Raw genomic sequence first — 115,343 nt, forward strand, 5'->3', positions numbered from 1 at the left:
CGGCTAACCCGGCGTCCTGCCGGGTTGCCCACGGATTCAAGCCTGCGTTCGGCCAGCGTGGTTTAACGGGGCGCCTGAGATCAAGATCAAAAGCGCGGCGGCCTTAGAGCCGACCGGTATTTTGTGTCGATCCCGTTCCAAATGTGGGAGGGGGCTTGCCCCCGATGGCGGTGTATCAGTCACTGATGCACTCACTGACTCTTCCTCATCGGGGGCAAATCGAATCGTCGCACCGCCGCTCCCACATTTTCTACAGCCCCCTCAGGTATCAGGCCTTGGCGGCCATTGCGGTGACTTCAACCCGCATGCCTTTGACGGCCAGTTCGGCAACGCCTACTGCCGCGCGTACCGGCCAGGGTTTGGCGAAAAAGCGCTTGTACACTTCGTTGAACGCGGCACGGTCAGCCATGTCGGTGAGGTAGATGGTCAGGTGCATCACCCGGTCCATGGAGCTCCCGGCTTTTTCCAGGGCGACTTTCAGCGCTTGCAGGGTGCATTCGCTTTGCCGCGTGATATCGCCCAGTTCCAGGCTGCCGTCGGCGTGGGTTGGAATCTGGGTGGAAACCAGGATGCCGTTGAAGCCGATCACGTCGCAGGAGATGGACTCCGCATCCGGATCAGGGGTGAACTGTAGATCGTGGTTTGCCATGAAAACCTCTCGCGTTGGCGTAAACGTTGCCGGGCAGTCTAACCATTGAGGCCCTGCGGGTCACGATGGCGCCCAGTAGTTTTTCTGACGTCAAAAAAGAAAACTCCATCCCGGGTAAAGTCGCTTAAAGCCGCGCCGATAGCGTGTTAGAGACCGATTCTCCGCATGGCTGAGGGCGACATCATGTTCAACGCGAAACTCAAACAAGAACTGGCGGCCAGGACGGTCGAAGTCGATGAGTACAAAGGACTGATTGCTGCACTCGAACGCTCCATGGCCGTCGTCGAATTCGACCTCAACGGCAAGGTGCTGCGTGCCAACGATAATTTTCTGAATACCCTGGGCTACAGCCGCGAGCAATTGGCCGGCAAGACCCATCGCGATTTTTGCTCCCCCGCCCTCATCGGCAGCCCGGCCTACGCTCAATTATGGAGCGACCTGCGCGCCGGCAAGTTTGTGTCCGGCACCTTCAAGCGTGTGCATAGCAGCGGCGCGACCATTTGGCTGGAGGCCAGCTATAACCCGCTGCTGGATGAGCGTGGGCAGGTGCTGAAGGTGGTCAAGTACGCGCTGGATGTCACCGCCAAGGTCGAGCAGGAAGCCGCCACCCGCAGCAAACTCGCCGCACTGGACCGGGCGATGGCGGTGATCGAGTTCGATTTGAGCGGCCAGGTGCTGGACGCCAATGCCAACTTTCAACACGTCATGGGGTATTCGCTGGCGGAACTCAAAGGTAAGCATCACCGTTTGTTTTGCGAGCCGAGCCTGATCAACAGCAGTGAATACGCTGATTTCTGGCGACGTTTGAACAACGGTGAGTTTTTCACCGGTCAGTTCAAGCGACTCGGCAAACACGGCCGGGTCCTGTGGCTGGAGGCCAGTTACAACCCGGTCTACGACGGCGACGGCAAGTTGGTCAAGATCGTCAAGTTCGCCAGCGATATCACCGAGCGCGTCGAGAAGTTCGAGGAGGACTCGCGCGGGGCGTCGCGGGCTTATCATATTTCATCGGAAACCGAACGCTTTGCCGAGCACGGCACTCAGGTCATTCAGGATACCGCCACCGAGATGCGCCGCATTGCCGACAATATCGGCGCATCGGCGCGGCTGGTGGGGCAGTTGGGCGATCGCTCGGAACAGATCACGGCGATCGTCAATACCATTCGCGGGATTGCCGACCAGACCAACCTGTTGGCGCTCAACGCCGCCATTGAGGCTGCACGCGCCGGTGATCAGGGACGCGGCTTTGCGGTGGTGGCCGATGAGGTCAGGCAACTGGCGGGGCGTACCAGCCGCTCCACTGCGGAAATCGCTGAGATGATCGGCATGATCCTGACCGAAACCCGGGATGCCGTGAGCAGCATGAACGCTACCCAGGAAGGTGCGCAGCGCGGGGTGAGCCTGGCCGATCAGGCCGGATCGGTGATTTTGCAGATCCGCACCAGCACCAGCGATGCGGTGCAGGCGGTGAGCATGTTTGCGTCCAAGCTGGACGAGTCGGAAGTTATTCCAAAGGCCGCAGTGGGCTGGGTGGGTTGATGCTGATCCACTGAAAGCGCGCGCCGGTACTGATCGCCAGGACCAGCACCGGCGCGGTCTTTACTCTTTCACATCCATGAACTCTTCAGCCCACGCCACATAGCTTTCCGGCAATGTGTAGGTGTGGGTCAACTCCGTGGCGCTGAGGTTCGAGGTGCTGTGGGTGAGCTGGCGTTGCGCACGCAGGCTGTCGTAAGTGGCCTTGATCGCGGCAAAGTAGGCGCCATGCCCGGCCACCACAATACGCACGCCCAGGCTGGCCAGGCGCTCGCTGTCATGCAGCTGCGGGTTGCCGTAGGTCACCAGCATCAGCGGTACCGTGAGCTTTTCGGCGATTTTTTCCAGGTGCTCGAAGTCTTTGACGCCGACCATGCAGATCCCGTCGGCGCCGGCCTTTTCGTAGGCCTGGGTGCGGGCGATCACGTCTTCGGTGGGCAATACGCCGGCGTTGGTGCGGGCAATGATCGACAGTTCTGGGTCGACACGCGCTTCGAGGGCCGCCTTGACCTTGCCGATGCCTTCCTCGACGGAGATCAAATCCGTGGATTTACGCCCGAATTGCGCAGGCAACAGGGTGTCTTCGATGGTCAACGCCGCAACGCCGGCGCGTTCCAATTCTTCAACCGTACGCATCACATTGAGGGCGTTGCCGTAGCCGTGGTCGGCGTCGGCAATGAACGGCAACTGCGCGACACGGCCGATACGGGTGGCTTGCTCGACGAACTCACTCAGGGTAATCAACGCAAAATCGGGTGCCGCCAGTACCTGCAGGGAGGCGACGGAGCCGCCGAGGATACCGACCTCAAAGCCCAGGTCAGCCGCGATACGCGCGGACATGGGGTCGAAAACCGAGGCGGTTTCGACACAGATTGGCTTGGCAAGCAGTTCGCGGAAGTTGCGGCGCAGCGCTGAGTGAGAAATCTTGGGCATGGTCTTTCCTGGCTTTGGTCATCGTCAAGTGACGATCAATGTCTATTCGTGGTGGCGCGAGATTACCACGGCGACGGGCAGGGGTTTATGACGTTTGAGCGTTTAGCAGAGAGGGAAGGGGCAACCGAGATAGATCGTTAAAATGCAATGCCTGCATTTTTACAGCATTAGGTTATGCACTAAAGATATTTTACAAGGCATTCTTACAACCTCATCGTAGCCCCCACAACGACCCCCGAGACCGCACGCGCGGATCGACCTGAAGTGCCTCACACGGCATCTGGAGACGAACGTGCGTTACCTGACAACACTGGCGGCCGCACTGGCCACCGCATTGATCTGCCTGGGCGCGCATGCGCAAACGCTGGTAGTAGGCGACCAGAGCTACAACGCCCAGGCCGCGATGGAAGCGGCAGGGGTGCTCGATGACTTGCCGTACACCCTTGAGTGGAAACAATTCACTGCCGGATCGCCGGTGGCCGAAGCGCTCAATGTCGGCAGCCTGGATATAGGCCTGCTCGGCGACGCGCCCGTGTTGTTCCTGGGCGCATTGGGCGCGCCGATCAAGGTGATTGCCGTCAGCCGGCAAAACCTGGCGGGCGTGGCCATTCTGGTGAAACAGGATTCGCCAATCCACAGCCTGGCGGACCTTGCAGGCAAACGCGCCGCCATCTGGAAAGGCTCCTGGAGTCAGCAACTGCTGCTGAGCGCATTGGATAAAGCCGGTGTTGCCCGGGACGCCCTGGAGCTGCGCTACCTCAGTGCACTGGATGCCTCCCATGCGCTGGAAGGCGGTGCGGTCGACGTCATCGCTACCTGGGAACCCTATGTCACCCAACAGGAACGTCAAGGTGCGCGCGTACTGGCGACGGCAGAAGGGTTGATCCCGGCGCAGAGTTTTATCGCCGCCAACGCCACGGCGGTCGAAAGCAAGCGTGCGCCCATCAGCGACTTTCTCCAGCGCCTGAAAAAAGCCCGCGACTGGGCACGCCAAAGTCCGGCCAACACCAATGCCTACGCCGACGCCTGGTCCAGACGCACCCGCGCCGACGCTGATATTGCACGCGTCTGGTTTGCCCGGGCGCGCACCACCGTCGAGCCGCTGAACGCCCAGGCGCCCATTGAAGCGCAGAAGACCGTGGACTTTTTCGCCAGCCAGGGCCTGGTCAAATCGTTCCCGGCCGCCAGCCTGTTCGACCCCTCATTCAGCGCGGCCCTGCAGCCGGCCGTCGCACAAACACAGCCCTGAATACCCCAAGGATTGCCTCTGACATGACCACACGACAGCTCAAACTGGGCGCCTTGACCATGGGCAGCGGTGGCCCGGGCCGCCACAACCTGTGGCTCGATCCGCAATTGCCTGCCGACGCCAGCGTCAACATCGACTGGTATATCGATATCGCACGCCAGGCCGAGGCGGCGCTGTTCGACTTGATGTTCATCGTCGACAGCCAATTCATCACCCCGGGCTCGCCGTCCCATTACCTCAATCGACTGGAGCCGCTGACATTGTTGTCGGCACTGGCCGTCAGCACGCGGCATATCGGCCTGGTCGGTACGCTGACGACTTCATACAACGCGCCCTATAACGTTGCGCGGCGCCTGGCCTCCCTGGACTTGATCAGCAAAGGCCGCGCCGGCTGGAACGTGGTGACCAGTGGCGACGCCGGCACTGCCGGCAATTACAGCCGTGACGAGCATTACGACTACACCACGCGCTACAGCCGCGCGGCCGAACACGTGCAGGTGGTGCAGGGGCTGTGGAACTCCTACGAGGACGACGCCTTTGTGCGCGACCGTGCCACCGGGCAATTTCTGGACCCGAGCAAACTGCACAGCCTCAATCACCAGGGCGAACACTTTTCAGTGGTCGGCCCATTGAATATCCAGCGCTCACCCCAGGGCCAGCCGGTGATATTCCAGGCTGGGGATTCCGAGCAAGGTCGCGACCTGGGCGCCGCGACAGCCGATGTGATCTTCACCCATGCCGCCAGCATCGAGCAGGGCCAGGCGTTCTACCGGGATATAAAGGGCAGGGCGCTGACCTCGGGCCGTGACCCCGAGCAACTGCTGATCATGCCGGGGGCCGAGGTGTATGTGGGCGACACCGATGCGCACGCCCGCGACATCGAGCAGCATTATCATCAGGTCGACCATAGTTTCGAGCTGGCACTCAAAGAGTTCGGACGTCATTTCGGCTGGCATGACTTCAGCCAGTACGACCTCGATGCCCCCTTTCCTCAAGAGAGCCTGGAGGCTGCGCGCAGCAGCTTTTTCACCGCCGCCCAGCGCATTGCCGATCAGGCCCGCGAGAACGGCTTCACGCTGCGCCAGGCGGTGGAGTTTGGTCGGCAACTGCGTCCGGGCGCGTTCACAGGCACGGCCGACACGGTCGCGCAGAAAATGGCGGACTGGCTGCAGGCCCGTGCCGTGGACGGTTTCAACATCTACATCGGGCACCCGGAGCAATTTGCTCGATTTACCCGGGAGGTCATTCCGTTACTGCAGGAGCGGGGCGTTTACCGCACCGCGTATGAAGGGACGACATTGCGCGAGAGCCTGGGGCTGGACATTGCGCCGTTTGCGCGGCGTTAAGTCAGGTGCCGTGAACGCTGAACAGTCACCGCCCCATTTGGCATAACTGCTGTGCGGATCAAGGGATTAATCGGCAGACGCGTCGTGCCTATAGTTCACTCACCCACGCAGCGCATTCAACCGCGCTGCGCAACCAGCCCCGGACTGAGGTGAGCCTGATGAACCGTGAATTCGATCCCGCCCTGAGCGCTATCAACCAAGTGGACGCCGAGTACTTCGAGTACAGCAAGGCGGCCAACCCTATCAGTGCCAATCTCATCCCGCGCATTCCCTATCACAGCTTTCCCGCCTCGCTGTACGACAGCGGCCCTTCGCGCGTGGTACCGCTGGACCTCAGCGACGCCCTGGGCTGTGAAGGCCCGGCGACCGGTCCGGGCTTGTGCGCGAACTTCATGCGGCTTAATCGCGGCGATACGCTCACCTTGCACCCCAACGCCACTTCGCAGGTGTTCTATGTGATCGCGGGAGAGGGCCGTGCGGTTCAGGGTGAGTTCGTGATTGAATGGTCAACGGGCTGCTTTATCGCGCTGCCCGGCCTGCAGGAGGCGCAATTTTGCGCCAGCCAGGATGCGCGTCTCTACTATGTGCACGACGAACCCTTGTTGCGTTACCTGGGGGTGACCGCCAGCGCCGAGCGTTTTACCCCCACCTTGTACCCGGCGGCACTGGCCAACGCGAAGCTGCGTGAAGCAGCCGACGATCCGCGTGCCCAGGACCGCAGCCGCATCAGCATCCTGCTGGGCAACCGCAATTTCCCCCAAACCCGCACCGTGACGCATGTGCTGTGGGCGATGTATGGAATTCTGCCGGCCGGCTCGGTGCAAAAGCCCCACCGCCATCAGTCGATCGCCCTGGATTTCATCATTGACTGCCCGCCCGGTTGCTACTCCCTGGTGGGAACCGAGCTGGAGGCGGACGGGCAGATTCGCAACCCGGTGCGGGTCGACTGGGCGCCTGGCCTGGCCTTCGTGACGCCGCCGGGGTATTGGCATGCGCACTTCAACGAAGCCGACACCGAGGCGTTCCTGATCCCGATTCAGGACGCGGGGCTGCAAACCTACCTGCGTGCCTTGGATATTCGCTTCAGCTGAGTCAGTTCCAGTCCGGTGTCTCGCCCAGGCGCTCAACGATAAAGTCGATAAAACACCGGACCTTGGAAGACACGATGCGCTTGGGCGGGTAGACGAACCACACGGCAAATGCCCGCTCGGCGCCCTGGACGCGCCATTGCGGCAGCCACACCACCAACTCGCCGGCCTTGAGGCTGCGGGCCACCAGCCAGTCCGGCAACAGCGCGAACCCCAAGCCCTGGCGCGCGGCGATCAATTGCGCGTCCAGGTCATTGATCCGGATGCAGTCGCCATGCACCAACGACGCTACCCGGCTGTCGGCGACGAAGGTGATATCGCTCGCGGCCTGTGTGCCCAGTATTGCGGGCACACTGGCAAGATCGGTGGGCGTCGAGGGCGGCGGGTGCTGCATGGCGAATGCCGGACTCACCACCAGGCGGTAGTGGCCGTCGCAGAGTTTGCGCGCTTTGAGCGTGGAATCGGCCAGCGCGCCAATGCGGATGGCGAGATCGACACCGGCATGAATCAGGTTGACCTGGGCGTTATCCAGCACCAGCTCGACGCTGATCTGTGGGTAGCGCAGGCGAAAGTCGCTCAAGGCCGGAAGGATATGATGACGGGCAAAGGCCGGCGGCAGGTTGAGCTTCAACACCCCGCGCGGGTGTTGATTCAACGCCGACGTCGCCGCCTTGGCGTGTTCCAGTTCGTCGAGCACTCTGCGGGCGTGCATCAGGAACGTCTGGCCACCTTCGGTCAGGTGCAGGGTACGTGTGGAACGGTTGAACAGCGCGATGCCCAGGTCCTGCTCAAGGTCCTTCACGTAGCGTGAAACAGTGGAGGCCTTGATGCCCAGGCGCTCGGCTGCGCGGGAGAAGTTATTGCCTTCAGCGGCTTCGACGAAGGCGGTCAGGGCGGCGAAATAATCCACGGGTGGCCTCGGGGCAGGGCGGGCAGAGGTGCAGGTTGTGGATGTTTGCCTCGTGCTGTCAACTCGAACAGCCAAGCTGGCTGTGGCGGTAATCTGGCTGTGGGAGGGGGCTTGCTCCCGATGAGGGAGTCTCAGTCAATGCATCTTTGACTGGCCCACCGCTATCGGGAGCAAGCCCCCTCCCACATTGCAAGTATTGAAGCTTACCGACGGCAAGGGCGTGGACCTGCTTCTTGAAGTCGCCGGTGGCGAAGGTATCAACGACTCCGTCCAGGCAACCAGAGTGGGTGGCCGCATTGCGCAGATTGGCTTCCTGACCGGGCAAACGGCTAACCTGAAGTTGATGCCGCTGATCTTCCGCCAAACCACCCTGCGTGGCATTGCGGTTGCCCCACGCGCGTCATTCGATCGGATGAACGAGTGCCTCAACACCCATCACATCCGTCCGGTGATCGATCACGTCTACCCCTTCGAACAGGCGCGTGAGGCCTACGAGCACCTGGCGCGCGGCCCATTCGGCAAGGTCGTTATCAAGGTCAGCTAAAATAGAGTTACCAGCGGGGCTCATCATTGATCCTGATCAGGTGTCCTTGCTGGCCCGCTCTGTACCATCAGGCCTCCATCGAAGACCAGGGACGGTTCAACGTGCGTCTCTGGTCGCGCATCTCAAGGACGAGTCAGCCATGCGATCAGTGAAGATCCTTTTATTATCATCGGCATTCAACGGTTTGACCCAGCGGGCCTGGCTGGATTTGCGCCAGGCGGGTCATGATCCCAGTGTTGTCGTGTTCACGGACGAAACCTCCGTGTGTCAGCAGATCGAGGACTCAGGCGCGGACCTGGTGATCTGCCCTTTTTTGAAGGACCGTGTGCCCCGGCAACTGTGGAGCCACCCGCAGCGCCCGGTGGTGATCATCCATCCAGGCATTGTCGGCGACCGTGGCGCCAGTGCGCTGGACTGGGCCATCACCCGGCAGCTCGGCCGCTGGGGCGTCACGGCGCTGCAGGCGGTCGAGGAAATGGATGCCGGGCCGATCTGGTCGACCTGTGAGTTCGACATGCCCGCCAATGTGCGCAAATCCGAGTTGTACAATGGCCCGGTGAGTGACGCCGCGATGGTGTGCATCCGCGACGTGGTGGAAAAATTCGCCAAGGGCTTCGTCCCGGTCCCCCTCGACTACACGCAACCCAGTGTTATCGGGCGTTTGCAGCCGAACATGACCCAGGCTGACCGGACCTTCAGTTGGTTCGATTGCGCAGCTTTCATCAAGCGCAGTATCGACGCCGCCGATGGCCAGCCCGGTGTGTTGGCCAGCCTCCAGGGCGGCCAGTATTACCTGTACGACGCGCACCTGGATTCACGCCAGGGGACGCCGGGAGAAATCCTTGCGGTACAGGACGACGCCGTGCTGGTGGCGACCGGGGATCACAGCGTCTGGATCGGCTCGCTCAAACGCAAGGCCCAGCCAGGGGAAGAAACCTTCAAGCGGCCGGCGCGGCATGTGCTGGCCGAGGGCCTGGCCGGTATTGCGGTGCTTGATAGCGCCATCGCCCGCCAGACGTTCAATCGGCAGGCCTATCAACCGATCCGCTACCGGGAGTTCGGTCACGTCGGCGAACTGACGTTTGAGTTCTACAACGGTGCCATGAGCACTGAACAATGCCAGCGGCTGGTGGCTGCGTTGCGCTGGGCCAAGGGGCGAGACACCCAGGTGTTGTTGATCAAGGGCGGTCGCGGCAGCTTTTCCAATGGGGTTCACCTTAACGTCATCCAGGCGGCCGAGGTGCCGGGGCTGGAAGCCTGGGCCAACATTCAAGCCATTGACGATGTCTGCCATGAGCTTCTGACGGCCAGGCAACTGGTGATCAGTGGCCTGACCGGCAGTGCGGGCGCAGGCGGCGTCATGCTCGCGCTGGCCGCCGATATCGTATTGGCACGCGAAGGCGTGGTGCTGAACCCTCATTACAAAAGTATGGGGCTGTACGGTTCCGAATACTGGACCTACAGCCTGCCACGGGCCGTCGGCAGTGAAGTCGCGCACAGGCTCACCGAAGCATGCCTGCCCATCAGTGCTCTTCAGGCCCGGCACTATGGAATGATCCAGGACATCGGCCCCCGTTGCCCGCACGCATTCGGCCTGTGGCTCGCGCAACAAGCCGGCAGCGCGCTGAACGATGAGCGATACCTGCTCGCACGCACCCGTAAAGCCACGCTGGATATCGAACAGGTTGAGCGCTGTCGCGAACGGGAGCTGGCACAAATGCAGTTGGACATGGTGCAAGACCGCCAACAGTTTGCGCAAAAGTGCCGCAACTTCGTACTCAAGCGCAAAACCTGCCAGACCCCGCAGCGTCTGATTGCGGCATGGGCGTTGGGGTTTGAGACCGGGTTGCCGGAAAGCCAGAGAGGGATGGTCGGTTAAGCCAGTTGCGATGCTATGCTTGGCGTTTGGCAACAGGATGGCAAGGGAGCTATGAGTCGCCCGCTGTTCATTTCGCTGGACGGGCCCAAGGGCACCGGCAAGACCACGCTGCTGGAGGCGGTGACGACAGCCCTGAGGGCCAATCATAAAAAGGTCATCAGGCTGTGCGAAAAAAACAGCGATCCCCACCGGGGTGAAACCATGGGGCTGGTCAACCAGCTCGTCCGACATCCCGACCCGGCACTGGAGTGGGCGGTGTGTGAGCGGTTCGCCGATAGCCGTGGCTGGATTTCCAGGCACGTACTGCCTGAACAGCCTTCTGACAGCATCATCCTGATTGACCGCTGGTATCCGTCCGACGCGGCCTTTCGCCGGCTGATTCCGTTTGCGCAGATTCTGCAACTGAACCTCGACCGTCACGTGCAGGTGCCGGACCTGCATGTCGGGGTTGTCACCCACGCGCACACCTCATGGGCGAGGGCAGCGGCACGCCGGCGTGGGCTGAACAGTACGGTGCTGCACACGCTGGAAGAACATGCCGCCTGCACCCATGCGTTCGAACGCGCGGTTGCCGATCACGGTTGGGTTTTATGCCGCAATGAGGGATCGATCGAGGAGGCGACGAGGCAGGTGGTTTGCGCGATAGATAACGTGCTGAGCGGGCGCTAGTGCGGCGCCCGCCAAGGTGACGCTGGCATCGTGTTCCAGTAGCGGTGAGAAATAGTCACCCAAGGTTTCGTCGCGAATTAACGCAAGGACGAACCAGCCAATGGCGCTATTTATTCAGAATCCGATAGAGATGACCTCGCCGGACGCTTACAAAGAATTGAGGATACAGGATGAAAGAAGGCTACCACTCAGTACCTGATGGCATGCTTGCTACAGTGGTCACGTCGCTGTCGATGACGTCGCGCCCTGATTTGAGGCCGGAAACAGCCACACCCGCTTGGGATTTCGAGCGTGTGTTGAATCCTCAACCCGACGCCTACCGTGCGATTTATAAGAATGTTGGAGAAGATTGGCTGTGGTTCAGCCGCTTGGCCATGACCGATGACGGCTTGAACGAAATTACTCATTCGCCTGACGTGGAAATCTACCACCTGCGTGGGCACAACGGCGGCGAAGGGCTGCTGGAGTTAGACTTTCGTCAGCCAGGCTCGTGCGAGCTGGCTTTTTTTGGTCTATCGAGTCCGTTGATTGGAGGGCCAGTTGGGCGTTGGCTGATGAACCGTGCTATCGAGCGCGCCTGGGCACGGCCTATCGAACGGTTCTGGGTTCATACCTGTACATTTGATCACCCCGCCGCGTTGGATTTTTATCGCCGATCAGGCTTCGAACCATTTTCCCGACAAGTTGAAATTTTCCAGGATCCCCGGTTGACTGGGTTGGTCAACGCAAAAGCGGCGCAGCATGTGCCGCTGATACGCGGCGCTACAAGCCTTGACGAGCCGCTACCTTGCGCTTGACAGGCCTTGCGGCAAAAGCCTCTCTGCGGCTCGCAAGGTGTATGTGCCTAGCTCAAATCATGCAGATCTCGCCCGAGAGGCTGGGTTAAAGACCATTCAGAAAACCTTACCCTCAAACCCTGGCGCTGCGGTGTGCAGCACATGGGGCCAACGGTATAGATTTTCGCCTCTGGGAAGGGCGCAAGCCTGAGCAATGGCCAAGTCACACCATCGGTTGAATACTGCAAGCGCAGCACACCCCCGGAAACGGTTATGCGAAGCCAAAAATCGTCCGGGTTGCCGGGGAAGCAGCCAGGCGCCCAGTCCGACTGACCTTGGGTCAGCACGCTGCTGATCATAGGGGTTCCGTCATTGATTTCTATGCCTGCCTTGAGCCAAGTCTTCTCATCGAGCCTGACCATCATTCCTGCCTGATCGTACAGCTCGCGCAAGTCAGCGTTGACTCTGACCTGAGCCGTAAAGGCGCCTGACGTCGCAAATCCCAGGAAGTGTCCGTTATCGCGTATGAACCCGTAGTGCGTTTCACGCCAAAAGTCGGTTTGGGAGTCGGTAACCACCTCCAGGGAACCGTCAGTGAAGGCTTGGCAACGGTTCGGTTTATTCAGCCAATCAGCGGTTCGCCAAATTGACGTTTCAACGTCCTGACAGACCTCTGCGGTTTGAGTTGTATCCACTCTGCTGCCTCCAGAATTCATTAGCCGGACCTGCGTTGCAAACCAGGCCTTTCACTGCGCCGGTTCGAAGCTTACCGATGGGTCATTTGGAACGACCGACTCTGCCGATCAGTCTACCTGTATCTACTCATGGCTAAGGTACAGCGCAATGGATAAGACAATCACCGCCGATAAACTGGCTACCACCGACCTTGAGTCAATCAACGAAATATGGCTCGGCGGGACGCATACCCAGCTGTGCCTGTGGCGTGGCAAACAAGCCTTCACCCACGAAATGATGAGCGAGGGCACCCACGATCAGAATATCCGACGCCTGTGCTTGCAGTTGGTCAACCCTGACGATCAAGCCGCCGTCGCCAGCATTGAGGCAATTGTGCGCGAACGCCTGAAAAAAATCGGCAAGGAGGGCGAGTTTTATCCGGCTGAGGAAGCGGACACTCATCAATAAAAAAGGGGCGACCATTCATGGGGCGCGCATCGCCCTCGGCGGATACGGGCGGCGAGAACGATCAAGGTTTATTCCTGGAACGAAACGCCGCCACCTTCATCCGGTTGCCGCAGGTCGCCATGCTGCACCAGCGGCGGCGGTGTGATTTGCTCAGGTCATGGAACAGCAGCACGCAGTCGTGGGCCTCGCACTGCCGGACGTATTCAAACTTATCGTGAGTGACCAAGCCCACCAGCGCCTCGGTCACCGGCCCAAGCAGGCTGGCCGGACTGCTGTCCCGAGGATAAGTGGCAGCTCGAAATGCCTTCTTCTCCTGTTCCCATTCCAGCCGGCTCACCGGCTGCCCCGCTTCAAGCACCTGGTTGATCACCGCAAGATCGACGGCAACGCCTGTCATTGCGGCATTCACAACCGCCCTTGAACTCGCGCGAAGCGTGCGAGCGAGCGCCAGCAGCCCACTCGGAGCCTGCAGCTCAGCGTGCTCGGGCAACAGCCCCGCTTGCGCCAGCCAACTCATGACGCTGTGATCATCGACGAAGCAGTCATGGCGCTGATCACCCACCCCGTACTCGGAGTTGATGAAATCGAGGGCAAGGTTGTCAGCCAGAAAAAGTGCGCCTGAAGCAGTGCTGTTCGGATTCATGGGGCGGCCTGTAACCAATAAATTATGTTTGACAGGTTACCAAATCCGGGAATAACCTTCAAACACCAACTTTAACGGTTACACAGGAAGCCACATCATGACTACGTCCAACGCCTCCATGGCCGCTGCCCGGCTCGCCGCCTCCTTGCTGATGAGCAGCGCTGTCGCCGACAACACAGTGCATTACCGTTATGAGCAGGTCGGTGACGTAAAGGTGTTCTACCGCGAGGCCGGCGACCCCAGCGCGCCGACCGTGTTGCTGCTGCACGGCTTCGCCGGTTCATCCTTCATGTTCCGCGAACTCATGCCCGAGCTTGCCGACCGCTATCACGTCATCGCGCCAGACCTACCGGCATTTGGCTTCACCCAAGCCCCTGCACGCGGCGAATACGCCTACACCTTCAGCCAACTGGCCAAGACCATCGGCCAGTTCACCGAACAGCTCAAACTCGATAAATACGCGCTGATGGTCCACGACTATGGCGCCCCCGTGGGCTGGCGCATGGCCAGCGCCCATCCGGAGCGGGTGACCGCGATCATTTCCCAAAACGGCAACGCGTACGAAGAAGGCCTGGGCAAAGGATGGGCGCCTATCCAACGCTACTGGCACGCCCCGACCCAAGAAAACCGTGAGGCCCTGCGCGACTTCCCAACCCCCGCCTCGATCAAGTGGCAGTACCTGGAAGGCGTGGCCGACAAAAGCTCGGTTTCACCCGATGGCTACACGCTGGAAGGGCTGCAAGTCTCCCGGCCGGGCAATGCCGACATCCAGCTCGACCTGTTGCTGGACTACGCCTCGAACGTAGCGATGTACCCGGCCTTCCAGGCGTACTTCCGCCAGTACCAGCCACCGCTGCTCGCGGTCTGGGGAAAGAACGACCCATTCTTCCTGCCGGCCGGCGCCGAGGCGTGGAAGCGCGATATTCCCAAGGCGGATATTCGTTTTTATGACACCGGGCACTTTGCGCTGGAAACCCATGGCAAGGAGATCATCCCAGTGATACGGGCGTTCCTGGACACGAACCTGCGGTGACCAACGCGAACCCTTTGTAGGCGCGAACTTGCTCGCGAAGAACGTCAACGGTAACGACGCGACGCGGGTCTCACGCGTTACGGCCTCGCTCACGCGTTCGGCTGGAATCGCTGGCATTGGCCTGCGCGGCATTGGTTGCCGCAGGAGACGCGTTGACAAGCACCGTTACACGAGCGAAATACCTTCAGATCGCCAGCGTCTGGTGCGATCACGAACGCTGGGCACTTCTGGCCGATTGATGCCTGCCGTGAGAGGCAACAAACGGCCTGGCGTCTCAGGAACGGCTTAGGGTATCAAGCGTGTCTCGCGTAGTTTGTCGAACACGTCGAAAAATGCCTGATCGCTCGCCTGGTAGGCGGTGAAGCCCATGGCACGGCTTTTCGACATGTCCGTGACCACTTCGATGGGTCGACCCAGGTCTGCATCGGTATGCCATGGGGATATCAGCCGACCGATATCGGCTTCTTTCAGCCCGAATTGCGCGACCATTTGCGTCCATACGGCTTGGTCGTCAGCCATCTGCCTGGCAAGGGGGGAGGGTGAAGCGGGATAATCGGCGGCTGGCACGTCGAAGTATTCGGCGATTCGGCTCCACATCCATTTCCAACGAAAGACATCGCCATTCGTGACGTTGAATGCCTGATTGGCCGCAGCCGGCGTAGTGGCCGCCCACAATTGTTGTTTCGCCAACTGCCGGGCATCCGTCATGTCGGTGAGGCTGTCCCACTGCACGCGTGACCCGGGAAACACAAAGGGGCGATGAGTGTGTTTGCAAATCGAGGCATAGACGGCGAGGGTGGTGGCCATGTTCATCGCGTTGCCTACGGCAACCCCGGTTACGGTATGCGGGCGGTGAACGCTCCAGGTGAAGCCGTCCTTTTCAGCAGCGGCGAAAAGTTCGTCTTCCTGGGCGTAGTAGAAGTTTTCGATGTCCAGACGGCCCTGGTCCTCGCGGAACGGTGTTTGCGGAAGGCTGCCGTTACCATAGGCTTCGAATGGGCCGAGGTAGTGTTTCAGGCCAGTAACCAACGCTACGTGCTCGACGCTCTTGGCCGGCCGGATGGCGGCCAGCACGTTGCGTACCATGGCGGCATTGACACGAATGTTCTCGGCCTCCGTGGCTTGCCGTGACCAGGTAGTAATGAACACATGCGTAGGCTTCAAACCCGCAAGCGCCTGTTCCAGCGAAGCAGGATCCTGAAGGTCTGCCGCCACGGGGATCACGCCTTGCGCTTGCGACGGGTGCCTGGACAGCGCGGCGACCTGCCAGTTGTTGTCGATTAATAACTGAGTGATGGCGCTGCCGACGATGCCGCTGGCGCCGACGACCAAAGCTGTTTGGCTCATATGTTTCTCCTGGATTTAGATTTGGGAGTCCGCCTGAGTGACAGAGGTTCAACCTGAATCTGATCCGTCCAGCCTGGCGCATGGACTTGAATGCACGGGCCTTTCGATGCTTTAGCCGGCGTTTTCCATACTTCGCTGCGGATAAAGCGCTCGCCAATGTGAAATTTGCTGTTGGATGTTCCAATAAATGATGTGCACGTAGAGTTTTTCCACAAAATCCACATCGAATCCAGTGTCGACGGCCCACGCGCGGCGGTCCTGCAGCATCGCCGCCACCCGTTCCGGCGCAGGGATCGCTTGTTCGTTGGCCTTGAAGCGCACGGCGGCCTTCACGTAACCCAAACGTTGTTGCAGTGACTCCAGGATCTGACGGTCGAAAAAGTCGATGCCCGCGCGGATGTCGATGAGGCTTTCGCACGCCTCGGGTGTTTTCAGTGACGACATAGTGTTTGTCTCTAATAAAGGGTTCGGTTTCAGATGACGTCGAAACGTGGGCACGCCAGCCGGGCAGCGGCGGGGGGCTGTTCATGGGCACCTTGATGAGCACGGGCGGCGCCCGTGCGCCAGGCATCGGTGTCACGCTCGGCGATGACCTCATCAATCAAGGCATCGATCATGCATTTGTCATGATGATGGGGCGTGGTGATCAAGTGCGCGGTGCCACCGGAGATGGCCAGGCAATACTTTTTCGCGATGCATTCCGACGGGCAGGGAAACACCACGGTGATGGAGTTCTCGTTGCGCCATGCATCGATGCCGGCGGCCTGGAAGCGATCCACGGCATATTGCGCCTGGTCCAGACAGTGGCGGACACGCTGGCGCCAGTCGGCGAACGAGTGGCTGCGCAGTGCCGCCCACATCATCAGCGGCGTGTGGCCATTGCGTGAGCCGCTGATGGTTTTGTCATGGGCCAGGATGTAGTCGACTTCCACGCAGATGCGCGCCACGTTCTTGTGCTTGGCGACCACGATGCCGCACGGGATCGGCGAACCGATCATCTTGTGCCCGGACACGCAGATCGAATCGATGCCGTCGGCAAACGTGAAGGGTTGCGGGTGGTCGACGAAGGGCAGGATCATCCCGCTCAGCGCCGCGTCGGCATGCAGGTAGTAGTCACGCCGGGCGATACCCGCCAGTTGCAGCCGTTGCTGGATGGTCGCGATGTTGTCCACCGCGCCACGCATCGTCGTGCCGATATTGGCGAAGATGATCGGGTGACGTTCCTGGTCGGCGGCGATCTTGAGCATCAGGTCGTCGTAGTCGATCTCGCCGTTGGGCAGGGATTCGACGGCACGGCATTTGATGCGCAGCAGCTTGACGATCTTGGCCACCGAGTAGTGGGTGTCCCTGGAGTAATACAGGGTGCCGTCAGGGAACAGTTCGCGGGCCAGGTAGCAGCCGAACATATTGCCTTCGGTGCCGCCATTGGTGACGTAGCCCCAGCTGTCTTCGAGCGCAATGTCGAACAGCTCGGAGAAGTACGTCATCACGTCCTTTTCAAAGTCGAACGAGTTCAGCACATAGTTGCTGTACTCGTTCCAGTCCCCGCAATTGTTGATCGAAAACTGCAGGAAACGGTGCAACTGGGAGTAATCGAAATCGGCGGATTCGGGGTAGCCGATGTTGAAGTACTGATGGGTCACGCAGTGCTGCCAGAAGTGTTCAAGCCTTTTTTGGTCGGCCTTGGATAACGTCATCTCTAATTCCTTTTAAATCGACTGGGCGAAGCGGCCCGGTCAGGCCGCTTTTTGCCGCGTGTCCACCAGCGACCACCAACTGGCGAGCGTGGGCGAGTCGGCCAGCTCTTCAAAGGTGACGGCGATTCCACGCTCCTTGAGTTCGGCGGCGAGTTTCATCACTTGCAGGGAGTCGAGGCCGTAGAAAATCAGGTTTTCCTCGGGGTCCAGTTCTTCGCCGTCTTCGATCAATTGCAACACGCGGGTTTTCAGCCAGGCGCGGGTGGTTTGCGCCGCCAGCAGCTGGCGCAGCTGTTTCTTGTCGATCTTGCCCACGGCGGTGAGCGGCATGGTGTCGATCAGCCGGATGCGGTCGGGCAGTTTGTATTCGGCGATGCCCAGTTCCATCAGGTGGCGACGCAGGGCGGGCGGCTTGAGGTTGGGATTGCACGAGACGACGAAGGCGCAGCTCTTTTCCCCCAGTGCGGCGTCGGGCATGGCGACCAGACCGGCGTGGGTGACGTCGGGGTGCAACACCATGAGGTTTTCGATCTCTTCGGAAGCGACTTTTTCGCCACCCCGGTTGATCTGGTCCTTGACCCGGCCGACGACGCGCAGGTCACCGCTGGGTGTCATTTGCACCAGGTCACCGGAATAGTAGTAACCCTCGTTATCGAAGGCCTGGGCGTTCTGTTCGGGGCTATTGTAGTAGCCGCAGAAGGTGTAGGGACCGCGGGTAGCCAACAGGCCGGGCTCGCCGTGCGCTACGGGCACACCGTGTTCATCGACGATTTTGATTTCGTCCCCCGGGCTGATCGGGCGGCCTTGGGTCGTAAAGATTTGCTCGTCGGTGTCATCCAGGCGGGTGTAGTTGATCAGGCCCTCGGCCATGCCGAACACCTGCTGCAGTTTGCAGCCGAGCACCCCGGGCACCTGGCGGGCCAGCGAGTCGGCGAACACGGCGCCGCCGACCTGGAGGAATTCAAGCGATTGCAGTTGCTCGGTGTGCTGCGGCGCGGCCTGCAGCCATAACGCGACGGCACTGGGCACCAGGGCGACGGTGTTGACTTCGTGGCGCTGGATTATTGCGAAGCAGCTCTGCGGCTCCGGGCTCGGCGCCATGATGACGGTACCGCCCGCGTACAACACGCCCAGGGCACCCGGCGAACTGAGCAGGAAATTATGCGCTGCCGGCAGGGCGCACAGGAAGCGTGTTTGCGCGGTCAGGCCGCACACCTCGGCACTGGTGCGGGCGTTGTAGTGGTAGTCATTGTGGGTGCGTGGAATGAGCTTGGGTGTACCGGTGCTGCCGCCGGACAACTGGAAGAGGGCCACTTCATCCGGTGCGCTGGGGGAGAAATCCACGCGCCTGTCGCTCGGGTTTTCGATCCAGGCAGCCAGGTTGTTGGGGGCGTGCTGTTCGCCGAGGAACAGCGTGACTTCAGGGCTTGCGCCGACTTCGTTGAGGTCGGCGAGGTAGCCGTCATCACGAAACACTTCATGCTCACGGGAGGCGATCAACAGCTTTGGCGTGATTTGCTTGGCGTAGCTTTTGAGCTCCAGTTTGCGATGGCTGTAGAGCGCGTTGAGCGGCACGATGCCGGCCTTGAGCAGCGCGAACAGCACAATGTAGAACTCGGCGATGTTGGGCAGTTGCACCAGCGCGGTGTCGCCGTGGCCAAGCCCGTTGGCGGCCAGGCGTGAGGCCAGGTTGGAGGACAGTTGGTCCAGCTCGCTATAACTGAAGCGACGCTCGCCGCAAATGATCGCGCAAGCCTGGGGCTGTGCCTGGCTGCGGGCCTGGAGCAGGTGGGTGAGGGGTTGATTGATCCAGTAGCCGTTTTCCCGATAGCGTTGTGCTCTTTCGAGGGGCCAGTGCGTGAATTCTAGGGTCATGAGGGTCACTGCTGAAAAATGGGGAAATTAGTGGGCCAGGCCGCATGCGCGCAGCATGGTGCCGAGCTTGGTCTGGACTTCTGTCCATTCGGAGTCGGGGCTTGAGGCTTCGACGATGCCGGCGCCGGCGAACAGGCGGACCTTGTTGCGCTTGATGGTGCCGCAGCGGATGGTCACGACCCATTCGCCGTTACCTTGGGCGTCGCACCAGCCGACCATGCCGGTGAACAGGCCTCGCTCGACGTGCTCGACGAAGCGGATCAGGTGCCGGGCGCGCTCGGTAGGGAAGCCACAGACCGCAGGGGTTGGGTGCAGGCGGCACGCCAACTGCAAGGCCGAAATGCCGGGATCGGCCAGGGTGCCTTCGATACGGGTGGAGAGGTGCCACAGCGCAGGCGTGCTGATCAGGCTAGGGCGCTGCGGCACGTCCAGTCGTGCGCACAATTGGCCGAGCTGGGAGGCGATGTCTTCGGTCACCAGGCGGTGTTCGTAGTGGTCTTTTTCCGAGGCGGCCAGCCAGTCGGCGTTGCGCCGGTCGGCTTCGGGGTCAGCCATACGCTTGGCCGAGCCGGCGAGGGGATTGGACACGAAATCCAGACCGTCCTTGTGCACCAGCAATTCGGGGCTGACGCCGATCAGGGTGGCGCCGTCCGGCATGGGCACGCGGAAGTGGTAGCCGCTGGGATTCTGGGCACGCAGATTGTTCTGCATGGCGCTCACGTCCACATCCTGGGCAAACAGCAATTCACGCTGCACCGAGAGCACGGCCTTGCGCACGTCGCTGTGGCGGAAGTTGACGATGGCGTGTTCGACCGTGCGCTTGAAGCCTTGCTCGTCCGGTATGTTTTTTTGTTCAAGCAGTTCCGGCATCGAGGCCGCACCGGTGTGCACGGCACCGCTGCGGGCGCGCCACTCGGCGTGTTCGGGGATGTAAAGGCAGGACGCTTCAGCGGGATCGAAGGGGATGGCGCCGACGATCATCGGGTTGGCCTGGCCCGCTTTGCGCGCTTGTTCAAAGGCGTGCGAGACGGTTTTTTGAAACAGGCTGCTGGCGTTTTCACCTGCAATGGCCGGCGTTTCGATACGTTGCAGCATGCCGCTGACCGCCAACTCACGATCGCCGGACGTGAATGAAAAACGCCGAGTCTCGTCAAGCTGTTGCACCTCATCCATGTCGCTCGTCCTAAGGGTGCCCGTTCTCATGTGCAGAAAGCCTCCGTGGCTTGTGGTCAAAAAATTATACCTTGAAATATAATCATTATCGTTTCTAATAGGTGACGCTAATCATTTAGATTTGTCAATCACATGAGTGGACCATGAGAGAGTTAACTTCGATGCAAGCCGCCTGTTGGATCGGGCGTACTGCACATGCCTTTTTAGGGAGAGTTTCGGCTCATCTTTATGCCGAGTTCGATGGCCAGTGCATTGAGCTGGACCGGTTACGCAAAGCGCTTGAACGGGCCAGCCTGCTGCATCCGATGCTGCGAATGCGGGTGGATGCGCAAGGGCTGCAATCCATCGCTTCCATGGACCAATCGCCTCGGTTGGAAGTCGAAGACCTGCGTGCCATGACCGAACCGCAGGCCGCCCGTCACCTGCTGGCCAAACGGGAGGCGTGGACACATCAGCAACTGGACTTGCGCCATGAGCCGGGCGCCCGGTTTGCAGTGAGCCTGATCGCGCAGGACAGGTTTCGCCTGCATGTCGATACCGACATGATCGCCATCGATCCCTCCAGTTTCCGCACGCTGATGGAAGACCTGGCCCGGCTTTACGAGCAGCCCGATGACACGCTGCCGAACACACCATCCTTCTTCGATTGGTACGACAAGGTGCGTGTCGACCCGGCGCTCAAGGCCGCCCGGGATCGCGACCGTGCCTGGTGGCGTGAACGCCTGGCGCAGATTGCTCCGGCCCCCGCCTTGCCATTGCTTGAACGCCCGCCGGAGCAAGCGCAAAGCCACCGACTCCATACCTGGCTGGGCCCCGTCGAGCGTCAGGCATTGGAACACGTGGCACGGGAACGCAGGATCACCCTGTCGACCTTGATGATGGGGCTGTTTGCGGCGGTGCTCGGGGAGCAGACCGGCGACCGTAGCTTTCGTCTCAATGTACCGACGTTCTGGCGCCAGCCGTTGGTGGATCATGTCGAGCGCGTGGTGGGTGACTTTGCCAATGTGTTGATTCTGGATGTGGACATCGAGTCCGCCGCCACGCCGGCCGCGCTGTGTGCGCAACTGGCGAAAAAAATGGTCGGCCTGCTTGAGCATTGCGCCTATCCGGGCGTGAATGTGATGCGCGATCTGTCCCGCCATCACGGCTCGCCACAGCTGGCGCCGGTGGTCTTTACTGCCGCGCTGGACATGCCCGGTGGCGACTTGCTTTCGCCGCGCGTGCGGCGTGTATTCGGCCCGATGAATTGGGTCATCTCCCAAGGGCCTCAAGTGGCTCTTGATGCACAGATCGCCTGCGCCGATGGCGGTATCCTGATCAATTGGGATATCCGTCTTGATGCGTTGCCACTGCCGTGGGTGACGACGTTCTTTGAGCGCTTTGTGGCGATCACGCAGGAAGTGGCGGCCGATTCGCGCGCGTTGGATCAAGCGCTCAATGTCGGTGTTTCGCGCACACTCGAAAAATCACTGTCAGCGCTGCAGCAGGCGTACTTATTGGGCCGTGGCACGCAGGTGCCTCTTGGCGGCGTAGCCATGCAGGAGTTTCGTGAATACCACGGGGCCATGGACCCGACGCTGCTGCGCAGTCGCCTGGCGGCGATGGTGCAGCGCCATGACAGCCTGCGCACACGGGTGGATGCGCTCAAGCTGGTAAGTTATGTCAGCGATGAAGCCCGCATCAATCTGGACGAAGTCGACCTCACGTCAATGTCGGCGCAAGCAGCGTCGGCGTACATCGATGGGCGCCGCGAGGCTTACGCCCACGCCATCTTCGAGCTGGACCGTGCGCCTTGGAATGTCACGCTTTTCCACCTGCCCGACGACCAGTTGACCGTATTCGTGCGCCTGGATGCGTTGATCCTCGACGGCCGCTCCATTGCTGCGTTGTTGGTCGAACTGTTCGACGGACTGCCCGGCGATGCGCCCGCTGCCGAGGCTGCGCCTGCCCCGGAGGATCAGGCCCGTCAACGCAAGGCCGACGCGGTTTACTGGAAGACCAAGCTCGCCGACGTGACGGGCGCACCACGCCTGCCGTGGCGCGTGCCGCTTGATCAAGTTCGGGCCTCGCGCTACGAGCGCCAAAGCCGACAAGTGCCCAAGGCGGTATTCAACGGTTTCTGCAAATTGGGCGCCCGGCAGCGGCTATTCAAGAACTCCGCCCTGATGGCGCTGGTGATGGAGGTGCTGTCCCACTGGCTCGATGAAGGCGACTTGTGTGTGGCGGTGCCCGTTGCGCCGCAAACGGGCGGTGCATTTGCCAACCGTTCCAGCTTTATCGCGATCAACCGAAGCGAGGCGCCCGGCACCTTTACGGAGCGTGCGGCGAAGCTGCAAGTGGACGTGCTGGAAGGGCTGCAACACCTGGCCTATTCGGGCGTTGACCTTGCCAGGTTGCTGTTCGAATCCCACGGCCCTGGCCCTGTGCTGCCGGTGGTAATTACCAATGGTTTTTCCTGGCCGGTGTCGGCGGCGAACAGTCCCATGCAGTTGCAAGGCGGCCTGACCCAGACGCCTCAGGTGGTCATGGACATTCGCTTCTGGGCTAACGCCGAGGGCGCGCTGGTGCTGGATATCGACTATGCGCGGGAAGTCCTGGACCCAGCGGTGGTTCACGACATCATGGATGCGCTGGAAAAGGCCATCAGCCAGATCAGCGCCAGCGGTGAGTTCGCCATGGACGCCAGCGCGATCATCGACACGTCTCACTATTGCCTCAATAGCGCGACGACCGAGGCCCGTGCCGAAGGGTTCCTGGCGCAAATCGCCAGGCACCTGTTCGACCCCGCCAACCAACGGATCGCCCTGATCAGCGGCGAGCGGCGGATCAGCTACGCCGAACTGGGTGCGGATGTGTCGCGTGTCATTGCGGCGTTCAAGGCCCGTGGCATCGGCCCGGGCCAAGTGGTCGCCATCTGTCTGCCACGCAGCCCGGAGCACACCACGCTGACCTTGGCCTGTGCACTGACGGGCGTGATCTGGGTGCCTATCGACGCCTCGGCGCCGGACGAGCGTCGGCAGTATCTGTTGGAAAACTGCCGCCCCGATCTGGTGATCATCAGCTCGGGCGAGACGGTCGAGCAGGCCCACGCCACGCCGAACGAGTTGCTGGCCGGGCCGCAAGCCAGTGCGCCAAGGCTGGATGATCGCTCGATGAGCGAAGCGTCGGCGTATTACCTCTACACCTCGGGCACCACCGGCAAGCCCAAGTGCGTAGTGCTGTGCAACCGCGCCACGGCCAATGTCATCGGCAGCACCTTGTCACACTGGCGCGTACGCCGCAGCGACGTGTTCATGTCGGTAACCCCGCTGCACCACGACATGTCGGTATTCGATGTGCTCGGCTGCCTGACGGCCGGCGCCACGCTGGTACTGCCTGGCGTCGGCGAGGAAAAGGATGCGCTGCGCTGGAATCAGTTGATCGCCAGGCACCGTGTGACGCTGTGGTGTTCCGTGCCGGCCATCCTGGAAATGCTGCTGTCGTGCCGAGGTGACTATGACTTGGCCAGCCTGCGCCTGATCGCCCAGGGCGGCGACTACATCAAGCCGGGCGTGATCGCCGAGTTGCGCGGGCTGCTGCCATCGTCGCGCCTGATTTCCCTGGGGGGGCCGACAGAGACCACGATCTGGAGTATCTGGCACGACATCACTGCCGATGACCCACTGCAAATTCCCTATGGGCGACCGTTGCCGGGCAACCGCTATCTGGTGCTCGACGCCCACGGAGCGCATTGCCCCGCAGGCGTTGTCGGCCGCATTCATACGGCAGGCGTCAACCTGGCCCTGGGCTACCTGGAAGACGGCGCGCTGGCACAAACCGAATTCATCAGCGTGATCGATGAGCACGGCCAGGCCGTACGTGCATTTCGTACCGGTGACTGCGGGCGCTATCGCCGTGACGGCACGTTGATGTTCGACAGCCGCGTGAATGGCTACGTAAAGGTGCGCGGCGTGCGCGTGTCGTTGCCCGACATCGAAATCGAGCTGATCAAGCATCCTGCGGTCAGGCACGTGCTGGTGGTGGACTACGGCGAACAGCGCCAGGGCGAGGTCAACATCGGTGCGCTGTACGTGAGCGCCGAAGACGCCGAACCCTTGACCGCCGCCGCGTTGCGCCAGTTCGCCCGCGAGCACTTGCCGCAATCCCACGTGCCCACGCGATTCCTGGCGGTGCAGGCGCTGCCGTTGTCGCAAAACGGCAAACCTGATCGCCCGCATGCCCGCAGCTTGTTGCTGGAGCCGGCCGAGGAGGTGGTTGAAAGCCAATGCAGCCAGGTCTTGGCGATCTACCTGAGTGTGCTGGGCAGGCCCCCGCAGGACGGCGCCAATGCCTCGGTCGACTTCATCAGTCTGGGCCTGCGGCCCCAGCATTTGAAAGCCATCGCTGCGCGGTTCCAGGCGGAACTGGCGGTGACGCTTTCCCCCGGGCAATTACTGCGTTGCCGTAACGCACAAGATGTCGAGCGATTGCTCGCCTGCGCATAACCCCATAGCACTACCCAGGGAGACAGATTGGATGACGGATTTACCCACTGTAGATATCGCCGGTGTTGGCATCGGGCCCTTTAACCTCGGGTTGGCCGCTTTATTGTCCAAACATTGCGACGTGACCAGTCTTTTCCTGGATCGCAAAGCCGAATTTCGTTGGCATGAAGGGTTGCTCTTACCGGGCACCACGTTGCAGGTGCCGTTTCTGGCGGATCTGGTGACGATGGCCGACCCGACCCACGAGCTGAGCTACCTCAATTACCTGCACCAGCACGATCGCCTGTACCCGTTCTATTACTACGATAACTTCCAGGTGCCGCGCCGGGAGTACGACCATTATTGCCGTTGGGCTTCGCAGCAGTTGCCGACGTGCCACTTCGGCGAGGATATCTGTGATGTGACTTACGACGCGGGAGTCGGCAAGTTCCTGATTGAAAGCCAGCCCGTGTCGGGCTTCAAACGCTGCTATTCCAGTCGAAACCTGGCGGTAGGCATCGGCACTACGCCGATAGTGCCGCAATGGGCTCAGGTGAAAAGCGCGGCACCCATCCTGCATTCGGCGGAGTTTGGCAAGCGCCAGGCGCAGTTGTCGGAATGTCGGCGTGTCACCGTGATTGGCTCCGGGCAGAGCGCCGCCGAGTGCGTGCTCGCGTTGTTCAATGAGCTGACCCCCGAGCGGATCGCCGCAGGCGCCTCGATCCGCTGGATCACCCGTTCAGCGGGTTTCCACCCCATGGAATACTCCAAGCTGGGGCAGGAGTGCTTTACGCCGTCCTACATGGCGTACTTCCACAGCCTCCCGCGTGAACGCCGTCGTGAGGTCGTGGCCAAGCAGGGCCTGTTGTACAAAGGCATCAGTTTTTCCACGATTGCCGCTATCTACGACTTGATCTATGAGCGCTCCATCGGCGGCAGTGACCCTGGCCTGACGTTGCTGTCGAACTGTGAAGTCGAGAAGGTAGAGGACGTCGCTGGTACGCTGCGTATTGCCTATCGGCATCGTGAGCTGGACCAGACCAGCAGCCTGGAGGCCGACGCGATTGTGGCCGCGACGGGCTACGGGCATGCCTGGCCGCAGTGGTTTGAGCGGCTCAAGGGCACAGTACTGGAGACCGATGAGCACGGTGACTGCCTTGTGGAGGATGACTTCACTGCACGTCGCTGTGATGACGGGGCAGGGCGTATCTTTGTGCAGAATGCCGAGATCTTCCAGCATGGTGTGGGTTCGCCGGACCTGGGCATTGCCGCGATTCGTAACGCGAGCATTGCCAATCAACTGCTCGGCCGCCCGCACTACCGCCTGCCCAAACGCTCGTCGTTCCAGCGTTATGGCATGCATGAGGTTTAGTGCGTGAAAGACAGGGCCTTGGTGTTACCAAGGCCCTGTTGAAGGTCAGACGCGGATGTGGTCCAGGGTGAGGCCATCGGCGCCAGGTGTCGCAAACAGCGCGAACATCTGCTCAATCGTGGCGCTCATGCGAGCCATCTGATCTGCACTGTAACGGTCCGAACGGTAGGTCACCACCAGGCGCAATACGCGCTTGCCGTCCAGCGTGTTTTCCATGATCTCGAATTGAATACCGAACATCGACTGGTTCTTGTCCGGGTCAATCTGGCGGTAGCGGATCGCGCCGTTATCCGGCGTGCGCAGGGCGCCGTTCAAAGCGTTGTTGGCGTGAATCTGGATGTACACGTCGAACAGCAGTCCATCCGCCGGCGTCATGCCCAGGGCCTGTTGAATCTGCTCCATCGGCACATCGGCGTAGGCCATCGAGTCATTGATCAAGCGACTGACGTTTTCAATCAGGGTGCCGACGGCTTGCCGAGCATCGAATTGCACGCGGTGCGCGACCATGGTGGTGAAGTAGCCGACCGTGTCGTAATACGCCGGATCTGTGCGACCGGACGCCGACGTGCCCACTACCAGGTCTTTCAAATCGCCGAGCTTGTGCAGGGAGAGCACGATTGCCGAATAGACCACGCCGAACAGTGAAGCGTTGTTCTGTCGGGCGAAGGCGTACAGGTGGTCGGTCATGCCTTGGGTGGGCTTGATCTCGAACCACTGGGCCTTGGTCGATACCTGTGCCGGCGGTGCCTCGGAGGAGGGCAGCGTCAGGCCACGGGTGGCATCGCGCAGCATGCCGGTCCAGTAGTCGAGGTGCTTCTGGTTGATCCCGGCGGCTTGCTGGCGCACGGCGAATTCATGGAAGGACGGTGCCGGGCTTTTCCAGACGGGCGCTTTGTCGGCCGCTCGGGCCAGGTAGGCCTGGGCCAGTTCTTCCATCATCACGTTGAGCGACCATTCATCAATGGCCATGTGATGGACGAGCAGCGATAAGGTTTGGCGTTGATGCTGCGTGTCCTGGATGAAGCGCACCCGCAGGGGCAGCTCGCGGGTCAGATCGAACTGATAGGTGGCTTCGCTTTGCAGGGTGGCACCCTGGCTTTCGCGGCTGGGCCAGAACCACTTGAACTGCGCTAGCTGCGAGGTCGGCACGATTTGCTGGTATGCCTCGCCACGCTCAAAGTGGAAGGTGCTGCGCAGGCTGGCATGGCGCTCAAGCAGGTCATGGAACGCCTGCTCGAACAGCGCTTCGTCCACCGGGTCGAGAAACTCCATGGCAAACGGCAGGTTGAAGATCGTGCCGAATTCGAAGGCGGCGTAAGCGCGTCCCAGGGATGCCTGGGCCAGTGCAAACGGCGCTTTTTGTACATCGTGCGACGAGCCGGTGGAGGTCGTTGGTGCAGCGTTTTTCGCGTTGACCCGGGCGCGTGCCGCCAAGGTGCTTGCCGAGGGTGCGCTGAAGAAATCGTTGAACTGGACTTCGATGCCATGGCCGCTCGACAGCTTGCCGATGATGCGGGTGGCCAGCAGTGAGTGGCCGCCAAAGTCGAAGAAGTCATCCGTCGCCAGCATGCCCGGTTCCGCCAGGGCTTCGCGGAACTCGGCGAGGATAATGGCTGCAACGTCAGGTGTTTCGGTGTGTGCGGCGTTTTCGCCGATGTCCGCCTGGCGGTGCAGCCACGGCAGTGGCGTATCAGCGGTGTGCATGATCTTGCGGTACAGGTCGTTCGCCTGGCAGGTCTGGTCAAGAATCGGGTGAAGGACCAGCGCCAGGATGGGCGCATCCGGCGTTTGCATAATCAGCGCCTTGAACGGCGGCTGGTGCTCGGCGTCCCACGGCGTGGACTGTTCGCGGAGCAGGTAGTGGCTGGCGTCACCGGTCACCTGAATGCGCTCGATGCACGCTTGCCAGTCGCGCGCCTGGACCTTGTCGACGTCGCCGTCATCGTTGAACTGATAGCGGGCATTGAGCTCCGGGATTGATTCGATCACCGCCTGGAGTGCCGACTCCAGCCCTGCGGGGTCGGCATTCGCGTCGAGTTTCCAGGCACTCAGGTGCTTGGAAATGCGTTCGGGGTATTGCTGCTGCAAGAGCCAGATATGCGCTTCGTAATCGCTGGCAGATCGTTTTGAACACGTATCTGGAGTGAGTTCCATCATGGAAGTTTCCCGCCTTATCAAACTGAACAGTAAGAAGTAGAGAGGGCACCAAGTGCCGACAGACCCATCCTCGGTCTGGTGTACCGCTTGGGAACCCGGGCGTCAGAGGACGTGCAATCCGGTTGCGTTGCAGGGGCTTTATGAACACCGTATGATCGCAAATAATAATCATACATATTCGCATTAGTCAAAATCTGATCGCGGGTGGATTCGTCTCAGGAGAGGTGTTGTGAACAACGGAGCGTTTGCGTCCAAACGGCAATTCGAAAAGTTGTACATCGACCATCACCGCTGGTTATGCAGCCTGCTGCGGCGCAAGTTGGGCAATTCGTTGGATGCTGCGGATCTGGCCCACGATATCTATCTCAACCTCATCAAGAAGGGCTGCGTGCCTTCGATCGAAGACTCGCGCTGCCATTTGACCCAGATCGCCAAAGGCATGGTGATTGACCTCTATCGCCGCCGTCACCGCGAAGCCCGCCACCTGGAATCCCTGATGCAGCAAGCCGAACCGCTGGTGCCGTCCGAAGAGGAGCGGGCGCTGGCCGCCGAGGCGCTGGTGCAAATCGATGACGCGCTGCAGGCCAAACCGTCCAAGGCCCGCGAAGCACTGTTGCTGTGCAAGCTGCATGGCATGGGCCATCGGGACATTGCTGCCGAATTGAACGTGTCGGTGTCCTCTGTCGAAAAATACATCGCGGCGGGCCTGCGGGCCTGCCATCCCTTCGCCTCGACGGCCGAACTGTGAACAGTTGAATCCGCAGCGCCATTGAGGGTTTTGTCGCGTCGTTCGAAATACACGGTATGCACTGTGCAAAACGCTCCAACGCAAAAGGACGCCAGGTACGCCACACGGTGGCCGGCAGTGGTTATCAAGGAGAGCTCATGAGCGTTAAAGACACACCCGTCGGTTCGGTATCCCAGGTATTACGCCCCATTCGTGGGCGGCTGATATGTGCTGCGGTACTGGCCGCCCTAGGGACCATGCTGACCATGGTGCCCCTGGCTGGCATCGCCCACATTGCGCGACTGGCCATGGGTGACGCAGCCAGTTGGGCCCAGTTGCAAGGCCCGGTCTGGCAAGTGGTGGGTGTCAGCCTGGCCTGCCTGTTCCTGGGCATGACCTTGATTTCGCTGGGGGAGATGGTCGCGCACCTGGCCGACAACCACATCACCGGCCACCTGCGCCAGGCCATCACCCGTCGATTGGCCAGGGTGCCGCTGGGCTGGTTCACCAGTCGTGCTTCGGGTGAGGTCAAGCAGGCGATGCAGGATGACATCGGCACCTTGCACAGTTTGACGGCGCATTTTTTCACCACCCTCGGCCGTACGCTTGGGGCTGTGATCATCGCTATCCTCTACCTGTTTGCCATGGACTGGCGCATGGCGATTGTCTCGCTGCTGCCATTCCCGCTGTTTTTCCTGTTTTTCACCCGCGCCACCAAGGCCAGTGGCGCGAACATGCAAGCGTTCGGCGCCGGCATGATGCGCATCAACAATGCCGTGATCGAGTTCGTCAACGGCATTCCCGTGGTCAAGGCATTTGGCGCCGAGGGCAAGGCCCATGGCAGTTACCGGAGTGCGGTGGATGCTTTTGCCGCTGCGTTTACCGACTTCACCCGGCCACTGGTCAGTGCGATGGCCAACGCCCACGCCATGATCACGCCCGTGGCGGTACTCGGTGTGGTGCTGGCGGCCGGTACGCTGGGGGTGAGCCAGGGCTGGCTGGCTCCAGTGGACATCCTGCCGTTTGCCCTGGTCGCCCCAGGCATCTGCGCGCCGCTGTTGCTGCTGAGCTATATCACCCACGACCTGAACAACGCGACCGCCGCCGCCCAGCGCGTGCAAACCCTGCTGCAAACCCCCGTGCTCGAAACCCTGCCAGGCACGTCAGCACAATCGCCGGCAAACGCTGAAATTCGCGTCGAACACCTGAGCTACCAGTATAACGACGACGCCCCGGTGCTCCAGGACCTGAACTTCACCCTCAAGCCGGGCACCGTGACCGCCATCGTCGGCGCATCAGGTTCCGGCAAGTCGACCCTGGCGCGCCTGCTGCTGCGTTTTTTCGACCCTACCGAAGGGCGTATCACCCTGGGCGGTGTCGACCTGCGCCACATCGAGAGCACCCAGTTGTACCGGCGTATCGGTTTCGTGTTGCAGGAAGTACGCCTGATTCACGCCAGCCTGCGCGACAACATTGCCCTGGGCCGTCCCTCGGCCAGCCAGCAGGAAATCGAGGCCGCCGCGCGTATTGCGAACATCCACGAACGCATCCTGGACCTGCCACGGGGCTATGACTCGGTGATCGGTGAAGATGTACAGCTTTCCGGCGGTGAGTTGCAGCGCGTCAGCATCGCCCGCGCCGTATTGCTCGACCCACCCGTGCTGGTACTGGATGAAGCCACGGCGGCAGCCGATGCCGAGAATGAGGTCAAGCTGCAACAAGCCCTGTCGCGATTCGCCCAGGGTCGCACGCTCATGGTGATCGCTCACCGGCTCGACACGGTGATGCATGCCGACCAGATCATCCTGATCGACAACGGCACCCTCTGCGAGCAAGGCACCCACACCGAGTTGCTCGCGCGCAAAGGTCGCTACGCCCGGCTGTGGGCGTTGGGCGGTTATGAACAAGCCAAGGAACAGGCGGTGTCGTCATGCTGAAAACCTTTATTCAACTGCTCGGCGAAGACGCTTCGGTGCTGCGCCGCTATCTGGCGATGGCCCTGGTCTATGGCCTGCTCTGCGGGGTGACGATTGTCATGCTGGTGCCGATCCTCACCCACCTGTTGGCGGGGGATACCCACACCGCCGCGCAATGGCTGATCGCGCTGGTCATCGGTGTGGTGGCGTGCTGGGCGCTGCGACGCAGCGTCGAAAAAGCCGGCATCCGCGTCGGCATCGCCGTGCTCCAGCGCGGGCGCCACCGCCTTGGCGACCATGTGGCGCAGTTGCCCGTCGGCTGGTTCAGTGCGCACAACACGGCGCGGCTCAGCCATCTGGCGACCTCGGGCATGATGGAAATGGCGCAGTTGCCTGCACACGTGTTCACGCCACTGTTGACCGGTGTGGTCACGCCGCTGGTGATTCTCATCGCGCTGTTCACCCTGCACTGGCCAATGGGCCTGGTTGCCCTGGCGACCCTGCCGGTGCTGCTGGGCGTGTTCGTGTTGACGGCGCGGTTGGGGCAGCGAGCCGATCACGACTTCCATCACAACGCCGCCCTGACCAGCCAGCGCATGGTCGAGTTCGCCCAGGCGCAGTCGGTACTGCGTGCCTTCAATGGCGAGGACGGCGGTACCCAGTTCCTTGAACAGGCCATCGGTCGCCAGCAGCAGGCTGCCAGGCATCTGATCCACGTATCGGCGATGTCGGTGGTGTTCAATGCGTGGGCGGTGCAGGCCGGTTTTGCTGCGCTGCTGGTGGCTGCCACCCTGTGGCTGGGCGACCTGCTGGGCGCCGGCCTGGAAGCAGGCTCGGTCATCGCCGTGATGATTACGCTATTGCTGGTCAGCCGCTTCATCGACCCGCTGCTGGAAGTGGCCGGCTACAGCGAAGTGCTGCGCGGTGCCCGTGGCCAATTGAGCGCGGTGCGCGAGATTTTTGCAGTCAAGCCACTGCCGCAGCCACAGGCCCCCGAGGCGCCTGTCGATAGCAGCGTCGAACTGTGCAACGTCAGCTTCACCTATGCCGAGGGCCAGCCCGACGTGCTGCGCGATGTCAGCCTGCGCATCGAACCGGGCAGCATGACCGCACTGGTGGGTGCGTCCGGCTCGGGCAAGACCACATTGGTGCGCTTGATTGCACGCTTCTTCGATGTGACCCAGGGCCAAGTGATCGTCGGCGGCGTGGATGTGCGCCAGATGTCCGGTGAGCAACTGGCCGGCCAGATCAGCCAGATCTTCCAGGATGCCTACCTGTTCCAGGGCAGCATTGCCGACAACATCCGTATCGGCAAACCAGCGGCCGGCGATGCCGAGGTGATGGAAGCGGCGCGACAAGCCGGCGTGCTGGAAATCATCGAGCGACTGCCCCAGGGCCTGGACACACCGGTGGGCGAGGGCGGGGCACGGTTGTCCGGTGGCGAACGCCAACGGATCTCCATCGCCCGTGCGCTGATCAAGGATGCACCGATCCTGCTGGTCGACGAAGCCACCGCGGCCCTTGATGCCGAGAACCAGGCCGCCATCGCCGAAGCGCTGGCGCGGCTGCGCGGCAAACGCACGCTGATCGTTATCGCCCACCAGCTGTCGACCGTGGTCATGGCCGACCAGATCCTGGTGCTCGATCAAGGCCGGCTCAGCGAACACGGTTCCCATGCTCAATTGAGCGCCAAACCTGGGCTGTATGCCCACTTTCTCGCCCAGCGCAGGGCGGCAAAAGGCTGGCGGATCGCGGGTGAGGACGCTTCTTGAGTCGTACAGCATTAGTCGTCCTGTTTGTGGTGCTGTGCGGCCTGTCGCTGATGGTGGGGGTCAAGCAGGTGTCGTGGGTCGAGCTGCTGAGCTTTTCCGACGACGCCTGGCTGACCCTCACCGCCAGCCGGCTGCCACGCCTGGCCGCGCTGATCCTTACCGGGGTCGGGTTGGCCGTGTGCGGCGTGATCCTGCAGCAGATCGTGCGTAACCGCTTCGTCGAGCCGGGTACCAGCGGTGGGTTGGATGCCGCCAAGCTGGGCATCCTGATTTCCCTGACGGTCGCGCCGGGTGCCGGGGCCGCCGGCAGAATGCTGTTCGCCCTGGCCTTTTGCTTTGCCGCCAGCCTGATCTATGTCGCGATCATCCGGCGCATCCAGTTCAAGAACACCGTGATGGTGCCGGTGATCGGCCTGATGTACGGCAGCGTGCTGAGCGCCGTCGCCGAGTTCTACGCCTACCGCCATAACATCCTGCAGAGCATGCAGGGTTGGATGCTCGGGGATTTCTCGAAGATCGTTCAGGGCAATTACGAGATCATCTACCTGATCCTGCCCATTGTCGTGCTGACCTACCTGTATGCCCATCGTTTCACCGTACTGGGCATGGGGGAGGGCATGGCCAGCAGCCTGGGCCTGAACTACGCCGTCAACGCGGCGCTGGGCTTGATGTTGGTGGCCGTCACCGTCTCCGCCACGGTGATTACCGTGGGCGCGATTCCCTTCGTCGGGCTGGTGATTCCCAACCTGGTGGCCCTGCACTACGGTGAAAACCTGGAGCGCACGCTGCCCATCGTCGCTCTGTGCGGTGCCTCGTTGCTGTTGATTTGCGACATCCTCGGCCGCCTGCTGATCTACCCCTTCGAAGTGCCGATCGGCCTGACTGCCGGCTGCATTGGCGGTGTGGTGTTCCTGGTGCTGCTGATCCGGAAGTACATATGAGACACATGGCTACCCGTTATGGCCTTTGGCTGCTGGTCCTGTTGCTGGCCGTTGGGTTCCTGTTGCTGGGCTCGGGCCTGGATTTCGATTACGTCATTCCCAAGCGGCTTACCCGCCTGGCCGCAATCGGCATTGCCGGCGTGTGCATTGCGTATTCGTCGGTGATTTTCCAGACCATCGCCGGCAACCGCATCCTCACGCCGGCCATCATGGGCTACGAGGCAATCTACCTGTTGTTCCAGGCGTTGCTGATTCTGCTGCTGGGCACCCAGAGCCTGCTGCTGGGGCGTGACGGCAACGTGCTGTTATCGGTGCTGTTGATGCTCGGCTATTCGTGGCTCATCCATCGTTGGCTGTTGCGCAACGGCAGTCACAACGTGTACCTGCTGTTGCTGCTGGGGTTGGTGTTGAGCATGGTGATGGGCACCTTCACCCAATTCATCCAGTTGAAGATCAGCCCCGGGGAGTTCTCGATTTTCCAGGGATTCAACTACGCCTCCTTCAACAAGGCGCAACCGGGGCAGGTGATCTATTCGGGCGTATGGGTGGCGGCGGTTTGCTTCATCGCCCAGCGCACGTTGCCGGTGCTCGATGTCCTGGCCCTGGGACGTGACCAGGCGATTTCCCTGGGGGTCGACTACCCACGCAGCGTGCGCCTGCAACTGGCGCTGATCGCGATTCTGGTGGCGGTGTCCACCAGCCTGGTGGGGCCGACCGCGTTCATGGGTGTGTTCGTCGCCAACATCGCCTACGCCCTGGCCGGCACCACGCGGCACCGGGTCACCTTGCCCCTGGGCTGTGCGATTGCTATTGGCATTTTCATCATCGCTCAGTATCTGGTGGAGCAATGGTTCAACTACAACACCTCCGTGAGCATTCTCATCAACCTGGTGTGCGGTGTGTATCTGCTCGCGCTGATGATCCGAACCCGAGGCACGGCATGATCTCTCTCCAACACGTCTACAAAGCCTATGGCACCAAGCATGTGCTGAGTGACGTCAGCGTGCAGTTCCCACCGGGGCAAGTGACCTCATTGATCGGCCCCAACGGGGCGGGCAAATCCACCTTATTGATGTTGATCGCCCGTCTGTTGACGCCAACCCGTGGCGATGTACTGATGGGCGGGCGCAGCATCGCCGACGTACCGGTTCGCGATTATGCCAAGCGCGTCGCCACCTTGCGTCAGGCGCCGGATTTCAACCTGCGCCTGACCGTCGAAGAGCTGGTGGCTTTCGGACGTTTCCCCTACAGCCGAGGCGCACTCACCGCCCAGGACCGGGTGGTGATCGACGAGGCCATCGAGTTCCTTTCACTGCAACCGCTGCGCCTTTGCTACATCGACGAACTCAGCGGCGGGCAGCGGCAGATGGCGTTCCTGGCAATGACCATCGCCCAGCAAACCGATTACCTGTTGCTGGATGAGCCGCTCAATAACCTCGACATGAAGCACGCTGTTCACATCATGCGCGCCTTGCGCCGCCTGTGTGATGAGCAAGGGCGCACGGTGATCCTGGTGGTGCATGACATCAATTTCGCGGCCAATTATTCCGACCATATCGTGGCGATGAAGGGCGGCGCCATCCACCGTCACGGCCCGGTCGACCAGGTAGTGACCGAGGCCAACCTGCGTGAGCTGTTCGACCTGGATTTCGAGATTCTGCACAGCCAACAAGGCTTCGTTTGCAACTACTTCAATCCATCACCTTCAAGGGAACTGACATGAGCACTGATCACACGAACAGAATGCGCGCGCTGCTGCTGACGATGGCCGTAGCGGCCGGGCTGCAGGGGTGTGACAAACCGGCGCCAGAAGCCAAGGCCCCGGTCGCGGCGCAAGCGGCCTACGCGCCGATCACCATTGAGCATCCGCTGGGCACCACCGTGGTCACTCAGTTGCCCCAGCGGGTAGTGGCCTTCGACATGAGCGAACTCGACACCCTGGATCAACTCGGTGCCCCGGTGGTCGGTATCGCCAAGGACTACGTCGCCAGCTTCCTCACTCGCTACCGTGACGACACGAATGTCGCGGATGTTGGCACGACCATCCAGCCCAACCTGGAGCGCCTGCATGCACTCAAGCCCGACCTGATCCTGATCTCTCCACTGCAGGCCCAGAGCTATAAGGAACTCAGCCAGATCGCGCCAACCGTCTACGACGACGTGGACCTGACCAACAGAAACGGCAATTTCATCGAGACCGCCAAGGCCCACTTGACCCTGCTGGGGCGCATCCTCGACAAGCCGGAACTCGCCCGCCAGAAAGTGGCGCAAATGGAGGCCAAGGTCGAGCAGACCCGCCAAGTCACGGCCGGTCGCCCCGAGCGGGCCTTGATCGTGCTGCATAACAACGGTGCCTTTACCTCCTACGGCGTGAAATCGCGCTACGGTTTTGTGTTCGACACCCTGGGCGTTAAACCGGCCAGCCCCGACATCGAGGCCGGCCTGCATGGCCAGCCGATTTCCAATGAGTTCATTCAGCAGGCCGACCCGGACATTCTGTACGTCATCGACCGCACGGCAGTGATGGAGCACCGCCCGGCCCTCGACCTCAAGAGCCTGGACAACCCACTGTTGCGCAAGACCAAGGCATGGAACAACGGCCGGGTGATCTTCGTCGACGCTCAGACCTGGTACCTGTGCACGGCCAGTGTGACCTGCCTCAACCGCATGGCGGACGAGGTGGTGGAAGGCTACAAAGGCTGATCCAGACACGCGTTCGTGTACCCAAAGGCGCTGCCATTCAGGTTGCGGGTTTTTTTGCGAATATTTATCATTTAGATTGAGGGTTTGTGGTTCTGGTACGGAATCCTAGTGAATGCACTTCAATACTTCGCATCGAAAGGAATCCAGCATGTCGGAACACGGCCGCCCAACTCGCGCCCACCCTGATTTATCCCAGGCCACACCGCGTACTTTCCCGTTTACCTTGAACCGCACGTTCTGCGCCGTGCAGATGGCCTTGCTGCTCGGGTTGAGCGGCGGCTCGCTGGCAGCGTCGGCGGCGCCTGAACCGGAGCCGGCCACCGAGGTCCGGCCCGAAGCGGAAAAGAACCGCCTGGTGCTGTCGGAAACCACCATCGAGGGCGAGCGGCTCGCCACCGACGACTTGCCACCTGCGTACGCGGGTGGGCAGGTCGCCACGGGCGGTCGTATCGGGCTGCTGGGCAACAAGGACTTCATGGAAACGCCGTTCAACGCCATCAGCTACACCGATGAATTCGTGCGCAACCACCAGGCCAAGGACATCGGCTCGGTGATTGGTGCCACTGACCCGTCGGTCAACGTGCCGTCCAAGCGGTCCATCCTCGAAACCTTCTTCATCCGCGGCTTCAACACCAGCGCCAACGACGTCACCTTCAACGGCCTGGCCGGCATGGCGCCGAACCTGCGCGGCTCGACCGAACTGGCCGAGCGCATCGAAGTGCTCAAGGGCCCGTCTGCGCTGCTCAACGGCATGCCGCCCGATGGCAGCGTCGCCGGCAGCATCAACATGGTGCCCAAGCGCGCCGCCGACGAACCGCTGACACGGATCACCACCAGTTACGAATCCAAGGGGCTGTATGGCGCCCACGCTGACGTGGGTCGACGCTTTGGCGAGCAGAACCAGTTCGGTATCCGCTACAACGGCGTATACCGCGATGGCGACACCAGCGTGGACGACCAGCAGCAAAAGATGCAACTCAACGCCCTGGGCCTGGACTGGCGCACTGAGCGAGTACGCCTGTCCCTGGACGCTTACAAGCAGCGTGAGCGCCTGGATGGCGCCACCTATTTCGGCATCGGCATCTCGCCGGCGGTCAATAAAGTGCCCAGCCCGAGGAAGGGCAACCACTCCCTGGCACCGGACTGGGCCTACACCATCAACGACACCGAAACCGTGCTGATCCGTGGCGAGGTCGACCTCAATGACTCGCTCACCGCCTTTGCCGCCTATGGCCAGCGCGACGGTGGCCGCAATGCCTTGATGACCCGTGACACGCTGATCAACAACACCGGGGACATCAACGTGCTGGCTTATCGCTCGGACGGGCAGGGCACGCAGAAGTCCGGTGAAGCCGGCTTCAAGGGCATGTTCGACACCGGCCCGGTAGGCCACGCCTGGTCGTTGGCAGCCACCCAGTACAAAACGCAGATGAGCTACAAAGACTTGATGATCCCCAACTATGTGGTCACCAACTACGACAACCTCGACTTCGGCCCAACACCGCCTCTGGGCAAATACGGCGCCGTTACCTCCCGCAGCGAAGCCAAGCTGAGAAGCTTTGCGTTCCTCGACACCCTGTCGTTCCTCGATGGCCGCGTGCAATGGACCGTGGGCTGGCGCAACCAGACCGTGGAAAGCGCCGGCCTGACGCCGGCCCGCGTCAAGACGTCCCGCTACAGCGACAGCAAGGTGTCGCCCGCGACGGCGTTGCTGGTCAAGGTCACCGACGAAGTTTCGCTCTATGCCAACTACATCGAAGGGCTGTCCCAAGGGGGCACGGCACCCACCAGCGCCGCCAACTCGGGGGAAATCCTCAGCCCTTACCAGACCAAGCAATATGAGGCCGGCGCCAAGTTCGACCTGGGCACCTTCGCCACCACCCTGGCCGTGTTTCAGATTGAAAAACCCAGCGCCTACACCGACCCTGTCACCACTATCTACGCCACCAACGGCGAGCAGCGTAACCGTGGCGTGGAATGGAGTTTCTTCGGTGAAGCACAACCCGGCCTGCGCCTGATGGGCGGCGCGTCCTATACCCAGGCTGAGCTGACCAAGGCGTTGGTCAAATCCAACGAAGGCAACCAAGTGACCGGCGTACCGAAGATCATCGCCAAACTGGGCGCCGAATACGACCTGGAAAGGGTGCCGGGCCTGACCCTGACCGCCAACACCAACTACGTTGGCCGCCGCTACGTCACCGACGACCATCGTATGGAACTGCCGTCCTACACCGTATTTGACGTGGGCGGCCGCTACACCACCAAGGTCATGTCCAAGCCCGTGACCTTGCGCGCCAATGTCGAGAACGTGGCCAACCGCGCCTACTGGATCGGTTCGTACAGCGGCGGCGACGGCAGCGGATTGTCCGGTGGCCTGGGTACGCCGCGTACGCTGCAACTGTCGGCGTCGGTGGACTTCTAACCTTCAAGCCGAGCGTGGAGGCGTCCAGGGATGCCGCCATGCTCGGTTGTTTCTACGCTTGCGCCAATGTGCCGTTGGCTAACGCGGCGTGCGCGCTGAAATTCGGGGGCAGGGCGATGTCAGATGTTCATAAGAAGCTCATAAGCCTGAAATTACTGGCTATCTACTCTAGAAATTAACGTGCCTGTTTATCGATCTCATGGTTTGCCGTTACGTAAAGGGCGCCGTTCGCTCTGGGTAGAGACCTCGTAGACCTCAAATAACTGTGCGGAGCCCGTTGAGAGCGTGGACGTCAGAAGCGGGTTTTTCGAATCAGTGGTTTGAAACGCTCATGAACCTATCTGACATAGCACATGATTGAACAAGTGGGCGATGTCAAATGTTCATGAATCGCTCATCGGGAGAACGCCCCTGGCTTAATGCTCCAGAAATGAATGCGGCTGTTCATCGATTGATGTTCATAGACCTAGTTTTCTGCTCCCTCCTTAGCCTCGTCGCCCCGACCTCTGAACTGCCGCGAAATACATCCAGCGTTTGCCGACCTTGATGTACGTAACATCGCCACACCACACCTGGTGATCGCCGTGACATCAAACTTGCGCTTGAGCAGATTATGACTACCTCGTTGATATGCTCGGCCACCCAGAGGTGCTCCCTGCGGGCTAACGAGCTCTAGCGGCTCTTCGAGCTAATCGTATGAATGCCCGTTTCAAACATCCGCTATGCCTTCTGGATGCCTCAAAGGCGGCGGGCGGCTTTGGTAGCTTTGGCGTGACCTGAAGATCGTGTAGCGACTGCAGGTCAGTATCAAGACAATCGATCTCTATCGCGTTCGGGTGATGACGCGCATGAAAGCTGAAAGCTGGCCGGCTCTGGTAGGGGATGGCCATTGCTGCTGCCAGGTTGCTCACCGAGCCCGGGCAGCACATTCGAAGTGCCTTAAAAATGCCAGAGAGCATAAAGTTAGAGGCTAGGTGCGCCTAGTCGACGTGGCCATGACGCCGACTCACTCGCACGGTGGCATCGCTTCTGCAATCCTGCCGGAGCTCAATCTTCCTCATGGATCTGGAGTAGGTATGCGAAGGGATCAGATCACAGATGAGCTGACTCAGCTCGCTTTCGAGTTCTTTTATGGCTTTTCTCGGTTCGAGTTTTGTTTGAAAGAAAACGGTTTTCTGGGAAATGACAAGCCTGGTAACGCCGCTGAGCCAGGATGGAATGCATTTGTAGAGCGGTATTCAGGAACCTATACGCTGTCCCCTGAGGCCGGAGATCTGCTCGCGGCTCCTCCCAGCAAACAGGTTGTTGGAGAGAGTCGGGCTTTAGAGTGGCGCGGTCTCAGATTCGGTGAGGGAGAATCGGATTTGGCAAAAGTGGTTCGCGTAGTTAAGACCGTTCGCAACAATCTTTTTCACGGCGGAAAGCATGGTGACGCGGGATGGGACAATCCAGAGCGCACGCGGGCGCTTATCACGAACAGTCAGGCCGTACTGGGCACTTTAGTCGAGCTTGGAGATTTTCAAGAGGACTATGAGCGCCGGTACTGAGATTTGGACACCTTCAGGGTAAGCGTCCGGCGAACTCGCCTTCCGAACTCCAGCATTAAGGGCGATGGTGTCCGCGTATTTTTAAGCGGACGCGATCACCCTTACCGCCAGGATTTTCATGCGCCAACGAAGCTCTTACCCCAATCCGTTCAAGGCCCAGGTCGTTCAGGACTGCCTGCAACCTGGCGCAACCGTGTCCAGTGTCGCCATCAGACACGGCATCAACGCCAACGTCATCCGCAAATGGCTGCCGCTCTATCGAGACCAATCCGCAGCAACCTCACTACCGGCATTTGTCCCGCTGAAGGCTGCACCTAAACGGCCCGCCGAAACGTTAGTGACAATTGAATTGCCCATGGTCGGGCAAGTGATCATGGTGAAATGGCCAGCCTCAGATCCTGAGGGCTGCGCGCAATTTATCCGGGCTGTCGCTCAATGATCCGCATTGATGCCATCTGGCTGGCCACCGAGCCGATGGACATGCGCGCCGGTACCGAAACCGCCTTGGCGCGAGTGATCGCGGTGTTCGGTGCGGCGAAGCCGCACTGCGCTTATCTGTTCGCTAATCGCCGGGCTAATCGGATGAAAGTGCTGGTAAACGATGGTGTCGGCGTCTGGCTTGCCGCGCGTCGACTGAACCAAGGCAAGTTCCACTGGCCCGGCATTCGCCATGGCTGCGAGGTCGATCTCGATAACGACCTACGTAGCGGTAAGCGGGCGGATGCAATCATGAGCCTGATCCAGTCGGCGCGTATGAATGGACATGATCCGTATGCCTATCTCGAGGATGTGCTGACGCGGCTACCGACGCAACGGGCCAGTGAGATAGGGCAACTGCTGCCGCATCAGTGGATGCCGGCCTGACTTACGCAAGGTGAGTTGGGCGGACGCTTACCCTTCAGGCGCGTGAGGACAAACTCCGCTCCATCGTTTTGTAATGTCCAATCTAGCAAGGGGGGTACGGATGTGCTCTTTGTGGCTCGGGATAGGCAGATCTGAGCTATTCGGGGGATCACTACAGCTATGTTAATGTGCCATCATCCGGCTTGTGAGGGTAGGACGTAGGAGGGGAGCCTTTCCTTCTCAAGCTCTGCAGTCAGCACTCGAAGTGGAAGGAAGTGTTCTGTTAAGCCGAGAGTCTGGGGTATTGGTTACTGATTAATGTGATGTGGGATGGATTCTGAAAATGCCGATAAATCAAAAAACAGTCGCTTCCAGTGAGTGCGAATTCTCTGAGTGGGAAATTGATCCTTTAAAAGAAGACAATCTCGTAGAAATCGTTGCCTATTTGTATCTGAGGCAAGAAGAGAATGCTCAACGAGTAATTAGTCAGGTTGCAACGCAAAGGGTTGAGCCCTTTGGTAATGTTGTTGCAAATGTGATAAGGAAACTTGGGGTTCTCAGTCCGACAGACCCTTCAAATACTGCAGATCAGATAAAAAACTCGATAATTCACCGAGATGGACTCTTGTTTCAGCATATATCCTGGGTTGTTACAAGGATTTCAATTCCAAGTGGTGTCATGACTTCGCCGCATGTGCGACAAGCTGACAAGGGGTTTGACGGCTTTGTACTTGAGCTTGATGAAAAAAAAGAAAAAGTCGATAGCATTATCATATCCGAAGATAAGGCCTCGGCTAAACCCAGGAACCTGATCACGTCTAAAGTTTGGCCAGAGTTAAAGCAGATAATTAATGGTGAGCGTGATGACGAAATTTTGGCTGAGCTGGTTGCTTTGCTCAAGGGGGTCGAGGGTGTAAATAAAGAGGGCGCGATAGGGCGAGTAGTGTGGGAGGAGGCGAGACGGTTTAGAGTTTGTATAGCTACTGGGGAAAATATTAGAGATACTGTTTCTGGCAGCTTTGAGAAGCTTATGAATGGTTTTTCAGGCACAGTTAGCGGAGCGATGAGTTCACGCACGGGTGGGGTTCTGGCATTTAAAAATGTTCGCGATGGTTTAGATAAGTTTGCTCTCGCAGTCATCGAAAAAGTGAAGGAGATTTATCGTGTTTGACTCCAGTTCTCGTGCGCTCCTGAAAAGTGCTCCAGACCTTCCCGAATTCGACCCGGATACCATCGATACTCTACTGACAGAGGCTCATGTAGAAATTGCGACAGCACGCCTGGCTATTCAGCGGGGTGCTGATTCGGACAGATCGACTCTGACCAAGGTTAGGCGACTGGCTTCAACATTTGAAGCATATGTTGTACTTGATATACAACCTGAGAAAAAGAGAGCTGCCGCATTCGTCGCCGGTGTTGCTCACCAAGTAATCTCGATGGCACGAAATGCGGAGAATAGTAAGCGCACGCTTCTTAGTGCTGAAGCTATTGACTCTACAATCTCAACGACGCTGCTGTTTCTCATTGCGGATCGTTCGGCAGATGCCGCTGAAGCTGCCAGTCGTCTCACGGTAGTTAATGCTACTTCGTCAATGCGAAGCGCGTTAATATTATCTATTAAAGATCTGGCTATGGGGCGGCTTGACTCTCTTCTGACGAGAGAATATCCCGTAGATGCGATGTACTCAGAGGTAAATGTTGGGCGCGATAGTCGTGAGTTTGCTGCAGATCTGCTTTTTCATGAATGTGCCACAGCTATCAAAGGTCTTGCAGCTGAGGCGCATGGCGCTGATTACGAATTTGACGTAAGGGATGCTCTAGACAAAGTATTGGATTTATCAAGGGCGACTACTGAAAATTTACCTGGCCTATCAGGTATGGTTAATTATCAATATGCTGGCCCGCATCATTTGGCTAGCCTTTTACTTGCTATGATCGAAGGCGTCAGATCATCGATGCTTGCCCGCCTGGCGACTCCGGAAGGGGCCAATGTTGGAGAATGGGATAAATGGACAATCAGCCAGTCTAAATTGCGACCGTTTTTATGGGTAAACCATCAAAAGGCAATCCAGAGCGGCTATTTGAACCGTGGAAATTCCATGGTGATGACATCGCCGACTGGCTCAGGTAAGACCACGCTTTCCATGCTGAAAATTGCAGCGGTTCGTTGTTCTGGGAGGTCAGTTGTTTATCTGGCACCGACGCATGCATTAGTAGATCAAGTCGAGAACGACTTCGCCCACCATTTAGCGGATATTGAGGCAGTGAGCGTTGAAGACAAGGCACTCGAAGAGCTTGGTGATGCGCTTCCCCCATTCGCAGTTATGACGCCTGAGCGATTGCTAGCTCTCTTAGGTTTCGCTCCGGAACTATTTGGAAACGTCGGGCTTATCGTGTTTGATGAGTTTCACCTCATCGGTATGGATATAGATCCCAAGAGTGTTAAGGTGGGTTCGAGGTCAGTTGACGCTATGCTGTCACTCCTCGGGTTTACTCGCCTATGTCCAACTGCTGATCTATTACTCATGTCTGCAATGGTCAAAAATGCCAATGAGATTGCTAGTTGGCTTAGCCATGTTTTAGGCCGAGGAGTGCATGTCTTTGACGATCCATGGAAGCCAACCCGTCAGTTAAGGACATGCGTCGTATATGACGAGAAAGCACTTGATGCAGCCGTCGAGGTCGCTGCTCAAGGGGAAACAAAAAAAGAGCGCAGTCGAGTGTCCTCCGAACCTCTTGGCCTTTTTTCATTAGTCGCAGGCTGGCACCCGACGCAAACAGAAACATTTGCGATTAGAAGGCTTAGTGATGCCAATCCATTTTTAAATATTAATGATAAAGGTTATCTGACGGCTAATCGCAATGAGTTGGCTGCCACGCTTGCCGCAGATTTTGCACATCTAGGCAAGAGGGTAGTGGTTTTTTGTAGCGACGTGAGGGTGTGTAGTTCGGTTGCTGATAGCGTCAACAAGCTATTGCCCCCGCCTTCTATAGTTCTTGATGAGAATCAAAGGCTAATCCGTGAAACAATCATTGAAGATGTTGGTGATGTTTCTGCTATTTTCGAGGTAGACTCCAGGCGTGCAGGTGTCCACCATAGCGACCTTCTTCCATTGGAAAGACGGTTGGTTGAGGCAGCTTTTCGTAGTAAAAGAGGAAAGCAAGAGTTGGGGCTTGATGTTCTGGCTGCTACCTCCACTATCGCCCAAGGATTGAATCTACCTTGTGATGTCGTAATTTTGGCAGGAACAGATCGTAGCGCCGCTGACGACCCAACTGGAAATCCTCGAACTGACTTGCGCCCGCATGAGATTTTGAACGCTCTCGGTAGAGCTGGCCGAGCCGCATACGCTGCTACTGGGCTTTCTGTGGTCATCCCCGCAAAGCCCATTATTATTGAGCTAGACGAAGCTATCACTTCAAACAATGAAGATCTGTATACGACATTTGCTCAGCAAGATGCATGCGAAATAATATACGATCCTATTGACTACCTGCTTGACCGAATTGAGGTTTCTTCTGCGAATGATCTGAGAGTGCAGGCTTTGATTCGAAGGCTGAATGCAGTCACTCCCGAGGGTAGCAGTGGTCTCGATGGAATTGTCAGGCGCTCACTCGGGTATTTCCAGCGGAGCTCTCGAGACGCCAGCAGTGCGGAAACTTGGCTCGAAGGCCGACGAGTTGTTTTGAAAGCTGCAGAACAGGAGTTAGATGATCCGGAAGCTGACGACTGGCAGAAGGAACTAGCCATTCGCAATGGAGTTAACCCGCGTATTATTTCCAGCTTTGCTGATGCCCTAATAAAGTTGCCGGCTGAACTACGGTCAACCTCGGATTGGGTTGGGTGGGCGCTTGACATAATTTCGAAAAATCCTACAGATCTGAATGGTTTCTTGCGCGAAAGTGCTCTTGAGTCTGTGTTTGCCAGGGCTCATAGACCCGGTAATGATGCGGCAATAAAAGTCCTCTCTGCGCTGAAAAAGCTAGTGGAGATGTGGTGCTCAGGACTGAATGTAGTGAACATTGAGACGTGGCTTCTCGCGTTCATTCGAGAAAATGAGGGTGAAGTATCTAGGCAGGCGACTAAGTCGAAAACTGCGCATCACGCAAGGCGATTCATTGTCAGGTTAACACCTGATATTGGCTTTCTCTGTGGGGTAATTGGTCAGGTTGCTGCCCATGTGTTCGCGGAGATTGAAAACTCTCCACTAGACTTCATCGAGTTGCTACCACAGATGATACGCGCTGGTGATTACAATCGGCACCAATTTGTGTTGCGTCAAAATATGGCTGGTAGCTCGAGAGTAGCTATTCATGAAGCATATCTTCGCCTCCAGGCAAGCTTTGACCTGAATCCGAACTCAAGCATAGATGCGGTGCGATCTGAGGTGAGAGATGCCTTATTTTTAGACTTGCTAAGGGGTTTTGACAGTTGACGCAGGATATTAACTTGCTAGGGCTGGTTGGCTATTAGGTATGCGGAATTAATTACGCGTCGCAAAAATATTATTGCGACGCCATTTTACACACTCCAAGGTAGCGCGGAGACTCCACAAAATCTAACATCCCAAGGCACGGCGATTGGGTTTCTCGGGATTCTGTACAGAGCCTAAACTCTGTTATTATTTTATGACGCAATTGAACTGTCGGCGGCATTGTCTTTTCAGTTGAAAAATGACGGCGCTTGGTACAATTTCTAGTCGGGCTGCTTTTTAATCACTACAGATAGGACTTGTTATGCTAATGCCTCCCGAGGGATATGAACTTCTTCTCAAGTATGAATTAGATAAGAGGATAATGCTGGGGCAGCGCGGAGAGTGTAGGTATTGCAGAAAGAAAGTTGGCGAAGTGAGCTTTAGAAAAACCGCACACTCTTTGCCCGAGCTAATTGGCAATAAATTTTTGTTTTCTAATGATGAGTGCGATGAATGCAATAGTTATTTTGATAAAACCCTGGAAAATAATCTTGCAAATTTCCTGGGGATTGCTAGGACTACAACAAAGGTTCAGGGGAAGAAAGGGGTTCCGAAAGTAAAAACAGTAAGCAATGAACGTGTAGAGATGCATGGGAATGATATGATGATTATTGAGGCTTACGACTCAGATATGGTGAGGCTCAGCGAAGACAAGACGGATCTCCTCATAACCACCACGACAAATTCGTATATTCCACTGCAAGTGTACAAGTGCTTCATGAAAATGGCTCTAGCAATACTCCCCGCGTCGGAGATTAAGAGCTACAAGCAATGCTTTGAATGGGTTCGCCACAATAAAAGGCCGGCAAGATTTAATGTCGATTTATTTAAGGTCGTCAGGGCCTTTATTCCGGGGCCGATGCCCTACACCAATGCCTGGATCTCCCTCTTCAAAAGAAAAGGATCATCAAAAAAAGACCCACATCTTAGCTGCGCTGTCGGGTTCAATAATTTTGTTTTCTATTTCTCTGTTCCATTTTGCTCAAAAGACAAATTCCTTGACTATAAGAAAATGAATCAACTCTCTATACCGCATGCGTTTGGTTTGGCCAGGCAACGTGGACGATCAGTCGCCGAAGAGGTCGATCTTTCATCCTCCATTGCTATTAGGGTGAAGGATCAATCCTCTATGAGAAGCGATGGAGCTTGGATTGAGGTTAAAGCAGAGGATTTGCCGGACAGTTTAAAAGAACGAATAAAAGAACTAAAATTTATTTTGCCGGGTGAAGATAACAGCCCTTCAGATCCAAGATAAATGCTTTCTAGTCAGTGCCGAATGTAGTGGTCAACTCATCCCGGACACGGTTTTGAGTTTTTCTTCAGCTTTCGCCGGAGCCAGTCCATCGTTGAACTGATGGGATCGGATCCAGTTGTAGTGGCCCATCAGGTACTGGCTAATGTCTCGTTGAGCTTGCTGCCCGGTCAGGTAGCCCGTGGTCGGTATCTTCTCTGATATCAAGCTGCGAAATACTCGCTCCATCGGCGCACTATCCCAGCAGTTGCCTCGGCGGCTCATGCTCTGGCGCATGCGGTAGCGCCACAGTCTCTGGCGGAACTGACGACTGCCATATTGCGATCCCTGGTCGGAGTGAAACAGTAGCCCTTGAGGCTTTCCGCGTTGTTCGTAAGCCACGTCCAGCTCTTTAACCACCAGGTCTGCGTTCGGCTTTTCTGATAACGCCCAGCCCACCACTCCGCGTGCATAGTGAATCGCCCCGGGTTTCGTTGACACCTCTTTGCCTTAAACTGAGGCCGTTTAGGAGGTGCCATGAGCAACCCGCGTTACCCCGAGGAATTCAAAATCCAAGCGGTCAATCAAGTGACCGGAAGAAGCTGCCTGTCGCTGATGTAGTGGCTCGTCTCGGCGTGTCGACGCATAGCCTCTATGCCTGGATAAAGCGCTACATCAAACCTCACGAAGAACGGCAGCAGGACGATGATCAGTACGCTGAACTGCGTCGCCTGCGAGTGGAACTCAAACGCGTCACTGAAGAGCGAGACATCTTAAATAGACCGCAGCGTACTTTGCCAAGGAGTGCGGCTGAAGTACGCCTTTGCTGCGCTCCCGAGTTCTTTCTGAAGCCGTCGCTATGATGCGAGTTGATGCAAAAGTGGAAAAAAAATTTTACTTCTGCCCCAAGGCCGAGGACTTCGGAAAACCATCGAGGACTTTGCCGATCTAGTCTAACTGGATATCAGGGTGGCCGTGTTCGACCCGGTGCTTTTCGTCTTTCTGAGTCGTCACCGCAACCACCCAATTTCGCGAGATCACGTGAAGCCCATTGCTCACCGCAAAGGCACTTGGGGAGAGCATGATGGCCAGCTAAATTTCAGGTTCATACTTGAAGCCTACGGCTTCCCAATCCCGCCAGTCAGGATTCGCGCTGTCAACCCATCGAACGTCTATGGCGGTCGGGTTGCTCAATGCTCCACTCCCTCCCTGATACCAGGCTCCGGTTACTTTCCCATTTGCTTCGACGGCCAAGGGCATAAAGTTTGAATGAAATGAAGGAGGGCGTGATTGTTTCCATCTAGGAACCAACAGATTTCTGACCCGCTCGTGCTCTTGGCGTTGGAGTTCATGGAGCACAGGGACCAGCTCGCTGAAGCCACATCGTACTGAGATCTCTGAGAACTTCTTGAAACCCACCGATTTCTGGGGCGCCTCCACATTGATGTCCAATGTTCTGCCGCTGCACAAGTAGAATTCAGCCTCGGAAAGGTTCAGGTGCGTCACGCTCACTTCAGGATCTTTTTCAACAACCGCGAGGATGTAGTATTGGGCGGGAAAGACTTTTTCGACCTTGTTCTTGTCTTTAGCCATATTCCATCTACACGTTTTATTGAGCCTCCAGTTTTCGCGATTGCTCGTACTTTTAATTTCAATCGTCACACCCCATGTCAGCTGCAAGTCAAAGACATCACCATGGGGTTGGTTGCTGTAAAAAGGTGCCAAGCTTTTAGCCAGCTGTCCTGGAAGCGGAACTTGGTGCGTCAAGTCCAGCACCCGGCCCAACACTATGTCGTCGACGTGATCTATCAGGTGTCGAGCCAGAATGAATTCGATCATGACACCGCGAATGACGGGAGTCGTGATGTTCGAAAATGCCCAATCCCAAAACTCCCCGACATCATAAGCGAGACGTTGATTGTCAAAAGAAAATTTCAGGTCTCTCGTTACTTTGGGGGACATGGTACACCGGTATTTGGAAGGGGCCGCATTGTAGCCATGGGTACTTGGCCAATCCAATCTGCGCGGAATTTTTAAACTGCTGGGAGTCGGCCAGCAATCTCCAGTGCGGTGTATTTCCGTGAATGCAATGTCGGAGCTGCAATTAAAGGACATTCGGGTGATCGGCCTGGAACACTTACTGTACCGGCTCCTGCCGCAGATCGAGAATGCAGCCCCCGCGCGGTAAGAGTAGTGGAGTCATCTGGGCATACCGTATGATGGCGACACCTTTGTCGCTCGGTGCCGCTTCGCAATGTCAATCGCTCCGCTTGATAGGCTCATATCTATATCATCAGGCCCTGACGAGTACAAAGACGCCCAGCGCCTAAGTGATCTGGCCGAGGCCCCCTATGTTGTTTTGTTGGGCGCGCCTGGCATGGGCAAGACTGTGGCGTTCGAGCATTTTGCGGAGCGAGCGGATGCGTCGTGCATTTCTGCCTTTTGGTTTCGCCGCAAAGATCTTTCCGATGTCACGACGGTGTTTATCGATGCTCTCGATGAAGTCCCCATGCAGAACGCCATTGAGATTGCAAAGTGCTTAGAAGAGCTACCGTCGATGCGATGGCGAGTGAGTTGTCGAGCGGAGGACTGGAACGAGGGTGGAAAGCTCAGCAAAGCGTTCGGTCAGGGGCTGGCAGCCCTTGACGAGGCCCCCGTCGTGGCTCAGTTGCAACCTCTCAGTGAGGAGGAAGCAGTCGCAGTGCTCACAGCGTTTGGCTGCTCAGAGCCCATCACGCTCCTCTCTACGCTGCAGACGCTGCGATCGACGCCCTTCGTGCTATCCCCGCTGGGGCTGAAGTTTCTCATGAGCGTAAAGCCCGAACGGTTGCCGTCGCTCACCCGTTTCGAACTGTACGAGTCCGGTGCACGCCATTTCGCTACCGAGCACAACCCCTCCAAGTCAGAAGACCGGCAACACGGCGAACCTGCGCCCGACGTCGTCCTAGACCATGCCGGGCGCGTCTTTCTGACTCTGCTCCTGACCGGAAAGCATGGCTTGCAGCGATCTGCTCCTGTCGCAGATACCATGCTGTCGGTGCATGACGCGGGGCTTGACCCGATCGCTCGCGAGACCGTCCTGGACACCGCGCTGTTCATGAAGAAGGGCGAAGACTTCCTGCCCTTTCATCGCAGCATCCAAGAGTTTCTGGCCGCCCGCTACCTGGCTCGCTTGGTGACAGGCGCCCTCGGGATCGCAAGACTACATATCGAACGCGCGGTTGCACTGTTGGTGTCGGTCGATGGGCTACCATCCGAAGGTCTGAAGGCGCTGTATGCCTGGTTCACCTGTCATCTGGTCAACGAGGGCGCGATACACCACGCCCAACGGCTGGTCCAGCGCGACCCGGAAACGCTGTTACTGCATGGCGATGCGGCCACACTTCCCGTTGCGTCCCGCGTCACCGTGCTGCAGGAGGTTGGGGCACGCGATCCGTTTTTTCGCTGGACTCCGGAGCAGTGGGGCCCAGCGCGGATCTGTTCCGTGGGACTTGTTACCCCGGACCTTGCGCCGCTGGTGATTGAGCTGCTGCAAACAGAGGCGTCCACGCACCGACTCAGCATGTTGCTGGAGGCGTTGTCGACCGGGCCGGCGCTGGCCTCCACCGCTGACGCCTGCTGGAGCGTCGCGTTACGCCAGAGTGACGTGCAATGGTGCCGAGAGCAGGCTATTGATGCTTGGCTACATAATGCTGTGACCTCAGCGGATGACATTTGGGGGCGGATCGACGAGCTCTGTTCCTCCGGGGAGACGTCGCGTGGTTACTTGCGCAGCATTGCACAACTTTTTTGCGCGATCCCTGCGCAACAGTTGGTGGTCGGCGACGTGGAGCGGGTTCTGGCTAGCCTGCAAAGAGCCAATAATGCACTTCTTCCGCGAGCTGCGCCGGAAGATGGACGCATGGAGAGCATCTACGCGATCAGGGATATCGCCTGTCATGTGGCAGCAGATTTGTGGCGCCCCCTGATTTTGGAACACCGAAGCGCTGGCGGCTACAGGCTGGTATGGGTGCCTTGGAGCACAAATTCGCCTCGGTGCTGTGCATCGCGGCCTTGTCGCACGATGGCGTTACCGCGAAAGAATTCGCGCATATGATGGTCGCTACCGGTGTGATCACTGGGGCCGAGTCAACCTTCAAGAAGGCTGCCGGAGAATGGTTGATCGCTCGATCCGCCTCCGAGGAGGTATTGCACGCGTTGCTTTTGATTGCGGACCAGGAGGTAGCCGATAGTGGGTCGCTTGCCCTCGGACTGCGAGCGCTTGGCTTGAAGCCTAGCGAGACGCTGGTGCGCCTGATGCTGAACTCCGACCCACTGATATCCAGCGTCGGTTCAGCATACGTCGGCAGACAGGTGGGTAACTGGGCACTGGAACGAGGAGAGCCCGTACCGGCCTGGCTGATTCCGGTACTCCACGAGAGCCCGGGTGCTGCCGCTGACGCCGCCCTGCAATACGTACGGCTACACGTTGAAGAAGAATCGGAGCGACAAGCGCACCAACGGGATAGCATCGAGCAGTGGCTAGTCCGTCAAATAGCCGAATGGCAGTTGCAGTTACCCTCCGTGGTCGCAGGTAAGGTCGACGGGGCCTTGTACTGGGGGGCAGAAGTCTATTGCGGTAGTCGCCCGATCACGGGTCGTCACGGAAGCGGGATAGAGGCGCTGCAGGAAGTGTTCGGTGAACCGCTGGCTCAGTCAATCCTTGAGGGGCTCGCCCGTGTGTGGTCGAAGGGCGAGTATGAAGATGAACGCGGGGCTAGCGGAGCCATCACAGCCGCGTCTGCTTCCATTCACCTGGCGGACGGACAGGATTTCTCCGCGGAATCTGCGGGACGAATTCTCAAGGTCCTTTTCGCCACAGTGACGATGCGAGATGCCTATCTCAAGGAACGCTTAGAGAGCTGCTGCATTGATCAACTCATTCGATCGTTCATAGACGATCCTGCTTACTTTTGTCAGCTCGCCCATAAGCGGGACGCCAATTGGAACGCGCTTTTGTACAAGCTGCGAGAGCATCCAGCGCGGTCCGCGTTACATGCATGGGCCGTCCAAGTAGCATTGGAGCAGCCTGATACGCTGAGTGGAAGTCTTCTAGACAGCGTGCTTCGGCTGGCTGAAACGAATGCTGAAGCGCCAGAACTGACGCCGCTATTGACTGATGTCCTGTCCCATTGGTCGAACAAGGGCGACGGTACTGATGCTTTGGTCACGGGTAGCGATCTGCGCTGCGCTGACCGCCTGCGCTGGGCATACTTTGCCGTCTGCCTGCAGTCGGATGTGTTCAGCAATGACTTCGTACATGCCCTTGACGAGGCAGAGGACGCTGTCATTCACCGGGTGATCTTCGACGGATACCCCAACTGTAGCTATTGGCAGACGCCGACGTCCACGCTGGCCGTCAGCCGCCTCCTGTTGCAGTTCCTGTTCCAGCGCACTCCATTGATGCAGGGGCACTTTGAGCGCGTTTGGCCGGACACAGTGAAAGTATTGAAAGCCGTTTCGTTGTCGGATGAGCCAGGCGTCGAGACGATCCTTTTGGATTTGCTCACGGACGCTGAAGGTACACGCTGGGTTGATACCATCAGGCACGAGCTTGAGCTCTACAGGCGAGATGTACGATCGCAAACACAGAAGCTACTCTCCCCGCCAGATCTGGCAAAGGTGCTCAGTGGCAGAGGCCCTATCAATGTGCAGGACCTGAAGGCCTTAGTGCTGTTGATCCTTGAGGAAGTCGCTGCCGAGTTGCAGCCTTCTCCACACAACCTGTGGAGACTTTTCTGGGACAACAACAAGCCCAAAGTCGAGAACGATTGCCGAGACGTGTTGGCCGGCAAGCTTAGGGACAAACTTGGTTTTTTCGGTAGCTTCGAGGTGTCCCCTGAAGCGGCGTCATCCGGCGGAACGCGGGCCGACCTGCTTGTTACACACGGCCCCTTGACGGTGCCGGTCGAAGCGAAACGGACGAGTCATACACATCTCTGGTATGGGCATAGCGGCCAGCTCCAGACCTATACATTGGCGAGCAGTACCGAAGGTCAGGGCATTTATGTGATCTTCTGGTTCGGCAAGGCGCTTAGCGTGACACAGTCTCCGGCAGGCATAAAACCAGAAAACCCTGAAGCGTTGAAGATGGCATTGGAAGGTCTGCTGCCAGCCGAACTGGCTGCCACAACGTCGGTTCTGGTACTGGATGTCTCCAATGCTGCGCAGGCAGCGAAAGTGCGTAAGAATAGAGAATTCGACAAGGCGAAAGCCGCCAAATCACGGGCGCCCAAAAAGCCAAAGAAAACGAAAGATGCGGCAGAACTACCCCACGGAAAGTGAAGGCAAGGTCACCTAAGAGATGCCCACCTACATCGCTGGTATAATGTCTGCATTTGATAAGGTCAGCGGAGGCTGGGAATGGACTGGGGCGCTTTGATCAAGATCGCCGCTTCGATTGGGGTGTCGATCGTAAAGGTTGCCACCGCCAGGCGTGCTATCGACAAACTCAAAAGGCACATTGCCGAATATCGAGAGATAACGGCCCCGCAGCCCGCGCAGCCTAATTTGCAACTCGGGTTTCAATGGGTGGGTGACCTGAGACTAAATATGATACATCCCCCGGAAATCGTTTTTCGTATCGGGAATCGTCAAAACAGAATCCTCTACCTCAACAAAATCCAGTGGAGCGCTCCTGCCTTCCGGTTGCACTGGGATGCCAAAGGCTCGGACGCTTCATGACAAACGATTCAACCGGGTCAAGGGCTTTCATTCAAGTTCGACCCTGAAGACACGCTTGAGCCCATCATCGAAAGCGGTTTCTGGACACGATATACGTCGCAGATACGCTTGATCTGCGGACTGCGGCTGAGCGTGCAACTGCAAAGCGAAGAGAAACTTAGTATTCCTGCTCCCAGGGTCTTGAAGCTTTATCTGGCCTACCTACACCACTTACCAACCTTGGCTCGGAACTACATCAGATTTCAATCATTCCTACGCCACTAGCCAATAAACAGACCCGCGGTGCTGGCGCCGAGTTATCGCGGGCTCGACCAGACGTCCATATCAGACGTTTCAACCTCTGCGGTGGCTCCATTGAAAATCGGCACAAGCTGACACTGAAACTCACCGCTGACGGTCAAGATTTGTGCAAGGATCCTGTCGCCAATGGCTCATCAATCTGGTGTCTCAAATTATGACTGAGTTTTACTCGAACGAATGAGTTGTTCGAAGCTTTGGACATCAGGTCGGGGTAGGACCAGTAGCCAATAGCAACCGAACCATTTAGGATCGTGACGACCCTAACTTAGAGGACGGGTACAGCCATGATGGTGAACCTCAGTGCTTTAGGTTCAAAGTTGTCGCGGTACCTCGTTCAGCACGCGCAGACTGTGGCGGAGGTGAGTGGGGCTACTCGTATCCCTGACCGGCCCTACACTGCTGATACAGGTTCCCAGTGTGATTGCCACATACCCAGCTATCTGTTCAACCCGCTACACATAGAGTCGACGAAGGCTACCTTAAGCAGCGAGACGTTCACGCTGGCTTAAAAAAATTCACTCTGGTTAGAGCAACAGCATGCAAGAAGCTCAGGAACATATTGATATCAGAACAAAACTCGATGAAGTTGATGAAAACTTCAAAGAGAGATTGGCAGTTTTCTTTGACAACAAAGTACACGGCACACCAGATCGAATCAGCAAAGCAGGTTGTATGGAGCTCGCCAAGATGGGGGCTGGCACATGGAATGCCTGGCGAGAAAAGTTCCCATCGGAGCTCTACGGGCACTTTGACTATGTAAACATTGCAGATTTCTCGGACACTGATTTCTGCGGTCTACAGTGGGATTTCGGCGGGGAAATCTATTTCGACGATTTCAAATTCGGGCCGGGTGCAAGTTTTAAAAATGCAAAATTCCCACGCCACACATCTTTTGACCGGGCAATCATTGGAAAATCTTCTGACTTTTCTAATGTCACAATTGATGCCCGCTCGAGTTTTAAGAACACTAAATTCTCAAGGTATACGAACCTAAAATCAATCTATCTTGAGGACTGGATTGATTTTGACTACGCCGAGTTTGAAGGAGACAATGACTTTTCAGGATCTTCATTTGGACACTGCACTCGATTCAACGGGGTAAAATTCGGTCCTGATATCAGCTTTGCCGATTGCACATTCAGACAAGCCGTATGCTTCGAATCTATCCAGGACAATACAAAAGAAGCAGTCGGCTGGACACCTTACGATCCCACCAGCAAGACATTCAATCGGATATCCTTTGAAAGGTGCACATTCAAAGATTCCGTGAGCTTCAAAAATCGGGAGTTTCGAGATACCGCCCTTTTTGACAATGCCACCTTCGAAAAACCGCCAGTTTTCTTTGGCTGCACACTACATCAGGACATGTCGTTCAAGTATGTAACGTTTCCTCCTGCAACGGGAAAGGATTTCCACATCAGAACCTACCGAAACCTGAGGCTTTCCTTCAGCCAGCTACAGGCACCTCAAGAAGAGCAGCATTTCTTCCAGTTGGAAATGGCAGAAATCGCCCATGGTCTCAAAGGAGCAAAACGCTGGCTTTTCTACATCTACGAGAAGCTTTCCAACTACGGTTCGAGCATCTCAAAGCCCTTGCTTGCGTATCTCATATCATTCGTCTTGTTTTCATGCGCATATGCGGCACTATCGTGGGCAACACACTGCCTGCCCGACAGCCAAAAATGCAGCTTCAACATGGCCGGTATCGAATTTTTCTTTCTGCAGGCCATCCCGTTGCCGGGACTTGAGAAAATGGCAGATCCGATCAGATCAGCAATCATTGCCAATAGTGGTCTTATCAGCCTTGTCGCAACAATACTCATAATCCTTCAAAAATCAATTTCCCTGCTGCTTATTTTTCTCGTCGGTCTCGCACTCAGGAATACATTCAGAATCAAGTGATCAATCAGGGAGCCTCTCCTGCGAGGCTCCTTTTTTTACGGGCTGTGTTAGATCTTCATGATGATTGTAGGCTGCTGATAAAATTAATTCTTTAAAGTTCATAAGCACAAGTTTCTCACCAAAACTTTCTCGTAAGTGGTGAGAGTCCACGCTATTTACTAGGCCTGATCAACCCTTGGCCATTGATGAAGATGAGGAGCGACTTGACGGCTCGACCGGCATTCTGCGCACTAGACCCGGGCTCGACGATCCGTACTTTTATGTTGCTTCTACTAATAGCCCTAGGGCTCTCATGCGTAAACGGACGGCAGTCTTGGAAGTGCCGAAATATTTGCTCAGCGCTGTGCAAACCCTATGGAACTGCGCCACGTTCTCCCGCTGGTTATCCAGGTACAAAGGGCCGTAACCGCGATTTCTGATCTCTAGGTGCTGAACCAGAAGTCCGAAAGCGGTGTGGAACTCTTCGTAGGGCATCAGAAGGCATGACGCGAATGTGTTCGCTTGCCACTCCAATCGCTCGACCTCACTTTTGGGGATGGTGATCTGTTGGCTTTGATCGATGTCCTGAGCGCGCACGCTCTCTCTCGTCATGTACCTGCCGTGGCTTAGAAAATGATGCCCCAGCTCATGGGCGAGTGTGAACCTTGCTACAGGTGATTGGCTTTCAGTCGCGAAAATTTTGATTTCTGTTGGGTAGAACGTGATGCTGCCGAGCACAGAGGGAGAATCATCATGAAAGATAACTGCGAGACCAATAACGATGTTCTCTTTTTCAACGAGCTTCGCGAGATCAACTGTCCCTCTACTATAGGAGATCGATTTTAAAGTCTGTTCTGCTAGACGCTCGATCTTCTCTTTCGAAATAAAGGTGACCCTGGGCGTCGCCGCGAGAGCCGGCTGACGGATCAGCTTCAGCTCGCTTTCGTCGAGTGTATTTTCCAGACCCAGACCTTTCCAAATACCCTCCCAACCATCTGCAAAACCAGCGGGCGTAACAGCATAGGCGCTGTAAACAGTCGGTCTAAAATCAGGTTGCGTAAGCGCATATTCAATTTCAGCTCTTTTTCGACTGCTGGCGCCACTTGCGCCAGTGAGGAGCGCGCGAGGGAGCTCCCATCGAAATTCAGACTGATCGAAATACCGCAGAAGGGCAAAGCCCTTATTTCTGGCGAAATTGAGCGTCCCGGCTTGGAATGCGCTGGTCGTGGCAAAAATGCCTTTTGCGTTAAACCCGGAGACTTGGCTGATCTTCGACCCGAATTCTTCAATATTGTCGACAGAGACGGTGCCGCTGTAATTTTTGCACTCGATGAGAACGAGCATCGACGGCTTGTCGGAGCCTGGCATGGAGACTTCGATGGCGATGTCGAAAATGATGTCGCTTTCTCGGGCAGAGGAAAAGTAACCCTTCTTCCGAAAAATTTGGCAGCAGTCAGACCTGAAATAGAAACGGTCGTGAGCGATTTCCTGGCTCAGAAAATCAAAGACCTGTTCCTCGAATTTGTCGCCTTTGGCGTAAGTACTCAATCGTTCTTCATCCAAATCGGGCTAAAGCGCAAAACTTTTTGTTGAATGACGCTTCATTTTTAAAGCGCCGGCGTTAGCGCTTTTTTTTCGCTACCGAAGTCGATAAGCCTACATCAATCTGTGGGCGCAAAGCCTCTGGTAAAAGCTGCACCACGGCTAGGCCTGCGCGGCAGTTATGCAGCCGCCTAACTAATCACTCAGCGGTTCAGTAGATCGATAGACCGCTCAGACAGGGCGCCGACCAGGCTCTTGAGCGCCGATTCCAGATGGCTGCCTTCCTTTACGTCGAATCGTTCGATGGTTTCCATCGAGCTTTTGAGTGCAGCGTTAGCATTCACGATAACCTCCTTACCTGCGATGATGGTTAGCAAATCTTCACACAGCTTCTGTCCCTGAGGCGTGATCCCCCGGTACAAAGTGATGCTGTGGTCATTGGTCTGCACGCGGATGAAGCGCACGTGCTCATCGAATCGGTGGAACCGCGGGTGGAACATCTCGGTGAAGTTGCTTGGCAACGGATAAGCTTTAAAGCCGTGTTTGTCCGGGGTTGCCCAATCAGCCTCCTTCTTAAGAGAATTGCAGTCCACGCAAGCGACGGACAGGTTCCAGAAGTGAAACGAGTACTGCTCGTAGGTTTTACGAGGCAATATGTGCTCAATGGGTTTGGAGTACCCGCTGTTACACAGCCAGCGTCGGCAGTAGCAGCATCGATTTTTCTGCGTTTTCTCGATATAGCTCCTGAACGCACCCTTGATGTCGCTGATGACTGGTTTAGCCTTACCTCGTTTGCGCTTGGCCTTCACCGTGGGCGCCGGCTCGCCAGTAGCAGCCGTCGCAACCGTCTTAGGTTTTTTCTTGCTCTTCGGATTCGAGAATTCGTTCCAGAGGTTGCAATCCTCAAGCGCTTCACCGGCCTGCCTCCTGTCGAAACGCTGGAGTGCAGTCGCGTGAAACCGTAGGAGATTAAACATGACGACTTTGTGGAATCGCTCCTCAGCGTGGCATAGGACTTTATAGTCATCGTACCTCGGCCTGAGTTCGGCTTCGTCTAGAACGAAATAATCAGTCATCTACACCCCCCACTTCACTGGCGGCGTCTACCACGCTTTGGTCTTGGAGGAGCAGCTGAACAGCAGTGGCGGCCTTTTTGATGAGGTCAATGTCTTCCTGTTGACCTGGCGGAACGTATGCGCCCTGCGAGAAACTCATTTTTTTAAGCATCTCGTCGAGCTCTGCCAACGGAGAGAACTGATCGGCTTGCCGGCTACCTTTCGATCCCATGGTCTTCGCCACGATACGCGCACAGGCCTCGTGCACTGCGCGGTTGTGCGGGGTATAGGTGCCAAAACCGCCCAAGATGATCGATTCGACCGAGTAGCGCTCTCTCGCGCTAAGCTCCGGCAGCTTCCCCAAGTCCAGCATAAAGCTGTGACTACCCCGATCGTTGGCGTTGCTGATCAGGGTAGGGGCGTGCGTGGCCACGACGAATGAACACTCGAACCGCTGAGACAGTAGATGGAAAACCCGTGGCAGCGTCTGCTGCCATTTCAGGTGCAGACTTATCTCTGGTTCGTCTACCAGGAAAACCGTGCCTCGCTCAGCTGTAGTAATGATGCTGAGCAGCAGCTGATTGATGTTCTGCTCACCCGAACTCAGTGAGGAATAAGAGACGATGCGCTCCCTTTGGTCTTCCGTTGCCGGGCGCACCACGCCGAACTCGTAATGTGTCAAAGGCTCAGGTACGTCGTTCTCTGCAGCGTTCTCCGACATTCTCATGAGTCGAATTTCTTTAGGGGCGTTATCGAGTGCCATCTCAGGCCTGAGCATGAAATAGAAGCGCGTTGCGAACCCCAAGCACTGCTGGCATTCCTTCAAGGCCTCGAGCATGCGTTGATCGACGAGCACTCGCGCCGCTAGGGAGGTGACATTTTTCGTTAGCTTGGACGGCGAGATTGAATCGGGGCTGGTACGAACACCCCTGTATTCAAAATGATTGGTCTGTTTTGTCCGTCCGAGCGGGAATCGGTCGTGTACGCCAGTCGAGATGCCGACCGTTCTTCGATCCATTTCGCCGATATGATCAATGAGCTCACAAAGCAGCCGCGTTTTTCCAGCACCATTATTACCGATGATGTAGACACACGCCGGCTCTAACGGGTCGCTTAGCAGTCTTAGAATGGCTTGAGGGTCTGCTGTGATGTTGAAGGTATTACCTTCCAATCGATTGTTGCGGATGAAATTTTTAGGTGAATAGATCTTCAAAAGTTTTCCATGATCAACTTCATCCTCAATGCATAACGTCTTGACATTATGATAGCCATCAGAAAACTGGGCATTGAGGATCGTTGCGACCTTTGTAGGAATACGTTTCCACCTTTCGTACAGGTCACGTGCTTCATGAATATTTACGATGTGTCCTGCCAGAATAGCTCGCTCTTGCAGATCCAAGTGCTCCAGCGATTTGTTTGACATTGATACATCAATATAAACGTGGGGATTCTTCATCAGGTTAATACCCTGACTGAAAATTAGAAGCACTTTGTCGTTGTTGGCGCCTCGCGCCTCACTGATGCTGAAGCAAATCGCCGCATCCAGCCTGAGCCGTGTTTTTAATGCGGGTGAGAGGCCCTGAACCAGGTTGCCAAGTTTTGCGTTGCTGGCCGGAATCACCAGCATAAAACGAGCGGCGTTGTGATGACTCAAGGCGAATTCACCAAAATCACTCATTCCTGTCGCTGTCGAAAGGTTGAATTGCTCGTGTGAATCCAAAAGAAAACTGGGTTGGTCGTCGAAATTTGCAGCTTGGATGCGACCGTCGATGAAGTAAGGATATATTTGGTTGATAATAAGCTTCAGAGAAATGAGGCTCCTCAATGCTCTGGAGGTTGGGTGAATCATCGGGAAGGAACTGTCGTCGATGCGCTCTTTGCCCATGGAGAGTTCCGCAGTGGTCGGAGCTATTTCGATAACATGTGAATGGAGAGTGGAATGTATGCTCCCAACTAAGGCGGCTACCGCCATTGGATGTCCGTACGGAATGTTGTACGAATCCATAATGAACAGATCGATAAGGTAAGTGGCTGTTTTAACTCGAACCTCTCGATCCATGGGGCTGGAGCTTAGGTCTTTCATTTGCTTCAGCTTTTCGTTGAATGCAGCTCTGATTTCAGTATCGTCGAAATCTTTCGAAGTCATTTCGATAACAACTGAGCATGCATCCTCGAAAATATCTTGGTATTGGCGCTGTAAGATTAGGCCTTTTGTAAGGTGAAGCGCCGCGAGAAGACGGAGTCTCTCTGGAGATATCTTGGGGAAGCTAGTTCCGACGCTGAGCATCTCTTCAGCGATCAGCCGAGTGATTTCTCGGCCTTCGTCGTATTCCATGTGACGTTCTCAATCCTGCTGCGTTGGTAGGTGTAGTAGCAAGATGGCATGATGTGCCAGTGTCAAAGAGTAGGCAAGGTACACAAAGCAACTGACGCTATACATAGGCCGGGCGGCGCAGAATGGCTGACTGTCGTTTGTTGGAGAAGTGAAGATTTGACTCGACGCTTAGAGTATTCCGGACAATGCGAGAGGTCGCATCCTCCATATGCATGGATGAGGTCAAGCTCAGGATCGAATTCAATTCGAGACGGCTCTTAAGCCTGATCATGTAGCCTCCTGAACCTATGACTGAGTGCAACCGCTAGAGCCGGGCGCCTGCAAGTGGGCTTGGTCTTTTCTCGACTGGAGAGCGTTTACGGAATGAACATGCCACTTTTCAAGGCTCGACTTCACAAGGCTTATGCCGCAGGTGTGCTGCGGCTGCACCAGGCCAAAATAAAGTTCGGTTTTTGGCGGTTGCGCCATGGCTTGAAGCTGGTGATTCTCACGGTGCTGGCCGCGGTGGTTGCGAGTGCTCTATCGGTGCCGTTTCTGCGACGCATGGTTGGAGGTTACTTCAACAGCCAGGAAAGCATAGGGGCACTCAGAACTCTTCTCGGTGGCACGGGGTCGGCCTTGATTGGAGCGGCTGCAATTGCGTTCTCGATCATCGTCTTCGCGATGCAAACTAATGTTGAGCGCATGCCGCATGGCTTGTTCAAGCAGCTCAGTTCCGATCGCAGGCTGCTCAGTTCTTTCCTCGGATCGTTTCTGACGGCGATCGCTATCGCTGGGACGTCGTTGATCCCGGACGGGAACTGGGCGATCCCGGCGATCCTCGTCGCGCTCTGGGGTATCGCCGGAATATTGCTGCTTTTTCTCTATGCATATCGCCGAGCGCTTCAGCTCATCAATCCGATTGAGCAGCTCAACATCATGTCGACAGTGGTTCGTCGGGACTTGCGGAAATGGAGTCGTCTAGCGGACAACGCTGCGATCCTTCTTCGGGAGGCACCGGCGCCGATGCTCCCTGAGGCTAACGCAGAATTTCAGTTCAATGCGCCAAAAGCCAAGTTTTACCAATCCAATGCTCACTGGAGCACCTCCACGCGACAAGCGATCGACTACAGCATTTCCTACGCGAAGCGCTTCGCGGGACAGGGCGATCACGAGGTCACGGACTCCGCATTCCACCATTTGATGCTGATCAATGCCGCTTACTGTGCGGCAAAACACGGCACTTTTGTCGGCAGCAACCCATTTTTCGACATGCCGGAGGTGAGCGACGACACGATCAACACTTCGCTTGAGCAGCTAAGGCAGACGATGCAGGACGCGCTGTCCAAGGGTGACGAAAAATTGGCGAAGAGCACATTACGTGCGTTCGGAGGACTCTATGGCGTGTACCTGGGGATAGAATACCCAGGTCGAGAGCGGAGTAAGCATCACGCGATGCTTGCATCAACGTACCTGGCTTCGGCGGTCGAATCTATCATTCCGCACAACATGCCTGATTTGATGATGCACGGGATTCGGATGATGGGCCGGGCGTCGCTATTAGCTCTAGAGCACACCAATTCGAACGTAATTGTCACCTTGGCAGAGAAGATTGGCGTACTCGCCTTTGTCGGGATGGTGAAAGCAAATCACCAACCCGTCACGCTGACCGCATTCGATCAGCTTACCGAATTGACTTTCAACCTGTTGGCAAAGGGTAAGCACGATATTGGCTACCCCGTCGGCCAATTGCGCTCGGCTGTGACTGCTGCAGCGAAAGGCTTTTTGGGGACTGTCGATACGGCTTTGGTTTCTACGCACTGCAGCACGCTTGGCCCGTATTTTTCAAGCACCAGTGAAACCTCACTCCGAGGACGGCTCACTTCTTTAGTGAATGAGCTACTGGAGGCACCTGCAGACCACGGACGGGCGAGCGAGATTATTGAAAATATCGAGACCTGGGCGCATCAGATGTACGCTCCTCACAAAGAACTCCTCCTGCTCGCCGTAGAGAAGCGATCCGCGTTTACACTGGACGCCATTAACTGGGCTATCGGGATTTCTGAACTCCTGAATGCTCTGTCGGATGCACCCGCTTGTCCGGAACACCTCGAATATGATTTGAAGCGGCATGCGGTTTGGCTTATCTCAACGCTCTCGTTCCTTCCGGATGACAGGGAGTCAGTGGCTTTTGTTGAAAACTGCTCCCTTACAAATGGCCTTTTTGAGGCGGCTCTGGATGGTTCGAGGCGCGGCAATATCGACTTCTTTAACGATTGCAAGAAGTTATTGCTAGGGTGGGGGAAGAAGGGTGGCAAGCATGAAACGGGTTGGGCAATTTTAGACTCCTCAGTAAAGGCGCTGGTCGCGTTGGCGATTGCCGAGGGTACCGAGGAAGCCGTGGTTACGCTCAAAGCCCAGTTCGGTGAGATGCTTGCAAGTAAGGGGGGCCCTTCTGCGGAAATACGTCAGCGAACTGCTGAGCGTCTGACAGCAGGTGCCCGTCAGTTCAGGAACATTCATCCGTTTCGCTCAATTGATCGTGTTCTCGGTCAGCAAGACAATGCCAAGGTGCGCGGATTGCTTCTTGAGATGGCACAGATGTTAGCTGGTGAACCCTTGGAGGAAGCGCATCAAAATCCTTAGCTCCGGACATGGTCTTCTACAGGAACAGACCTGAGAGATGGACGAGCTCGGGTTTCACTTGAGTCGAAAAAAAACAGGGCAATTTCGCAAAGCGAGTGACCGACTCTCGGCGCACCTGCAGGTCGACGTATAGATATACCTGGTGAAACGCTGGGCCAGGCACACGTCCAGCAGCCGAAAAGGGCGTGACAGATGGAGCCGGAAGAGAAGTCGATGTTGGGCGCCTGGGCAGAGCGCTTTTATCAGAGCCCTCGAACTGAGAAGCGTTGCAGCAGACCGAGCAGGATCAGAATTTCCTGTTGGCCTCCAATGATCGTGGAGCGGCTCTGGCGCTCTAGAGCTAAAGGAAAAGTTGAGTTGACCGATATCATTAGGTTGAAACCAGCAACACAGGGAGCGTCAAATGCTTGATATTATTCTGAAACTTTACAGCTTCATCTCACAGATATGGGCATCGCTCTCTCAAGAGCAAAAAGACTCGATATGCCAAGCCTTCGTTGATCTCATGGACAAGGCCTTCCGAGAATTCTTCAAGGCTAACGCGGGGGCTGCACAATGAAGTCTCTCGTGGATGTCGTTTACGGCAAGACTGATGCCAGCCAGCCTGTATCTGAATCACTGGCAGTTAGCACTCAGACGGGAGTTAAAGTCGCGGCGGTAGCCATCCTGGGTGCGACGCTGGGAGTATCCAAGGCATCGAAATTCGCTGAGGAGGCGGCAAACCTCGTGACTGACAAAGAGTTCTTGGGTGAGCTCGAGAGCGAAATCGGACTTCCGAAGTCCGGTGAGACAGAGGATGAATTCGTGGTCCGCGCCAAAGAAGCAATGTTCAAGATGCTGCAAGGCAAGCTCAAGTGACAAGGGGCCCCGCAAAGTGGGGCCTTTTTGAAACACATAATGGATGGCCGACGCTCGACTTATACGAATATTCTTGGCGTAGAGCTGCATAAAAACCGGACTAGGCCTCCGGCTTGAGTTCGTAAGATATGTGACCGGCCACTTACCCCCGACTTGTCGGGCTTTGTAGTCTTGACCAAGCAAAACCACCGGTCGCGCAGTGAACCATATGCCGTATTACCGGACGCTTACGGTCTTTTTGTGTTTGGCATCAGCCTGAAGGCAAGGTGGAATAGGGGCTATAGACTTTAGCTGGGTTCATCCTTACAGGACGCGTCCATCTTGCCACGCACCCACCGTGGGTACATCCAGTTTGCGATAAACCAGTCCTGCTGAAGACTACCGTCTTTGGCAAAAATATCTTTTCCTTCTGCTAGCTTGATATCGAATGTTTGTAGCTCTTTGCGATTTCCTGAGTACAGAGTTAGCTGAATTGCTGAGTCGGGGCCATAAAGCTTTAAAAAATTTTGATTCACTTCATCGACGAAGAAGTTTTCGGTGATCGTGAACGGCTCTTCAGGAGTCGGAACATGGATGTCATTGAGCACACCGCCTTCGAGCCACGCAGCCAAGCCAGGTAGATGAATGCTATCTGAAACGCTCAGCCAAACCGTGTCGCCAGGGGCGATTTTGAGGGGTGTATTCGAGTTGGGGTCGTCCGTAAGTACGCACTGACCAAACACACCGGGACGGCCAAGCGTAGCGGTGTCGCTTTTGACGATTTCGATCTTCGCCGACGTCAGGTACACAGGATCCTTCCCATAGTTTCTGAGTTGGAGCTGTACAAACACATCGTCTTGGCCTTCAGTGTTGCCAGGGCTGACTCGGTAAGGCTTGAGCCTCGCTCGAACAACGCTCAACGAGCTGGTGTCATCTCCCCGTAGTTGGCTGATGAATGAGATCACACTGGTACTGTCGCTGAGGAAGCCAACAACCGCTATCAGCACACCTACCGAGCAGAAGCTTTTTGCAGTCAAACTGTTTCTTATAGATCGCACTATGGATTTGAGTTTCTGAAGCAAAAGAATTTCCTTTCATTCTCTAGATTGTTGGTTCGTAAGCCTCCGGCGAAGTCACCTTGCGTGACTCAGGTCGACATCCACCGTGCGGCAGCAGTTGATCAATCTAGATTGCCAGCTGCGCCGGCAGACTTCGACGATTTGCTTCCAACTAATCACTGCACCTTCAGCGCTACGGCGGTCCTACTTTATCAGTACCGCGATGCCGCACCTGGGCGGCTATCCAACGCTCTTATCGCTTAGAGAGGGCCAGCAGATAGCTGTGGCCCTCTCAGTACTTAGACGCGGGTTAGAAAGGGGAGGGCTCTGAATCGCCTCGGATTCTCTAGACACCTTGCAAGCTCATTGCGTAACGCTTTTCAAACTCTACCGGTGACAGCTGATTGTTGAAACCATGGCGGCGTTTTGCGTTGTAGAACATTTCGATGTAATCAAATACATCACTACGAGCATCTTGCCGCGAGGTGTAGATTTTTCGCTAGATCCGTTCACGTTTCAGAAGCTGGAAAAAGCTCTCGGCCACGGCGTTGTCATGACAGTTGCCTCGGCGACTCATGCTGGCAACCAAATTGTTTGCCTTCAAAAAGCTGCGCCAATCGGAGCTGCTGTACTGGCTGCCTTGGTCGGAATGAACCATCACCTCTTGCTTCGGTTTACGTCTCCAAACCGCCATCAACAATGCATCAATAGCCAAATCACTGGTCATCTGCGACTTCATTGACCAGCCAACGACCTGACGAGAAAACAGATCCAGCACCACCGCCAAATACAACCAGCCTTCATACGTACGAATGTAGGTGATGTCGGTGACCCAAACATTGTTGGGTTCCACGACATCGAACTGGCGTTTCAACAAATTGGGTGAGGCGACCGCTGGCTTACCGCCGTACTTTCCAGGGCGGCGTCTATAACCTGTCTGAGACCGCAGCCCTTCAAGACGCATCAGCCTTGCCACACGATGGCGCCCGCAAACTTCACCGACCTCGCGCAGATCGTCATGGATTTTGCGATAGCCATAAACGCCGCCACTTTCCAGCCATGAATGCTTGATCAAGCCCAGCAGTCGCTGGTCGTCTTTGGCGCGTGCAGATTTGTGTGGGGCTGATAGGCCATGAACAAGTGACATTCAAACGATAGAGCCAGGGTTTCGGAATCACGCAAATGACTGACTGGAAGGCTAGCAACATCTGCTCCGTCAACTATTGGCCCCTGTAAAAGAAACCGCAACCGCAGTGGCCGAGGAAAAACTTAACGCAGTGTCCGGATGAGTTGACGACTACAGGAGCGACTTGAACCATTGGGTACAAGAGCAAACCAAGCGCTATGCTCACCTCTCTACACCCGGAGCCCTATAATGTCCGTAAAAACACCGTGGGAAGCTGCGATTGAGGTTGAGCCCAAAACCGAGTCCGAGCGCTATCTTAGCAAGCTAGCGCGCAAGGCTTTTCTCAGCATCTGGTGCTATGGAAACGTCCACACCGATGAAGGGAAAAAGTCTGCGTCAGGTGATGGCAAGGAGCTCTGCGATCTGTTCGTCGTATTCGGCGATCACATCCTGATTTTCTCCGACAAACATTGCGAATATCCCGCGCACTCAAACCCCTTGGTCTCATGGGGTCGGTGGTACAAACGGGCAATTCACGGATCAGTGGCGCAGCTGATCGGCGCTGAAAAATTCATCCGGGAGCATCCTGATCGGCTGTACCTGGACAAGCAATGCACTGTGCCTTTTCCATACCGTCTGCCTGATATGGATAAGGCTGTCTTCCATCGTATTGCCGTGACACGGGGATCCTTCGAGGCGGCGTTGTCCCACTGGGGTGGGAAAAGCAGCGGTAGTCTGATGATCGACTCTACGCTGACTGACAAGAAGCAGCACCTGGAAACGCCTTTCACTGTGGGATGGCCGGCGGGGAAAGATCGCTTCGTCCATGTGCTGGATGAATTGACCCTGGACGTACTCCTTTCGGAGCTGGACACAGTACCCGATCTGGTTGGCTATTTTTCTGAGAAAGAACGCTTCATCAGCAGTGCGGAGTATGTGAGCGTTGCGGGAGAGGAAGAGCTCATTACGCTCTACCAGACCAGCATGGACGGTGGAAGACATGTCCTGCCTCGTGATTTTCCCGAATCAAACATGATCATGCTCGCAGAGGGTGATTGGGAAAAATTCGATTCGAGCGGGCAACGGCGCGCCCGTAACGAAGCCAACCGTCTCAGTTACTTCTGGGACGAGATCATCGAGTTCCAGTCCAAATTTATCCGCTCTGATGAGGCCGTTGCGATCAATGGCGAGAACTACACGAACGATGAGAAAGAGCAGTTGGTCAGGGCTCTCGCTATGGAGACCCGTTTCGCGCGACGTGTGCTAGGGGACTCGCTTCACGATGTACTACGACGGCCTGTGCCCTCGGGAACTCAGTCGACCCGCATCATGCCGAGCCCGACGGTAGACGGGCGCTATTATGTATTCACTGTGGTACCCCGCGATCAGGCGGTTGATTACCAAGTCTACAGGGAGGATCGTGCTGAGTTCCTCGCCACGTATTGCCACGGTCTTAGACTTAAATATCCCGATATGATTGAAGCGGTCGGGCTTGCGTCCGAACCATTTTCATCCAAGGCCTCTTCGCAGGATGTGTTATACATGGCGTTCCCAGAGCCAGCCACTGTCGAAGAGCTTCACATCCTGCGTGAACAGTGCGATGAACTTGGCATTCTGCAGGAGCACTCGATGCTCCCTCACGCATTTCACGCCTTCGAATACCCACGAGATCCTGGCCAGTTTGGTGCTGACACGGGCTTCTCGGGAAATAGAGCCGACAGGAGAGCTCAGGCAAGCGCCCAGCGTAAGGCTAAAAAGAAGGCCAAGCGCAAAAAGTTGAACTAGGGCTCTCACATCACACTTGGCGCAGGCATGAAATGTGATCGGCCGTGAGATAACGATTCTGAATGCCTCATCACGCTACTGCGAAACCGCTCCCATATCCACCATGCTGCTGTCGCTATATCGGCGGCGATTGGCAACTGGACAACTGTCAGATCGATTAGTTGTAAACATCTGAAGGTAGAGAATCAGGCGCAATCAACAGCCGACCTTAGTTGCGTGCATTACCGCTCAGGTCTAGGGTGTGCTTTACCCGGCATACGGTATAGAGGATAAGCGTCCACTTGTTGACAGGGTCTGATCGGCTTACGATCAAGCGTAGGTCAGGAGGAGTTTCGATCATGGATAACTATCAGAATCCAAAGCCAGGAAAAACATATATCAGCCCCGCGCTTCCCTCCTTTGGTGATAAATCGCGGCTTATCCGTATCGCGTCCAAAGTGTTGCCGTCGGTAGACGGCTATGAGTACGGTCGCGAGCGTGACGAAGCTGTGCTCCGGCACAAACCGGAAGCGGCGACCTATATATCGGCAAAGTTTCTCGAGGACACTCGAAGGATTCAGGTTCTGACTGTTCAAAAATTCAGTTCGGAAAGCGGGCAGCCGTACGGCAGTGGTTTCTCGTTTGTCGGAGAGGAGATTGGTAGGTTCTGTGAGTTTCTTGCCAATATCCATGCGGTAACATTTGAAGGCGGGAGCCAAATCAATATTTCCGACTCAGAGCTGAGACGAATCGCTCTAACGTCTCTCCAAGCAAAACAACTAGTAACGGAAAACGAAGATTTGATTGCTGAGGTCGTGAAAAACTCACTAACAAAGCAGGACGTAGTCGCAATCGGATACCGAAAAAAGCAGCTTGAAGTCTTCAAGTCCCTATTAGAGGATGAAGACTACTTCCAAAAATTACAATCAAGGAAAGGCTGTACACCGGAAGCCCTATGGCAAAAATTCTTTGAAAAAAATCCTTGGATATTCGGCTATGGCCTTAGCTACATATATGCGTCCGGCCTCGATGGGAAGAAGCTAGAGCAAGCGGTCAGAGGTAATGATGTCGCTCAGCCAGGGAAGAGAGTGGATGCGCTTCTGAAAACAAAGGCTTGGGCGTCTAGCCTCTGTTTTGTCGAAATCAAAACTCACAAGACCCGCCTGTTAAAAAACAAGAGTTATCGTGAAGGTTGCTGGGCCCCCTCGGATGAGCTTGCAGGCGCGGTCGCTCAAGTGCAGGGAACTGTGGCCCTCGCAGCAGAAACTCTGAAGGAATCAGTGCGGCTTACTGACGACAATGGATATCCCACCGCTGAAGAGGTCTTCAACTATTCCCCGAGAGCATTTGTGGTGGTTGGTTCCCTAGAGCAGTTTGTTGGCGAGCACGGGGTTAATCGGGAGCATCTCAGGAGCTTCGAATTATTTCGTCGAAATACCATCCAACCCGAGATAGTGACTTACGATGAGCTTTTTGAACGAGCAAAACACATCATCGCAGCGAATGAAGCTTAGCGTTCGCATGCAAGGCAAAAGCCCGGTCGTTACCGGGCTTTGCAGATCCCTCTAGGGGAGATAAAGCTCAAGTGCCTCAAGGGCTACCAGCCAAACTCTACGAGCGGTTGGCGCGCATGTCAACGCTTTGCGTGTGGGACTAAGTAGTTAGTTACGTGTACCGTAATGTGTAGTCGTCAGAGCTGACGCAGTCCTGTCTAGCACTGTGGGCAGATTACCATGCCGCAATCTGTAGTCGATACGAAGACTACTAAGCTGATTTATTGGGTGTTTCTCAACGGCGCCATTACTGACTCTACGTCCAAACCGTTAATAAGGCAGTTGTGTGCTATTACTGACAGAGCCTCGAAAAGCTTGTCTCGCTGTATTGCCAACGCAGCGTTCTCCGCTTGAAGACTTGCAATACGCTCTTCGAGACTTCTGCGCCGGCGGGCACCATCCGGATCTCTCCCGCTTTCCCTCATTTGAACAATACGGGCGGCCTCAATTCTGTCTCCACGGTCACCTCCCAGCGTAGCTCGGCTTGTCAGGCCCAGGCGGCGCTGCACCTCCGGTCGGGAAATGGGAGCGAGCTCCACTCCTGAGCTAATCATCTGGGCGAGGAGAGCATCTATTGCTTCGTCAAGAATGCCCCCCCTCAATGTCTGTCGTCGCGCCATAGTTGCCCCTAGTCATCTGATACCGAACTGTGTCGTTTGTCCGAGTCCGCAACCGTGATTGGACGCCCATTTGGAAACACGCGTTGCACACCTGCATTGGTGTCGCGTGCTAGGACGGATTTTAGATTATTGAGTTTGTCCTCTTGGTCCGCCAGCCATACATCGCTGCCTGCCTCTCCGGCGCCGGCATCGCGCATGATAGTAATTGCGGTTGTAAGATTTTTGGCTTGTTTCTCAAGGTTGGTCCGTTCTGATGGAGTGCCCATCAGATGGAGATGCGAGCAGCCATTCCAGCACTGAAGATGCTTAGGGCAGGGCGCTTGGGAGAAGTCGTGAATGCAACCTCCAAAGGGTGTCACGTGCAGCGCCGCTGCGTGTACGGTGAGGAATGCTTCTGCCGTGATCGTGCCTTTATCTGATAGCAGCGCATGGTAACTGTCGGTCAAAGCGCCCCGAATGCGTTTGTCTCTTATGCCCGCATGTAGAAAGTCGATACGCTCGCGATGGCTATTGAACGCCAAGAACTCTTGATGGGTAGCGGTGTTTTCTTCAATGCTTGTGTGTTGGTAATAGACATTCTGGTCGAGGCGTTTTCGCCCCAGGGCCAGCGCCTGCTGAACATTGCTCATCCCAGTAAGATGGTAAATAGTATTTCGCCAATGGCGCGGTTGATGGCTAGTCAGCTTGATCGGTGTCCCATCAGCTTCAAATAATGAACGGCGCGAAAATATGGACGAGAATCGCGGATCCGCGCCGAGCGCTCGGTTTATGTCAACCAACATCACTCGTCGTGGGATGGCACGGAACACATTGGCCTCACGCCCCCCCAATCGGAATTGTCCATCAAATGCGATGGCAAGTGTTTCACTCGTTTTTAAGACAACACGAAGCTTACCGCTGACATTTTCGGTAAGCGCGGCATGACCGTGAAGTTTAGGGACTAGAAAACTCTCAATATCGCCAGCCAAGTACTGTCGCCTCCGCGCCTTGCTAGGATGGATTCCATTTCTTGAAAAGTACGCACTTAGGTTCCGAGACGCATCGCGATTCTGACTGAATCCAAGCCAGCTAAAAACTTCAGATTCTGACATTTCCTCCTTGGGCGAGTAGTCCCAGAGCCGCCCTGGATGATCTTCTTGCCATTTAGCTATTTCTCGCTGTTCCTGGGTCAGTAACTTAAGTCGCTTGACTGCACGCCTAGCTAGAGGGACATCGCTTTCCGCAACCCAATGAATACGAGATTGAAAATGCTTCTCCGCAAAGTATCTGATTCCACATTCGATCAGACGCTTGCCATTTGCATCTACAACTACCTCGCCTGTTGTCCCTTTGATTGGCCTTTCGACCCAACAGTCTAAAGGAATTACCGCTACCTCGTTCCCCCTTTGGCCTGTAGCGATCAGTAAATCAATAACTCGCAGCAAGATTTCTTCGCTGTCACTAAGTGGGTTATTCGAACAAAGGGCATAGGCTTCCATTGCCTCACGAGAGGGCAGCTTTTCATCAGATTTACGCTGTTTTACAGTGCGATCGGGATCATGCAGCGAAATATAGTCGTGACGGCGCTTTTCTGGTTTTGCATCATGCTCAAAGTGGATGGCGATCTCGGTTAATTGCAGGCTATCAATCGTCTCGGCTACTACTTGAAGGTGAGAGACCGCGTCATACAGATTCTTATAACCACTTTGGCGGAGAAAAACTACGACGCGATCAAAGTCGTCCCGTGTCAATTGTGTTGGATCGGATACGCCTCGCTCAAACAAGGGGTTGTATATTCGCCGAATAGCAATATTGTATGCAGCCACCATCGAAAACTTCAGGCTCCGGGTGCGTTGTAAATAGACAATCAGGGCCTTGTTAAAATCTTGGAACACGAGGGGGAGTGGGCCCTTCGCCGGAGAAGGATAGCCCGTTTTTTCGAGGGCTTGCCGGTGCGTCTCGAAGGTGAGCGTATTTTGCTTTCCCCGTTGTGGTAACCAGCCTCCGACGCCCCATAACGATGACGCCCACGGTGTTGAAATCGGTAACGAATGGAAAAGCGCTTGTTCCCGTGTAACAAAATCTCCGAGGCGTTGACTTGCTCTAGAGAGCGTCATCTGCAGCATCCCCAGCTTGTTGCCGGCAGCGCTCGATCGTAGCGCTTACCGCGAGAATGGTCGTCTGATGCTGGGCCAGAGGCCGGTTGTGAATGAGATCACCGGCTTGTTCTGCCATGTCGATGAACCGTTGCGCTTCCTTTTGCAGCGCCTCTTTCACCTGCTCATGACGGCCGTCAGCAAAGGGGTGGAACTTCTTGCAGGTGTAGCACGCGTATATAGGGTTGTAGGGACAGTGGGTATGAACGGGCAGGGCGCAGGCACCGATATCGCCTATGTATTGCGTATCAATGACGCCGCGGACGGCTGATTCAGGAGCCGTATCGCGGCGTTGAACGATTTTCCCAGTTAATAAGCTGCGCATAATGCGTTGATAGGCCGGGCTCTTACCCAGTGCTTTCTCTTTGATCCGGGCAATGTTGGGGGTGGCCGTTACGTAAGCACGCGCTGCAACCGTGCTGTTGTGTCCGAGCAGTTCGGCAATCATGTCTGCCGGAGTCCCCTGATCCGCCAAACCTTGTCCGAGGTGATGACGCAACAACATGGTTACCTGGTTCGGCTTGTCTACACCAGCTTCATGTAGCTCGTGTTTGAGGCCCACAATGATTTTGGTTACAGACAGGCGCTTTCCACGAGGGCCGACAAATAATGGTTCACAATCGTCACCAAATCGGCGTTGAATTTCTGAAATGTGCCGTGAGATTTTTTCACCCAACCGCGTGGTTATTTTGCGGGGGCGTCGCTCAGGTCTGCGCTGTCCGACCTTTTTGGCCATGGGTAACCACAGTGTGTAATACGTTTTATCCTCAGTGCTTTCGATGAACTCAAAATCCGCGATATCAAGCGAATGGAGTTGAATCGAGCGCGGGCCTAATTCAAAGCTTAAGTGGAGCATGATGTTGACTTGAGCCTCGTTCCAGTCTTTGACCTGGATATCGAGTTCAATTCGCTGCAGTAACCGGACCTCTTCATCAAGGGCTAAACCGGACTGGGATAGGAATATACGTTCGTACGGATCAAGGCGGCTCGTCTTAATCTCTTTAAGAGCTAGGTATGTTTGTTTATCAAAGCCCAATATCCCTCGATTTAGGGCCCAGCGATAAAACGTTCTAAAAAAAATAGTGTTCTCGCGAAATTTCGCCCAAGCACTTATGGTCGTGACTACCTCTTGTCGCGTCCAAGGAAATTTGGCTGAGATGTCGCTTTCAGCTAGTCGTCCGAACACCCCGGATGCTTTGAATGCCGTTATAGGTGCATACTTTTCCAGTGCATAGGCCACGAACGCTTTGGCGATTTGCATGAGGTCCGGATTCAAGTGGAGCGCATCCCAATCTATTTTCATAGCCGTTCCGCCGTCGTACCACCTCCAAACGCTCAATCGAGTATCGACATACCTTGGCTGGTCATTAGTGCGAGTTCGAATTGCAACGTAAGCGGGTCCCCTGAACACGTAAGCTGGCAAAGAGGAGGGTGGTGTTGCCTGTTTTTGGTCGGCTGATTTGGCCACGGCGAACCTCCTTAACTGTCAAGTCGGCTCCAGGCTGCCGAGGTGCGCTGGGCATTGTGGAGGTTGGCCGACTCCGCTAGATAACGACCTGCGTAACGGCGTGGCATCGTCGAGGTCTCAGACCAACCGCAGACTCGCCGCAGTTCGTCCGTGGCCCGTTCGAGGTCATGCCCACGCTTTTCGACCAGGTAAGCTAAAAATTGGTCTGCAAAGGTGTGGCGAAAGTCATGCGCAGAAAGTGTAGGCAACAATCCTGGATGAGCCAGCTCAATGGTCAGAAACAGCCGGTCAAGAACGTTAGACAACGCGCGGATCGACAGCGGGCGGCCACGATCCGAGATGAACAAATAGCGATACAGCAATTTCATCGGTTTGCCGTCACGCAAAGGGCGCCGGTCGCTCTGGATATAGCGCTCGTAGACCTCATACAACTGTGCGGAGATACCCACGGTCCGCCCATGTGTTTTGAGCGCCGGCTCTTCAACGCGCGGATCGCGGGGATCATGTTCTCGATCATTGATGCTGACATAGGCGTGCTGAGACCCTTTGTTGATATCCGTGGAGTAGAGCTTCAGAAGCTCTCCGCGACGGATGCCGGTCTCCAAGAGCAATTCGATCATTAGCCAATTACGCAGCTGCAAACGTTCCGGGAACGGATTCTCCACAGCGCTAGGGCGAATCAGTGTGCGAACGATCTGTAGTTGCGTATCTGTCAGGCTGCGGTAACGAGTGCGATCGGGACGAGCATTGATGATATGGCTCTCAAAGCGCCGCTCAATGACGTCGGCAACATCGGCAAATACCACGTTGATGTCAGCCTGTGTGGCTGAATTCTGACGGGCGCGCGGGATATAACGGGTGACACACCAAGACAGGTATTTCTTCAGCAGGCGCAGGTACTGGTCACGTGTTCGTGAACTGATCTGCTGAAAAAGTACAGTGCCAGCTTTGCCGATTCGGGCGATCAGATTATCGGCATGACGGCCACTTTGGAGCCAAATAGCGTAACCGTCCAGCAAAGCCAGAATCGCCTCAAAGTGGCAGGCCAAGATGGCCTCATCGATATCCAGATCTCGGCTTTTGGCATAGGCGTAGAAAGCCTGGATCGCACGCAGGTGCGCCGCAGCCGTGTTGTAAGCGCGGTGCCTGAGTTTGAGTTGGACGTAGATGAACGGAATCAGTATGGGCAACGGCGTCGCATCACCAGCTTGTACAAGCAGCGGTAGTCGTTGACCTGAAGAGAACCTGCACTGAATTAGTTTCATCGACAGCCACCTCATTCAAGGAATCGTCATGAACACTATGGACATGGCCCGTTGAGAGAGTTGTGAACGCTGGGAATTAACTAGACCGCGATAACTATCTGATTTGCAGTAATTTCGTCCAGTTGTTCAAAAAATTGAATGGACGGTTTTGATTTTTGTCCACTCATAATTCAGAAAAAGATTTTTTAATAAGATAAATGGACGAATACTCTTAGGCCGCTTTCAGTTTAAAACCAAGTGCAAGGAGTAAACGGGCGCGCTGTATGCCACTGCCTACTACGCACGGTTCGATTGGGGTCTGAGCTAGGCCAAGAGCATATCCTCAACCAGATCGTTTTTGCATAAAAATACGATGAAATCGATAAGTGCGCTATTAGGTGAGTGACGGAGCGGGAGAAGACACTATGTCTCGAAAATTGAATGCTAGCGCAACCAATTGATTTTAATCAATTAATATTAGAAAGATAAGCTGTGTCAATTCATAGATAATTAATGCGTAAAAGCTATCTCATAGCTTTTTTTAGACCGTTTTTGCATATGTATTTCGCTAGTTGTCAGAGTGCGTAATTAAAACATCAACACAAAAAAATCGCTCGAATATTGACAAGAAATTAACTCCCTGATTGCACTCAGAAAAAACATCTTGACTAGCAGCTGTCAATTCTTAACTAATTATAGTTTGAGATCTAGTTTGGATTACTTAGCCAATGAGCGACCAAAAGTGAACCTCGCTATCGCTTGATTCTTGTCAAAGGTCGTGTTGAATATATTAGATGACTCAAGAATTGGATTTCAAAATGAGCGACTCTGATCAAACGGCTCCAGCCGAAGAAAAATCAGAAACTGTTGATAGTCGAATTATAGAGAAGGCGCCTGTTGTACCAAACCCAATGGTAAGAGTCAGGGTGAGCGTGGATGATAAGCCAATCCTGCTCTATAAGGCTGAAGCCTCCACAGATGAGGAAGCTCTCGCGATCGATCGCCGAAAGATACTGAAACAGTATGATTCCGGTATAATATCCAAGAGGCGCGCCAAAGAACTCTTGCAAGTCAAAGAGTCGCGATTTTATACACTGCTAAGAGACTTCAAGCAGAGTACCGATTACCGAGGCATGGTTAGGCAGAAAAGAGGGCCAGTAATAGGTTCTACACGGACTTCGGCTGAGTTGTTAGAGATCTTTCAGGTTGCGTATGATAAAAAATATCGTGGTAAGCGTGCAGGTGTTGCGATAGTTTTAGATTATGCTAGAAGATTATGTCGGAAGAAAAATCTCGAACAGCCCACACGTCATGCCGTAAGTAAATTTTTAGCTACCAAGCCAGAGCGAGAAAAATTTTACCGCAAAAATGGTGAATCTAAGGCAGACCAAGCTTTCGATCAGCGAGACGATTTTCGCGATTTAGAGTCGCCGCTGGAATCGATCGTTATGGATCATACCCAGGTTGACATTTTACTTGTAGATACCGTGCATAGAGACGTTATCGTAGGGCGGCCTTGGCTTACAATTATTATCTGCGCCACGACTCGAGTAATTCTTGGATACTATCTGAGTTTGACTCATCCAAATGTAATTACGGTTCAGCTTGCCTTGATGTCTGCGATTCTCAGGAAAGACAGTCAGTATAACCCGATGAAAACTGACCCTGAAATATTTCCATTCTGCGGAATTCCAAAAGAAATTTATACTGACAATGCTATGGAATTCCTTAAGCAGGAGCTCATTGCTAAATGTGCAAGATATGGTATTGATTGGGCTCACCGGCCTATTGGGAAGAAATGGTATGGGGGTATCGTCGAACGTGTGATCGGTACATTCATGGTTCGAGGTGTGCATTTCTTACCAGGTGCAACTGGCAGCAACGTACAAGACCGGGAAGGTTTTGAAAGTGAGTTAAATGCTTGCCTGGATATTTTAGAATGCAGAGCGTGGTTTGGTGAAAAAGTCACTGAATACCATGGAAAAAAGCATTCTGCACTGAAATGCTCTCCTCGCGCTGCCTGGAATCATGCAATGGCGGTAGGGCGAGATGATTTGATATCAATGGTCGATGAAAGCGCCGAAAAGTCCTTCATGCTCGATTTCATGCCTTCTTCATACGATCATAAAATACATCCATATGGGATCAATTTCAAAACTCGACGTTACTCTGCGCCCGTTCTCGAAAAGTATATCAATGAAGAGTGCGAGCTTAGGTACAATCCATATAATTTACTGTCAGTTTGGGTTTTGCTTGAAGATAATTTTTATGAGATTCCTTGCGTCAGAGCCCGCAGTAACCTATCGGCGGACTTGGAGGTTTATAATAAATCATTATGGATTTCTAGGACTCATAAAGATTACAAAAATCTTCCAGACGGTGCTATCTGTGATGATTTCGCCTTTTATTCAATGGATGTTCAGGAAGACATTGTAGATGGTGCTGTTGCTAAAACTTCAGCTTACAAAGAACTCAAGCTGAATCCAGGCAGTACATCCAATCAAGAGACTCCGTGGCTTCTTCCACAGCCGATACCGACGCTCCCAAATGCCCTGATCGAGCATGACGCCGCGGAGGATCATCTAGCTGATGACCTAGACGATTATAAGCCTGTGATATTGATTGATACACTGGACGAGTGAGGTTGGTGTTATGAGTGACTATGATCATATCTTGCCGGAAAAGCGATTTCAAGCAGACCTTGGTGATAGAGATCGTCTCAAAATTTGCAAAAAAGATATTTGGATTCCTACAAAGCGGCTAGACCCATTGTTTGAGACAATCGAGTACGTTTTGATGAGTGAGGATCAGATTCAAGCGCCTGGCATGCTCATATATGGCGCTGGAGGTTACGGAAAGTCAGCAATCATCCAGCGACTGGAACAAATGTATGCTGTTGGAGATCAGCGGATCAAAGCGATTGGTGTGGGGGAGGACTTAGACAACAGTAAGCTGCGGGATCTCATATGCGATGCGTTTGGAATCAAGCTTTCCAATCGTCGTAACTCAAGAGAACGTACAGCTCGTTTGCTGCATATCCTCCAAACTGAGCATTTTTGTGCTCTTCTCATAGATGAGCTTCACGATACCGGTTTCAAAACCTTTTCCCAACAAACCAATTCACTATCGCTGATGAAGCATCTGGCAGGCCGTCCTCTTTTTCTTTGCTTGATCTGTTTTGGCGATGAACGGGCGAAGGAGGTGTTGGAAAAAGACGATCAAATTTCCCGTCGTTATATTTATTGGCCATTGGAGCTATGGAAAGACGATACTGATTACTGTGATTTTTTAGCAACCTACGAGACTCACCTGCCGTTAAGATTGCCTTCTGAATTGGCTGGTAAAGTACTGAGGAAGCGAATCCTCAAATACTCTCATGGGAATATGGATAACATCGTGAAGATCCTCAAGGCATGTTCGATGGATGCCATTATCTCCGGGCGTGAGCGCATTGAGATTGAGCAGATTACTGATGATATTTCTTTCCTATGCTTAAAATATGGTCTCAGTTTAGTGCCGTCGAAGTCTCCAATTCCTGCGAAGCGTGGTAAATAGCTATGGTTACAGTATTGCACCAACAGCAGAATAATGCCTGTGAACAACTGTTCAAGCATATGAATCTGTCAGATTGTCCGACATGCGCAGATGTTCTGGTGTTCTCAGGGAAGCATGGACTCGGTATGTCAACTTGCGTCCAGCATATAGCTTATGTACTTGGTCGAAAATGTGTAGTTCTGAGCAATCAGGCGGCGGAACTCAGCTTTTTTCCTTCGCAATGGCTAGCTGAGCATTTTGGACTATTCACCATTAAATGCTCAAGCACCCAATTGCCTCGGTCGTTAGTTGCCATGGCAAAGCTTGTCGAGCTGAAAGTTATCGTGATCGAAGATTTTCAGGATTTTAAAAGCATTCCCCCGCGACATATATCCACGATCATAGATGATCTGACAGCTCTTCGTCGAGCAGTTCCTGGATTGTGTATTATACTAACGGTGGCCGACAATTCGCTATCTTGGCTTAAATATGCAATATCTGATTTAGCACTGGTGTCTGCGGTAGTAACGATGAGGCCACTTTTGCGAGGTGCAGATTTTTCGAGCTTTATTAATGGGTATGTGTATGCGAAAAGAAGCGGTTACCTTGATGTTTTTTCCGTCCCGAAAGTTCTGGAGCTATTGTATAAACTGTTTGAACTGTCAATAGGTCGCTTTGTGCTTGCTATTGACATGGTCGTTAGGGCTGCGGTCGAGCTTCCTTATGAAGCTCTTTTGATTCGTGTGGAAGTCATCGTAAATGCATTGCAGGTGCAGCGTTGAAAAGTGCTCTCCTTCCATTTGATGGCGAGACATTTACGAGCTGGGGTTTACCGCTTGTCCGTGTATAATAAGTTACCAAGGATCGCAGTGGATACCCTCAGGGACTTATTTCTAGACGCATTGACCAAAGGTAGTTTTGATCCTGATTTTGACTCGTCGTGCCAATTCTCAATTACGTGCCGGGATGTCTGTGCTCTGCCGAGACACTTATATGAAGGGTTTTATTTGCATACGTCACAATGGATATTTCCCAGATACTACAGGCGCTCATACTGCTACCGATGCTTTTGTGAACAAATTCCAATAGTCGGACATCCAGCGGTATTGAAAGAGTGGGCTGTAGTGTATTGTACCATTTGCTCTAAGCATGGGGTGCTTTTGCAGGACGGGGCGTATGGTGCCTGCAAATTTTTAGCGGTTGGGTCTGAATTATTTAGCTTTCACAATGATGTACTGCATGGGAGAAATTTGGGGCGGCTGAGTCCCGAACAATATCGAGTAACCAATGCTGTCCAGCACATGATATCAAGCTCAGAACTTCATGCAGCTGAGAGCAATGAGCCTCTGATGGATTCGTTCTTCAGCTTTGTGAAATTGTTTATAGAGATAATGTTGTATCCTGATTTTGGCCCTTGTTCCCAACTATTCGCCAGAAATAAGTCATTGCCAAGTGATGTCGTAGTCTGGAAAAAACTCCTTTTAGGCCCTTTTTTGGCTTCGACTCCTCAGAGAAATGCAGCGATTTTGCTACTGGGATGGGTTATTGGCGTGGACGGCTCTAATTGCGAAATTTTGAATTCAGATTACATTCACACATTGTTCCAGCTTGGGCGGGTCTCAAACGTAGTCGGAAGCACTGAGCTGGAGAGAATATTACGTCTGCTGAGTGCAGATCTTCAATACGCTGGAATCCATGAGTTCGTAGAGGGTTACTGTAGTAAATCCAACTAGAGAGGTGAGACTATGATGTACGTTTCATGGATAAGTTTACCTTTGCAGATTGAGTTGGTGGACGTACAGCGCGCTTTTGCTCGATCAATTTTTGTGCAGCTGGCGATAACAAGTGTCGGTCAGATCGTAGCATACGACTTATTTCTCGATCAAAAACTTGAGGTGCACTTGCCAATAGCTAAGCATGCGAAATACCGAAAACTAGAATTCAGAAATAGGCCTGATTTTTCTTTCCGATGCTTATGTAAAAAATCTCGGATGGTCGAGGTTGACGATGCATTTATTTTTTTTAAGTATCATTTTTATGACTGGCCGATTTCTCTAATAGGATCTAGGCAAAGCATTCACGTGATTAGCACAAGCAATCTTGCTTGGCGCTTAGAGACTACAATCAACTTGGTTAATGCTAAGTACGCCAAGTTGCGGATACATCGCTAACCTTAGCGAGCCGTATTGCTATAGGCTAGGAATGTCCGCACCTAGAATAGCTCGGCGGCCTGGTAGTGGTGGTTTAAGTCTAACGAGATTCATTATGCTACAAATGTAGAAGTTTATTTAGGCGCGTGGCTGTACAGTTGTATTCTCTTAAGTTAGGCCGGATTCTTGATTGAACCAGCGAATGCAAATCCATTGTGTTTATCTCATGAGCAACCCAAACCCGACTACGGGCGAGGTGGTATAGACCGAAGGTATCAACCAAAAAAAGTCCGAGAATGGGAAAAACTGTGGTCGCCAAACAGTGGAGGTTCGCAGGTTGGAGTAGCGGGGCCGTCACCGGATCCGCTTAAGGGTTGGCCATTGAGGCTAACAACCTGTCGCTCATGGCACCTTGCCACAAATGTACTTAATCCTATTTTGGCCAGTATTCCCTGACCGACGACAAAGCGATTCCTAGCTTTTCAGCAACTTGGCGCTGAGTGAGGCCGTCTGCCTGCAGCTTAAGGACGGCTTTCTCGTTATCTAGATTTAACGGTTTGCCGCGTGTTCGCTTGACGAGCTCACCTGCAGCATCGAACTGCTCACCGAGAGCTTTCATACCGCCCTCATCTTGGAATTTCGATGAGTCTCCGATGGCACAGTGAAGCACCTCCAGAGGCGAGCGCCCATCTTTTTGAGCGATAGACAAAGCCAGCATCGTGACTGGGCTGATCCCAAGCGATTCCGCCAGTTCGACAAACTGATCCAGGGTGATGCTCGTCTGGGCGTTTTCCAGCGCGCTGACCTTGCGGCGGTGGGTGGCGTCCGAGATGTCGGCGTACCGGGCACGTCGTACTAGGCGGAGCGCACGAAGCACCCCTGCAAATGCGGTTCTTAATCCCATGACTTTCCCAAAAGTCAGGATATAGCCACAATTGACCTGTGCGAATAAACGTCAATATAGTGTATTATCCGCCAGGCATGGCGCTACGCTTGCGTCAGCCATCGAGGGATGTCGCGCCGGGCGCCTGCTGTCGATTTTCCCGCCCCCCCACATCGCCATAGCGGTGGATTCATCCGAGACAGCTGATGTTCAGAACAGACGACAACGATTTGGCAGGTATCCCAGGATTGTTCGGCGATGGGCTTGCGCACTGGCATGCGGTTTCCCGCATGCTCCGAAAGCACTGGTTCCACCTAACTGTAAAAATGGTTGTAAAGGGTAGGGCGCAAGAGTTTGAGCTGATGGTCAATGACGAGCCAAAGCTTCAGCAAGTGCTCCAGTCACAAGACGATGAAGTCTTCGTCAAAGAGATTCAGATTGTCACCCCAGCCAACATGAATGGTGGCGACGCTTGGCGGATGGAGAAGGTAGAGAGCTTGGCCCTGGGGCAAGATTCAGATGGTGACGCCGTCTGTGTAGTGACGGTTGAGGGTGGCTCGATTTACCACGACTCGTATCGTTCCGGCCTGGATGTGGCGACATTGACCAATATGCGAATCCTTTACGATCGCAGCGCTGGGCAAGGCGTGCACTGACTGGTCAAAGGAGCAGCGGAGATGGCTACCGCGGATGGTAACGAGTTGTTGAATGATGACCATACTTTTATAGACGGTGTATCGCTGAGCCTGAACGAGGCTTGTGCACTTGTGTCCGAGCGCTTTCCCATGAAAGCTTATTGCGTGGTCGAGCAATGGACTCTTTTCCAAGCAGACGTATCCGCTGATGATCTGGCCAAGATTCAGACCGCCGGGCATCTTCCATTGGTGGTCTTTGCCCATCGAGTCATAGAAGATAGCCGTGGTCGCTTTCAGCCTGGTGATTGGGTGCGGTCGAGTATGTGCACATCGTTCGACGGCAGCATCCTGGCTGAGACGAAGAGCACCGTGTATGTGTTGGTCGGCCCCGGTCGACGCCAAACGGCGAGCCTCAAAACGATTTTCTCTTTTTTCTGATCGCGTATAGCAGTGGTCAGTCCATCTGGTAAGGACACTTAATGCCCGGCTCCATCGATGTAGATTTTCACAGCAAACAGCATTCTGACTTTGATCTCCAGTGCATAGCCGGAGCCATTTCCCAAGGCTTCGCTGAACCGGTTACTGCATACCTCACTGAAGCGTTCATCAAGTCTCGGACATGTGTTGGAGTCGTATTCGGACATCAAGGGGACGACCCTCACGGAAGGTTAGAAGACGGCCGGGTTATCCAAACCGGTGTTGTGGTGATGGCTCAGAAGGAAGGGGGTTATTGGGTCTTATCAGATGAGGCGGGCAGCAGGTATGTGCTTGTCACATTCCGCCGAGATGGTGGGAGCGAGAGTCTGCTCAGTTATTTGCAAACGGCAGAACCGCTATCATAGCTACCTTGCTGAGTCCGACATGAGCGATATTCCTCCAAACGAAAAGGCTCTACCCGAAATCAAGATTGAAGAGTTCAGAGCGCGTTATCCGCAGCTTTTCTCGGATCCCAGAGTCGATGAGATCTACTGTGATCCAGGTTGGGGCGGTCTTCTCTTGGTTTTTTGCGTTACCTTGTAGTCGCATCTAACGCGGCATCCTGACGTCACGCCGGTGACTGTCGCCCAAATCAAATCTAAATTTGGCGAGCTTCATTTCTTTTTGCTGGTGGTGATGCGTACTGCCGTGGAGCAGTTGATTTGGCAGCGGGGCTTTTGCTGAAAACTTGTGAGAGGTGCGGTGCTCCTGGCAGCCTTGTCGGAGGGCAGTGGGTTAGCACGCTGTGTTCGACCCACGACGGTAGCAGTACTGAATAAAGCCGAAGGATCCGACTGATATAACTGGCGTGGCGTGCCGCTTTCGCGGACGGCTGTTGTAAACCGAGCCACTACGCGTCTCGGCCCTGCCGGGCTTCCATCCTCACGTCTTCGGCCGAAGGCCTACGCGCTCCGCTTGCGGGTAGATGAGCCACGCTCCGGTCAATGCTCCATGACGCGGAGTGCATTTTGATCAGACGGCTGAACCTCATTGGCCTGATCGACAGGTTTCGCCCTTGCTGACGACAGTATTCTGAATTCACGCGCGGACACGAACTCGGCTACGTGAACTCAGTGTCAATGGACGGTAGTGCTTTCAAAGGCGCCTCCACTGGGTAGCCACCGAGTAGTGAAGAACTTTGCAAACTCCACCGCTCCTTTGAAATTCAACTGAGATGACGCATAGGATTTCATGAGTAGTGAGCGGGGGAGCGTCCAATCCCATTTTTCCCTGATGAGATTCTCGACTCCTTCTAGTAAGGCTTCGATGTCGTCAGGGTCTAGCTCAGCGATCTTAGCGAGGGCGTCAGCGACATTTTTTTGTGACCCTCCGATGGACAACGCAAGGCCTGAGCTCTCACAACTCATTCCTACATGATTGAACATGAGTACCAGAGCGTCATTGGTTTGGTCACCACGCCAAGTCACTAGATGAGTTTTCGAGTCAGACCCATAGGTGAAGTTGTCTGCCAGTCCGAGTGATGAGAATGACTTTCGGGCTTCTCTGAGCAATTCCTGCGCTTTGCTATCAATGAACGGGCAGGGGGCTGTTTCGGTTAGCACCGCGCGCATTTCCCCTCTGACCTGGTCGTGCACCATAGCGCCCATTCCGTCGAACTGGGGTGGCTGGCCACCCTTCGCGGCAGTGACCACAATCACCTTTTTTTCGATATCAACATCCAGTACCCGCCAGCGGCGACCACCAAAGATAATCCGCTGGCCCTTCATCAAAGGTCGGCTTACCGGTATTGATCCAAGCGGCTTACCTTCTCGTACCAGTCTGAACTCTTCGTCGCTGGTGAAAGCACTGTAGAATTCGTAGTGGTTGATCAGCCGTTCCCCGAGTTCCCCTGGAAGCAACAAACCTGAGCTGTCTTGCACAATCAATTTCTTCTCGCCGAGACCTTTCAGTAGGGAGAAGAAATCAGTCTTGGAAATACTTTTGAATGTCCCGCTTCCAACAAGACCACCCCACAGTTGAGCAGCGCTGGCGCCTCCTTGCTGTGCAATCACTGACAGAATCTGTTGCACCAGAGTTGAAGCGTGTAAACCCTCAGCCCTAGGTGGCTCGAACCAGTTGCCAATCAGCAACCTGATCATCGCGATGGTTTGGACGAGGTTCTGGCGTAGCAGGTCTGACAACAGCGATTGGTCAGTTAGCTCTCGTTCCTGACAGTAGGCTCGGAGCGTGGCAGGTTCGTCGTTGCGGCGGCCTGACCTTCCCAGGCGTTGGCGCAGGCTTGCAACCGATGGAGGCGAACCTATCTGGACAACTGTCTTGATGTTGCCGATGTCTATGCCAAGCTCCAGGGTGGTGGTGCACACGGCGGTTGCTGGCGGTGTGCCTGCTTTGAGCGCACGCTCCGTGTCTTCTCGAAGGTCTTTCGAAAGGCTGCCGTGATGAGGCAGGAATTCGTTGGGCATACCGCTGACTTCACACAGGCGACGCAGGCGGTCTGCGTACCACTCCACCTCCTGCCGACTGTTTGGGAAAACCAAGTTGTTACTGCCGCGCAGCACCTTGTACATGTGTGCGGCGATGGCATGCCTGGAGCCGGACTCGTCTTCTTTCTCTTCTTCGTCAGGGTTCTGGTCAGGGTCGTGATTTGGTACTTCGACAGCACGCAACTTTTGCATCGGCGGCATCATATAGCCGCGCACTTGCACCTGAAGATTCTGGCCAGATGATTTCGACTCAATCACCTGCACCCGTTCTGGATGCCCGGGCCTGAGAAACTCGCTCGCCAGCGACATGTCTCCCAGCGTGGCGGACAAGCCGACTCTCGGCAGGGTTTTTCCGGCTACAAGCTCGACTCGCTGCATTAATGACTGGAGCTGCTTGCCACGCTCGCTGCCAATGAAGGCATGCAGCTCGTCGATGACGATGTAACGCAGGTACTGGAACAGCCCCATCAGGCTTGAACCTCTGTTGACGAACAGCGCCTCTAGCGACTCTGGGGTGATCAGCAACACACCCTTAGGAGACTTGAGAAACTTGTGTTTTTTGCTGGCAGACACATCCCCGTGCCAGGCGACGACGGGAAGATCCAGTTGCTCGCAGAGTTGGCCAAGCCTATCCCATTGATCGTTGATGAGTGCCTTTAGTGGGCTGATATAGAGGACGGCCCCAGCTGGGTCTTGGTGCTCCATCAGGTTAGTGAGGATAGGCAGGAATGCGGCCTCAGTTTTCCCGGCAGCTGTTGAGGCGGCGATAATCACATCCCGATCAGCATCGACCAGCGCGGAAATTGCCCATTCCTGAGCGTCCCTCAATGCTGTCCATCCCTGGGCCCAGACCCACTGCTGAACGTCGGGGTGCAGGCGCTCGAAAGACGAGGATTCAGAGTTTGAAACTTGTGAGCTCATCGTCCGCCTCGATGCTTAAATCATGCTTGCCACCATCATCCTGGGCAACCTGAACGGCGCCTACCAATGCACGCCAGTCCGCTCCAGGGTTCTGCTCCAGCACTGCGAGCAGATTGATGAAGGCCGTGATGGTTGTGCGTGGAGTGCGGAAGTAGGCTTCACCCAACCGTTGGTTACAGTGCGCCATGAACGCAGGGATTGCCTCATCAGGCATCAGGTATTTGCCCGGGTCACCGTAGGCATAAACGTTACGCAGCTTTTGAAGCAGTACGTAGAAGTCTTCTGGAGTCAGGCTGCTTAAGCGGATGACCGGCCCCGACAGGTCGATCAATCCAGATTTGGCAAATGTGTTTTCGGCAAGCCGAGATTGCAACGCGGGGTAGCTGTACAGTCCGCGCCGGGTGTCCATCAGAAACTCAGGCGTACCGCCTAGGACAAAACCAAGGCCCTCGGTCGAGCCTTGCAAGGAGTCATTCAGAATCCGCAAGATCTGCTCGTAGTTGGCGTTGCGTGCTTGAGTGTTAGCGAGCTTGTATAGATTCACGAGCTCGTCCAGGCAAATCATGAGGCCGCTAAACCCCGCCAGGCGTACAAACCGCGACAGCAACTTCAACTGATCGTAGACCGATGCGTCATCAATGATGGTTCGGACACCGAGCGCCGCACGTGCATCTGTCCTGGTAGTGAACTCGCCTCGAAGCCATCGGATGGCGTCCGCCTTGAGCTGCTCGTTGCCTTGTTCAAACCCTTGGCAATACTTGGCAATGACGTCAGCAAAGTCGTAGCCGTTCACCATCTCAGTGAGATCGGCCAAGAATTCCTGAATGACGACTTCACTCTCGACGGCCCGAGTTTTCGCTTCCGATTTTGCCTGAGAAATGAATTTTTCAACGATACCCTGCAGCGCGCCACCATCCGGTTTCGTCCGGGTGGACGTGTTTTTAGCAAGCTCTGCATAGAGGGAGCGTGCTTGTCCGCCTGAGGCATGCAGCCGGCGGTCTGGGTTTAAATCGGCGTGCATCGTGACCAGCTTTCGCTCCATCGCAATGCCCCGCACAAGGTTGAGGAAAAAGGTTTTCCCAGCCCCATATTCGCCTACAACGATCCTGAAGGCGGAGCCGCCGTCAGCGAGTCGATCTATATCTTTGAGAAGGGCGTCGAGCTCACCCGCTCGACCCACCTGGATAAGATGCTGGCCCGCACGAGGGACTACACCGGCTCGCAACGACTGAATGACCGCATCGCGATCCTTTGGGCGTATCGCGCTCATAGGGCTAACTCTTCCAGGATATCCGGGTTGATCTCGATGGGGTCATCCCCCTCAGAGACGGGCATGTCGAACCGCTCAAACGCCATGTCGTTGATGTGCTCAAGCGCGCCGTCGAGCATGAGCTCCATATCTGTGGCAACATCTTCCAGCTCTTGGCGGCTCCATTCTCGGCGTGACACGATCATTCGTAGAAACGCTGAGTGTTCTGTGTCGAGCCCATGTACCGTAGCCGCATGATCAGTTGGCTGATCCCGGATACTCACTTTTACGATAGGTGGTTCAGGAGACTCATCATTGAACACCTCTGCCAGCAGTGCTGACACCGCTGCCGTTTCGCGTTGAAGCTGCGCAATTTTGTCCATGTCCAAATTGAAGCCTCGGGAAGCGTCATTAATGCTTGGCGTACCACCGGCCTGGTTAGGACTAGATTCGGCACCAAGTGCGGGCGTAGAGGACAAGTCCCTAGGAGGGTTGATGGCCGCGCCGTGTAAGTCCCCGTAAAGCATCTGTGGATCCAGCTCAAGTGTTTTATATACACGTTCCAGCAGCCTGACTTCCTGAGGCGAAACGTGTCCGTCAGCTTGAGCGAGATGAACGAGGAATCCAGCTATGGTGCGTTTGGCATCGGCATTCAGAGGGCTTAACTTTTTCTTTAGACTCGCCAGAGTAGGCGGCTGCAGAGTTTGGATTTGCAGGTGGGCTTTGAGCCGTTTCCGATGAGATACGCAAAGATGACTCCAGGAATCGATATGCCGCCCTAGCTGGGTCATCTCATCGCTTGAGCTTTCACCATCTATGGCCGCAACAGCGCTTGCCAAATCCAGTGTTACCACAGCAGCGTGATAGTCCGAAGTTGTCCGCAGGCTTCCATCATCGTCACCCGTCGCGAACAAAACGATCGTGTCCGAATTTTTGGGAGTACGGCTACCGGATAGTACATCTGGCTCAAAGCCGATATTCAAAGATTCGAGGGCTCTTGCCAAGGCTACGGTTGTTCCGCGAGGCAAAGCTCCTGAAGATCCAAAGCGCCCTGCCAGATCCCCGAAAGTCATGACCAACTGCTCATCACCGACTTGGAGTTGCAATTCAGCGATTACATCCTTCGCCGCTGCCGGCCATAGGGCAACCGGCAGTTGCAGAATACCCTCCAGATTTGAGGCTCCCTCAGGGTTTCGACCCAGGTATCTGCTGTATGGGTCGAGCACTATCGTGCATTCATCCACTATAGCTTGCAGCTTGTTGCGCGTTGCTGACGTAGCGGAAACATCCGGTATATCACCCAACGCAATTTCGGGAGCGCTTAAGCGGGAAGAGGCGGAACGATAGGCGATCTTTAGTAGAGTCTTATTTTGGGTAAGCACAAGGCCGTTCGGATAGCGGGCGGAATATTGGGCCGCGAACAGTGAAGCAAACTGATCCGCGCATCTGCTCACGGCAGTGCGGCGGCTGATGTTAGGGTCTGAATGTACCCATGCCATTGCCCACGCCGCGTTCAAGGGATGTTTGTCCAGAGCCATTTGGCCTAATGCCAGTCGTAGCGCAATCGGCAGTTCAAAGCCATTCGACTCAAATCGAGGCGGTGCATTCAAGTACATCTGCGGTTCCACATCCATGAGCTGTATGTGGTTGAGCAGATTCGACGCGTAGTTTCGAAACGATGAGTTGTCCCCGTAGAGGTTTTTGAGACGCCCAATCTCATCAGCGATGGTCGGCAGTTCCGAGCGCGCGGCCTCATCTGTAATTGAATCAACGATTACCCGACGCTCGAGGCCGTAAAAGAAGATGAAGACATACCCTATATCCACACTGGGGGCACAGCGGCCCTCGGACAGCCATTGCAGGTACCCACGTCGTGCTGCAGGAGAAATTCCGCTGTAACTCGGCCAGTAGCCGGTGAGCTTTTCAGTAAGATCCACGTGCGTAATTTGCACGGGCAGTTGCCCGTCAATCAGCGAGGGCTCATGGTTGAATGTGCGATCTGTTTTCTCAGCAAAATAGACCATGCGAACCGTCAGAGCCTTACCACCGACATTGATGGTTTCGTCATTTCCAATCCATCGCGCTTTCGAGGATAGATTTTTAGGCTTGGGGATCGTGAATTGCTGCTCAGGCGAGCCAGCCCTGATCGTATGGAAATCTGAGTCAGAGCAGTGTCCGCTGATCACATCAAGGCTGATTTCAGATTTTTGCTCGTGATTTGACAAGGAGGCGGTCTGACCTATTGAGTCGGCAAGGATATTCGTTTTCAAGCGAGTAGGGCGCTTCAGTGACTCTACGGAAGACTTCTTGATCAGCCAGATGATGCCAGCGATCCCGACCAAAAAAGCAACCGTGAACCGCAGATTAGATGGAGCAGCTGCGATGGCCACGACCAATATCAGTATCAAGGTCACGACGGTCGAAATGCCAAGGCTGCTTTTTTGCTTCCGTGCCATCAAGTGCTCCATGAGGTTCGGCTGGCTTATTGGCAGTATCTGCATTTTTTCGATTGGCGCCAAGCGTGGCATACGCTGTCAGATCGCGCCGACGGAGGTTGAATTCCTCGGGCTACGGGCGTTTTCTGCCTCTCATGATGGGGCAAAGACTGCCAGTCCGAGATCCACCAAGACCTTTTCATCTCATTGGGTTTAGCTAGAAGCTCTCCGTGCTGATATTCCGACTAGCTTCTCCAACGAGCGATGCTTTCAATTTGCGGCTGACTGTTTCCGTTCTTGGGGCTGCCCGCAACGGCTGCTCATAACTGTAAGCAGCGGTCACGATATCCCGCTGTGCATATGAGCGTAAGCTTTTGCCAGCCTGCTACCTAGCCTTGACCGTCCACAACTGATCTACCTTCGTCGTGTAGCTTTGGCTCATTAGGTCTCGACGCATCGCCCATTCAGGCGCCGCAGGCACGCTAGCCAACCGGACGACTCCCTTTCCCCACCGGCCATTGATCTCATCCAGGACGCTCATGACCTTGTCCGCCATCACGGGCTGGGACTGCGCAAACAGGTCATCAGTGAATTCGCCAGGCTGTCGCAAATCCATCAGCAAAACCTCTGCCTTGCTGTATTTAAAGCCCGGTTGGAAGAGGCGATTGACGGCTTCGGTCGCAGCCTTGGTCATGAGTCGAACGTCGTTTGTCGGGTAAGGGAGTTCGACGAGTGCGCCGTTCGCGTACTTCGCTTCTTCGGGATTGAACATGCCCGTCCTGATACTCACGCGGATCTTCTTGCACAGCGAGTTTTGCGCTCTGAGCTTTTCCGCCGCGCGTTGCGTGTAGGTGGCGACGGCCTCCTTGATCGGCTCGATCTGCGTCAACCGGGTGCCGAACATCCTGCTACAGCAAATCTCTTGCTTGGGTGGGTCAGCTTCACCCAGTTCCAGACAGGAGGTGCCGGCAAGCTCGCGAGCAGTTTTCTCGATCACCACACTGAATTTCTGCCGAAGCATCCACGGATCGGCTTTTGCCAAGTCCATTGCGGTCTTGATGCCCATCGTTTCCAGGTGTGCCTTCATGCGCCTACCGATGCCCCAAACCTCGCCGACATCGGTGTTGCGCAGCGTCCAGTCGCGTTTGAACGGATCGCAGAGATCGACCACACCACCGGTGATATCTAACAGGCGCTTGGCGGTATGATTTGCGAGCTTCGCTAGGGTCTTGGTGCGGGCAATACCCACCCCGACTGGAATTCCCGTGCGCTTGAGCAGGGTGGTGCGCACGTGCCGTCCAAAAGCAGACACATCACCTGGGAGGCCCGTGAGATCGGCGAACGCCTCATCAATGCTGTAAACCTCTAACGCTGGCACCATCGATTCGATGATCGTCATGACGCGCTCACTCATGTCGCCATAGAGCGCGTAATTACTGCTGAAGGCCACGATTCCATGCCGGCGTAGATGGTCTTTGATCTGGAAGTATGGCTGGCCCATTTTCGCAAAAGGTTTGGCGTCGTAGCTGCGCGCAATCACACAGCCGTCGTTGTTGGACAGCACCACGATGGGTGTCTTGGCTAGGTCGGGTCTGAACACTCGCTCGCAGCTCGCATAGAACGAGTTGCAGTCAATCAGGGCAAATACAGGTTCACGTGTTGTCATGATCGCGCACGCTGTATTTCACCACACCCCAGATCACCAGCTCATCGCCCTCCATGACATGCCTTGCCGGATATTTTGGGTTCTCCGATACAAGCATCACGGCGTTCTCACGCAGAAGCAGGCGCTTGCAGAATGGCTCCGAGTTCAGCGCTGCGATGACTATGTCGCCGCTGACCGCATCGATGCTCCGATCAACGACCACCAGATCCCCTGAATAGATTCCTGCGCCCTGCATGCTATCCCCATCGATTCTCACCAGGTACACGTGCGGGGCTCGAATATCGAACAGCTCATCAAGGGAGATGTGCTTTTCGATGTGATCAGCCGCAGGGGAGGGGAAGCCCGCTGGCACCTTGGATGAATAAAGGGGCAGCTTCTTACCGCCAGTAGCGAGTGGGCCGAGGATGGTGATGCTCATGATGCAAGCCTTAAAGTTTTAGACTGTACGTATATACAGTTAACGATTTGCTTCGCTTGCGGTCAATCTCATAAGCATCACTATTCGACGGGTGACAGCATGTGCGGACGCTACTCGATCTACGAATCGATGGATCATTATCTGAAGGAGCTCGCGCCAGAGCAGCTTGTGATCAACGGCTACGATCTTTGGCCAGTGGAGCGATAGAACGTCGCACCCTCAACCCGCGTGGAAATTATTCGGCCCGTAGATGAAAAGCTGAGCATTGATAAGGTGAAATGGGGATGGTCGCCATTTTGGGCGAAAGGAAAGCGCCCTGATCCGATAAACGCCAGGGTTGAAACAGTCATGAGCGGGAAATTCTTCAGTCATCTCTGGCCAAACGGTCGCGTCCTTGCACCGGCAAACGGGTGGTTTGAGTGGGTCAAAGATCCGGCTGATCCAAAGAAGAAGCAGCCTTACTTCATAACCCTGAAAGAGCAGGCTCCGATGTTCTTAGCTGGTTTAGCTGAGGTTCACCAGGGCCTGGAGCCAGATCCTTGCGACGGCTTCGTCATCATCACCGCCTCCAGTGATCAAGGGATGGTAGATATCCATGATCGGAAACCGCTGGTTTTGGCTCCTGAGCACGCCCGCGAATGGATCGCCTCAGATACTTCCCCTGAACGCGCGCGGGAAATCGCGATGGAACACTGCCGGCCTGCTACCGATTTTCATTGGTATAAGGTGAGCAAGGCTGTGGGTAGTGTTCGTAATCAGGGCCCAGAATTAGTCGAGCCGCTCGCAGGGGCGTCAGACGTCGATGAATGATCAACCTGAGTCGTACATCCCATTGGCTGTAGATGTTGATGGACGGCAACTGGAGCGTTGTCCTGCCTGCCCATGGGTAGTTCTTGTCAGCTTTAATCAAGAACGGACATCGCTTAGATCAACCACCAGTTTTTACACCCGGCATACCTGCGACCGCCCAGGTAGCGGCTCGTACCGTGGGAGTCATATGGTGGAATTATTCGCCCCGAAGAGTTGGACACCATTCGGGTGGCCTGACATAAATTAAGGACAAAATATGTTCAGCAAATCTCAGATCATTACCATCCCAGTCATGATCTCATCGGTATTTTTACTCACCGGCTGCCCGCCACCAGCGTCTTTCACCCAATGGAAACGCGCTTCTACCTCCGTCGAGGGCGTTAAAGCCGCAATGGCAGAATGTGGTGACCCTGTGGCAGGGCCACTAAACCGTTTCCCAATAAACGAAGAGATAATTCACTTTCAGTGCATGCAACGTCTCGGTTTTGCCCGTAAAGACGGCTTTGAATACTGTGAAATAATGAAGAACATGCCTGCCTGCGTTGAGGAAAGGCAGGGCCGTCCGCTCAGTTTGTCGCAGCTCGAAGCGTTGCCGTTTGTAGAGGACGAAGCCTTCCATCCAATAAAACCAAATTCAGGCCGGGATGAACGTATGCAGGTCTCATGGCGTAAAGCGGGAGCATCACTCCATTTCTCAGTCCAGGTAGCAAATGATAGTGAAGCCTTGCCGGTGATGTATGCGTGCGGCTATGGTGCTTTCCGATGGACGAGTCCGTTGAGGATGAATGCACAGTCCGACCTTGTGTTGAGGAAGTAGGCTTGGCGATGATCGTGCGAGCCGAATTTTGCGATGCCGATGGCACTCGCTATCTGGGGTACGTGCACTGGAGTCTGGTTGAACATATTGGCCATCGACAACCCACGCTGTTCCTCAATGACGGCACAGCTGTCTCGTTCTGGGGAGGAATTGTTAAACCCTCCTGTGATGAAGCCTCAGATGAAGCGAAACGGATTTCTTTCCCTATCACATTTAAGTCTGAACCATTGCTCGGGCTCACGCCGATGGTTGGCGTCCTAGAAGGGATGTATTACTTAGATAGCAATGACCAGATTTTTTGCCTTTCGATAGGTTAAAGGTGAGGACAATGGCTACCCCAATCTGACTAACACCAGTGCTTGAAAGCGGCAAAAAAGCCAGAGCGAGTCGACCAGTTTTGGCCGATTGAAGCCTTTCAGAAGCTTCCTAAAGTTGATCTGTCTCAAGCGCCAGTACCCAGCGGTTGAACGGCGCTGAGCCCGCCAAACCCAGCACGTCAAAGAACACCCATTTCCGATTCTTTACCGAAAAAGACTGAACGGCTTGTCCGGGGGTAACCCTCTGTGCATTGCTGGTCGATAGACCTCACCAGACGCGCTTCCAATGTAAGGCGAGTTTCTGGGGTCAAGCATACCGACTTGCAACGTCCCGCAAGCGTCCGGAAGTTTCAAAGATAATGTTTCACCCGTTTCCAGGCGGCCCACGAACGTTCCATCAAACAAAACTGCCAGCGGGATAGCCTGGCCATAGGCGCTGCCAAATATTCCTTTCTTGCGCTGAATGGTGATGTCCATGTGCTGTCCTTTAAGGTGCTCACTACACAGAGTGTAGTCGCACGTTTACGACGCACTGCGAGCGCGCGCCGAAGTCTGAAACGCCCTAATTTGGCAGGCAGGTGGAATGACCGCTTCTGGCCCAGAGTGTGTAAAAACGCGCTAATGCACTGTCGGCGGGCAGTGCCGAAGGTTGTTAGCCGAGTAATTGCTCAGAACAAGTCCTACGGATCATAACGAGGGCCTGGGTGCCCTTAGCGCCGCTGGGTGGCCAAAATACAGACCTCTTCAGGCCGACAGCGCCTTCATTAAACCGCTGGTACCGAGAATTTTCATGACTCGCTTAAAGTTGTAGGCGAGGACGTTCAAGCTCATCTCCGCACTTACCCCGGCCAGCTTTCTGGTCAGGAAATGTGTGGCGCCCATCCATTGTTTGAGTGTCCCGAAGGGATGCTCGACCGTACGCTTGAGGACTCGCATCATGTCCGGCGCGTTGCTCAGCCTGTTCTGCATTTCCTCCAATACGGCTTCATGCTCCCATCGCCGAACTCGTCGTTGCTTGCTCGGTGTGCACTTCGATTTCAGCACGCATCCCTGGCAGTTAGAACTCCAGTAACGGTGCAACTTCAGGCTTTTTTCAACGCTGGAAAAGCGCCAGATCAACGCCTCCCCAGCGGGACAAATGTATTCGTTTTTTGCCGTGTCATAGAGGAAGGCATCGTTATTGAAACGCCCTTCAGCCTTGGCTCCAGAGGTCATCGGCTTGGGCACATAGGCGGTGATACCTGCATCGTGACAAGCCAGGATTTGTTCGCCTTTGAAGTAACCTCGGTCAGCCACTACCGACAGGGTATCTGACGCCATAGCCTCGCGGGCCTGCTTGGCCATCGAGCTGAGTTGATCGCGGTCGGAACCGACGTTGGTAACCTCATGGGCAACGATCAAATGGTGCTGGGTATCGACCGCTGTCTGCACGTTGTAACCGACGATTCCAGTGCCGCGCGTTATCATTGAGCGGGCGTCTGGATCGGTCAGTGAGACCTGTTTATCCGGTGATTCGTTGAGCTGAGTTTCAATTGCTTTAAGCTCTTTCATTTGCGTCTTCAGTTTGGCGATTTTCTCTTCCAACCGCACGGCGCTGGGTTCGGAGGCTGTGGATTCTTGTCGATCAACAGCATCAAGCGCGGTCAGGTAGCGGCTGATGCTCGATTCAATTTCTTCCATTCGCCGCTTTAGTTTGGCGCTAGTGAAGTTGCGGTCACGATTGTTGACGGCCTTGAATTTACTTCCGTCGATGGCAACCAGGTTTTCTCCGAACAATCCGAGCTGCTGACAGAGCACGACGAACTGACGACAGACGCCTCGGATGGCCTTGCTGTTGTCTTTTCGGAAGTTGGCGATGGTCTTGAAGTCCGGCATCAAACGCCCGGTTAGCCACATCAATTCGACGTTGCGCTGGGCTTCTCGCTCCAAGCGCCGGCTCGACTGAATTCGGTTGAGATAGCCGTAGATGTAGATCTTCAGCAAGATCGCAGGGTGATAACCAGGTCGGCCTGTATCAGCAGGAATAGCGCGATCAAACCTCAAATTGACCAAGTCGAGTTCGTCGACAAATACGTCGACTACGCGAACCGGATTGGTATCACTGACGTAGTCGTCAAGGCTTTCGGGAAGCAGAGTGCTTTGTCCGCGATGGTCACCTTGGATGAAACGTTTCATAGGCAATCCTGCGTTATCACTTTGGGCAATCGTAGCAACGTTGGACGGCTCTTGATGTACTCTGATGCAAGAAAGAAATGCTAGTAACTTTGGAGTTTAAGGACTTGCCCATGGATGTGATTTCAGCGCACCTATTTTCTACAAATCACCGAACTCAAATTGAAGCAAGCGATCACTGTGGCTGTTTTTACTGCTTAGGTGTGTTTTCGCCCTCAGAAATCACTGAGTGGGTTGATCTAGATAACACCGCTCTGTGTCCGAAGTGCGGGATAGACTCGGTGATCGGTTCAGCATGCAGTCTGCCGATTACCCCTGAATTTCTTTCGAAAATGCACGAACACTGGTTCTAGAAGATCCTGTCATTCGACGGCATCCGTTCGGTTTGAGATTTACAGACTAGCTTTACCTCAGTACCGCACGCTCCTGCTAAGTATTTACACACTCTGGGCCGATAGCTGTCAGTCGTTCCATAGGCAGCACGCCATCGTGAACTGTGCCGGAATGCGTCTGAAGCCAGTGCTTTTCTTCCGTGCTGTGCTGATTATTGAGCTGGCAGTATTGGACAGGGGAGGGTGGGTTAAGGTTTATCCAAGCGCGGCCACCCACGATCAGAATGTCCGACGTCTTTGCGTAAAGGTGGTCAACCTTGGCGATCACGCTGCTGTGGCCAACGTTGAGTTGATGGTGCGCGAACGGCTGGAAAAGATGGGGAAGGAAGGCGAGTTTTATCCGGCTGAGGAGACGGACACTCATCGATAGCACCCAGCAGCTCTGGTAAAAAATAGGGTCTCGGCTAGTCGTGAGTGCCTCAGTACGCCATTTGAGCATGTGTTGCGATTTCCGCTTTATGGGCAAATTGCACTAGCTCTGTGATTTGGCGCTCCTGCACTGTTCGTTCCACCAGATGACAAGTTCAGCATGTTGCTCGTGAGTGATCCATGCAAAATTTGTTTTGTCCGCCGGGTCGCCCCCAAAGACTAAGGGCTTCGTATACCACTTGATCTTGCCAGCGAAACGCTCGTCCGGCTCAAGGGAAATCTGCTGGGGAAGGGCAAACGGCGCGGCATAGGACGCATCGAGTGGCAGCGTCGGAATGGTAAACATTACTCCGGAAGAGTTGATGACGATAAAGTCGTCCCACCCTCTTAGACCTAATAGCGTGTACCCCGGAAGATGATGATCAAATCCGTAGGCCTTCATGGCAGCTAAGCTCTCATCCTCCGTGAAGATGATGAAATAGTCGTCGTTTTGCCAACCTTCGTTCATGAGGGGGGGACTCACTTTTGGCAGATAGGGAGGTACTCGGTGTGCTATCAGCGTCTCGTGGCCGACAGAGAGCAACGGTTGCTTACAGTCGGATGATTGTCTGATCACATAAGGGCTGCATTGTTTTGGTACAGGCGCAAATCACTGGGAGCGTAGACGTTGCCATTCATTCCAGCAGTCCTCCGCGACGATGTCTGGATAACCACGATCTTCTTCCACTGCCAAGGCTGCGCTAAAAGGCAAAGCGATGCAGGTGGATCTGTCTCGGATTTCACACACCTCAATCTCGGTAAGCGGCTGGCCCTTTTTATCCTCGGCGGCTTGCAGCACTGCCGCCAGAGCCGGCACAAAGACTAGACATAACGGATCTGTAGTCATCAGTTCTTCCCTGAGTCGATTAGAAATTGCATGGTAGGCCAGTTTCGGACATCAACATTACCTCGAAGTGCGAACGTCAAAGTTAGCGTAGCGCGCTGCTATGTGATGGCAGGAAGACTTATTGTCGCTTGGCGGCAGACCTTCAATGATGATCCTGAAACGCTTAGGATTACTCACTCAATTCAGTACCAAAATGGAGCAGGCCACGGTTTATGGATATCGAATTTCGCGGTAACGGCAAGCGTGATAATCCGTCTGTAGGTACATGCGATGAGTACGGCGTGAGCGGGATTACCAGCTTTGACGATCTGACCGAAGCTCGTCGTAAGATTGCTGAGGCGCATCCAGGCTTTAAACCTCTGTTCTCGCTCGATGATCTGCACCAAGCCCGCTACACCTCGGGACATGTGCGCAATAATTTAGGGATGGACGATGCATCGGAGCAGGACATAGCGGGCTTGCCTCCAGAGTGCTTTGAGAATGGTGAATACATAGGCTATCCGACTACAAAAGAGGAGTTCGCAATCTGTCTTCGCAATTTCATGACCCTGGTTGCAGCCACGTCTTTCGAGGATGCTTGTACTCATGGTTTGACGCTAGATCAGCAGGCCCTCCAGGAGTGGATCGGTTACCAGAACAACCCTATCTCTCTTCTAGAGCAGCCTCTTTCAGCGCTCCTGGTACCCGTTCAGCAGTCCTGCCAGGCACTCGCGGCTTTTCCGAATGGCTATTTCACTTCGGATCTGGATCCCGCGAAAAACTTTGCCGTTGCGCGTCATTTTTCAGAAGCGCATGGCTATGAGTTGATGGGCGTAGGTGCTTCTTACATCGGCTTCATTCGTGCTGAACCGCCTGATACATCACTTGCTAACGTCGTAGCCAAAGACTTCTGTGCGCTCTATAACACTAGCGATGAAAACCTACAGGGACGTGTTTCCAAAGTTGCGCAGGCGATCTCCGGTCGGACGCATCTTTGGCTCCGTTACGTGGAGTGAGCTTCGTCGCATCCAAAGTCCGGCTGAATAGTTAACAAAGCTTGTGAGAGGTCTGGAGCTTTTTGCCGCCTCGTAGGAGGGCAGTATCCACACATCCACTACAATCAGGCACATGATTGGCGCTGCTCGTTTTCCGCTACGTAACGTCAATTTCGTCTGATAGCTGTCGATATGGAGAGCAGCCGTCCCAAGCGCTGAACAAGTTTAAGCCTGCCCAATTCCCGCTGTTTACAATTGCCTGCTGACAAAAAGGATTCTGTACATGCTTTTTTCCCTGCTCGACAAATTTTTCAATCGACCGCTAACTGATGAAGCATTTGCCAAAAAATTTATGGATTCGACTCGTAAAGCTGGATTCAGCGAGAATCTGAATTTTGAGAAAAACGAGTTCCGCATCCGCCATGGGGATGGATCGTACTTCAATCTCCATAATGCCTTTCGCGACTATCAAAATGCAGACAAAGCACAGAAATCCGCCGTTCTTACCGGATACGTATCGACGCTGTTAGAGGTGGGTAGAAAAACCGAGACTGTGTTTGATAATGTCAAAGCACAGCTGCGTCCGGTGATTCGCAACCTTGCCATGCTTGAAGAAATTCGACTGGAACACGCCCGTAAAAATGGCGACAAGCAGTACGATTATGTTTCACAGCCTTTGGGCCGAGACTGCGTTATTCTGCTTGCTGTCGATTCGCCCGAGTCCACTGCCGCCCTTACCAATGGCCCCGAAGCACATTGGGGTGTGACGATGGAAGAGGCGGTAAAGATCTCCATCGAGAACCTGCGTGATACGACAAACGAAGCCTTCGGGGAGATTATTCCAGGCCTATACGCTGGGGAGTGGGCGGATGGGTACGACACCAGCAGGGTGTTGTTGCCAGATGTCCTTCAGCGCGTGCCAGTTAAAGGTCGGCCAGTGTTCATGGTGCCCAGTTGAGACGTCCTGATGGTCACTGGAGACAAGGACGAACAGGGAATTCGTCAGATGGTAGAGCTTGCTTTCCAGGCTCTTGAAAGGGGGCGTGCTGTCTCTACCGATATTTACACCTACGAAGGTCGCGATATCATACCGTTTAACTGTGATGATGAAGGGGTCAGCAGTCGGTTGGTTACACTGGAGCATTTGCTGCTGCAGAGTAATTATGCCAATCAGAAAGAGTTGCTCGACAAGCTCAATCTGGAAAAGGGCATCGACATCTTCGTCGCCTCCTACAACCTCTTCCAAATGGCTGACCAACCAAACCAGACGGTATCGATGAGCGCCTGGACAAAAGGTGTGCTGACGCTGTTGCCCAAGACAGATCGCGTCGCGTTGGTTGAACCTGTTGAGGGTGGGGAAGCGACAGTCAAAACCGTCTCCTGGAGTGAACTTGAATCCGAGCTTGGCGATCTGCTGGCTACAGAAGCGGGCTATCCACGTCGCTATCGGACACTGGGATTTCCTTCGGTTGAGCAGCTTAATCGCCTGACTACCTTGTGATCAGTGCTCTACTACTCTGGCGCACTGCAATGGAGGTATCGCTGAGCTGGCAAAGCAGCAGTCGCAATTTATCATTACGATACACTCCCCATTTTGATTGCTTATCCTGGTGGGAAAATTTGGGAGTTTACCGATGTGGGGTTGGTGGCTTCTCTAGCGCTACTGAGTCGGGCCGCAAGATCTGACTGACTTACTTCAGTTGGCGAGTCGCTGTGCGCGGGCAGGCTGTGGCGAACCGAGCTCCCGCGTCCCGCCGTATCTCGGCCCTGCGGGCGTCCATCCTTCACGCCTTCGGCTGTGCCAGCCTGCGCGCTCCGCTTGCGTTGGTTACTCAGTGCGATATGGTCGATACGCCAAGCAGCTTCTCATTTCTCCGATGGGGAAACCACATCTTGCCAGCCATCAATCAACTCCATATTTTGCGCAACGAGCTGGCAGGGCTTGCCAGTTGCCTTGCGACAATTGCTAAGCGCCTGCTTTCGTGCTGTCTTGAGTGAGCGCGCGCCGTAGTACCAGTAAATGCTGCTACTTTCCTTGGACATGGCCATGGCTTTCTCGGTAACGCTCTGAAGATAAGCCTCAGCGCTCGCACGGTCTTCGGGCGCCAGCTTCGAAAGCAGCAGCATTAATGCGCTGTCGTCCATGGCAGGAAGCCGGTTGCTCCTGAGAAAATCTTCGATATGAGGCTTTAAAAGGGTATTGGCCTCTTGTTTGTAGAGCGAGTGCCCATCCCTACCGAATGGGGGTAGCAGCGCCAGTTCAGCATTACCTCCCGCCGAGCGGTAGCCCGCGATCATCCGACCTACAAGATCTGGGCTGAAAAACGGATCATTCTCGGCGTAAATCCAGAGCGTTGGCGTTGGGTTGCCTTTGCCAAATTTCGTGAGGTTTCGCACAAGATCAGTTTGATATAACGAGCAATTAGAGTCCGCAGAGCCCACATTTGTGTAGTGGTAAACGCCGCCAGAGATGTTAACTACCGCCGTCAATGGGTGACTTGGTTGAGCCGCGAGGTCTAGCATTGACGCTCCGCCGATAGAGATACCAACACCTACTGCCAAGGATGGATCTACATCTGGACGCTCACGCACAGCCGCCAATGCGGCGCCAAGCTCTCTGCCATGCGCATCGAGAAATCGTGCCACGTTGGGATTGGTGCAAGTTCCCCCTTCATTCATGAAGTTTCCGGTCGAACGACCATAGCCGGGCCATACAATAGATGCGGCAAGCCAGCCACGGTGCGCAAAGTCGTGAGCGATATGAGCAAGCCAATCGGCATGTGCGGCGGACGGAGATGTTGCCGCCGAGCCGTTAACAATCAGTGCAATGGGGTACTTACCCTCCTTTACGGGACGAACGATTAATGCTTCGATTTTCTCAATATGTGAGTCAACCTGGATGGGCAGTAAGAGTTGTTCTTCGCTTACCAGTGAGTCTGCACGGGGTTGGCTTGCAAAAAGCATCAGACCAAACGTGATAGTCCTGAAGCGTAGTATTGATTGCATTTAGAACGCTCGCTGATACGTTAGAAGCCAAGCTTAAACTGGTGCGACAATAGCTGATCGTAAGGTTCTGTCCAACACGTCTTGTGGTTAGCCCGGGATGTCTCATCGCGTATCACTCAATCCAGCACCGTTGGGAAATAGGTGATGTGGAATTAACCTGCTGACACGTGGTGACTTACGCCATTAGTTCTGGAGTTCGGAGGGGCTGTTTCCGGAACTCTTTAGTTGTGTCTGCATATGTTCCGATTAGCAGCTAATCCAACAGGAATTCGTCCTGTTGAGTTATCTGCAAAGCAGTCTTCTCCAAACGCAGTAAAAATTCTTTTCGGGGCTGTCCTCCGCCATATCCGGCGAGTGCTCCATTCGTCGCTATGACACGGTGACAGGGAACGATAATGGATAAGCGATTGTGTCCATTTGCATTGCCCACTGCTTGGCTTGCACCTGGCTTACCGATGGCCCCAGCGATGGCACCGTAGGTTGAAATGGTTCCATAGTCGATTTTTAAAAGCTCTGCCCACACAAGCCTGTCAAAAGAACTGCCTGGCATATGGAGCGGTACTGAAAATTTCTTTAGCTTTCCCTCAAAATAAAGTTTTAGTTGCACTTCGATTTGCTTGATGTGGAGATGCTCGCCAGGCGCAATTGAATACCCATGACGCCCACGCAGTTCGTTTAATTCAGCGGTTAGCGCTGGACGGTCAAGAAATTCGAGGAGTACCAAACCTCGTTCCTCTGCCATGGCAATCATTGGGCCCAACGGTGTAGTCAGATGGCGATAAAGCAGGAGGGACGTTTCAGTTGCCTTACCGGGGGGCATTTGAAATGTTTTTTTGAAAGCATCCCTAAAGCCACTCAATGACTCGTATCCTAAGTCAAATGCTGTGTTATCCAGGGTTTCGCCCGAAGAAATCCGGCCTAGGGCGACACCGAGCCTTCTAGAGCGCATCCATGCATGAAAAGTCATGCCAAAATTTTGTTTGAACCACCTGCGTAAGCGTAACGGATCGATACCACGCGTAGTTAGTTCAGCATCACTCCAGCGAGCGTCAGGTGATGCAGATACAGAGGCCAGTAGCCCCTTGACCCAATCTGGCGCGGAAGCCGCGAGATCTAATGGCTTGCATCGTAAGCAAGGCCGATAACCTGCAGCCATCGCTTCGTTGGCCTGCGAAAAGAACTCTACATTCTCGGGCTTTGGCTTACGTGCACCACATGTAGGGCGGCAAAAAATACCTGTAGTTTTGACAGCAGTGAAAAAAACGCCTTCATAGGCGGTGTCGCTGCATAGCATCGCATTTACCATCTCGCTTCTGGGCGGAAGAGCGGGATTGTAAGATCTCATTAGAGCGTAGCCTCGTCTTCGAATGGGTGTGAAAATCGCTTTCGAGGTGCGGAAAACAGCGGCGATTTTCATGCGGATTACAGATTAATAGGGCGAAGATAACTTTTCGCTTAGGTGTTTTTTTTGCTGCCATAAGGTTATTCAGGTCGCTGTAGGTATATGCGTCCAATGGATACTCGAAAAGCTTTCCCGTTCGCAGGAAGCTCTTGGCGAACGCCTTGTTGGCGCCGCATAAGAATTCAGCAATGCTGGAACCAGCGCTTAGCCGTTTGACGCCTAGACTCGTTAATTCATCCATGCCGGGTTGGCCGTTCCAGGCAAGCAGGTTGACGGGTAGCCGCGTTGCCTCGCACAGTGTAGCAATGTCGTTTTCCTCAACCATTCCAGCCGCAAAGATGCCGTCTGCACCTGCTTGCTCGAACAGCGATGCACGGAAGAGGGTCTCTGGCAATTGTCGCGCTGGCTCTACCAAACATCTCAGATAAACGTCAGTTCGTACGTTCACGAACAAGTCTATTCCATGCTTGTTTGCTACCTTCTTTGCCACTTCGATTTTTCGCAAAATCAGATCAGTGCTGCCTGTTCCGTCCTCAATGTTGATTCCAACGGCTCCAGCCCTAACTACGCAGTCAATAACTTTAGCAACCGACTCAAGGTCGTCGGAATAGCCCCCTTCGACATCGACCGTGAGGGGGACTGTAAGCACTCGAACCATTGACTCAACTGTAGTAGTCAGCAGTTTTAGGGGAAGTTGATTGCCATCCTGGTATCCATGCGCCCAAGCAACGGCGGCGCTGCTGGTCGCGACTGCCTTACTCCCTACGCTCTCGACAATACGTGCGCTGCCAGCATCGCTCACGTTGGCGAGTACCAACAAATTATCTTGGTGAAGGTTGCGGAAAACCGCACTTAGTGGCGTCATTCAGTGGTGCCCCGGAGAGAGAAGACTGATGCAGATCGCGCTATCGTAAGCTGACTACACAGACGTCTCCACCGAGAAATCGACAGTGATTTAAGAGCTAGCGAATATAGTTTCTGCGGGCTAGGAATGGGTGAATACCTACTCAAAAGCCTGCTGAAAGACGTTGCCGTACACATCCAGTCATTGCAGGGATCGGATAGATGATTACGATCTTCTTCCATCGCCAACGCTGCACTGAAAGGCAAAGCGATGCAGGTGCATCAGTCTCGCTGGAATAAACCCAGCGATCTTTAAGGATGCATGCGGCAGGCACGTGGATCTTCATCACTCGTGCAGAGGACACGTTAGCGCTGCAGCATGAGAAGGATAAACTGAGCTCACTGGCTAGAACGACCACGCGGTAGGCTTATCGAGTAGGAATCTTTGGCTTAGTGGCAGGTTCTGCACTCTCGAGAAAGCCTCGCGCCAACTGCTGATACAACTCAGGGCCCATTCTTGAACTGACAGCCTTGGCGATCAGGGCTACCGCCATGAGACTGATCACCATGCTGTGGCTATTAATCACCCCATCACAATGATTGCGGAGGTGATTGGCGACTGAGTAACGGCAGCCAGAAATCCGACCATGCAGAGTGCAATAGTGGGCTGCGCGGCCAGATGGAATAGCTCTGCGGTATTGGCGCCGACTGCGGCCCCTACAGCGAGCGAGGGGGCGAAAATACCTCCTGGAATACCAGAGAAGTAGGTCACTACGGTCGCTAAGAAGCGAGTAATGGGGGCGTGCCATGGCAGGACTACATCGGATGCGATGACCTGAGAAGTAATGCCGTACCCACTACCGAACGACACTCCGCCGCTCAACCAACCTAAGATGGCGACGACCAATCCACAGATGCCGGCAAACCACACCGGGTGCAGGCGCCGCCATTGCCAGATGATGAAGTGTGGATGCCGCTGCGGCCATAACAACATTCGACTAAACAAACCACCCAATAGCCCGCATCCAATTCCTATGACTAATGCCGGGACGACAATGTCGAGGTTTATGTCCTGAATGCCGAAGTGACCGAAATAGTTGTAGTTTCCCTGCAAGGCAATGGCAACCATCCCAGAGAGGATAATGGTGCTGAGAAGAACCCCGCTGGTACGGGTCTCCAGCTTGCGTCCAAGTTCTTCTACCGCGAATGCGATCCCTGCCAAGGGCGTGTTGAATGCTGCCGCAATACCCGCTGCACCTCCCGCCAGAATGAGATCCTCGCTGCGCACGATTCGCGCATTGGGCAGGAAGCGGTGAAAGAATTGCATGATGGATGCGGCAACTTGCACTGAGGGGCCTTCACGCCCCGCCGAAAAGCCGCCCGTCAGCGCCAGAGTTCCAAGGCTTATCTTGGCGAAAGCAATGCGCAATGAAACCAGTCTGTTAATGGGCTTACCTTGACGCGCAAGTCGTGTTGCTGCGATTACCTGAGGAATTCCGCTACCTTGGGCGCCCACAAAAAAGCGCGTTGTCAGCCAGACTACGAGCATGCCGATCATTGGGGTGTAAACAAGCGGAAGCCACGCTCGCTCAGCGGTCTGTTGAGCAAACTGCGCCAAGGCCATGTCTGCCAGACTAGCGAAAGCCACCACCAGCAGCCCAGCAATGGTTGCTGCAATCCATAGCGATACCCTGGTGCGCCAGCGTATGGAGGCGAAGCCTCGGCGTAACAGCATTATCGGCTTGATCACCCGAGGAGCTCCTCTTGAAGTCGCTGTATTGACCGCAAGACTAACCAAATAAGCAGCTCGTTCCAAACAGCTTTGGCGGAGTCGCTCGACAGGCTTTTTTCGCGCCCATGGGTATTCACCTATTCATTGATAGGACTAATACCTCCAAAAAACCGGTTTTACGAGTACCAGGACGGTGAGTATCTCCAGCCGTCCCAGCAGCATGCCAATGGTAAGCAACCATTTTGCAGCGTCAGGTAATGACGAGAAGTTACCAGGGGGCCGATGATTGTGCCTAAGCCTGAGCAGGGTCGAGGATTCGCGGTGGTCGCCGACGAGGTCAGAACTCTGGCCTCGCGCACACAAAACTCCACTGAAGAGATCCGCCGGATTATCCAAGAGCTGCAACTGGCAACAGGCGACGCCGTCGAGCAAATGAAAACGGGAAAACTGCGCGCGCAGGAGTGCATCGAATCCGCTGATCAGGCCTCTACCAGCCTGGATGCAATCAATGACGGCGTTGAGCAAATCGTAGGAATGAACACCCAGATAGCCAGCGCGGCGGTTCAGCAGCACGCCGTCTCGGAGGATATAAATCGCAATGTGACCGAGATTCGTAACGGTAGCCTTGCATTGATGGAGGGGATAGAGGACAACGCTGTGACTGCGGAAGAACTCTCGCTGCTGGCTGGGCAACTGCGTACTGTCGTTTCGCGTTTCAAGCTGTAACGCGACAGAAGGGGAGCTCAACTTGTTGCCTCCCTCCAGCTTTTGCTTACGCTCCTACCGATAGCGCGTTAACACCCAGCATTTTATAGGGGTCTAAGAGTTGAGTCTTCTCCTTCCTGCGAGTGTCTATTCTCTCGTAACGTGACAATACTAATTACTCAGGAAACTCCCATGTCCAAACTCGCAGAATTCCGCCAGCTAGAAAAACACCTCGCCGAACAGCTCCAAGCTCTCGAAGCCCTCAAGGGGGATGCAGGCCTCAAGAAAGAAATCGAATTCGAAACGAAGCTGCGCGATTTGCTCGCAAAATACGGCTACAGCCTCAAGGACGTGATCAACCTGCTTGATCCGCAAGCCGGTCAACGGGCTCCAGTAGCCGAGTCCAAAGTGGGCAGTCGCAAGCCTCGCCAGTTGAAGGTTTATAAAAACCCTCACACTGGTGAAGTCGTCGAAACCAAGGGTGGTAACCACAAAACGCTTAAAGATTGGAAATCCAAGCACGGCGCCGCGACAGTTGAGTCTTGGCTGAGCAAGTAATCACCTTCTGCAAGGAGGCCCTTATGGGGCCTTCTTGCTCACAATTTTACTGTGCGGGATCAGCTATAACGCTCGTTGACGAGTAATATCAGCAGTCTGATGGTCAGACCGTACATTCATATGGTTGACTTAAATCTTTGGCGATACTCACTTGGAGTTACGCCAAAAAACTTCCAAAATTTCCTTATCAAACTTGCCTCATGTCCCAGTCCCGTCAAGTGTGCGATTTCCTTGAGAGGGCACTCGGTGCTCACCAGCAAGTGACGTACGGCATCAACTCTTAGTTTTTCGACCATCTTGCTCGGGGTCTGCCCTGTTGTTGTCCTGTACCTTCTTATGAAGGTACGCTCGCTCATATGCATTCGCTTGGCAAGCGCCGCGATAGACAAGTCTTCTACAAGGTTTTCATTTACCCATGCATGCAGATCAGAAAAAGTGCAACTTCTGGTTTGCAAATCTAAGCTAGAGCTAAACTGACTCTGGTCACCAGGCCTCTTTAAGAATACGACTAAGTGCTTCGCGACTTTCAAAGCTAAAGCGTGCCCTAAATCAGCTTCAACAAGTGCTAAGGCTAAGTCAATACCTGAGGTGACACCAGCTGACGTCCAAATGCGTCCATCGTTGACAAATATAGGCCCACGACGAAGTAAAACATCTGGATGAGTTTTCTCAAGTTCATCATACGCAGACCAGTGGGTTGTAACTTTGCAGCCTGAGAGCGCTCCGGCTGCGCCTAGTCCAAACACTCCTGTACAAACGGAGACCAGACGCGTCACTTTCTCAACGTGAGCCTTAAATACAGCGCTAAATTGGGGATGTTTACAGAATTCGTATATGCCTAACCCACCAGGAACGATTAGCGTATGTGGGGCTAGTGAGCTCTCATCTAGAAGGGCGGTGTGGATATAGGTATCAGGAAGCAAAGCGGCTACGCTATCAAGCGAAACCATCGATAGATGGTAGGGCGGAGCTTTCGGATCTGAAAAATAGTTGGCTGTTGAAAATACTTCTAGAGGGCCGGCCAGGTCGATCAAATTAGCTTGGGCAAAAGCGATGAACTGAATCGTTTTAGTTAGCATTCAGCGGATTCCTGCGCACCTATGTAGTGCGCATGAATCCATTTTTGGCGTGAATCGTCAACCTGTTGTCATTTTTTTCGGACGAAATGATAGCGTATTATGATCACATCGCCACCTTCCTTGAGCCAACGTTAGATTGCAAAAACGGATTCTTTTAACAGTGTTATCGGTTTTAGACACGCATATGATCTGGATTGCGCGTAAATACATCTTCAAAGCGAGGGATAGTTAGCCATAAAATTTTGGTTCAGCTTCAGCGCGCTCGTCGTCATGGAAGACAAGAAAATAATAATTTCATGATAGTCAACGAACTCTGCTGGTTTCCTATAATGCCTAAATTAAAAAAATATATAGAAGCAACACAAAAATGCGAAGAACTTACCATGCAGATGGTAGAAGATGTAGGTGGGATTGTTTTTTCAGTGCGGGCGCTTGAGCATACCTTTTTGCTCGCTAATCTTGAGGTGGAAAAAGCTGCGCAACTCGACGTAAGTGATACCAATAAAACTACCTCGTTGCCTTCCTATATGCTTGCTAGAGAGTTGAAGAAACTGAATTTTTCACTTGAAGCATTGAAAACGTCTATTAAGCGTAACATCGGCGAAAGCCTTAGTTATCTCAATTCACTTACAGCCAATCTCGAAATGGAGATTCCGGATGACCCGGATGATCCGCTTTGGGAGGCATTTCGTGACTATAAGAAAGTGTTGATTAAAAGTGTCCGAACCTTGAAGAAGCTTGATGATGAATTATTTAATGCGGAAATTAGTCTTGTCGACGAATCGTGACGAAGCGCACTAGCATGCGAGCTACTTCCGTATCGCAGTAAAATTAGTTAAGGTTATTGCCTAGCGCAATAATATGCATTATTTCTATTAAAATACTTGTCCAGGCTAGCTAGCTTGTGATGAAAGACGACTGTCGGAGTCGCTATGAATTTCAAGAATTTAGGTATTTCAACTAAAGCTACTTTATGTTTCGGAAGTATCACTGCCATTCTCATTTTCTTAGGTGTTTTCGCTTACGTGCAGCTATCTCACTTAAGGGCCGCCGGACAACAGTTAGCAGAAAATGCTTTGCCGAGTACGCAGACTATCGATGATATCCAAATCTCCTTGCTTAACGCCCGGCTAGAAAGCATCAGGATGCTTGCTAACTCAACAAATGTGGCGGGGAAAAGCGCCGCCGAAGCTAAAGTCCAACATTCGGTGCAAATATTAGAAGAGCGTAGCGATTACTATCGTAAGAACCTCATGGCTGGTGAGAAGGATCGGGAGCAATTCGAGGCTGCAGATCAAGCAATGAAGATTTATATTGCAGGGCTTGCGCAATTGTCAAAGCTTGACTTGTCTGAGCATGAGCAGGCCTTGATATTTGCTAATTCTACCCAAGCGGATAATGCCAGCTCATTTCAGGAAAAACTTAATGTTATTAGGCAGTTCAATGCCGAACAAGCAAAAGCTTTGGGGGTCGAGGCGGACGTTGTTTATAATGAAAGCGTGAATGTACTTGTTACTATTGTTGTCGTTTCTCTTTTGCTTACTATTGTTTTAGCTATAGCATTGACGCGCAGTATAGTAAAGCCTGTGGGGGACTCGCTCAGGCTTGCTGAGGAAATTGCGTCGGGGGATCTTACGCGGCGTCTTGAAATTACGGGCACAGATGAGGTTTCTAGGCTAATGGTTGCCCTCAATCTTATGTCTAAGAATCTCCAGGACACAGTTTTAGAAATTTCTGAAGCGTCCATCCAGCTGAGTTCAGCTGCAGTCGAAATGACCTCCATAACTGAGGCTGCGGATCGGCATCTTCAGCAACAGAATAGCGAAATTGAACAAGCTGCCACTGCTGTAACAGAAATGACTTCCGCAGTTGAAGAAGTTGCTCGTAACGCAACCTCTACCTCCCAAGCAGCCCAGGAGTCTAGTGAGGCGGCTAAGCTCGGTAATCTCCGTGTTTCCGAAACTTTGTCTGCCGTAGAGACTTTGACAGAGCTCGTGGAAAGCTCCGCCTCTCAGGTGACAGAATTGGCGGGACAGGCGGAAGATATAAGCCAAGTCGTAGGCGTAATCAGAAGTATAGCGGAGCAAACCAACCTGTTGGCTTTAAACGCCGCAATTGAAGCCGCACGCGCAGGCGAACAAGGGAGGGGGTTCGCTGTTGTTGCTGATGAAGTGAGAGCGCTCGCGCATCGAACTCAAATTTCCACCTTGGAAATAGAGAAAATGATAACAGCAATTCAGAGTGGATCCTCAACAACAGTCGATTCAATACGTCGAAGCACTGAAGAAGTTTATAATACTAAAAGGACAGCTGAGGGGGCGGGTCAATCATTGCGGCAGATCACGGATTCCGTTCTTCAAATCAACGAGCGTAACCTACAGATCGCAGTCGCATCGGAGCAACAAGCACACGTCGCTAGAGACGTTGACAGGAGCTTGTTGAGCATTAGATCTTTAGCGATCCAAAGCAGCGAGGGTGCAAATCAAACAATTAAGGCCAGCAATGAACTCAGTCGGCTAGCGGTTAACTTGAACCATCTCGTTCAAAAGTTTAAAGTTTGATATTGGTGCATTTGAAAATACTTTAAGAGCTGCTTTATTGGAATGCGCGTACCAGGCGCGGTACCCTAGGTGAGCCCGCAGCAAAGCCCAGGAGCCGCCGCTGCGTGCTCGCTGATCTTCCAGCCGCCACCAATCACCTCTCTCAACTTGCTCGCACCTAATAAACCCGTGTGTGTCACGATTTCTTACGAAGAGAGGGCTGTCCTATGAACGAAGGATGAATGAAATATTTAAGACTGTAGTATTTGCAAAAGGATTGATAATTGGTGAAGCCACACGCGTATGCAATTTCTTTTGGAGTGAGGGAGTTATCCTCCATGTTTAACATACGCCTCGCTTTTTCCAGTCTCTGCTCTCGCAAAAAGACGATAGGCGTAGTGTTCTTAAATTTCTTAAACCCCATTTGCAGAGAGCGAACGCTAAGGCCTGCATGGGTGGCGACTTCGCACACGGTTAAGTGTGGGTCTACACTGGATGCCATGTATTCTGCAGCCATGTTGATTAAGTGAGGCGTAAGCGTCATGGATCTTTTGGGGCCCAGGATACTCAAAGTGTAATTGTTACGAAAGTTGCAGAGAAAAAAACCTATCAAGCTTTCTTTTAGGCTGTCAGCAACTCTTTTTACAAATATTGGTGATTTTTCCGAAAAATCTAAAATGGTTTCTACGAGTCTTTGGATAGAATTAATCTGCCATCGTTCGCTTGTTCTTTGGTCGAAAAAAATTCTCGATTTAGGGGAGTAGCCTAAGATCAAGGTAAGTTGTTTTGCCATGTCAGCGTTGGAAATATATATCGTTGTGTAGTTTATTCCCTCGGCATAATTCGCGAGAAATATTTCTCTCTGGTCAGCGATTACGAGAGCTCCTCGCTCGACCCTGTGTATTCCATTATGGTTGCGCCATTGCATAAAGCCAGAATGTGGAACTGTAATAGAGAAACCATCCAGTTCGTTCGACGTTCTATATCCCCATCCAGACTGGCTATAAGAAAGACTTACGAATGACGTGCCCATAACACAAATCCTTTTTTCATAGTCTAGCGTCCCGTTCAAACCCGGAGTTATCGACATGAAATTATCGTAGCTTTGGAAGTGCTCTGACGCATCCCCTATGTCATGAAAATGTAGTTTGTTAGCGCCGTAGATATCCATCATTCATTCGTGGTCACAGAAAATTCTATTATAGCTTTTGCCCCGCCCTGCATTCAATTCCGTTTTTATTGCATTTGAATTGATAATCAAAGAAAAGCGCAATACTAAAGAAAAGCGCAGAATTATTTTTGCTTGTTGCTGGTGTTTATAAAAAGTCATATTTATCCTGGTCGCGAGTTGACGGTAGCCCTCTATTTTTAGCCCAATGGCTAGTTGATATTTAGGTGTGGATTGAGCTTGAGGGGTAGAGAGTTATCCATTAGGTTTTGCGCAATAACTATTCATTTCGTTATCATTTACTAAGGGCTGATCATGTTTAATAAAGCACTGAAAAGAAAACTATCCGATTTGGAAGCTAAAAGCAGCGAGCTTAACGAATTGTTTGTGGCTCTTGATCGGTCAACGGCTATCATTGAATTTAATGCAGAGGGAAATGTGGCAAGTGCGAATAATAATTTTTTGCGCTTGTTTGGTTATCATGCTGACGAGATTTTGTGCAAAACGCACAAAGACTTTTGCCTGGCGAGCTTTGGCCGAAGCCCTGAATATCCTTCTTTTTGGCAGAGGCTGCAGTTAGGAGAGTCATTGTCTGGCACCTTTCCTCGGATTACGAAGATTGGTGAAGTTATTTGGATTGAAGCCACTTATAGCCCACTGTTGGGCGCATCTGGGAAAGTCGAAAAAATAATAAAATTCGCCTTTGATGTAACGGAGCAAGTCGCTCGAGATTCAGAATTGCGCGCGAAATTGAATGCGATTGACAGGGCGATGGCAATTATTGAATTTGACACATGTGGAAATATAATATGTGCAAATCAGAACTTTTTAAATGTTGTGGGTTATGATGTGTCCGGATTAAAAGGGAAGCATCATAGTTTGTTTTGTGAGCCGGAGTTGACTCGCACAGAAGGATACATTGATTTTTGGCGACGCCTGAATGCGGGCGATTTTTTTAGCGGCCAATTCAAAAGAATAGCCAAGAGCGGCAAAACGGTCTGGCTGGAGGCAAGTTATAATCCTGTTTACGATCGTGATGGGAAGTTAATCAAGATTATAAAATTTGCTAGCGACATTACCGCTCGCATTGAGAAAATTGGCGAAGATGCCCAAGGTGCATCACGTGCGTACCATATTTCCGCTGAAACTGAGCGAGTTGCAAAACAAGGAGCGCAGGTCATTCACGAGACAGCGATTGAGATGCGCTCAATAGCTGAGAGCATTGGAATATCTGCGCGATTGGTTGGAGAGTTGGGGGATAGATCGGAGCAAATAACGGCTATCGTCAACACTATACGGGGTATCGCTGAACAGACCAACCTACTTGCGCTGAATGCTGCAATCGAGGCAGCACGTGCCGGTGACCAAGGTCGTGGATTTGCGGTAGTGGCGGATGAAGTCAGACAGCTGGCGGGACGTACAAGCCGCTCTACAGCGGAAATTGCAGAAATGATCGGTAGAATTCTTACTGAGACACGCGACGCGGTGGCGAGCATGGTTTCTACGCGCGAACGTGCACAGCGCGGCGTGATGCTGGCTGATCAAGCGGGAGAGGTTATATCCCAAATCCAAAGGGGAACAAGCGATGCGGTTGAGGCGGTGAGCATGTTTGCTTCTGAATGTGACTGAAAGCAATCTATTATAGGTTGAGTTTAGTAGACCCTCTGATAGGGCGTCTCCGGGTGTCAAAAATACTAGCAGGAATTTCTGCGCTTCAGTTGCGAAAGGCTCTCGAGTCGGCTTTTCGACCACTTTCGTGCGATTGTACATTGAGCGCAGATGGCACCCTTACTATCAAACTTTACGAACCTTGTTCTGGTCGTGTGGATCTTCTTGTTACCGCTGTCCGTGGTGATATCCTTGCGTCCAGTTCCGCACTTTCGTCGCTGATCGAAGAGCTGAGCTTTGAGATCGACGCTTGCCGACGTTCGTTCTCTCAGATCGGTAGGAGATAAGTCTTTTTCCATACCCCGACATTCTTTCCGCTCGTGTGCCTTCATCCTGCTCACGGTAAAATATTCATACCGATTTACCCGGAGCGACCGAAATTGTTTGCTAAAAGGCGATAAAGTCGGGTGGGTGACATCCCGTGCTATACTTATGCGTGCCCACCGTGTGTTTGGCACCCATTACTTTCGAGTGAAGTGATTAGATGAGAATGACCTCGTTTGGTAAACTCTAACTTGCATTAATGGACTGATTGAATGCCTCACATATGTTTTTCCAGACTCGAAGGGTCGGGCACGCCAAGCAAGTCCACATCACGTTTTATTTCTGTGCAAAGATCGGATTGCCGCGACGCGCAGCTTCGATCCGATAGCGTTTTTTTGAAACGTACCCAGACGAATACTGCTTTAGCGTCGTGACTCATCACTTTGATGGGCAGCTTTCATCGCTTGCCATCCATGGGTAATCCCTCCACCCGCTCGAAGCGCTGTCGCTAACATGATCGCCTCGGCTACATCTTGCTTCGACGCCCCCGCGCTGATGGCTCGCTTCGCATGGTCGGTAATGCAAGAAGAACACTGTGTAGTCACTGCTACGCCAACAGCGATTAATTCCCGCGTGGCTAAATTCAGGCTACCGACATCCTTGTTGAATACAGCTTTGTCAAAGTTGAAAAATGCCGCGACCATTTCGGGGGCAGCCTCTTGGAGATCTCGCATGAAGTTAGCATCAGCCTGATGGTTGTGCATTTTTGTATACCTTTAAATTCATTATTGGAGCGTGGAATTTGATGCTTGGTGCTGCTTGATTGAGTTCACGGTCATGCGGTGGCCAGACTCAAATACATTAAGCCCACGCTGTGTCAGCTTCCTACCGACCGGCGATGGCGGCTCGTATGCAGCGAGAAAGGCCAGACGCTCAGCCGCACGTTGTGTAAGCCAGTTGGCTGACAATCGCTTTTTCCGCATTTTTCCCAAGTCGGAATTAAGTGCTCTGATAATTCGTCGCTGCAGCCATGTGGCCTTGGGCGGCCCTAACAGATCAAACCCTGCGTACAGCAAGCCGAGGCCCGCTGCGATTCCCAGTCCCGTGGACAGGCATTGATCGACTGCAAATGTCATGTAGTTGCTCGGCTGAACAAGCACAGCCAAGGTGAGGCAGAAACCAAGCCCGTAGGGGGCGAGTGTCGGTGACGTCATGCTCATCAGCCCCAGAAAAAGAGGCGCAGAAAGCACCAGGATCAACATCTCGAAATCGCCCGAACCCTGCGCAAGCGAACTGAGTACAAACAGGATAGCGACAGGGATGGCGATCAAGGCTCCCCCAGTAACTTGGCGGTTGCCACGCGTGGCACTGGGTGTGAGGAGAATGCCTGGGAGAGCAAGACAGGTAGCACGATCATCATGATGAGTGCGGCTTGTTCTCCTGACAGAGTCCATACCCCGATAGCGCTCAGGAAAACAAGTGAGCCCAGGCGGTAGATCTGCCT

84 protein-coding genes and 11 pseudogenes are annotated in these 115,343 nt (G+C 54.5%); 55 read left to right on the forward strand and 40 right to left on the reverse strand.

Annotated features, from left to right (window positions below):
* Positions 1–268: 268 nt before the first annotated feature.
* Entirely contained in the window at positions 269–649 is a 381-nt protein-coding gene (locus tag PspCFBP13528_RS18095; protein ID WP_065953490.1) for a RidA family protein, read from the reverse strand.
* Positions 650–832: 183 nt separating this feature from the next.
* Between PspCFBP13528_RS18095 and PspCFBP13528_RS18100 the strand changes: the two genes are divergently transcribed.
* Positions 833–2,188, forward strand: coding sequence for a PAS domain-containing methyl-accepting chemotaxis protein (locus PspCFBP13528_RS18100; RefSeq protein WP_101220653.1), 1,356 nt, complete (start codon positions 833–835; stop codon positions 2,186–2,188).
* Positions 2,189–2,248: 60 nt separating this feature from the next.
* On the opposite strand, the gene PspCFBP13528_RS18105 is transcribed toward PspCFBP13528_RS18100, so the two are convergent.
* Positions 2,249–3,118 (reverse strand): oxaloacetate decarboxylase, encoded by an 870-nt coding sequence (locus PspCFBP13528_RS18105; protein WP_065953491.1) that lies wholly within the window; start codon positions 3,116–3,118, stop codon positions 2,249–2,251.
* Between the two features lie 292 nt (positions 3,119–3,410).
* Between PspCFBP13528_RS18105 and PspCFBP13528_RS18110 the strand changes: the two genes are divergently transcribed.
* The 3 genes from PspCFBP13528_RS18110 (at position 3,411) to PspCFBP13528_RS18120 (ending at position 6,804) form a co-directional block, all read left to right on the forward strand.
* Positions 3,411–4,367 carry an ABC transporter substrate-binding protein gene (locus PspCFBP13528_RS18110; RefSeq protein ID WP_065953492.1) on the forward strand — a complete coding sequence of 319 codons (957 nt, stop codon included), beginning with the start codon at positions 3,411–3,413 and terminating at the stop codon, positions 4,365–4,367.
* Between the two features lie 23 nt (positions 4,368–4,390).
* Positions 4,391–5,713, forward strand: coding sequence for an LLM class flavin-dependent oxidoreductase (locus tag PspCFBP13528_RS18115; protein ID WP_137201076.1), 1,323 nt, complete (start codon positions 4,391–4,393; stop codon positions 5,711–5,713).
* Positions 5,714–5,871: 158 nt separating this feature from the next.
* A complete protein-coding gene (locus tag PspCFBP13528_RS18120; RefSeq protein WP_101220609.1) occupies positions 5,872–6,804 on the forward strand; it encodes a cupin in 933 nt (310 codons plus the stop codon).
* A gap of 1 nt (position 6,805) precedes the next feature.
* Here PspCFBP13528_RS18120 and PspCFBP13528_RS18125 read toward each other — a convergent pair whose 3' ends face one another.
* Positions 6,806–7,711, reverse strand: a complete 906-nt coding sequence (locus PspCFBP13528_RS18125; RefSeq protein ID WP_137201078.1) for a LysR family transcriptional regulator — start codon at positions 7,709–7,711, stop codon at positions 6,806–6,808.
* A gap of 190 nt (positions 7,712–7,901) precedes the next feature.
* Between PspCFBP13528_RS18125 and PspCFBP13528_RS18130 the strand changes: the two are divergent.
* From PspCFBP13528_RS18130 to PspCFBP13528_RS18145, 4 genes and pseudogenes are all read left to right on the forward strand, one after another.
* A pseudogene (locus tag PspCFBP13528_RS18130) lies at positions 7,902–8,255 on the forward strand (zinc-binding dehydrogenase); the annotation flags it as partial.
* Between the two features lie 139 nt (positions 8,256–8,394).
* Entirely contained in the window at positions 8,395–10,134 is a 1,740-nt protein-coding gene (locus tag PspCFBP13528_RS18135; RefSeq protein ID WP_137201080.1) for a hydrogenase maturation protein, read from the forward strand.
* Between the two features lie 51 nt (positions 10,135–10,185).
* Complete coding sequence (locus PspCFBP13528_RS18140) at positions 10,186–10,803, forward strand: dTMP kinase (protein WP_137201082.1); 618 nt, start codon at positions 10,186–10,188, stop codon at positions 10,801–10,803.
* A 170-nt stretch (positions 10,804–10,973) separates the two neighbouring features.
* Positions 10,974–11,600 carry a GNAT family N-acetyltransferase gene (locus PspCFBP13528_RS18145; protein ID WP_137201084.1) on the forward strand — a complete coding sequence of 209 codons (627 nt, stop codon included), beginning with the start codon at positions 10,974–10,976 and terminating at the stop codon, positions 11,598–11,600.
* Between the two features lie 47 nt (positions 11,601–11,647).
* Here the strand turns inward: PspCFBP13528_RS18145 and PspCFBP13528_RS18150 are convergent, their stop codons facing one another.
* Positions 11,648–12,226: a DUF1349 domain-containing protein gene (locus PspCFBP13528_RS18150; RefSeq protein ID WP_241669122.1), complete on the reverse strand. Its 579-nt coding sequence runs from the start codon at positions 12,224–12,226 to the stop codon at positions 11,648–11,650.
* 196 nt (positions 12,227–12,422) lie between these two features.
* Here PspCFBP13528_RS18150 and PspCFBP13528_RS18155 point away from each other — a divergent pair, with 196 nt between their 5' ends.
* Positions 12,423–12,722 (forward strand): hypothetical protein, encoded by a 300-nt coding sequence (locus tag PspCFBP13528_RS18155; protein WP_137201088.1) that lies wholly within the window; start codon positions 12,423–12,425, stop codon positions 12,720–12,722.
* A gap of 61 nt (positions 12,723–12,783) precedes the next feature.
* On the opposite strand, the gene PspCFBP13528_RS18160 is transcribed toward PspCFBP13528_RS18155, so the two are convergent.
* Positions 12,784–13,365, reverse strand: a complete 582-nt coding sequence (locus tag PspCFBP13528_RS18160; protein WP_137201090.1) for an ABATE domain-containing protein — start codon at positions 13,363–13,365, stop codon at positions 12,784–12,786.
* A gap of 97 nt (positions 13,366–13,462) precedes the next feature.
* Here PspCFBP13528_RS18160 and PspCFBP13528_RS18165 point away from each other — a divergent pair, with 97 nt between their 5' ends.
* Entirely contained in the window at positions 13,463–14,398 is a 936-nt protein-coding gene (locus PspCFBP13528_RS18165) for an alpha/beta hydrolase (protein ID WP_137201092.1), read from the forward strand.
* Positions 14,399–14,683: 285 nt separating this feature from the next.
* Here the strand turns inward: PspCFBP13528_RS18165 and PspCFBP13528_RS18175 are convergent, their stop codons facing one another.
* The 5 genes from PspCFBP13528_RS18175 to PspCFBP13528_RS18195 all read right to left on the reverse strand — a co-directional run bounded on the left by PspCFBP13528_RS18175 (position 14,684) and on the right by PspCFBP13528_RS18195 (position 20,490).
* Positions 14,684–15,745: an SDR family oxidoreductase gene (locus PspCFBP13528_RS18175; RefSeq protein WP_137201094.1), complete on the reverse strand. Its 1,062-nt coding sequence runs from the start codon at positions 15,743–15,745 to the stop codon at positions 14,684–14,686.
* 111 nt (positions 15,746–15,856) lie between these two features.
* The gene (locus PspCFBP13528_RS18180) at positions 15,857–16,189 is read right to left on the reverse strand and encodes an isochorismate lyase (protein ID WP_137201096.1); all 333 of its coding nucleotides are present in this window, start codon (positions 16,187–16,189) and stop codon (positions 15,857–15,859) included.
* A 29-nt stretch (positions 16,190–16,218) separates the two neighbouring features.
* The gene (locus tag PspCFBP13528_RS18185) at positions 16,219–17,442 is read right to left on the reverse strand and encodes a histidine decarboxylase (protein ID WP_137201098.1); all 1,224 of its coding nucleotides are present in this window, start codon (positions 17,440–17,442) and stop codon (positions 16,219–16,221) included.
* A 39-nt stretch (positions 17,443–17,481) separates the two neighbouring features.
* On the reverse strand, positions 17,482–19,317 hold the full coding sequence (locus tag PspCFBP13528_RS18190) for a (2,3-dihydroxybenzoyl)adenylate synthase (protein ID WP_137201100.1): 1,836 nt from the start codon (positions 19,315–19,317) through the stop codon (positions 17,482–17,484).
* A gap of 27 nt (positions 19,318–19,344) precedes the next feature.
* The gene (locus PspCFBP13528_RS18195) at positions 19,345–20,490 is read right to left on the reverse strand and encodes an isochorismate synthase MenF (protein WP_206666795.1); all 1,146 of its coding nucleotides are present in this window, start codon (positions 20,488–20,490) and stop codon (positions 19,345–19,347) included.
* A gap of 143 nt (positions 20,491–20,633) precedes the next feature.
* Between PspCFBP13528_RS18195 and PspCFBP13528_RS18200 the strand changes: the two genes are divergently transcribed.
* Both PspCFBP13528_RS18200 and basC read left to right on the forward strand, forming a co-directional pair.
* Positions 20,634–24,974, forward strand: coding sequence for an amino acid adenylation domain-containing protein (locus PspCFBP13528_RS18200; RefSeq protein WP_137201104.1), 4,341 nt, complete (start codon positions 20,634–20,636; stop codon positions 24,972–24,974).
* Between the two features lie 31 nt (positions 24,975–25,005).
* Positions 25,006–26,325, forward strand: a complete 1,320-nt coding sequence (gene basC, locus PspCFBP13528_RS18205) for a putative histamine N-monooxygenase (protein ID WP_137201105.1) — start codon at positions 25,006–25,008, stop codon at positions 26,323–26,325.
* 45 nt (positions 26,326–26,370) lie between these two features.
* On the opposite strand, the gene PspCFBP13528_RS18210 is transcribed toward basC, so the two are convergent.
* Positions 26,371–28,482 carry a condensation domain-containing protein gene (locus PspCFBP13528_RS18210; RefSeq protein ID WP_137201107.1) on the reverse strand — a complete coding sequence of 704 codons (2,112 nt, stop codon included), beginning with the start codon at positions 28,480–28,482 and terminating at the stop codon, positions 26,371–26,373.
* Positions 28,483–28,711: 229 nt separating this feature from the next.
* Between PspCFBP13528_RS18210 and PspCFBP13528_RS18215 the strand changes: the two genes are divergently transcribed.
* From PspCFBP13528_RS18215 to PspCFBP13528_RS18285, 15 genes and pseudogenes are all read left to right on the forward strand, one after another.
* Complete coding sequence (locus tag PspCFBP13528_RS18215; protein WP_101220625.1) at positions 28,712–29,230, forward strand: sigma-70 family RNA polymerase sigma factor; 519 nt, start codon at positions 28,712–28,714, stop codon at positions 29,228–29,230.
* Positions 29,231–29,367: 137 nt separating this feature from the next.
* Positions 29,368–31,146 carry an ABC transporter ATP-binding protein gene (locus tag PspCFBP13528_RS18220; protein ID WP_137201110.1) on the forward strand — a complete coding sequence of 593 codons (1,779 nt, stop codon included), beginning with the start codon at positions 29,368–29,370 and terminating at the stop codon, positions 31,144–31,146.
* Positions 31,140–32,897: an ABC transporter ATP-binding protein gene (locus tag PspCFBP13528_RS18225; RefSeq protein ID WP_137201112.1), complete on the forward strand. Its 1,758-nt coding sequence runs from the start codon at positions 31,140–31,142 to the stop codon at positions 32,895–32,897. The genes PspCFBP13528_RS18220 and PspCFBP13528_RS18225 overlap by 7 nt, the downstream gene beginning before the upstream one ends.
* Complete coding sequence (locus tag PspCFBP13528_RS18230) at positions 32,894–33,838, forward strand: iron chelate uptake ABC transporter family permease subunit (RefSeq protein WP_101220628.1); 945 nt, start codon at positions 32,894–32,896, stop codon at positions 33,836–33,838. The genes PspCFBP13528_RS18225 and PspCFBP13528_RS18230 overlap by 4 nt, the downstream gene beginning before the upstream one ends.
* Positions 33,835–34,782, forward strand: a complete 948-nt coding sequence (locus tag PspCFBP13528_RS18235) for an iron chelate uptake ABC transporter family permease subunit (protein ID WP_137201114.1) — start codon at positions 33,835–33,837, stop codon at positions 34,780–34,782. Before PspCFBP13528_RS18230 ends, PspCFBP13528_RS18235 begins: the two co-directional genes overlap by 4 nt.
* Positions 34,779–35,561, forward strand: a complete 783-nt coding sequence (locus PspCFBP13528_RS18240) for an ATP-binding cassette domain-containing protein (protein WP_137201116.1) — start codon at positions 34,779–34,781, stop codon at positions 35,559–35,561. The genes PspCFBP13528_RS18235 and PspCFBP13528_RS18240 overlap by 4 nt, the downstream gene beginning before the upstream one ends.
* Complete coding sequence (locus tag PspCFBP13528_RS18245) at positions 35,558–36,541, forward strand: siderophore ABC transporter substrate-binding protein (protein WP_241669110.1); 984 nt, start codon at positions 35,558–35,560, stop codon at positions 36,539–36,541. The genes PspCFBP13528_RS18240 and PspCFBP13528_RS18245 overlap by 4 nt, the downstream gene beginning before the upstream one ends.
* Before the next feature lie 148 nt (positions 36,542–36,689).
* Entirely contained in the window at positions 36,690–38,963 is a 2,274-nt protein-coding gene (locus tag PspCFBP13528_RS18250) for a TonB-dependent siderophore receptor (RefSeq protein ID WP_241669111.1), read from the forward strand.
* Positions 38,964–39,958: 995 nt separating this feature from the next.
* Positions 39,959–40,510, forward strand: a complete 552-nt coding sequence (locus PspCFBP13528_RS18260; RefSeq protein ID WP_222615122.1) for a hypothetical protein — start codon at positions 39,959–39,961, stop codon at positions 40,508–40,510.
* Between the two features lie 118 nt (positions 40,511–40,628).
* Positions 40,629–40,949 (forward strand): transposase, encoded by a 321-nt coding sequence (locus tag PspCFBP13528_RS18265; RefSeq protein ID WP_137201118.1) that lies wholly within the window; start codon positions 40,629–40,631, stop codon positions 40,947–40,949.
* Positions 40,946–41,191: pseudogene (gene tnpB / locus PspCFBP13528_RS28075) on the forward strand (IS66 family insertion sequence element accessory protein TnpB); the annotation flags it as partial. The gene PspCFBP13528_RS18265 and the pseudogene tnpB, both read left to right, overlap by 4 nt.
* An 18-nt stretch (positions 41,192–41,209) precedes the next feature.
* Positions 41,210–41,374: pseudogene (locus PspCFBP13528_RS27905) on the forward strand (transposase domain-containing protein); the annotation flags it as partial.
* Between the two features lie 322 nt (positions 41,375–41,696).
* Complete coding sequence (locus tag PspCFBP13528_RS18275) at positions 41,697–42,524, forward strand: hypothetical protein (protein WP_137201123.1); 828 nt, start codon at positions 41,697–41,699, stop codon at positions 42,522–42,524.
* Positions 42,517–45,789 (forward strand): DEAD/DEAH box helicase, encoded by a 3,273-nt coding sequence (locus PspCFBP13528_RS18280; RefSeq protein WP_137201124.1) that lies wholly within the window; start codon positions 42,517–42,519, stop codon positions 45,787–45,789. Before PspCFBP13528_RS18275 ends, PspCFBP13528_RS18280 begins: the two co-directional genes overlap by 8 nt.
* Positions 45,790–46,090: 301 nt before the next feature.
* Complete coding sequence (locus PspCFBP13528_RS18285; protein ID WP_137201126.1) at positions 46,091–47,083, forward strand: HNH endonuclease; 993 nt, start codon at positions 46,091–46,093, stop codon at positions 47,081–47,083.
* Between the two features lie 30 nt (positions 47,084–47,113).
* Here PspCFBP13528_RS18285 and PspCFBP13528_RS18290 read toward each other — a convergent pair.
* A pseudogene (locus PspCFBP13528_RS18290) lies at positions 47,114–47,521 on the reverse strand (DDE-type integrase/transposase/recombinase); the annotation flags it as partial.
* Between the two features lie 75 nt (positions 47,522–47,596).
* Between PspCFBP13528_RS18290 and PspCFBP13528_RS18295 the strand changes: the two are divergent.
* Positions 47,597–47,884: pseudogene (locus tag PspCFBP13528_RS18295) on the forward strand (transposase); the annotation flags it as partial.
* Positions 47,885–48,151: 267 nt separating this feature from the next.
* Here PspCFBP13528_RS18295 and PspCFBP13528_RS18300 read toward each other — a convergent pair.
* Positions 48,152–49,021 (reverse strand): hypothetical protein, encoded by an 870-nt coding sequence (locus PspCFBP13528_RS18300; RefSeq protein ID WP_137201128.1) that lies wholly within the window; start codon positions 49,019–49,021, stop codon positions 48,152–48,154.
* 415 nt (positions 49,022–49,436) lie between these two features.
* On the opposite strand from PspCFBP13528_RS18300, the gene PspCFBP13528_RS18305 reads away from it, so the two are divergent.
* The 4 genes from PspCFBP13528_RS18305 to PspCFBP13528_RS18320 all read left to right on the forward strand — a co-directional run bounded on the left by PspCFBP13528_RS18305 (position 49,437) and on the right by PspCFBP13528_RS18320 (position 55,984).
* Positions 49,437–51,155: a hypothetical protein gene (locus tag PspCFBP13528_RS18305; RefSeq protein WP_137201130.1), complete on the forward strand. Its 1,719-nt coding sequence runs from the start codon at positions 49,437–49,439 to the stop codon at positions 51,153–51,155.
* On the forward strand, positions 51,074–53,383 hold the full coding sequence (locus PspCFBP13528_RS18310) for a hypothetical protein (RefSeq protein ID WP_137201132.1): 2,310 nt from the start codon (positions 51,074–51,076) through the stop codon (positions 53,381–53,383). The genes PspCFBP13528_RS18305 and PspCFBP13528_RS18310 overlap by 82 nt, the downstream gene beginning before the upstream one ends.
* Positions 53,384–53,476: 93 nt before the next feature.
* A complete protein-coding gene (locus PspCFBP13528_RS18315; RefSeq protein WP_153000258.1) occupies positions 53,477–53,782 on the forward strand; it encodes a hypothetical protein in 306 nt (101 codons plus the stop codon).
* A gap of 837 nt (positions 53,783–54,619) precedes the next feature.
* Entirely contained in the window at positions 54,620–55,984 is a 1,365-nt protein-coding gene (locus tag PspCFBP13528_RS18320; protein WP_137201134.1) for a pentapeptide repeat-containing protein, read from the forward strand.
* 258 nt (positions 55,985–56,242) lie between these two features.
* Here the strand turns inward: PspCFBP13528_RS18320 and PspCFBP13528_RS18325 are convergent, their stop codons facing one another.
* The 3 genes from PspCFBP13528_RS18325 to PspCFBP13528_RS18335 all read right to left on the reverse strand — a co-directional run bounded on the left by PspCFBP13528_RS18325 (position 56,243) and on the right by PspCFBP13528_RS18335 (position 60,895).
* On the reverse strand, positions 56,243–57,511 hold the full coding sequence (locus tag PspCFBP13528_RS18325; RefSeq protein WP_241669112.1) for an ImmA/IrrE family metallo-endopeptidase: 1,269 nt from the start codon (positions 57,509–57,511) through the stop codon (positions 56,243–56,245).
* A gap of 197 nt (positions 57,512–57,708) precedes the next feature.
* Positions 57,709–58,581: a hypothetical protein gene (locus PspCFBP13528_RS18330; protein WP_058412049.1), complete on the reverse strand. Its 873-nt coding sequence runs from the start codon at positions 58,579–58,581 to the stop codon at positions 57,709–57,711.
* Positions 58,574–60,895, reverse strand: a complete 2,322-nt coding sequence (locus PspCFBP13528_RS18335; protein WP_058412050.1) for an AAA family ATPase — start codon at positions 60,893–60,895, stop codon at positions 58,574–58,576. The genes PspCFBP13528_RS18330 and PspCFBP13528_RS18335 overlap by 8 nt, the downstream gene beginning before the upstream one ends.
* Before the next feature lie 369 nt (positions 60,896–61,264).
* Here PspCFBP13528_RS18335 and PspCFBP13528_RS18340 point away from each other — a divergent pair, with 369 nt between their 5' ends.
* From PspCFBP13528_RS18340 to PspCFBP13528_RS18345, 3 genes are all read left to right on the forward strand, one after another.
* Positions 61,265–63,520 carry a hypothetical protein gene (locus PspCFBP13528_RS18340; RefSeq protein WP_137201138.1) on the forward strand — a complete coding sequence of 752 codons (2,256 nt, stop codon included), beginning with the start codon at positions 61,265–61,267 and terminating at the stop codon, positions 63,518–63,520.
* Positions 63,521–63,923: 403 nt separating this feature from the next.
* A complete protein-coding gene (locus PspCFBP13528_RS27630; protein WP_162839869.1) occupies positions 63,924–64,079 on the forward strand; it encodes a hypothetical protein in 156 nt (51 codons plus the stop codon).
* Positions 64,076–64,378, forward strand: a complete 303-nt coding sequence (locus tag PspCFBP13528_RS18345) for a hypothetical protein (protein ID WP_058412052.1) — start codon at positions 64,076–64,078, stop codon at positions 64,376–64,378. The genes PspCFBP13528_RS27630 and PspCFBP13528_RS18345 overlap by 4 nt, the downstream gene beginning before the upstream one ends.
* A gap of 287 nt (positions 64,379–64,665) precedes the next feature.
* Here the strand turns inward: PspCFBP13528_RS18345 and PspCFBP13528_RS18350 are convergent, their stop codons facing one another.
* Both PspCFBP13528_RS18350 and PspCFBP13528_RS18355 read right to left on the reverse strand, forming a co-directional pair.
* Positions 64,666–65,439 carry a hypothetical protein gene (locus PspCFBP13528_RS18350; protein ID WP_058412053.1) on the reverse strand — a complete coding sequence of 258 codons (774 nt, stop codon included), beginning with the start codon at positions 65,437–65,439 and terminating at the stop codon, positions 64,666–64,668.
* Positions 65,440–65,761: 322 nt separating this feature from the next.
* Positions 65,762–66,529: pseudogene (locus tag PspCFBP13528_RS18355) on the reverse strand (IS3 family transposase); the annotation flags it as partial.
* A gap of 261 nt (positions 66,530–66,790) precedes the next feature.
* Here PspCFBP13528_RS18355 and PspCFBP13528_RS18360 point away from each other — a divergent pair.
* On the forward strand, positions 66,791–68,326 hold the full coding sequence (locus PspCFBP13528_RS18360; RefSeq protein ID WP_058412054.1) for a hypothetical protein: 1,536 nt from the start codon (positions 66,791–66,793) through the stop codon (positions 68,324–68,326).
* A 338-nt stretch (positions 68,327–68,664) separates the two neighbouring features.
* The gene (locus PspCFBP13528_RS18365) at positions 68,665–69,819 is read left to right on the forward strand and encodes a Shedu immune nuclease family protein (RefSeq protein ID WP_058412055.1); all 1,155 of its coding nucleotides are present in this window, start codon (positions 68,665–68,667) and stop codon (positions 69,817–69,819) included.
* 667 nt (positions 69,820–70,486) lie between these two features.
* Here PspCFBP13528_RS18365 and PspCFBP13528_RS18375 read toward each other — a convergent pair.
* From PspCFBP13528_RS18375 to PspCFBP13528_RS18385, 3 genes are all read right to left on the reverse strand, one after another.
* Positions 70,487–72,583 carry a hypothetical protein gene (locus PspCFBP13528_RS18375; RefSeq protein ID WP_241669113.1) on the reverse strand — a complete coding sequence of 699 codons (2,097 nt, stop codon included), beginning with the start codon at positions 72,581–72,583 and terminating at the stop codon, positions 70,487–70,489.
* A complete protein-coding gene (locus tag PspCFBP13528_RS27635) occupies positions 72,561–73,916 on the reverse strand; it encodes a tyrosine-type recombinase/integrase (protein WP_241669114.1) in 1,356 nt (451 codons plus the stop codon). Before PspCFBP13528_RS27635 ends, PspCFBP13528_RS18375 begins: the two co-directional genes overlap by 23 nt.
* Before the next feature lie 176 nt (positions 73,917–74,092).
* Positions 74,093–75,346, reverse strand: coding sequence for a site-specific integrase (locus PspCFBP13528_RS18385; protein ID WP_058412058.1), 1,254 nt, complete (start codon positions 75,344–75,346; stop codon positions 74,093–74,095).
* Between the two features lie 773 nt (positions 75,347–76,119).
* Between PspCFBP13528_RS18385 and PspCFBP13528_RS18390 the strand changes: the two genes are divergently transcribed.
* Genes PspCFBP13528_RS18390 through PspCFBP13528_RS18400 form a run of 3 tightly spaced genes read left to right on the forward strand, consistent with a single transcriptional unit; the run spans position 76,120 to position 79,641 of the window.
* Positions 76,120–77,967 (forward strand): Mu transposase C-terminal domain-containing protein, encoded by a 1,848-nt coding sequence (locus PspCFBP13528_RS18390; RefSeq protein ID WP_137201140.1) that lies wholly within the window; start codon positions 76,120–76,122, stop codon positions 77,965–77,967.
* A 10-nt stretch (positions 77,968–77,977) separates the two neighbouring features.
* Positions 77,978–78,880 (forward strand): TniB family NTP-binding protein, encoded by a 903-nt coding sequence (locus PspCFBP13528_RS18395; RefSeq protein ID WP_137201142.1) that lies wholly within the window; start codon positions 77,978–77,980, stop codon positions 78,878–78,880.
* 2 nt (positions 78,881–78,882) lie between these two features.
* On the forward strand, positions 78,883–79,641 hold the full coding sequence (locus tag PspCFBP13528_RS18400; RefSeq protein ID WP_137201144.1) for a hypothetical protein: 759 nt from the start codon (positions 78,883–78,885) through the stop codon (positions 79,639–79,641).
* A 1,801-nt stretch (positions 79,642–81,442) separates the two neighbouring features.
* Here PspCFBP13528_RS18400 and PspCFBP13528_RS18405 read toward each other — a convergent pair.
* The gene (locus PspCFBP13528_RS18405) at positions 81,443–81,913 is read right to left on the reverse strand and encodes an XRE family transcriptional regulator (protein ID WP_137201146.1); all 471 of its coding nucleotides are present in this window, start codon (positions 81,911–81,913) and stop codon (positions 81,443–81,445) included.
* 185 nt (positions 81,914–82,098) lie between these two features.
* Here PspCFBP13528_RS18405 and PspCFBP13528_RS18410 point away from each other — a divergent pair, with 185 nt between their 5' ends.
* Positions 82,099–82,548: a hypothetical protein gene (locus PspCFBP13528_RS18410; RefSeq protein WP_137201148.1), complete on the forward strand. Its 450-nt coding sequence runs from the start codon at positions 82,099–82,101 to the stop codon at positions 82,546–82,548.
* A gap of 21 nt (positions 82,549–82,569) precedes the next feature.
* The gene (locus PspCFBP13528_RS18415) at positions 82,570–82,965 is read left to right on the forward strand and encodes a hypothetical protein (protein WP_137201150.1); all 396 of its coding nucleotides are present in this window, start codon (positions 82,570–82,572) and stop codon (positions 82,963–82,965) included.
* Between the two features lie 1,115 nt (positions 82,966–84,080).
* Here the strand turns inward: PspCFBP13528_RS18415 and PspCFBP13528_RS18425 are convergent.
* From PspCFBP13528_RS18425 to umuD, 5 genes are all read right to left on the reverse strand, one after another.
* Positions 84,081–86,369, reverse strand: coding sequence for a DEAD/DEAH box helicase (locus PspCFBP13528_RS18425; RefSeq protein ID WP_137201154.1), 2,289 nt, complete (start codon positions 86,367–86,369; stop codon positions 84,081–84,083).
* Positions 86,344–87,639, reverse strand: coding sequence for an ATP-binding protein (locus tag PspCFBP13528_RS18430; RefSeq protein WP_137201156.1), 1,296 nt, complete (start codon positions 87,637–87,639; stop codon positions 86,344–86,346). Before PspCFBP13528_RS18430 ends, PspCFBP13528_RS18425 begins: the two co-directional genes overlap by 26 nt.
* The gene (locus PspCFBP13528_RS18435) at positions 87,636–90,074 is read right to left on the reverse strand and encodes a TerB N-terminal domain-containing protein (protein ID WP_137201158.1); all 2,439 of its coding nucleotides are present in this window, start codon (positions 90,072–90,074) and stop codon (positions 87,636–87,638) included. Before PspCFBP13528_RS18435 ends, PspCFBP13528_RS18430 begins: the two co-directional genes overlap by 4 nt.
* A 364-nt stretch (positions 90,075–90,438) precedes the next feature.
* Positions 90,439–91,719 carry a translesion error-prone DNA polymerase V subunit UmuC gene (umuC, locus tag PspCFBP13528_RS18440; protein ID WP_137201160.1) on the reverse strand — a complete coding sequence of 427 codons (1,281 nt, stop codon included), beginning with the start codon at positions 91,717–91,719 and terminating at the stop codon, positions 90,439–90,441.
* The gene (gene umuD, locus PspCFBP13528_RS18445) at positions 91,706–92,137 is read right to left on the reverse strand and encodes a translesion error-prone DNA polymerase V autoproteolytic subunit (RefSeq protein WP_137201163.1); all 432 of its coding nucleotides are present in this window, start codon (positions 92,135–92,137) and stop codon (positions 91,706–91,708) included. The genes umuC and umuD overlap by 14 nt, the downstream gene beginning before the upstream one ends.
* A gap of 99 nt (positions 92,138–92,236) precedes the next feature.
* Between umuD and PspCFBP13528_RS18450 the strand changes: the two are divergent.
* The 3 genes and pseudogenes from PspCFBP13528_RS18450 (at position 92,237) to PspCFBP13528_RS18460 (ending at position 94,081) form a co-directional block, all read left to right on the forward strand.
* A pseudogene (locus PspCFBP13528_RS18450) lies at positions 92,237–92,947 on the forward strand (SOS response-associated peptidase family protein).
* A gap of 256 nt (positions 92,948–93,203) precedes the next feature.
* Entirely contained in the window at positions 93,204–93,764 is a 561-nt protein-coding gene (locus PspCFBP13528_RS18455) for a hypothetical protein (RefSeq protein WP_241669115.1), read from the forward strand.
* A 2-nt stretch (positions 93,765–93,766) separates the two neighbouring features.
* Complete coding sequence (locus PspCFBP13528_RS18460; protein ID WP_137201165.1) at positions 93,767–94,081, forward strand: hypothetical protein; 315 nt, start codon at positions 93,767–93,769, stop codon at positions 94,079–94,081.
* Between the two features lie 204 nt (positions 94,082–94,285).
* On the opposite strand, the gene PspCFBP13528_RS18465 is transcribed toward PspCFBP13528_RS18460, so the two are convergent.
* The gene (locus PspCFBP13528_RS18465) at positions 94,286–94,558 is read right to left on the reverse strand and encodes a hypothetical protein (protein ID WP_137201167.1); all 273 of its coding nucleotides are present in this window, start codon (positions 94,556–94,558) and stop codon (positions 94,286–94,288) included.
* Between the two features lie 267 nt (positions 94,559–94,825).
* Positions 94,826–96,256 carry an IS1182 family transposase gene (locus tag PspCFBP13528_RS18470; RefSeq protein WP_137201169.1) on the reverse strand — a complete coding sequence of 477 codons (1,431 nt, stop codon included), beginning with the start codon at positions 96,254–96,256 and terminating at the stop codon, positions 94,826–94,828.
* Between the two features lie 501 nt (positions 96,257–96,757).
* On the opposite strand from PspCFBP13528_RS18470, the gene PspCFBP13528_RS18480 reads away from it, so the two are divergent.
* Complete coding sequence (locus tag PspCFBP13528_RS18480) at positions 96,758–97,015, forward strand: hypothetical protein (RefSeq protein ID WP_137201173.1); 258 nt, start codon at positions 96,758–96,760, stop codon at positions 97,013–97,015.
* A gap of 102 nt (positions 97,016–97,117) precedes the next feature.
* Here PspCFBP13528_RS18480 and PspCFBP13528_RS18485 read toward each other — a convergent pair whose 3' ends face one another.
* Together PspCFBP13528_RS18485 and PspCFBP13528_RS18490 are read right to left on the reverse strand one after the other, a co-directional pair.
* Positions 97,118–97,522, reverse strand: a complete 405-nt coding sequence (locus PspCFBP13528_RS18485) for a hypothetical protein (protein WP_236708831.1) — start codon at positions 97,520–97,522, stop codon at positions 97,118–97,120.
* A gap of 141 nt (positions 97,523–97,663) precedes the next feature.
* The gene (locus PspCFBP13528_RS18490; RefSeq protein WP_056859367.1) at positions 97,664–97,900 is read right to left on the reverse strand and encodes a hypothetical protein; all 237 of its coding nucleotides are present in this window, start codon (positions 97,898–97,900) and stop codon (positions 97,664–97,666) included.
* A gap of 212 nt (positions 97,901–98,112) precedes the next feature.
* Here PspCFBP13528_RS18490 and PspCFBP13528_RS18495 point away from each other — a divergent pair, with 212 nt between their 5' ends.
* The 3 genes from PspCFBP13528_RS18495 (at position 98,113) to PspCFBP13528_RS27915 (ending at position 100,375) form a co-directional block, all read left to right on the forward strand.
* Positions 98,113–98,895 carry a DUF4253 domain-containing protein gene (locus PspCFBP13528_RS18495; protein ID WP_056859366.1) on the forward strand — a complete coding sequence of 261 codons (783 nt, stop codon included), beginning with the start codon at positions 98,113–98,115 and terminating at the stop codon, positions 98,893–98,895.
* A 262-nt stretch (positions 98,896–99,157) separates the two neighbouring features.
* Positions 99,158–99,832: a hypothetical protein gene (locus tag PspCFBP13528_RS27910; RefSeq protein WP_241669116.1), complete on the forward strand. Its 675-nt coding sequence runs from the start codon at positions 99,158–99,160 to the stop codon at positions 99,830–99,832.
* A gap of 9 nt (positions 99,833–99,841) precedes the next feature.
* The gene (locus PspCFBP13528_RS27915; RefSeq protein ID WP_241669117.1) at positions 99,842–100,375 is read left to right on the forward strand and encodes a hypothetical protein; all 534 of its coding nucleotides are present in this window, start codon (positions 99,842–99,844) and stop codon (positions 100,373–100,375) included.
* 365 nt (positions 100,376–100,740) lie between these two features.
* Here PspCFBP13528_RS27915 and PspCFBP13528_RS18505 read toward each other — a convergent pair whose 3' ends face one another.
* From PspCFBP13528_RS18505 to PspCFBP13528_RS18525, 5 genes and pseudogenes are all read right to left on the reverse strand, one after another.
* A complete protein-coding gene (locus PspCFBP13528_RS18505; protein ID WP_003191440.1) occupies positions 100,741–101,880 on the reverse strand; it encodes a hypothetical protein in 1,140 nt (379 codons plus the stop codon).
* Between the two features lie 253 nt (positions 101,881–102,133).
* A complete protein-coding gene (locus PspCFBP13528_RS18510; protein ID WP_065930956.1) occupies positions 102,134–103,225 on the reverse strand; it encodes a trifunctional transcriptional activator/DNA repair protein Ada/methylated-DNA--[protein]-cysteine S-methyltransferase in 1,092 nt (363 codons plus the stop codon).
* Positions 103,226–103,346: 121 nt separating this feature from the next.
* Positions 103,347–104,147: pseudogene (locus tag PspCFBP13528_RS18515) on the reverse strand (isocitrate lyase/phosphoenolpyruvate mutase family protein); the annotation flags it as partial.
* A 406-nt stretch (positions 104,148–104,553) separates the two neighbouring features.
* Positions 104,554–105,875: pseudogene (locus PspCFBP13528_RS18520) on the reverse strand (chloride channel protein).
* A gap of 135 nt (positions 105,876–106,010) precedes the next feature.
* Positions 106,011–106,156: pseudogene (locus PspCFBP13528_RS18525) on the reverse strand (potassium transporter TrkH); the annotation flags it as partial.
* Between the two features lies 1 nt (position 106,157).
* Here PspCFBP13528_RS18525 and PspCFBP13528_RS18530 point away from each other — a divergent pair.
* Positions 106,158–106,583, forward strand: a pseudogene (locus PspCFBP13528_RS18530) (methyl-accepting chemotaxis protein); the annotation flags it as partial.
* 171 nt (positions 106,584–106,754) lie between these two features.
* Entirely contained in the window at positions 106,755–107,120 is a 366-nt protein-coding gene (locus PspCFBP13528_RS18535) for a histone-like nucleoid-structuring protein, MvaT/MvaU family (RefSeq protein ID WP_012723702.1), read from the forward strand.
* A 116-nt stretch (positions 107,121–107,236) separates the two neighbouring features.
* On the opposite strand, the gene PspCFBP13528_RS18540 is transcribed toward PspCFBP13528_RS18535, so the two are convergent.
* Entirely contained in the window at positions 107,237–108,199 is a 963-nt protein-coding gene (locus tag PspCFBP13528_RS18540; protein WP_012723703.1) for a helix-turn-helix domain-containing protein, read from the reverse strand.
* Positions 108,200–108,528: 329 nt separating this feature from the next.
* On the opposite strand from PspCFBP13528_RS18540, the gene PspCFBP13528_RS18545 reads away from it, so the two are divergent.
* Both PspCFBP13528_RS18545 and PspCFBP13528_RS18550 read left to right on the forward strand, forming a co-directional pair.
* Positions 108,529–108,987, forward strand: coding sequence for a hypothetical protein (locus PspCFBP13528_RS18545; protein WP_137201177.1), 459 nt, complete (start codon positions 108,529–108,531; stop codon positions 108,985–108,987).
* A gap of 144 nt (positions 108,988–109,131) precedes the next feature.
* Positions 109,132–110,760 (forward strand): methyl-accepting chemotaxis protein, encoded by a 1,629-nt coding sequence (locus tag PspCFBP13528_RS18550; RefSeq protein ID WP_065945820.1) that lies wholly within the window; start codon positions 109,132–109,134, stop codon positions 110,758–110,760.
* 175 nt (positions 110,761–110,935) lie between these two features.
* Here the strand turns inward: PspCFBP13528_RS18550 and PspCFBP13528_RS18555 are convergent, their stop codons facing one another.
* On the reverse strand, positions 110,936–111,910 hold the full coding sequence (locus PspCFBP13528_RS18555) for a helix-turn-helix domain-containing protein (protein WP_137201179.1): 975 nt from the start codon (positions 111,908–111,910) through the stop codon (positions 110,936–110,938).
* Positions 111,911–112,222: 312 nt separating this feature from the next.
* Here PspCFBP13528_RS18555 and PspCFBP13528_RS18560 point away from each other — a divergent pair, with 312 nt between their 5' ends.
* Both PspCFBP13528_RS18560 and PspCFBP13528_RS18565 read left to right on the forward strand, forming a co-directional pair.
* Entirely contained in the window at positions 112,223–113,536 is a 1,314-nt protein-coding gene (locus PspCFBP13528_RS18560; RefSeq protein ID WP_137201181.1) for a PAS domain-containing methyl-accepting chemotaxis protein, read from the forward strand.
* 53 nt (positions 113,537–113,589) lie between these two features.
* Positions 113,590–113,862 (forward strand): DUF1652 domain-containing protein, encoded by a 273-nt coding sequence (locus PspCFBP13528_RS18565; protein WP_224265959.1) that lies wholly within the window; start codon positions 113,590–113,592, stop codon positions 113,860–113,862.
* A 399-nt stretch (positions 113,863–114,261) separates the two neighbouring features.
* Here the strand turns inward: PspCFBP13528_RS18565 and PspCFBP13528_RS18570 are convergent, their stop codons facing one another.
* A complete protein-coding gene (locus tag PspCFBP13528_RS18570) occupies positions 114,262–114,603 on the reverse strand; it encodes a carboxymuconolactone decarboxylase family protein (protein WP_065945823.1) in 342 nt (113 codons plus the stop codon).
* Between the two features lie 21 nt (positions 114,604–114,624).
* Complete coding sequence (locus PspCFBP13528_RS18575) at positions 114,625–115,293, reverse strand: FUSC family protein (protein ID WP_083207114.1); 669 nt, start codon at positions 115,291–115,293, stop codon at positions 114,625–114,627.
* Positions 115,294–115,343: the final 50 nt, after the last annotated feature.

Origin of the sequence: Pseudomonas sp. CFBP13528 (genome assembly GCF_005233615.1) — a bacterium.
In the GTDB taxonomy this organism is placed as follows: Bacteria; Pseudomonadota; Gammaproteobacteria; order Pseudomonadales; family Pseudomonadaceae; genus Aquipseudomonas; species Aquipseudomonas fluorescens_AM.

Coding starts and splice junctions, on each gene's coding strand:
- PspCFBP13528_RS18095 (WP_065953490.1), bottom strand. CDS start 649: ATGGCAAACCACGATCTACAGTTCACCCCTGATCCGGATGCGGAGTCC.
- PspCFBP13528_RS18100 (WP_101220653.1), top strand. CDS start 833: ATGTTCAACGCGAAACTCAAACAAGAACTGGCGGCCAGGACGGTCGAA.
- PspCFBP13528_RS18105 (WP_065953491.1), bottom strand. CDS start 3,118: ATGCCCAAGATTTCTCACTCAGCGCTGCGCCGCAACTTCCGCGAACTG.
- PspCFBP13528_RS18115 (WP_137201076.1), top strand. CDS start 4,391: ATGACCACACGACAGCTCAAACTGGGCGCCTTGACCATGGGCAGCGGT.
- PspCFBP13528_RS18120 (WP_101220609.1), top strand. CDS start 5,872: ATGAACCGTGAATTCGATCCCGCCCTGAGCGCTATCAACCAAGTGGAC.
- PspCFBP13528_RS18135 (WP_137201080.1), top strand. CDS start 8,395: ATGCGATCAGTGAAGATCCTTTTATTATCATCGGCATTCAACGGTTTG.
- PspCFBP13528_RS18140 (WP_137201082.1), top strand. CDS start 10,186: ATGAGTCGCCCGCTGTTCATTTCGCTGGACGGGCCCAAGGGCACCGGC.
- PspCFBP13528_RS18145 (WP_137201084.1), top strand. CDS start 10,974: ATGAAAGAAGGCTACCACTCAGTACCTGATGGCATGCTTGCTACAGTG.
- PspCFBP13528_RS18155 (WP_137201088.1), top strand. CDS start 12,423: ATGGATAAGACAATCACCGCCGATAAACTGGCTACCACCGACCTTGAG.
- PspCFBP13528_RS18160 (WP_137201090.1), bottom strand. CDS start 13,365: ATGAATCCGAACAGCACTGCTTCAGGCGCACTTTTTCTGGCTGACAAC.
- PspCFBP13528_RS18165 (WP_137201092.1), top strand. CDS start 13,463: ATGACTACGTCCAACGCCTCCATGGCCGCTGCCCGGCTCGCCGCCTCC.
- PspCFBP13528_RS18175 (WP_137201094.1), bottom strand. CDS start 15,745: ATGAGCCAAACAGCTTTGGTCGTCGGCGCCAGCGGCATCGTCGGCAGC.
- PspCFBP13528_RS18180 (WP_137201096.1), bottom strand. CDS start 16,189: ATGTCGTCACTGAAAACACCCGAGGCGTGCGAAAGCCTCATCGACATC.
- PspCFBP13528_RS18185 (WP_137201098.1), bottom strand. CDS start 17,442: ATGACGTTATCCAAGGCCGACCAAAAAAGGCTTGAACACTTCTGGCAG.
- PspCFBP13528_RS18190 (WP_137201100.1), bottom strand. CDS start 19,317: ATGACCCTAGAATTCACGCACTGGCCCCTCGAAAGAGCACAACGCTAT.
- PspCFBP13528_RS18195 (WP_206666795.1), bottom strand. CDS start 20,490: ATGGATGAGGTGCAACAGCTTGACGAGACTCGGCGTTTTTCATTCACG.
- PspCFBP13528_RS18200 (WP_137201104.1), top strand. CDS start 20,634: ATGAGAGAGTTAACTTCGATGCAAGCCGCCTGTTGGATCGGGCGTACT.
- basC (WP_137201105.1), top strand. CDS start 25,006: ATGACGGATTTACCCACTGTAGATATCGCCGGTGTTGGCATCGGGCCC.
- PspCFBP13528_RS18210 (WP_137201107.1), bottom strand. CDS start 28,482: ATGATGGAACTCACTCCAGATACGTGTTCAAAACGATCTGCCAGCGAT.
- PspCFBP13528_RS18220 (WP_137201110.1), top strand. CDS start 29,368: ATGAGCGTTAAAGACACACCCGTCGGTTCGGTATCCCAGGTATTACGC.
- PspCFBP13528_RS18225 (WP_137201112.1), top strand. CDS start 31,140: ATGCTGAAAACCTTTATTCAACTGCTCGGCGAAGACGCTTCGGTGCTG.
- PspCFBP13528_RS18235 (WP_137201114.1), top strand. CDS start 33,835: ATGAGACACATGGCTACCCGTTATGGCCTTTGGCTGCTGGTCCTGTTG.
- PspCFBP13528_RS18240 (WP_137201116.1), top strand. CDS start 34,779: ATGATCTCTCTCCAACACGTCTACAAAGCCTATGGCACCAAGCATGTG.
- PspCFBP13528_RS18245 (WP_241669110.1), top strand. CDS start 35,558: ATGAGCACTGATCACACGAACAGAATGCGCGCGCTGCTGCTGACGATG.
- PspCFBP13528_RS18250 (WP_241669111.1), top strand. CDS start 36,690: ATGTCGGAACACGGCCGCCCAACTCGCGCCCACCCTGATTTATCCCAG.
- PspCFBP13528_RS18260 (WP_222615122.1), top strand. CDS start 39,959: ATGACGCCGACTCACTCGCACGGTGGCATCGCTTCTGCAATCCTGCCG.
- PspCFBP13528_RS18265 (WP_137201118.1), top strand. CDS start 40,629: ATGCGCCAACGAAGCTCTTACCCCAATCCGTTCAAGGCCCAGGTCGTT.
- PspCFBP13528_RS18275 (WP_137201123.1), top strand. CDS start 41,697: ATGCCGATAAATCAAAAAACAGTCGCTTCCAGTGAGTGCGAATTCTCT.
- PspCFBP13528_RS18285 (WP_137201126.1), top strand. CDS start 46,091: ATGCTAATGCCTCCCGAGGGATATGAACTTCTTCTCAAGTATGAATTA.
- PspCFBP13528_RS18300 (WP_137201128.1), bottom strand. CDS start 49,021: ATGTCCCCCAAAGTAACGAGAGACCTGAAATTTTCTTTTGACAATCAA.
- PspCFBP13528_RS18305 (WP_137201130.1), top strand. CDS start 49,437: ATGGGCAAGACTGTGGCGTTCGAGCATTTTGCGGAGCGAGCGGATGCG.
- PspCFBP13528_RS18320 (WP_137201134.1), top strand. CDS start 54,620: ATGCAAGAAGCTCAGGAACATATTGATATCAGAACAAAACTCGATGAA.
- PspCFBP13528_RS18330 (WP_058412049.1), bottom strand. CDS start 58,581: ATGACTGATTATTTCGTTCTAGACGAAGCCGAACTCAGGCCGAGGTAC.
- PspCFBP13528_RS18335 (WP_058412050.1), bottom strand. CDS start 60,895: ATGGAATACGACGAAGGCCGAGAAATCACTCGGCTGATCGCTGAAGAG.
- PspCFBP13528_RS18340 (WP_137201138.1), top strand. CDS start 61,265: ATGCCACTTTTCAAGGCTCGACTTCACAAGGCTTATGCCGCAGGTGTG.
- PspCFBP13528_RS27630 (WP_162839869.1), top strand. CDS start 63,924: ATGCTTGATATTATTCTGAAACTTTACAGCTTCATCTCACAGATATGG.
- PspCFBP13528_RS18345 (WP_058412052.1), top strand. CDS start 64,076: ATGAAGTCTCTCGTGGATGTCGTTTACGGCAAGACTGATGCCAGCCAG.
- PspCFBP13528_RS18360 (WP_058412054.1), top strand. CDS start 66,791: ATGTCCGTAAAAACACCGTGGGAAGCTGCGATTGAGGTTGAGCCCAAA.
- PspCFBP13528_RS18365 (WP_058412055.1), top strand. CDS start 68,665: ATGGATAACTATCAGAATCCAAAGCCAGGAAAAACATATATCAGCCCC.
- PspCFBP13528_RS18375 (WP_241669113.1), bottom strand. CDS start 72,583: ATGCTGCAGATGACGCTCTCTAGAGCAAGTCAACGCCTCGGAGATTTT.
- PspCFBP13528_RS27635 (WP_241669114.1), bottom strand. CDS start 73,916: ATGAAAATAGATTGGGATGCGCTCCACTTGAATCCGGACCTCATGCAA.
- PspCFBP13528_RS18385 (WP_058412058.1), bottom strand. CDS start 75,346: ATGAAACTAATTCAGTGCAGGTTCTCTTCAGGTCAACGACTACCGCTG.
- PspCFBP13528_RS18390 (WP_137201140.1), top strand. CDS start 76,120: ATGACTCAAGAATTGGATTTCAAAATGAGCGACTCTGATCAAACGGCT.
- PspCFBP13528_RS18395 (WP_137201142.1), top strand. CDS start 77,978: ATGAGTGACTATGATCATATCTTGCCGGAAAAGCGATTTCAAGCAGAC.
- PspCFBP13528_RS18400 (WP_137201144.1), top strand. CDS start 78,883: ATGGTTACAGTATTGCACCAACAGCAGAATAATGCCTGTGAACAACTG.
- PspCFBP13528_RS18405 (WP_137201146.1), bottom strand. CDS start 81,913: ATGGGATTAAGAACCGCATTTGCAGGGGTGCTTCGTGCGCTCCGCCTA.
- PspCFBP13528_RS18410 (WP_137201148.1), top strand. CDS start 82,099: ATGTTCAGAACAGACGACAACGATTTGGCAGGTATCCCAGGATTGTTC.
- PspCFBP13528_RS18415 (WP_137201150.1), top strand. CDS start 82,570: ATGGCTACCGCGGATGGTAACGAGTTGTTGAATGATGACCATACTTTT.
- PspCFBP13528_RS18425 (WP_137201154.1), bottom strand. CDS start 86,369: ATGAGCTCACAAGTTTCAAACTCTGAATCCTCGTCTTTCGAGCGCCTG.
- PspCFBP13528_RS18430 (WP_137201156.1), bottom strand. CDS start 87,639: ATGAGCGCGATACGCCCAAAGGATCGCGATGCGGTCATTCAGTCGTTG.
- PspCFBP13528_RS18435 (WP_137201158.1), bottom strand. CDS start 90,074: ATGGCACGGAAGCAAAAAAGCAGCCTTGGCATTTCGACCGTCGTGACC.
- umuC (WP_137201160.1), bottom strand. CDS start 91,719: ATGACAACACGTGAACCTGTATTTGCCCTGATTGACTGCAACTCGTTC.
- umuD (WP_137201163.1), bottom strand. CDS start 92,137: ATGAGCATCACCATCCTCGGCCCACTCGCTACTGGCGGTAAGAAGCTG.
- PspCFBP13528_RS18455 (WP_241669115.1), top strand. CDS start 93,204: ATGTTCAGCAAATCTCAGATCATTACCATCCCAGTCATGATCTCATCG.
- PspCFBP13528_RS18465 (WP_137201167.1), bottom strand. CDS start 94,558: ATGGACATCACCATTCAGCGCAAGAAAGGAATATTTGGCAGCGCCTAT.
- PspCFBP13528_RS18470 (WP_137201169.1), bottom strand. CDS start 96,256: ATGAAACGTTTCATCCAAGGTGACCATCGCGGACAAAGCACTCTGCTT.
- PspCFBP13528_RS18480 (WP_137201173.1), top strand. CDS start 96,758: ATGCGTCTGAAGCCAGTGCTTTTCTTCCGTGCTGTGCTGATTATTGAG.
- PspCFBP13528_RS18485 (WP_236708831.1), bottom strand. CDS start 97,522: ATGAACGAAGGTTGGCAAAACGACGACTATTTCATCATCTTCACGGAG.
- PspCFBP13528_RS18490 (WP_056859367.1), bottom strand. CDS start 97,900: ATGACTACAGATCCGTTATGTCTAGTCTTTGTGCCGGCTCTGGCGGCA.
- PspCFBP13528_RS18495 (WP_056859366.1), top strand. CDS start 98,113: ATGGATATCGAATTTCGCGGTAACGGCAAGCGTGATAATCCGTCTGTA.
- PspCFBP13528_RS27910 (WP_241669116.1), top strand. CDS start 99,158: ATGCTTTTTTCCCTGCTCGACAAATTTTTCAATCGACCGCTAACTGAT.
- PspCFBP13528_RS27915 (WP_241669117.1), top strand. CDS start 99,842: ATGGTCACTGGAGACAAGGACGAACAGGGAATTCGTCAGATGGTAGAG.
- PspCFBP13528_RS18505 (WP_003191440.1), bottom strand. CDS start 101,880: ATGCAATCAATACTACGCTTCAGGACTATCACGTTTGGTCTGATGCTT.
- PspCFBP13528_RS18510 (WP_065930956.1), bottom strand. CDS start 103,225: ATGAGATCTTACAATCCCGCTCTTCCGCCCAGAAGCGAGATGGTAAAT.
- PspCFBP13528_RS18535 (WP_012723702.1), top strand. CDS start 106,755: ATGTCCAAACTCGCAGAATTCCGCCAGCTAGAAAAACACCTCGCCGAA.
- PspCFBP13528_RS18540 (WP_012723703.1), bottom strand. CDS start 108,199: ATGCTAACTAAAACGATTCAGTTCATCGCTTTTGCCCAAGCTAATTTG.
- PspCFBP13528_RS18545 (WP_137201177.1), top strand. CDS start 108,529: ATGCCTAAATTAAAAAAATATATAGAAGCAACACAAAAATGCGAAGAA.
- PspCFBP13528_RS18550 (WP_065945820.1), top strand. CDS start 109,132: ATGAATTTCAAGAATTTAGGTATTTCAACTAAAGCTACTTTATGTTTC.
- PspCFBP13528_RS18555 (WP_137201179.1), bottom strand. CDS start 111,910: ATGGATATCTACGGCGCTAACAAACTACATTTTCATGACATAGGGGAT.
- PspCFBP13528_RS18560 (WP_137201181.1), top strand. CDS start 112,223: ATGTTTAATAAAGCACTGAAAAGAAAACTATCCGATTTGGAAGCTAAA.
- PspCFBP13528_RS18570 (WP_065945823.1), bottom strand. CDS start 114,603: ATGCACAACCATCAGGCTGATGCTAACTTCATGCGAGATCTCCAAGAG.
- PspCFBP13528_RS18575 (WP_083207114.1), bottom strand. CDS start 115,293: ATGGACTCTGTCAGGAGAACAAGCCGCACTCATCATGATGATCGTGCT.